This is a genomic window from Streptomyces sp. Da 82-17 (genome assembly GCF_046098215.1).
Lineage (GTDB): Bacteria > Actinomycetota > Actinomycetes > Streptomycetales > Streptomycetaceae > Streptomyces.
The window spans coordinates 109,426-220,107 of the sequence record NZ_JBJURH010000004.1 but is presented as its reverse complement, the minus strand read 5'-3'; the positions used below and the strand labels follow the sequence as shown (position 1 = coordinate 220,107).

The window sequence follows — 110,682 nt, the reverse complement described above, 5'->3', positions numbered from 1 at the left end:
GGCGACGACCCCCGGCATGCGGTGGTCGTTCGCGTTGTTCAAGACTGTAACGGACGGCCCGCACTGTTGAGATAGTCGTCCGAACCGCGAGATGGATCACAACCAGGGAGTAACTGACGTGCTCGAAGAGGTGGAGCGCTGGCTCGAACGGCGCTCCTGGTCCGTCGACGACCGCCCGCTCGACCGGATCCTCGCCGCGAAGGCGCGCTCCGGGAGCAAGGTCAGCGTGGTGCTGCCCGCGCTCGACGAGGAGGCGACGGTCGGCGCGATCGTGTCGGTGATCCGCCGCGAGCTGATGACTCCCGAGGCGCCCCTCGTCGACGAGCTGGTGGTGATCGACTCGGGCTCCACCGACCGCACCTCCGAGGTGGCGGCGGCGGCCGGGGCGCGGGTGGTGCACCGGGACGCGATCCTTCCGCGGCTGCCCGCCGTGCCCGGCAAGGGCGAGGTGCTGTGGCGGTCGCTGCTCGTGACCAGCGGTGACGTGGTGTGCTTCGTCGACGCCGACCTCAGGGAGTTCTCGGCCGACTTCGTCACCGGCATCGTCGGCCCGCTCCTGACCGACCCGGACGTGCAGTTCGTGAAGGCCATGTACGACCGGCCGCTCGGCACTGAGTTCGATCCGCCCGCCTCCGGCAGGACCGCCGGCCAGGGCGGCAGGGTGACGGAGCTGGTCGCCCGGCCGCTGTTGAACCTGCACTGGCCCCAACTGGCCGGATTCGTCCAGCCGTTGGGCGGCGAGTACGCGGCCCGGCGCTCGCTCCTCGAACGGCTGCCGTTCCCCGTCGGGTACGGCGTGGAGCTGGGTCTTCTCGTCGACTCGCTGCACACCGTCGGCCTGGACGCGCTCGCGCAGGTCGACGTCGGCGTGCGCCTGCACCGGCACCAGGACGGGCGGGCCCTCGGCCGGATGGCGGCGGCGATCTACCGCACGGCGCAGCTGCGGCTCGCCCGCGGCCATCTCGTACGGCCCCGGCTCACCCAGTTCGAGCGGGGCGAGCACGGCTTCGAGCCGCGCACGCACGCCGTGGACACGGAGGAGCGGCCGCCGATGACGGACATCGAGGAGTACCGGGACCGCCGCGTGGCGTAGACGTGTCGGTGGCACGTTTGCCGTTTCCCGGGGCGGGCTAGGTTCGCGTCATGCCAGTCGAGCCTGCCAAGGCGGCCAAGTCTGCCGAGCGTTCCGCCGCCCCGATCCTCGTCGCCTCCAACCGCGGTCCGGTCAGCTATTCCGTACGGGAGGACGGCTCGCTCGCACCGCGGCGCGGCGGCGGCGGGCTGGTGTCCGGGCTCTCCGCGATCGGGCCGGACGCCGGCGCGCTGTGGGTGTGCGCGGCGCTCGGCGACGGCGACCGGGAGGCGGTGCGGCGCGGCGTCTCCGAGCCCGGCGTCCGGATGCTGGACATCGACGCCGAGGTGCACGCGGACGCGTACAACGGGATCGCCAACTCGGTGCTCTGGTTCGTGCACCACATGCTGTACCAGACGCCCCTGGAACCCTCCTTCGACCGGGAGTTCCGCCGCCGGTGGGAGTCGTACGAGCGCTACAACCGGGCCTTCGCCGAAGCGCTCGCCGAGTCCGCGGCGCCCGGCGCGTCGGTGCTCGTGCAGGACTACCACCTGGCCCTCGTCCCCGGCATGCTGCGCGCGCTCCGCGACGACCTGCGCATCGGGCACTTCTCGCACACCCCGTGGGCGCCGCCCGACTACTTCCGGATGCTGCCCGACGACATCGCCGGACAGCTGCTGCGCGGCATGCTCGGCGCGGACCGGCTCGGCTTCCTCACCCGGCGCTGGGCGGACGCGTTCACGGCCTGCTGCGACGCGGTGACCGGCGGCACCGGCACCACCCGGATCGGCGTGCACGGCCTCGGCGCGGACGCGGACTTCCTGCGCGAGCGCGCCCACCGGGACGACGTGGCGGACCGCACGGCGGCGCTGCGCGCCCAGATCGGCGGGACCGACCGCAGGACCGTCGTCCGCGTCGACCGCACCGAGCTGTCCAAGAACATCGTGCGCGGGCTGCGCGCGTACGAGCTGCTGCTCGCCGAGCGGCCCGAGTGGCGCGAACGAGTCGTGCACATCGCGTTCGCCTACCCCTCGCGCCAGGACCTGGCCGTCTACCGCGACTACACCGCGGAGGTCGCCCGCGTCGCCGAGGAGATCAACTCCCGGTACGGCACGGCGGGTTGGACGCCGGTGATCCTGCACGTCGAGGACGACTTCGCGCGCTCGCTCGCGGCGTACCGGCTCGCGGACGTGGCGCTCGTCAACCCGATCAGGGACGGCATGAACCTGGTCGCCAAGGAGGTCCCGGTCGTCTCCGACGAGGGCTGCGCGCTCGTCCTGTCCCGCGAGGCCGGGGCGTACGAGGAGCTCGGCGAGGACGCGCTCGCGGTCAACCCGTACGACGTGGTGGGCACGGCCCGGGCGCTGCACGAGGCGCTGACGATGCCGGACGAGGAGCGGCGGGCGCGCACGGAACGGCTCGCCGCGGCGGCGACGGCGCTGCCGCCGGAGCGGTGGTTCCTGGACCAGCTGCGGGAGTTGGAGGGGCTCTAGGGCGTGTCTCCCTGGGGAGACGGGCCCTAGGGCCTGTCGTTCGGATCAGGCCCTAGCCCTTCGCGAGCGCCTCGGCCAGCTGTCCGAGGAGGCGGACCACGCCCACCGGGCCGTCCACGACCAGGTCGGCGCGCTCGGCCAGCTCCGTGACCTCCGCGCTGCCGCTGCACACGAGCAGTCCGGGCACGCCGTCCGAGCGCAGCTTCTCCACGGCGGCGTACGCGGGGAGATCGCCGAGGTCGTCGCCCGCGTACAGGACGGACTCCGCGCCCACCTCGCGGGCGTACGCCGACAGGGCCACGCCCTTGTCCATGCCGGGCGGGCGCAGCTCGATCACGTACCGGCCCGGCTCGGTGATCAGGCCGTGCCGGGCGGCGAGTTCGGCGAGGGGGCCGGTGAGCGCGGCGAACGTGGCCTGCGGGTCCTCGGCGCGGCGGGTGTGGACGGCGACGGCGCGGCCCTTCTCCTCGATCCACGTGCCGTGCCAGAGGCCCAACGCGTCCAGGAATCCGGGGAGTTCGGCCCGCGCGCCGGCGACTCCGGCGGGGAGTTCGGGGGCCTGCACGGTGCCGGTCACGGCGTCCCAGCGCTCGGCGCCGTAGTGGCCGAGGACGACCAGGTGCTCCAGACCGGCGACGCCCGCGAACCCGCCGTACCGCACGGCGACTCCGGCGGGCCTGCCGGTCACCACGGCCACGGAGGCGACGCGGGGCGCGAGGGCGGCGAGGGCGGCGACGGCGTCGGGGTGGGCCCTGGCCCGCTCGGGGTCCGGGACGATCTCGGCGAGCGTGCCGTCGAAGTCGAGTGCGACGAGGGCGCGGTGCGGGTGGGCGCGGAGGGCGGCGAGGCCTTCGCGGCCGGCGGGGGTCACGGGGACAGGCAGGTCGTCGGGGTGGGTGCCCATGGGGGGACCTTATCCAGGTGGGCCGGCGTCGCAAGGTCGCCTCGGTGGCCGCCCCTGCATCGCCCTGCGGGCTCGCGTCCTCAATCGCCGGACGGGCTCCCTCGCGGTGCTCGTTCGCCTGCCGCGCCGTCGTGGCTTGTCGCGCAGTTCCCCGCGCCCCTGAAAGCGGCCCCTAGCGGGGCTGAACCCAGCCCCTCCAGCGTTTGAGATGGGGGTCCCCCTGCTCCAGCGAAGCCGAGAGCTTGGGGGAGGGGGTCCGGGGGCGGAGCCCCCGAAGCTGCCGCAGGCTTTCGGGAAGGGGCGGGGTGGGGAAGAAAAAGGCGCAGCCCCGACGGACGCTAGCGGCGTGCTCGGCGGGCCTCGCGGACCCTGCGGAGGCGGTTGATCGTGACCGGGTCGTGGGCGAGGGCGGCGGGGTCGTCGAGGAGGGCGTTCAGGAGCTGGTAGTAGCGGGTCGGGGATATGCCGAGCCGCTCGCGTATCGCCCGCTCCTTCACGCCCGGCGACGCCCACCCCTGCCGCTCCAGGGCGAGCAGGGCCCGGTCCCGCTCGGACAGCTGAGCGTCGGTGGGGCTCGGTTCGTCGGCGGTCATGAGGAAACCGTAGACGCGTACGCCGACAGCGCCACCCGGGAAGCCCGCCCAGCCCGCACAGCCCGCACACCCACCGGCCTACTCCGCCGACTCCGCCGCGACCGCCTCGTTCTGCAGCTTCTGCAGCACCGCCGCCGGGTCGCCGCCCGGCTGGACCGTCTTGCCGATGTCCTTCTTGATGGCCGCGCTGACCTGCGCCCAGGACGTCTTGCCGACCGGGTACAGCTCCGAGTGCGGCAGCTCGTCGAGGAACTCCCGCAGGTGCTTGTACTTCGGGTCCTCCGCCATCGCGTCGGACGCGGACGAGGTGACGGGCAGGATGTCGTAGCGATCGGAGAAGTCCAGGACGTTGCTGTCCTCGTAGACGAAGTCGAGGAACTTGCCGATCTCCGCCTTGTGGCCGTTCCGCTTGAAGCCCATCATCCAGTCGGCGACGCCCATGGTGGCCTTGGCCTTGCCGTTGACGCCGGGCAGCGGCACCATCCCGTACTCGACGCCCTGCTTCTTCGCCTGCTTCATCAGCGTCGGATGGCCGTTGAGCATGCCGACCTCGCCGCGCGAGAACGCGTTGAAGGCGTCCTGCCGGTCGAGTTCGCCGGGCGCGACCGGGCCGGTGAGGCCCTCGCCGACGAGGTCGTCGCGCAGCCACTTGAACGTCTTGACGTTGTCGGCGGAGTCGAGGGTGTACGTGCCGACGTTGTCGGTGTAGCCGTCGCCGCCGCTGAGCAGCCACATCAGCGTCTCGGCGGGCGCCTCCTCGCGGCCCAGCGGCAGCGCGAACGGGTACTTCACGCCCGCCGCCTTCAGCTTCTCCGCGTCGTCGGCCAGCTCGGTCCAGCTCTGCGGGGCGCCGGTGATCCCGGCCTTCGCGAACAGCTTCTTGTTGTAGAACAGCAGCCGCGTCGACGACGCGAACGGCATCCCGTACTGCACCCGCCGCAGCTCGCCCGCCTGCGAGAGCGCGGGCAGGAAGTCGGCCTGTACGGGGATGGAGAGCAGGTCGTCGGCGCTGTACAGCTTGCCCTGCGCGGCATAGTCGGCGTACGCCCCGATCTGCGCGATGTCGGGGTCCTCGCCCTTCTTCACCAGGGCGGCGACATGGGCGTCGACGTCGCTCCAGGAGCGGACGTCCACCTCGACCTCGATGCCGGGGTTCTTCTTCTCGAACGCGGCGGTGAGCTCGTCCCAGTACTTCTGGGTGCTGTTGGCGGCGCTGTCGCCGTAGTCGGCGGCGACCATCTTCAGGGTCACCGTGTCGGAACCGCCGACGCCGCCGGCGCCGCAGCCGGCCAGACCCGCCGCCATCCCGAGCGCCGCGAGCGCCGCCGTCACACCAGTCATGCGCCGCTGCACAGCTGCTTCCCACCCTCACTGCCTGTCCCGCTCGCCCGGTACGTCCCGCTTGTGGCGTTCGTCCGGTACGGCGGCTGTCGTACGCGTCGGAACCGAGAGTTTGCCCCCAGTTCGCACACAAGGTCTACACCACTCAGATCTCGCTTCGGCAACGAGGGGCCACCGTTGCCGAGCGCCCCGAGCTGCTGCTATGCACGACACGTTCTGCCGAGTACCGAGTACATCCCGTCGCTGTACGTCCCGTCGCTCGCGAGGAGCCGCCGCACATGTCACGCACCGCAGCAGAAATAGCCACCCAGCCCGCCTGCTGGCGCCGAGCGGCCGAGGCCGCGGCCGCGTTCGACGGGCTGCCGCGCCCCGGCGAGCGGGTGGCCGTCACCGGCTGCGGCACGTCCTGGTTCATGGCCATCGCGTACGCCGCCCTGCGCGAGGCGGCCGGGCAGGGCGAGACGGACGCGTTCGCGTCGTCGGAGTTCCCGGTGGGCCGCTCGTACGACCGGGTCGTGGCGATCACGCGCTCCGGTACGACGACTGAAGTCCTGGAACTGCTGAGCTCGCTGAAGGGCTCGGTGCCGACGACCGCGCTCACCGCCGACCCGAAGACCCCGGTGATGGACGCCGCCGACGCGGTGGCCGTCCTGGACTTCGCCGACGAGGAGTCCGTTGTCCAGACCCGCTTCGCGACGACCGCGCTCGCGTTCCTGCGGGCAGGCCTCGGCGACCTGTCGGCCCTCGGCGTGAAGCCGGTCGCCGAGGCCGCGGTGGACGCCGAGCTGGCGGTCACCGAACCCCTCCCGGAGGCGGTGCTCGGCGCGGAGCAGTGGACGTTCCTGGGCCGCGGCTGGACGTACGGGCTCGCCCTGGAGGCCGGCCTCAAGATGCGCGAGGCGGCGGGCGCGTGGACCGAGTCCTACCCGGCGATGGAGTACCGCCACGGCCCCATCTCCATCACCGGCCCCGGCCGCGTGGCCTGGATGTTCGGCACGCTGCCCGAGGGGCTCGCCGGTGACGTGGACCGGGTCGGCGGCCATCTCGTCGCCCGCCAGGAGACCGACCCGCTGGCCGACCTGATCCGCGCACAGCGCCTCGCGGTGGCGCTCGCCGAGTCCAAGGGCTACGACCCGGACCGGCCGCGGAACCTGACGCGGAGCGTGATCCTGGCGTGAACCTCGCCTGAGTTATTGGGATGACGTGGAGGCCCTGGGCACGCGACGATGGGGGCATGCCAGGGCCTTACGTCATCCGCGGCTCGGTCGTCCTGCCGGAGGCCGAGCTCATGTGGCGTTTCTCCCGCTCGTCCGGACCGGGCGGTCAGCACGTCAACACGTCCGACTCGCAGGTGGAGTTGAGGTTCGACCTCGCGAGGACGCAGGCGCTGCCGGAGGTGTGGAAGGCCCGCGCGCTGGAACGGCTGGCGTCCCGCCTGGTCGACGGCGTGGTGACGGTCCGGGCGTCCGAGCACCGCTCCCAGTGGCGCAACCGCGAGACGGCGGCGACCCGCCTGGCGTCCCTCCTCGGCGAGGCCACGGCCCCACCGCCCCGTCCACGCCGCAAGACGAAGATTCCCCGCGGCATCAACGAACGCCGCCTGCGCGAGAAGAAGGCCCGCTCGGAGACCAAGCGGGGTCGCTCGGGCCGGGACTGGGGCTGACCGTCGAGGCTCAGGCGTTCGGGCTGCGGGGTTGACTCGTCGCCTTCAGAAGATGGTCAACCATTCGGGGCGCTCGCCGCGTTGGGATGCGGTGCGACGCACGGCGCCCGGGGCCCGGGCCGGGCGGGGCGGACGGGCGCGGGAACGGGGCGAGGGTCGACGGCCAGGTGCAGGTGGCACCCCCTACCCCAACTGCCGGTATCGCCCCTTGAAGTAGAGCAGCGGGTTGCCGTCGGCGGAGGGGAAGGCGGCGGTGAGGACTCGGCCTACGACCAGGGTGTGGTCGCCCGCCTCGACCCGCTGTTCCGTCTCGCACTCCAGCGTCGCCAGTGCCCCGCCGAGCAACGGGGCGCCCGACTCCGTACCCCGTACGTACGGGAGGTCCTCGAAGAGGAGCCGGTCGCTGATGCGGCCCTTCATCGCGAAGCGGCCCGCGATGTGCCGCTGGCTCTCGGCGAGCACCGAGACGCCCCAGCGCGGCTGCTCCGCGAGCAGGTCGTCCATCCGGGACCCCTCCCGCAGGCTGACGAGGACCAGCGGCGGGTCGAGGGAGACGGACATGAACGCCGTCGCCGTCATGCCGACGTCCTCCGCCGCGGGGCCGCCCTCGCCGAGCTCGTCCTCACGTGCGGTGACGAGGACGACGCCGGCGGCGAGCCGGGACATGGCGGCACGGAACTCTTCGTTGCTCACCCCAACAGGATGAGACTTCAGCACGGTGGACACGCCAAAGACGCTAGCTCCGCCCGCCCGCCGCCCGCATCGGCCCCCGGACCGAGACCGCCTACACCCCCGGACGGGGGCCCGGGACCCGCGCCCGGACCGCGCCCGGCTGAAAGATGTCCCTGCCAAGCGCTTTGCGTTCAGGAAACGTACGCGGAGATCCACCGCCCCCCTGCCACCCGTTCACCTCGCTTGTGACTTGAGTCACAGGGTCCATATTTTGTTGACCCTGTGTACCGAGTGAGCAGCTCGCTGTGATTCAGTGGCGGAGGCAATCGGAGGCAATCAGACACTAAGGGCACCACGAATCCAGGAGTTGCTGTCGAGGTCTCGGGGAGAGCGAGCATGGAGACCGAGTCGGAGCCTTACGTCCGTCTTGCGACCCTGCGGCAGCTGCACCAGGTGGTCGCGGAGCTGAACACGGCGCGCAGCCTCGCCGACACCCTGCAGACCGTCGCCGACGGCGTGGTGCAAGGACTCGGGTACGAGCTCGCGTGCGTCAATCTCGTACGCCCCGACGGAGACCTCGTCGTCGCCGCGTTCGCGGGCAGTGCCGCCGCCGAGGCCCTGATCACCGGCCGGGTCGGCTCCAGGGAGTCCTGGGAGCGCCGGCTCTCGATGGGCCAGGAGTGGGGCTCGCTCCGCTTCATCCCGCACAACGAGGGCTGGTCGCTCATCGAGGACGACGTCCCGCAGTGGCACACCGAGGGCCCCGAGCCGCGCTTCGAGGACGAGTGGCACCCCCTGGACCGCCTCTACGCCCCCATGTACGCGAGCGGCGCCGCCGGCGGCGAGCTCCTCGGCGTCATCTCCGTGGACCGGCCGCGCAACGGACGCCACCCCGGCGCCTGGGGGCGCGAGGCCCTGCAGATGTACGCCTCGCAGGCCGCCATTGCAATCAGTAACGCCCGGCTCCGAGCAAACATGCAGCGCGCCCTGGTCCGGCTGGAGCGGGAACAGCAGGCGCTGCGGGCCAGCGAGGAGTCGTTCCGGCAGGCCTTCGAGTACGCGCCGAGCGGCATGGCCATCGCCGAGATGGGCGGCGACCAGCACGGCCGCATCCTGCGCACCAACGACGCCCTGTGCCGGCTCCTCGGCCGACCCGCCTCCGCGATGCGCCGGTACTCGTTCTCCGACCTCGTGCACCCCGAGGACATCGGCACCCTGCTGCGCACCTCCGCCGAAGGCGGCCGGGCCGAGCTGCGGCTCGGGCGGCGCGACGGCACGTACCTGTGGGTCTCGCTGCGGAACTCCGTCGTGGCCGACGCCGCCGACGGCCCGCGGTTCCTGCTCACCCACGTCGAGGACATCGAGGAGCGCAAGCGCCGCGAACTGCAGCTCGCGCACCGCGCCTCGCACGACTCCCTCACCGGGCTGCCCAACTCCGCCGAGCTGCGCTCCCGGCTGAGCGCCCGCATCTGCCAGCGCCCGCCCGGCGCCCAGGAGACCGCCCACGCCCTGGACGCGGCGTACGGCTCCCTGCCCGCGTACGAGACCCCCGACGGCTTCGCGGTCCCGGACGTGTACGACAGCCACGACGCGTACGACAGCAACGGGCACGGCTCGTACCCCGGCGCGAGCATGGGACACGGCGGGCACGGGCTGGAGGCCTTCGACCACCACGTGCACACCGTCGCGCCCGAGGGCGACACCGACGACGGCACGAAGGGCCTCGCCGTCCTCTTCTGCGACCTCGACGGCTTCAAGTCGATCAACGACCGCTTCGGGCACCACACCGGCGACGCCGTCCTCATCGAGGTCGCCCGCCGTCTCACCAGCGGCGTACGGGACGGGGACACCGTCGCCCGGCTCGGCGGCGACGAGTTCGTGGTCCTCGCCGACGGGCTCGGCCGGGCCGACGCCGCCGACCTCGCCGTGCGGCTGCGGAACGCGATCATCCCGCCGATCCGGGTCGACGGGCGGGCCGTGCGGGTCGGCGCGAGCTTCGGGATCGGCTGGGCGCACTGCGGGATGTCGGCGGAGGAAGTGCTGCAGTCCGCCGACCAAAGGATGTACATCGAGAAACGTTCTCGTGCCAAACAGCACAGGCGGGCCGGATAACCGCAGGTCAGCGCGGTGGTGAGAGATACGTCGCGATTGCGGCCCGGCCTGCACGTGTAGGCTCGCCCAATTGGACATCTGTGGCCCCGTACTCGATCTGCATGAGGAGTGACCGAGGGATGACGGCCGGCAACAACGGCGCGAGCCAGCCCCAGGACGACGACCCGTTCGGCTACCTCTACGCCGACGGCCAGGCGGCCGGCGCCACCCCGCCCGGCGGGGGCGGCGGCGGATACGGCTACCCCGGGCGCAGCTCCTCGTTCCAGCAGGTCCGCACCGTCGGCGAGCGGCAGTACGGGCAGCAGGGCGCCGCGGCCGGACCCGGCGCCGCCCCCGGCCAGGTGCCGCAGCAGAACGCGCACTACGCCGCGCCCGAGACCCTGCCCGGCGGGCAGCACACCCGCCGCGCCGCACCCCCCGCCGACCAGCGCGGCGGCCGCGGCCCCAACACCAAGGGCCTGCTGATCGGCGCGATCGCGGTCGTCGCCGCCGTCGTCGTCGGCATCGGCGCGGCCATGCTCAGCAACAGCGGCGACGATCCCGACTCCGGCTCCAACCAGGCCGGTTCGGCCGACACCGCCGGCGGCGACGGCGGCGGAGACGAGCCGAACACCGAGCCGTCCAAGGAGCCCGAGAAGGTCGAGCTGCCGAAGGAGGACGCCAAGGCGCTCACCCTCGCGGGCGGCACGACCACGGCCTCCGACGTCCAGGGCGCCAAGTCCGGCACGTACGTCCAGGGCCTCAACACCCCCGGCGCGTCGGCCACTTGGACCTTCAACGGCATCCCGAAGGACGGCAAGTACACGCTGCACGTCCAGTACGGCGTGCCCGGCAAGGACCAGAAGACGACGCTGACCGTCAACGGCAAGCAGCAGGACCGCAAGCTGAACATGAGCAACTTCGCCGGCGCCGAGGAAGGCGACTGGGCGAAGGGCTGGACCAACACCTGGGCCAACATCCAGCTCACCAAGGGCACCAACACGATCAAGATCTCCTGCGAGAGCGGAGATCAGTGCGACGCCTATCTCGACCAGCTGTCGCTGAGCGCCGGCTGGCGCTAGCGCCCTCGCACACGGGGCCTCACAGCAGGCCCAGGAAGTGCGCCACCGTCCCCGTCATCGCCTCGCGAGCGGGGGCGAGGTATTTCCGGGGGTCGACCGTCGACGGGTGGGCCTCCAGGAACTCGCGGGCGGCGCCGGTGAAGGCCGTGTTGAGCGCCGTCCCCACGTTGATCTTCACCATGCCGGCGGCGACCGCCTGCCGGATTTCCGTGTCCGGTACGCCACTTGAGCCGTGCAGCACCAGCGGTACGGGCACGGCCTCCCGCAGCCGGGCGATCAGCGCGTGGTCCAGGGCCGCCGTCCGCTCCGTCATCGCGTGCGAGGAGCCCACGGCGACGGCCAGGGCGTCCACCCCGGTGTCAGCGACGTACGCGGCCGCCTCGCCCGGGTCCGTCCGTACCCCCGGGGCGTGCGCGTCCAGCGGGGGCTCGCCCTCCTTGCCGCCGACCTTGCCGAGCTCGGCCTCGATCCAGATGCCCCGCTCGTGCCCCCAACGCACCGCTTCCGCCGTGGACTTGACGTTCTCCGCGTACGACAGCCGGGACGCGTCGAACATCACCGAGCTGATGCCCTCCGGGTGCGCGGCGCGCAGCAGGTCCACGTCGGTGACATGGTCCAGGTGCAGGGCGAGACGGGCGGAGGAGGCGCGGGCCACGGCGGAGGCTGCCGCGGCGATCGGGGCGAGGCGGCCGCCGTGGAACTTCACGGCGTTCTCGGAGAGCTGCAGGACGGCGGGGCGCCCGGCCCGTTCCGCGCCCGCGGCGATGGCCTCGGCGTGTTCGAGGGTGATGACGTTGAACGCGGCGAGGGCGCTGCGCTGTGCTTGGGCGTGGCTTACGAGTTCGGCCGTACTCACTAGCGGCATGGGGTCCCCTTGGGTGGGCCTAGTGGTTGCGGTGCGTTGCCGGGTGCGGTTCCTGAGCCGGTCCGGTCCCGGCTGCGGGTCCGTCGTGGCTGGTCGCGCAGTTCCCCGCGCCCCTGGCGGTGCCGTTCACGCCGCACCCGCGCGTTCCGTCACCGACACCTTCGCCAGGAACTCCTCGTACGCCTTCGCGTCGAACTCCCCCGCCACCGGGGCCAGTACGGTCGCCGCCGAGAGGGCGACGGCGCGGGTCAGGAGGGCCGGCCAGGGTTCCAGGTCCGCCAGGCCCGCGACGAGGGCCGCCACCGCCGAGTCCCCCGCGCCCGTCGGGTTGCCGCGGACCCGCGCGGGCGGGACGGCCTGCCAGGCGCCGTCCGGGGTCGCGGCGAGCAGACCGTCCGTGCCGAGGGAGGCGACGACGGCGTGGGCGCCGCGCCGCCGGGCGTCCCGGGTGGCGCGCAACGGCTCGTGGGAACCGGTGAGTTCGGCCAGCTCGTCCGCGTTGGGCTTGACCACGTCCGGGCGGGCGGCGATGCCCCGGCGCAGCGGCTCGCCGCTGGTGTCCAGGAGCACGGGCACGTGCACGGCGCGGGCGGCGCGCACCAGCTGCGCGTACGCGCCGACGGGCACGCCGGGCGGCAGGCTGCCGCACAGGGCCACCGCGTCGGCCGAGGCCAGCAACTCCTCGTAGGCGGTGCGGAATCGGGACCACTCGTCGGGCGTGATCAGCGGGCCGGGCTCGTTGAGCTGGGTGGTGTCGCCGGTGCGCTCGTCGACGACGGCGACGGTGCGGCGGGTCCGCCCGGCCACGTCAAGCAGCGCGTCCCGCACGCCCGGCGCCTCGGCGAGCTGAGCGCGCAGCGCGGCCCCGGTGGCGCCGCCCGCGAAGCCGGTGACGGTGACGGGCCGGCCGAGCGCGGCAAGCACCCGGGCGACGTTCAGGCCCTTGCCGCCGGGCCGTTCGGTGACGTCGCCGACGCGGTGCGAGGTGTGCGGGGTGAGGCGCGGGACGCGGTACGTGATGTCCAGGGCGGTGTTGAGCGTGACCGTGAGGATCACGTGCGGCCTCCCCCGGAAGTCGTACGTACGTGCGCGTGCCGGGCCCTGATCATGCCAGGTGGGCGGCGGTTGGCCTAGAGGTTCTTCGGCCCCCGGGCCAACCGTTCCCGTCTCAACCGGCGGACAGATCAGCCCAGTTGTGCCGCTCCGGGGGCAACCGGGGCGATGAGCCAGTCGCCCTTGCGCATCACGCCCGCGACGTCGAAGTTCTCGTCGAGGACGACCAGGTCGGCGTCCTTGCCGGGTTCCAGGGAGCCCACCCGGTCGTACACGCCGAGGAGCTTCGCCGGGTTGGCGGAGATGGTGCGGACGACGTCCTCCACGGGCAGCCTGTCGACGGTCACGGCGCGCTTGAACGCCCGGTCGAGGGTGAGCGTGGAGCCCGCGATGGAGCCGCCCTCGACGAGCCGCGCCACGCTGTCCTTCACTTCGACCGCCAGCGGGCCGAGCATGTACCGGCCGTCGCCGAACCCGGCCGCGTCCATCGCGTCGGTGATCAGCGCGACCCGGTCCGGGCCCGCGTGGTGGAAGGCGAGCTGGAAGGAGGCGGGGTGGAGGTGGGTGCCGTCGTTGATCAGCTCGACGGTGACCCGCTCGTCCTCCAGGAGCGCGGCGATCGGCCCCGGCGCGCGGTGCCCGAGCGCGGGCATCGCGTTGTAGAGGTGCGTGGCGACGGTCGCGCCCGCGTCGATGGCCGCGAGGGTCTGGTCGTACGAGCCGTCGGTGTGGCCGACCGCGGCGAGGACGCCGTGCTCGGCGAGCAGCCGTACGGAGTCGACGCCGCCGGGGAGTTCGGGGGCGAGGGTGAGCATGCGGGCCTGGCCGCGCGCGGCGTCGATGAGCTTGCGCACGTCGGCCGGGTCCGGGTCGCGGAGCAGGGCCTCGCTGTGGGCGCCCTTGCGGCAGGGCGAGATGAACGGGCCCTCGAAGTGGATGCCGGCGATCTCGCCCTGCTCGGCGAGGTCCGCGAGGAACCCGGCGCGCTGCGCGAGGAAGTCGAGCTCGCCGGTGACGGTGGAGGCGACGAGGGTGGTCGTACCGTGCTCGCGGTGCGTACGGACGCCCTGCAGCACCTCGTCCTCGGTGCCGGACGTGAACGAGGCCCCGCCGCCGCCGTGGTTGTGCATGTCCACGAAGCCGGGTACGACCCAGTGGCCCGCCAGGTCGACGGTGGCGTCGCCCTCGTGCGCGTGCCCGGCGATCCGGCCGCGCTCGTCGACGATGACCCGGCCGTCGGTGACGGTTCCGGTGGGCAGCACCACCCGGGCGCCGGTGAGTACCTTGCGTGCGGCCATCAGGCGGTTACCTCCGAGGACGGTCCGGTCGGTCGGTCGGGGCTGTTCGGTCGGTCGGGGCTGTTCGGTTGCCCGGGTCGGTCGGGCTGCGTGGGCACGGGGGTGCGGGCGGCGAGCAGGTCCCAGGCGAGGAGGCCCGCGCCCAGGCAGCCCGCGGTGTCGCCGAGGGCGGCGGGGACGACGTCGGGCAGCTTCTGGAACGTGACGCGGCGTTCGAGCGCCGCCCGCAGCGGTGTGAACAAGGTTTCCCCGGCTTCGGCGAGTCCGCCACCGATGATGAGCGTGCGCGGGTCGAGCAGGGTGACGGCGGTGACCAGGCCGTCGGCGAGCGCGTCGATCGCGTCCTGCCAGACCTCGCGGGCGCGCGGGTCGCCCGACTCGACGGCCTTCGCGCAGTCCGCGGCGTCCGCGTCCGGGTCGCCGCTCGCCTCCGCCCAGGCGCGGCTGACGGCGGCGGCGGACGCGAGCCGCTCCAGGCAGCCGCGCTGACCGCAGCCGCAGAGGGGGCCGCCGGGGCGGACGACGATGTGCCCGATCTCGCCCGCGTACCCGTGCGCGCCCGGCTCGATCCCGCCGTCGATGCCGATGGCGCCGGCGATCCCGGTGCCGAGCGGCAGGAACAGGAACCGGTCGGCGCCGCGGCCCGCCCCGACCCGGCCCTCGGCGAGGCCGCCGGTGCGGACGTCGTGGCCGAGGGCGACGGGCACGCCGATGCGGGCGCCGAGCAGATCGCGCAGCGGCAGGTCGCGCCAGCCGAGGTTGGCGGCGTACACGGCGATGCCCCGCTCGGCGTCGACGATGCCGGGCACGGCGACGCCGGCCGCGGCGGCGGGAACGCCGAAGTGCTCCTCGCCGTACGCGCGCAGCTCGGCGGCGAAGTCGAGGATCGACTCGACGACGGCCTCGGGGCCGCGCTCCCGGCCGGTGGCGCGGCGGGCCTCGTGCAGGACGGCGCCGTCCGGGGCGATCAGGGCGGCCTTCATGCCGGTGCCGCCCACGTCCAGGGCGATGACGTGCCGTGCGGCCGGGGAGCCGGGGGCCGTCCCCCGGGTGGATGCAGTCACTCCGACAGTCTGGCCCGCTCCCCGCGAAAGGTCTAGTCCACTTCACGAGACAGGGCGGTACCGGCAAAGAAAGTGGGGAGGACTGGAACCTCGCGGTCCCCCCACGGCGTTAGTGCGGGTGACGGTAGCTTCGTCGTCGACAGCTTCGTCCTCGGTACGAAGCCCGTAGCACCGCAGCACTCAGAGGGGAACTTCCATGGCTGTAAGCCTGTCCAAGGGTGGCAACGTCTCGCTCACCAAGGAGGCTCCGGGCCTGACCGCCGTCACGGTGGGCCTCGGCTGGGACGTCCGTACGACCACCGGCACCGACTTCGACCTGGACGCCTCCGCGATCGCGGTCAAGGCCGACGGCAAGGTCTTCACGGACGGCCACTTCGTCTTCTTCAACAACAAGCAGTCGCCGGACCAGACCATCGTCCACACCGGCGACAACCGCACCGGCGAGGGCGCGGGCGACGACGAGGCGATCAACGTCAACCTGGCGGGCCTCCCGGCCGAGATCGACAAGATCGTCTTCCCGGTCTCCATCTACGACGCCGAGTCCCGCTCGCAGAACTTCGGCCAGGTCCGCAATGCGTACATCCGCATCCTGAACCAGGCCGGCGGCGCCGAGATCGCTCGCTACGACCTCTCCGAGGACGCCGCGACCGAGACCGCGATGGTCTTCGGCGAGCTGTACCGCAACGGCGCGGACTGGAAGTTCCGCGCGGTCGGCCAGGGCTACGCGTCCGGCCTGGCCGGCATTGCTCAGGACTTCGGCGTGAACATCTGAGGTTTGCCGCGGCGCGCGAAGGGGGCTCTGGTCGTCGGACCGGGGCCCTCTTTCCGTGCCTCCCCCACGGTCCGGGGTGCGTGGCTTTCGTCGCCGGGTGCGGGCCGTCCTGGGCTGGTCGCGCAGTTCCCCGCGCCCCTGAGATGCGCACCCGGCGACGAAACCGGCACCCCCACGGCGCGTGGAACCTCGACCAACCCGCACCGGAACCCTGCGACTAGCCTTCCCGCATGATCCTCGACCAGATCCCGGTCCTCGAAGACGGCGCCCTCCCCGGCACCGTGCTGACCGAAGTGACCGAACTGTACGCGTCCAACCGGGAGTTCTTCGCCCTCAGCGGCGACTTCCCCGACCCGGACCACATCACCAACGAGCAGGTCGCCACGGCCCTCGCCGACGAGTTGGCGCAGCCCACGGCCGAGGTGCTGCTCGCCCGCTCCGAGGGCCGGCTCGTCGGGCTCGCGATCACGCTCGGGCAGCATCCGGACCCGGAGGACCCCGACCCGTGGATCGGCCTGCTCCTCGTCGACGCGAAGCTGCACCGCACCGGCGTCGGGCGGCGCATCGTCCAGCTGGTCGAGGACCGCTTCCGCACCGCGGGCCGTGCGGCCGTACGCCTGGCGATCCTGGAGAACAACGACCAGGCGGGCTGGTTCTGGACCAACCTGGGCTACGAACTCATCGGGTACGCCGAGGACTTGGCGAAGCAGCGGCCCTGCGTGCTGATGCGCAAGGAGCTCAACGCGCCTGCCGCGTAAGGAGGTTCACGGCTTCGGCGGGCGGCCCTCGCCGTACAGCCACACGTCCCAGATCGCGTCCAGGTCCTTGCCCGCCTGCCGCTCCACGTACGCCGTGAAGTCGGCGGTGGAGGCGTTGCCGTGGCGGTGCGTCTTCGTCCAGCCGCGCACGATCGAGCGGAAGCGGTCGTCGCCCACGGCCTGGCGGATCTTGTGGATCACGGTCGCGCCCCGGTAGTAGACGGGGCTCGCCGAGATCGTCTCGGGGCCGCGGGGGCGCGCGGGCGGCTCGTCCCAGATCGCCGCGGCCGCCGCGGGCCCGCCGATCGCGTGGTCGACGTACGGCCCCTCGCCCGCGTAGACCTGCTCGAACGTCTGCTGCGCGGTGCGGCCGCCGTGCTCCTCGCTCCACAGCCACTCGGCGTACGTGGCGAAGCCCTCGTTGAGCCACATGTCCTGCCAGGACTTCGGCGTGACCGAGTCGCCGAACCACTGGTGGGCCAGCTCGTGCACGAGCAGCTGGACGCCGGGCGCGCCGGGGAACACCGGCCTGGTCTGGGTCTCCAGGGCGTACCCGGACGCGCCCGCCTCCTCGACGATCGCGCCGACCGAGGAGAACGGGTACGGCCCGAAGGTCCGCTCGCCCCATTTCACGACGTCCGGGATGCGCGCGAGGGCGCCCGCGCTCGCCTCGGCCTGCGCGGCCACCACCGCCGTACGCACCGGAAGCCCGCCCCCGCGGCCCGCGCCCCCGACTCCCTCGACTCCGTCGACTCCCTCGACTCCCTCGACGACGGACGTGCCGGTCTCGTACGCACCGATCGCGACCGTCGCCAGATAGCTCGCCATCGGCTCGCCGCTGCGCCAGACGAAGCTCGTCCGGCCGCCGTGCGTGCGGGCGCTTCGCAACTCCCCGTTGGAATAGGCCTGCAGGCCCTTCGGGACGGTCACCTCGATGTCGTACGCGGCCTTGTCCGAGGGGTGATGGTTGCCGGGGAACCAGGCCTTCGAACCGGCCGGCTGGCCGAGGGCGACGGCGCCCGTGCCGGTGCGCAGCCAGCCCTCCTCGGCGCCGTCCGCGTCGGTGATCGTGCGCGGCTCGCCGGAGTAGCGGACGACCGTGCGGAACGTCTCGCCCGAGCGCAGCTCGTCCCGCGGGCGCACGGTCACCTCGTCGCGCTGCCGGTTGAAGCGGGCCGGGTCGTCCTCGACGGTGACGGAGGCGATGTCGAGCCCGTGCAGGTCGAGGTTGAAGGCGCTGAGGTCCTGGGTCGCCCGGGCCGTGATCACCGCGGTGCCGTCGAGCCGCCCGGAGTCCGGGTCGTAGTCGAGGCCGAGGTCGTAGTGGCGTACGTCGTAGCCGCCGTTGCCCAGGTCGGGGAAGTACGGATCGCGCAGGCCCGCGCTGCCGGGGGTGCCCTGCACGCCGACGCCCACCCCGGAACAGCCGGAGAGGGCGAGAGCGGCGGTGAGGCCCAGGGGGACGAGAAGGGATCGGCGTATCGCGGGACGGGACGCCTGACGTGACGCTTGGCGTGTCTCCGGGCGTATCGCTGGGCGGGTCACACGGCGATCTTATGGGCGGTACGAGCAGTTCGCCCCGCTCGTCCGGTTCTACCGGGGAGCGGGGCGAAGAGGTGAGCGGCCGGGCACCGGGGGGGTGCAGGTGGTGCCCGGCCGCCGATCGAGGAGGCGGGCGGCGACGCTGCCGCCCGGCCTCGGCCCGGGAAGGTGGAGGGTCAGCGGCCGAGGGCCGCGACGCCCGCCTGGGCGAACTTCTCGTCGAGGTCGCCGGACGGGGCGCCCGCGACACCGATGCCCGCGATCGGGGCGTTCTTCGCGGTCACCGGGGCGCCACCGCCCAGGAACAGGGTGCCCGGGATGTCCTTCAGGTTCGGGGCCTGCTCCAGACGCTTGGCCAGCTCGGAGGTCGGGGCGTTCCAGGACACGGCGGTGTACGCCTTCTTCTCGGCCGACTCGTACGACTGCGGGCCCGCGCCGTCACCGCGCAGCGTCACGATGGTGTTGCCGTTGCGGTCGACCACCGCGACGGTCACCCGCTGGTTCTCCTTCTCCGCGGCGTCGAGCGCGGCCTGCGCGGCCTTCGTGGCGGCGTCGATCGTCAGGTGCGTCGACTGCGTCGTGTTCGACGCGGCGGCAGCGGCGGCCGGGGCGGCGGCGACGGACTCGGCCGGCGCGGCGTTCGCGGAGACGGCGCCGAAGGTGCCCGCACCGAGGGCGGCGACGGCGACGGCACCGGTGACGACACGGGTACGCAGGGAGAGCTTCTTCATGGCGGATTCCTCGTTCTCTGGCGGCGGCGTGGGAGGCCTGCACGTTGGAGTGCGGGAGGTGATTTCCGATCGGTTCCCGCAGTGGGTGGAGCGTTTGTCGCTCTGCATCCATCGTGGGGCCGCGGACCGCCCCACCCCGTCGACGTACCGGCTGTGACCTGCGTGCGGGACGGTCGACAGCGGGGTCGACCGATCGGTTGATGCGGGCGGCACCTTCGTGGGTGACGATGGGCCCGTGGAAGAGCAGCAGCCCCTGGCGCGCGGGGAAGAACGACAGCCCCTGGCGCACGGGGCCGCGCGGGACGACGAGGACCGGCGAACCCCGGCGCACGGGCCGGGCGCGCGGGACGACGAGGATCAGCAGACCCTCGTGCACGGGGCCGCCGCGCGGGACAACCGGCGGCTCGCCGCCGTCATGCACGTGGCGTTCTTCGTCCTCCTCGGCTCGTCCCTGACCCGCTTCCTGCTACGCCACCCCGCCGACCCCGCCACGCCCTGGGTCATCACGTTCGCGGGCGCGCTCGCCACGCTGTACGTCCTCGGGCCCGTGCTCGGCCCGAAGGACCCGCCGCCCGGACCGTACGCCGCCCGCGGCGCCACCACCTCGCACAAGCTGTGGCTCGCCGCCGTCATGGGGATCTGGGTGACCCTGGTGATCCTCGCGCCGAGCTTCGGCTGGTGCGCGGTGCCGCTGTTCTACACCGGCCTCCGCACCCTGCGCACCGGCGCCGCGATCTTCCTGGTCGCGCTGATCACCGTGTTCGTGGTCGCGGCCCAGGTGAAGCTGCGGGTGAACACCGGCTTCGACCCGAACCTGCTGTTCGCGCCGCCTGCCGTCGCCGCCGTCGCCACCGCCGTGTTCGTGCACTCGCAACGGCAGGCGGCACGACTGCAGTCCGTCATCGCCGACCTGGTCCGCACCCGCCGCGAACTCGCCGCGACCGAACGCCGCGAAGGCACCCTCGCCGAGCGGCAGCGGCTCTCCATGGAGATCCACGACACCCTCGCCCAGGGCCTGTCCAGCCAGCAGATGCTGCTCCAGGCCGCCGACCGGGTGTGGGACACCGACCCGGAGACCGCCCACGCCCACGTCCGCACCGCCGAGTCCTTCGCCGAGCGGAACCTCGCCGAGGCCCGCCGCTTCGTGCACGACCTGGCCCCCGCCGACCTCGCGGGCGGCGCCGGACTCGAACAGGCCCTGCACGGGCTCGCCGAGCGGGAGTCCCGGGACGGGCTCGACGTCCGCTGCCGGGTCGAGGGCACCCCGGCGCCGCTGCCGGACCGGGTGCAGTCGGCGCTGCTGCGCATCGCCCAGGGCGCGCTGGCCAACGTCACCGAGCACGCCGCGGCCCGCACCGCCGTCCTCACGCTGGTCTACTTCGACGACCAGGTCGTCCTCGACGTCGCCGACGACGGCCGCGGCTTCGACCCGCTCGCCGGGGGCGCGTCCTCCGGAGCGCGGGCGTCCGGAACCGGTTCCGGGGTGCGGGGCCACGGACTTCCCGCGATCCGGGCACGCGTCGCCCAGCTCGGTGGCACCCTCACCATCGAGTCCGCCCCCGGCGACGGCACGGTCCTGTCCGCCGCGATCCCCCTGGAGCCCCGATGACCACCTCTCCCGTACGGGTGCTGCTCTGCGACGACCACGCCGTCGTCCGCGCCGGACTGCTCGCCCTGCTCGGCAGCGCCCCCGACATCGAGGTCGCCGGGGAGGCCGGGACCGGCGAGGAGGCGGTCGCGCTGGCCGCGAAGCTCGAACCGGACGTCGTGCTCATGGACCTCCAGCTCGGCGCGGGCATGGACGGCGTCGAGGCCACCCGCCGGATCGCCCCCACCGGCGTACGGGTCCTGGTGCTCACCACGTACGACACCGACGCGGACATCACCCGCGCCATCGAGGCGGGCGCGACCGGCTACCTGCTGAAGGCGGAGCGGCCCGACGAGCTGTTCGCCGCGATCCACGCCGCCGCACAGGGCCGTACGACGCTCTCCCCGCCCGTCGCGAGCCGCGTCATGGCCCGCATGCGCAGCCCCCAGCCGACCCTGACCGACCGCGAGCTCGACATCCTCGGCCAGCTCGCCCACGGCCTCGGCAACCGCGACATCGCCAAGGCGCTGTTCATCAGCGAGGCGACCGTGAAGACCCATCTCGGCCGGATCTACGACAAGTTGGGCGTGGACACGCGCGCCGGAGCGGTCGCCGTGGCGAAGGAACGCAGGCTGCTGCCGTAGCCCTGCGGGGCCGTGACACCATCCGTAGGTGCTCGACATCGGATACGCCCTCTCCAACCGCTTCCCCGACCCGCCCCAGACCGACTACCGGCGGGCGGACGTGCGGGCACTGCGGCACGACCTGTTCTGCGGCGACGTGTACCTCGCGGACACCGAGTCCGACCGGGAACTGTCCACAGCCTGGGGGTGGGTGCCGGTGCTCGACTTCGCGTGGGCACTGTGCGACATCGTCGAGCGCCTCGACCGCGACCCGCTCGGCAGCCGCGCCTCCCGGCCGCAGTACGCCGAGCTCGACTTCACCGAGTCCAGCGACCGGATGCTGTTCGAGCGGCGGTTCGGGTGGGTGGACGTCGAGGGCGAATGGCTCCCCGGCTCCGAGCCGCCGCTGACGTTCTCCCACAGCGAGCTGCGGCGGGAGGCCCGGGATTTCCTCCACGACCTGATCGCGGACCTGACCGACCTCCACGAGGACCTGGCGGAGAACCCGACGATCTGGGACCTCCAGTCCCGCTTCCCCCGAATCTGAACTCCGGCCAAGAGGGCCCCGAAAGGGGCGCGGGGCTGTGACATCAGCGGCTTCGCCGCGGGGCGCGAGCAGCCACGACGGCGCGGCAGAAGGGCAACGACCCCCGGCAGGGAAACCTCAGGCGCGCCCCGAAACCCGGTCCGCCCACAGCGCCAATCTGTCCGTGGCCGCGGACGCGGACCCCACCCCCGCCTCCCGGCGATCAGCTGTCCGGTACGCCGCGTACATGGACTGGACGCCCAGCCACCGCAACGGCTCCGGCTCCCACTTGCGGACCTTGTGGTTCACCCACGGCAACTCCGTCAGCCCGGCTTCGGCCAGCTCACCCGCCGTGCCCTGCCCTGAGTCCTGCCGTACGAGATCGCAGAGCGTGCGCGCCGCGAGGTTGGCGGTGGCGACGCCCGAGCCGACGTACCCGCCCGCCCAGCCGAGGCCGCTGGACCGGTCGAGGGTGACCGACGCGCACCAGTCGCGGGGCACGCCGAGGACGCCCGACCAGGCGTGGTCGATCCGCGTGCGGGCGAGCGCCGGGAAGAAGCGGACCAGCAGCGACCGCAGCGCGTCCACCGTGGCGGGCTGCGTCCGGCCGTCGTTGTCGGTGCGGGAGCCGTAGCGGTACGGCACGCCGCGGCCGCCGAGCGCTATTCGGTCGTCGGCGGTGCGCTGCGCGTACATGTACGCGTGCGCCATGTCGCCGAGGGTCTCGCGGCCCTCCCAGCCGATGGTCTTCCACAGCTCGGCGGGGATCGGCTCGGTCACGATCATCGACGAGTTCATCGGCAGCCACTCCCGCCGCAGCCCCTTCAACGCGGCCGTGAACCCCTCGGTGCAGCGCAGCACGTACGGGGCGCGGACCGTGCCGTACGGCGTGACGGCGTGCTTCGCCTTGATCTCCGTGACCGGCGTCGACTCGTGGATGGTGACGCCCAGCGCGTCGACGACCGCGGCGAGCCCGGTGACCAGCTTCGCCGGGTTCAGCCGGGCGCCGTGCGGGGTCCAGGTGGAGCCGACGGCGCCGGCGACCCGTATGCGCTCGGCGGTCTCGCGCGCGCCGAGCAGCAGCCGCTCCCGGTCGCCGTACGCCACCTCGTCCTCGTGGAACGCGCGCAGGCGCGTCAACTGGGCCGGGGTGTACGCCACTTCGAGGACGCCGCCGCGGTGCACGTCCGCGTCGATGCCCTCCTCCTCGGCGACCCGGACGACCTCGGCGACGGTGTCGTTCATGGCGGCCTGGAGGCGTACGGCGGCGTCCCGGCCGTGCAGCTTCGCGTACCGGTCGCGGCCCGCCACGCCGTTGTAGAGCCAGCCGCCGTTGCGCCCGGACGCGCCGTAGCCGCAGAACTTCTGCTCCAGGACCGTGATCCGCAGGAACGGCACGGCCTTCTTCAGGTAGTACGCCGTCCACAGTCCCGTGTAGCCGCCGCCCACGATGCACACGTCGGCCGTCGCGTCCCCGGTGAGGGGCTCGCGGGCCGCGGGCAGGCCGTGCTCGTGGAACCAGTGGGAGATGTGGCCGTTGAGGGTGCTGGACGCCGAGTCGTTCATGGCCGGAACGTACCCGAGTCGCCCCGTGCCGCGGCACCCCTGTGGATAACTTCGGGCGCCCCCGACGGACCGCCTGTGGATAACTTCGGCCCTGCCGGCAGCCTGCCCCTAGCATCGGCCGGGTGACCCACACGACCGAGCCGCCCGACCCCGGTACGACCACCCCGACCGCCCCGGCCACCCCGGCCACCCCGGACATCCGCATCCCCGACGAACTCGCCCGCACCCAGCTCAAGTTCAACGGCGAGGCCGGCCGTGCCTTCATCGAGGCGCTGCCGCGGCGCGCCGCCGAGTTCCTGGACCGCTGGGCGCTGCGGGTCACGGGCCCGTCGATGTACGGGATGGCCTCGCTCGTGCTGCCCGTGCGGCGGGCCGACGGCACCCCGGCCGCGCTCAAACTGCAGCTGCTCGACGAGGAGAGCGCCGGCGAGCCCGTCGGCCTCGCCGCGTGGGCCGGGGACGGGGTCGTACGACTCCTCGACCACGACGCCGCGACCTGCACGCTGCTCCTCGAACGGCTCGACGAGCGGCGGCACTTGTCGAGCCTCGACGACACCCGCGAGGCCACCCGCATCCTCGCCGGGCTGCTCGCCCGACTCACCGCCGTACCCGCCCCGCCCGGCCTGCGCGGCCTCGGCGACATCGCGTACGACATGCTCGACGCCGTGCCGTCCGCGCTCCGCTCGCCCCTGGCCCACGGCCCGGCCCGCGCGACCCTCCAGGCCTGCGCCTCCGCCGTACGGGACGTCGCGGACCAGCCCGGCGACCGGCTGCTCCACTGGGACCTGCACTTCGACAACGTCCTCGCCGCCGAACGCGAACCGTGGCTGGCCATCGACCCGAAGCCGCTCGCCGGGGACCCCGGGTTCGACCTGATGCCGGCGCTCTTCAACGAACTCGGGGACGTCTTCGACGCGGCCGAAGTCCTGTACCGCTTCGACCTGTTGACGGAGACCCTGCACCTCGACCGGGCCCGCGCCGCGTCCTGGACCCTCGGCCGGGCCCTGCAGAACCTGCTGTGGAACGTCGAGGACGAGGAGCCGGAGCTGGACGCGGCGCAGCTGGCGATCGCCGATCTCGTCCGCGAAAAACGCCTCTGAGGGCGAGGGGCGGCCCGGTTAACCTGCGCGCATGATCCGCACAGCGACAGCCGAAGACGTACCCGAGATCCACGCGATGATCCGCGAGCTCGCCGACTACGAGAAGGCCCTGCACGAGGTCCGCGCCACCGAACAGGACCTGCGCACAGCCCTGTTCGGCGAGCAGCCGGCGGTGTACGCGCACGTGGCGGAGGACGACGCGACCGGCCGCGTCGTCGGCTACGCCCTGTGGTTCCTCACGTTCTCGACGTGGCGCGGGGTGCACGGGATCTACATGGAGGACCTGTACGTGCGGCCCGAGGCGCGGGGCGGGGGCCACGGCAAGGCCCTCATGGCCGAACTGGCCCGGGTCTGCGCTGCGCGCGGCTACCAGCGGCTGGAGTGGGCGGTCCTCGACTGGAACGAGCCGAGCATCAGGTTCTACGAGGCGTTGGGCGCGCGGGCGCAGTCGGAGTGGCCGGTGTACCGCTTGACGGACGAGCCGTTGGCCAAGCTGGCCTCTCCGTAAGGCACCCCCAGGGGGCTCCGCCCCCGGCCCCCCGCTCCTCAAGCGCCGGAGGGGCTTCCCGGGGTCGGTCTTTCGGCTTCCCCGCCATCGTGGTGGCCGTCGCTGTGCCCACCCGTTCCGCCCTGCGGAACGCCTGCCCACAGCGACGGCGGGGGGACCGAGGTGGGTGGGTGGGATTGAGCCCTCACCCCCGCCCACCCACAGCGGGGCGGGCGGGGACGTGCCCCAAAGGGGCGCGGGGAACTGCGCGCGCAACCACCGCGGCGGGGCAGCCGGGCAGCCGCCCGAAGGGACAGGACCTGCCCCGAAAGGGGCGCGGGGAACTGCGCGAGCGGTTGCGACGGCGTCGCGGACGGGCGGACGCCGCCGGACGGCTAGAACGTGTCCGTCGTGTGCGGAAGCCGTGGCACTCGCAGGGCCTCCGTCAGGGATCGGGCCGTGCCCGGGGTGTGTTCCGTGGCGAGGCCCGCCTGGACGAGGGCCGTCGGCGTCGTGGCGCCGAGGTAGCACGCCGCCAGGTCACGGACCGCGAGGGCGAGGTCGGCGGGCTCGTGGGTCGGCTCGTACGACGTGCTGCCGGAGGCGTCCGAACTCAGCCGGTGGGGGCCCGAGTTCGCGGGGAGGTGTGCGTCGTGCACGTCGAGGACGACGTCGACCGGCGCCGCGTACGACCGGCCGAGCAGCGCCGCGCGGACGTCGAGGAGCCGCAGCCACAGCGCGGGGAACTCGGCGGTGACGCGGACCTGGTCGCGGTCGGCGGCGAAGAGGAGCAGCGGGTCGTCGGCCGGCCGGCCCCACGCCCGTACCTTGGCCGTGAGGTCGATGGCGGCGAGGTACTGCCAGAGCGCGGCGGCCGCGGCCGGGGACTCGGCCTCCAGGTCGTCGACGCGGACGAGCCCGGGACCGTCGTCGTCGCGCTTCGTCCGGTAGATGGCGTACCCGGCGAGCGGTTCGCCGAGGGCGACGATCCGCGGAGGGGAGTACGCCGGTTCGTCCTCGTCCTTCTCGTTCATCCACTCCTCCGCCCACCACGCGCGCGTGCGGGCGATCCGGCCGGGCCGGTCGGCGCGGGTGCGGTCGTGGAACGCGGCGAGCTCCGCGGGCGCGTCGGCGGGGGCGATCAGGCACAGCGGCCGGTCGTCGGGGGCGATGCGCAGGGCGAGCGGGCGGCCGGAGTCGATCTCCACGGTGACCGCGCGGGTGCCCTCGCCGAAGCCGAACCGGCCGTAGATCACGGACTCGGAGGCCCACAGCGCGGCCAGCGGCCAGTCCTGGGCGGCGCAGCGCGCGAACAGCTCGGCGAGCATCCCGGAGAGCGCGCCGCGCCTGCGGTGCGTGGGCGCCACGCACGCGAACGTCACGCCGGGGCAGGGGAGTTCACCGCCCGGCACGGACAGCGTGAAGGGCAGCGCGGAGACGGTGCCGACCAGCTCGTCGCCGTCGTACGCGCCGACGCGGACGCAGCCGCGGAGCAGTTCCTTGTGGTGGGCGCGCAGCTCGGGCTCGGGCTTCTCGTGGAACGCGAGGTAGGCGAGGTCGAGGGCGACGTCGAGCTCGTCCTCGGGGAGTTCCCGGAACTTCAGGGCCGAGGCGCAGGGGGTGCGGGGGGTGGGACGGTTTTCCATATTCCGGACGTTAGTTCCCGTAAGCCGAACGAGCATCGGCATTTTCGGCCGCCGCGCCCTCCGCGGGCGGTGTCAGATGCCGGGGCGCACGTGCCGTGACGAGCAGGCCCGCGACGAGCCCGGCGAGGACCATGACCCCGGCGGCCCACCAGATCGCCACCGTGAAGCCGTGCACCATGCCCTCGGCGGCGACCCGGGCCCGCTCGGCGGGGTCCCGCAGATGCGCCGTGACGTACGCGGTGGCGGAGGTGGTGGCGATGGTGTTGAGGAGGGCCGTGCCGATGGAACCGCCCACCTGCTGCGAGGTGTTGACGGTCGCCGAGGTCACGCCCGCGTCCCGCGGGGCCACTCCGGCGGTGGCGGTGGCGAACACCGGCATGAACGTCAGGCCCATGCCGAACCCGGTGAGCAGCATGCCCGGCAGTACGTGCGTCGCGTACTCGCCCTCGACGGTCAGGCCGGTCAGCAGCACCATGCCGAGCGCGGCGAGCAGCATGCCGGGGACCATCAGGACGCGCGGCGGCACGTGGTGCAGGAGGCGGGCCGAGACCTGCGTGGAGCCGGTGATGATCGCGGCCGTCATCGGCAGGAACGCGAGGCCCGTCTTCACCGGCGAGTAGCCGAGGACGCCCTGCAGGTAGTACGTCATGAACAGGAACATCCCGAACAGGCCGACCGTCGCCAGCGCCATCGTCAGGAAGCAGCCGGCGCGGTCGCGGTCCCGGACGATGTGCAGCGGCAGCAGCGGGCTCGGCGCGCGCGTCTGCCACCAGACGAACCCGGCGAGCAGCACCACGGCCCCGGCGAACAGGCCGAGCACGAGCCCGTCGGTCCAGCCGCGCGGCTGCGCCTCGCTGAACCCGTACACGAGCGCGACGAGCCCGCCGCAGCCGAGCAGCACACCCGGTACGTCGAGCCGGGCGCCGGTGTGGCCGGGCCGGTGGTCGTGGAGCACGGCGAACGCGCCGAGCAGCGCGACGAGGGCGATGGGGACGTTGACGTACAGGCACCAGCGCCAGTCCAGGTACTCGGTGAGCAGGCCGCCCGCGAGCAGCCCGATCGCGGAGCCGCCGCCGGCCATCGCGCCGTAGATCCCGAAGGCCTTGCCGCGCTCCTTCGGGTCGCTGAACATCGTGGTCAGCAGCGACAGCGCGGACGGGGCGAGGACCGCGGCGAACACGCCCTGCAGGGCGCGCGCCCCGAACAGCATGCCGGGCCCCGATGCGGCGCCGCCGAGCGCGGACGCGGCGGCGAAGCCGACGAGCCCGAGCACGAACGTCCGCTTCCGGCCGACGAGGTCGGCGATCCGGCCGCCGAGCAGCAGCAGACCGCCGAACGCGAGGGTGTACGCGGTGATCACCCACTGCCGGTTGCCGTCGGACATGCCGAGGGCACGTTGGGCGGAGGGCAGGGCGATGTTCACGATGGTCGCGTCGAGGACGACCATCAGCTGGGCGAGCGCGATGACGACGAGTCCCCACCAGCGGCGAGCGTCCGGTTCCGGAGGCGAGCTCATGCTTTCCAGCACACCACGGGTGGTCGTGGTCCTGCCTGTCGGGCGGGGCGCCACAAGGGCTCCGCCCCCGGACCCCCGCTCCTCAAGCGCCGGAGGGGCTCCCTTTACCGCTCGTCTTTCGGCAGACCCGCCGTCGTGGTTGCTCGCGCCCCGCGGCGAAGCCGCTGATGTCACAGCCCCGCGCCCCTTTCGGGCTCCCCCGGTGGGGCCCGGTCATCGCTACGGCTCAAGGACCACCTTGCCCACCGTCCCCCTCCCCTCCAGCGCGCGGTGCGCCGCCGCCGCCTCTGCCAGGGGGAAGCGCTGGACCCGGGGGCGGAGGCGGCCGGTCGCTGCCTCCTCCAGGGCGCGGAGCTCCAGGGTCCGGATCGGGTTCTCGCCGCCCGCCCGCGCGAGCATCGGCGGGCCGAGCACCTCCACCGCCGTCACGCCCCGCTCCGCGAGCTCCGCCGCGTCCGGACGGTGCGGGTCGTCCTCGCCGCCGATGCCCTGCGAGGACCAGCCGAACACGACGTGCCTGCCGCCGGGCCCGAGGAGGTCGACCGCCGCGCGCCCGGCCGGCCCGCCGACCCCGTCGAGGACGACCGTGGCCGTACGGCCGCCGAGGTGGGCGCGGACCTTGTCGGGCCAGTCGGGCTGCCGGTAGTCGACGGCCAGGTCGGCCCCGTCCGCCTCGACCAGGGCGGTCTTCTCGGGCCCGCCCGCGAGCCCGACGACTGTCGCCCCGGCGTTCTTCGCGTACTGCACGAGCAGGGTGCCGAGTCCGCCCGCCGCGGCCGGTACGAGGACCACGGACTCCGGGCCGAGCTCCGCGAACTGCACGATCCCCATCGCCGTACGGCCCGTGCCGATCATGGCGACGGCGGCGGCCTCGTCGAGCCCGTCGGGGATCTCGTGCGGCCGGGACGCGTCGACGACGGCCAGCTCCGCGTACCCGCCGGGCGCGAAGCCGAGGTGGGTGACGGCGCGCTTGCCGAGCCAGGCCGGGTCGGCGCCGGGCCCGACCGCGTCCACGACGCCCGCGACCTCCCGCCCCGGCACCGTCGGCAGCGCCGGCAGCTCGGGCAGCGGGCCCTGCACGCCGGAGCGGATCGCGGTGTCGAGCAGGTGAACCCCGGCCGCCCGGACGGCGATCCGCAGCTGGCCCGGGCCGGGCTCGGGGGTGTCGACCTCTTCGAGCACGAGGTTCTCGGCCGGCCCGAAGGCGTGATGACGGATGGCGCGCACGGTGAACTCCTCGGTCGGTACGGCAGGTCGGCGGCGGTACGGCAACCACCCTCCGACCTCAAGCGGACTTGAGGTCAAGCCCCGGTGCCGTACGGAGTCGCACCGGACTCGCACCGGAGTCACACCGTGACCGGCCGGGCCGCCAGTACCGCCAGCGTCGCCGCCTCCATCGCGCTCGTGAACGACACCTCCGACAGCACGCCCGGCGCCGCCACCTGGTCGCCGGCCAGGAACACCGCGTCGCCCCGGCGCACCGCGGGCCGGTCGCGCCAGGTCGTGCCGGGCAGGTCGACCGCGCCCGTACGCCCCGCCGCGAGCGCCTCGCGCCGCCAGGCCGTACGCTCCCGCCAGCCCGGCGCGCCCAGGTCGAGCAGCCGTTCCGCGCGCCCGATCCCGGCGGACCTGGGCTCCTCGGGCGCGACCGGGATCTGGCCCTGGAACAGCGACTCCCCGGCCGGGGCGAGGCTGCGGTCCTGCGCGGTGAACCGCTCGATCCAGCCCGGCGCGTCCAGGTCGGACACCGCGAACGCGTCCCCGCGCCGGGTCCGTACGGCCAGGTCGATCAGCGCCGTACGACCGCTGTGCCAGCGCAGCGAGTCGTCGCCGAGGAGGCGGCGGGCCGCGTCGAGCGAGGTCGCGACGATCACCGGGCCGTCCTCGGGCAGGGCGTCGACGCGGGACGCGGTCTCCACGCGGACGCCGAGGTTCCAGGCGTGGGCGGCCATCCGGTCGATGACGGAGCTCCAGCCGCCGCGCGGGTAGTGCGCCTCCGGCGGCAGCTTCGTGGCGCGGCGCAGGCGCTCCTGCACGAAGGCGGCGGACAGCGAGCCCGGGTCGTGGTGGAAGACGGCCACGGCGACGTAGTGGGCCGCGGCCCGCGCGCCCTCCTCGCCGACCCGCTCGGCGGCCCAGCCGAAGAAGTCCCGGTCCACGGGCGCGTGCCGGTGCCGCGGCCCGAGCAGCTTGACCATGCCGAGCGGGGGCGTGCGGCGCAGCGCGCCGCGGTGGTGCAGGCGCAGCCGGGCGCCCTCCAGGGGCGGTATCGGGGCGAGCGGTCCGATCAGGTCGCGCTGCTTCAGCCAGGTCCAGTGCGGGCCGCCGTTGTAGAGCGCGTGCGGCCCTTCGTTCGTCCGGTACGGGCCCGTCTCGCTGGTCCGGGCGCGGCCGCCGAGGGTGTGGTGGGCCTCGTGCAGGGTGACCTCGGCGCCCGCCTCGGCGGCGACGATCGCCGCGGTGAGCCCGGCGAATCCGCCGCCGATGACGGTGATGCGATGCATGTCTGCGTCTCCTCGCTCCGTGGAGTGTCACGGGTACGACGGAGGAGAGCCGCCGGATGTGACATACGGAGGCGCGCCCCGGGGTGAGATACGGCGGCCCGGCCGGGGCTGTCAGTGGCGTCGCGCAGGATGGACGGCATGCCACGCGAACGACGCCCCGGGCAGCAGCCCGCCGTGAAACCCGTCCGCCGCCCCGAGCTGCGCCTGCCGCCCCTGAGACCGTGCGGGGACGCCGAGTTGACCCCGGACGGGGACTACGACGGCCTGCTCTTCGACGGCACGGACCTGTCGTACGGCGAGGCGGCCGGGGCGAGATTCCTGGACTGCTCCCTGGAGGGCTGCGCGCTCGACGGCACGGTGCTGCGGAACGCCCGCGTCATCGACTCGCGGCTGACCGGCGTGCGGGGCGTGGGCACGGACCTCGCGGGCGCGGCGCTGCGGGACGTGGAGCTGCTCGACGCGCGCCTCGGCGGGACGCAGCTGCACGGGGCGGCTCTCGAGCGGGTGGTGATCAGGGGCGGCAAGATCGACTACTTGAACCTGCGGCGGGCGCGGCTGCGGGACGTGGTCTTCGAGGACGTCGTCCTCGCCGAGCCGGACTTCGGCGGGGCGAGCCTGGAGCGGGTGTCGTTCGACGGGTGCACGGTGGCCGGGGCGGACCTCACGGGCGCCCGGCTGACCGATGTCGACCTGCGCGGGATCACCCGCCTCGACCTGGCGCGCGGGGCGGGGAGCCTCGCGGGGGCGGTGATCAGTACGACGCAACTCCTGGAGCTGGCACCGGTGTTGGCGGCGGAGCTGGGGGTGCGGGTGCAGGACTGAGGGGTGTGCCCCTGCAGGGGCGTGGGGCCGGGACATCGGCGGCTTCGCCGCGGAGCGCGGCCGGCCGCCGAGAGAGAACTCTGTCCGACGGCAGAGAGGGCCCTACGACCCAAGGACCACGGCTGTCCCCTGCCCGGCTCGGATACTGGGACGTATGCCCAGCCCCCACACCCCCCGCAGGATCCACCCGCGCACGCTGTGGCGGGCCGCGGCGGAGGCCGCGTGCGCCGTGGTGCTCGTGCTGCTCACGTACGAGGGGGTGAGCGGCCTCGGCGACGGTCTCAGCGGGGACCTGCAGCTGCTGCTCGGCCTGGTCTCCGTCGCCCTCGTCACCGTCCGCCGCGGCCTTCCCCTCCTCAGCGTCCTCGGGCTGGCGGCCGCGATGGCCCTGGTGCCTGCGGTGGGGCTGCTCACCGCCGTCGCCTCGTACACCGCGAACCGGCAGCTGCCGGCGGCCCGGCGGCGGACCGTGCTGCTGCTCGCGGCCAGCACGCTCGCCACGGTCTGCTGCGGGATCTTCGCCCCGGCGGCCGGCTTCGGGAGTCATGGCTTCGGTCTGGCGCTGGGCGCGGTGCTCGCCGCGACCACCGTGCTCGTACCGGGCCTCGTGGGCGCCGCCGCCGGGCAGCAGGACCGGCTCCTGCGCGCGCTGCGCGAGCGGACCGCCGCCGCCGAGGAGGCCGAACGGCAGGCGGACAGCGCGTCCCGCATCCGGGAACGGTCCCGGATCGCCGCCGAGATGCACGACCTGGTCGGCCACCGGCTCAGCCTGATCTCCCTGCACGCGGGCGGACTGGAGCTGGCGTTGCGCAAGGAGGCCCCCGACCTGCAGGGCGAGGCCGCCCTGGTGCGCGGCGCGACACAGGACGCGATGCGCGAACTGCGTGAAGTCCTCGGCGTCCTGGGCCCGTTGGGCCGCGACACCGGCACCGAGGCGCTCACCGACGCGACCGGCACGCGCGCCGACATCGAGGCGCTCGTCGAGGAGTCGCGCGGCGGCGGTGTCCTCGTCGACCTCGGCTGGGACGGCCCCGACCTGGACGGCCGGGAGGCCCGGGTGCGCCGCGCCGTGCACCGGGTGGTGCGGGAGGCGCTGACCAACGTCCACCGGTACGCCGCCGGGGCCCGCGTCGACGTGCGGGTCACGCACGACGACGCGCGGGTGCGGATCGCGGTGCGGAACGGCGTACCGCCCGTCGGCGCCGAGCCGTCGGCCGCGCCGGTCGGCACCGGGCGCGGGCTCACCGGCCTGCGGGAGCGGGTCGCGCTGCTCGGCGGCGCCCTGGAGGCCGGCCCGACCCCGGCGGGCGGCTTCGCCGTCACGGCGGAGCTGCCCGCGGAGCCGGAGACGGCGCCGGGCACGGCCGAGGAGAGCCCTTACGAGCCGTACGCGCCAGACACCACCGACCCCACCGCTGACCTGCACCCCCGACTCCCCTCCCCCCGCCGCCTCTCCACCCTCCAGCGGAGGTTCTCCGACGTGGCGACGGCCCTGCTGGGGCTCGCCGGGGTGGGCGTGATGATGCTGTTCGGCCTCGTCCTCGTCGACCGCGCCCGGCCCGCCCCGGACTACGCGAACCCGGACCCGCCGCGCGTCGGCATGAGCCGCGAGCAGGTGCGGTACGCCCTGCCCGCCGACAGCGTCGAGGCACGCGCCGCGGCCGTGGGGCACGAGCCGCCCCGGCCCGCGTCGGCCACCAGCTGCATGTACCCGTACGCGGAGGGCGGCCCGGAGCAACGGGAGCGCGGTGAGCTGGAGTTGGTCCGCTACTGCTTCACCGGCGACACCCTGACGGCGATCGACCGCTTCACGGCCCCGCTGGTCACCGAACCGCAGGACACCCCCGAGCCGTCCCCGACCCCCACCCCCACCCAGGAGCCGCAGCGATGACCGACCCGACGACGCCGACCGGCGCCCCCGCCTCCACTGCCGGCCCGGCCCCCGTCCGCGTGCTCCTCGCCGACGACGAGGAGATGATCCGGCACGGCGTACGGCTGATCCTGCGGCACGCGGACGGCATCGACGTCGTCGGGGAGGCCGCGAACGGCGCCGAGGCGGTGCGGCTCGCGGCCGAACTCCGGCCGGACGTCGCCCTGGTGGACGTGCGGATGCCGGTGACGGACGGACTCGCCGCGATCGCGCCGCTGCTCGCACTCGACCCGGCGCCGCGCGTCGTCATGCTCACCACGTTCGGCGACGAGGAGAACGTGACGCGGGCCCTGCACTCCGGCGCCACCGGCTTCCTGCTGAAGGACGAGGGCCCGCAGGAACTCATCAACGCGGTACGCGCGGCCGCCGCGGGCGACGCGGTCCTCTCGCCCGGCGTCACCGGCACCGTCATCCGCCGCATGCTGCAGGGCGGTGCGCGGCCCGACGCGGACGGCCACGGGGCGCGGGTCGCGGGCCTCACCGACCGGGAGCGGGAAGTCCTCGTCCTGCTCGGGCAGGGCCTCGCCAACCTGGAGATCGGGCGGCTGCTCGGCATCGGCGTCGGCACCGTGAAGACGCACGTGGGGTCGATCCTGGAGAAGACGGGCTGCGAGAGCCGCGTCCAGGCGGCGGTCCTGGCCCACCGCGCGGGCCTGGTCGACTGACCCGACTCCGGCGGTCTGCGGAGCAGTTGGCCCTCTGCCGCAAGTAAGACCCCGGGTCCCTCGCAGGGACTACCCCTCCTCCCTCCGCCCGACTTCCGGCAGGGCCCGTATTCACGCCCTGCGGCCGACGGATCGGCCGCGCCGCGCGCCGAGCATGGAACGGAACCGGCCGCCGCACTCCGCGGCGGCCGCGCCCGACCACCCCACCCTGCTCACGCCTCCCAGGAGACAGCCATGTCCCAGGCCGCCGCCGCCCCCGCCCCGATCCACTCGCCGGCCACCGACGCCGCCGCCCGCGCCTCGGGCCTGAGCAAGGTGTACGGCTCGGGCGAGACCCGGGTCGTCGCCCTCGACGACGTCTCCGTGGAGTTCGGGCGCGGCCGCTTCACCGCGATCATGGGCCCGTCGGGTTCCGGCAAGTCGACGCTGATGCACTGCATGGCGGGCCTCGACTCCGTCTCGTCCGGCTCGGCCCGGATCGGCGACACCGAGCTGTCCGGGCTCGACGACCGCAGGCTCACCCGGCTCCGCCGCGACAAGGTCGGCTTCGTCTTCCAGGCGTTCAACCTGCTGCCCACGCTCACCGCGTACGAGAACATCACGCTGCCCATGGCCATCGCGGGCCGCCGCCCCGACCACGACTGGGTCGACGCCGTCGTACGCACCGTGGGCCTCTCCGGCCGTCTGCGGCACCGGCCCGCGCAGCTGTCCGGCGGGCAGCAGCAGCGGGTCGCCGTGGCCCGTGCGCTCGCGTCCCGGCCGGAGATCGTGTTCGCCGACGAGCCGACCGGCAACCTCGACTCCCGCTCGGGCGCCGAGATCCTGGGCTTTATGCGGGAATCCGTACGGGAGTTGGGCCAGACCGTCGTGATGGTCACGCACGACCCGGTGGCCGCGGCCCACGCCGACCGGGTCGTCTTCCTCGCCGACGGCCGCCTCACCGACGAGCTGCTCGCGCCGACCGCCGAGACCGTCCTGGACCGGATGCGGCTCTTCGACGCCAAGGGCCGCACCAGCTGAGCCCCCTCCACCCACTCCGTCCGCCCGAATCCCTGGACCGCCCCATGCTGCGAACAGCCCTGCGCAACGTCCTCGCGCACAAAGCCCGGCTGATCATGACCGCGCTCGCGGTGATGCTCGGCGTCGCCTTCGTCTCCGGCACGCTCGTCTTCGGCGACACCGTGGCCTCCGCGTTCCGCGCCGCCTCCACCAAGAACCTGAAGGACGTCGCCGTCTCGGTGCAGGCCGACGAACTGCCCCCGGCCGGCCTGTCCGACGAGCCGCGCACCACCGCCCTCGACGGCGCGCTCGCCGACCGCATCCGGGACCTGCCCGGCGTCACCTCCGTACGCACCGGTGTGAACGGCCGTGCCACGCTCGCCGGGAAGGACGGCACGCCCCTCGACGCCGGGAGCGCGTGGCAGAACCTGGCCGCCAACTACGCCCCGGGGAAGGACGGTTCGGACCCGCGGCTGCCGCTCGCCGACGGGCGGGCGCCCGCCGGGCCGGGGGAGCTGGCGCTCGACGCGGCCACCGCCGAACGCGCCGGGTACCGCATCGGCGACACCGTCCGGTTCGCGACGACCGGCCCGGCCCTGACGAAGAAGCTGGTCGGCACCGTCCGCACCGACGACCCCCGGGTCACCGCGGGCGGCACCCTCACCGTGTTCGACACCCGCACCGCGCAGCGGCTGTTCCTCGCGCCCGGACGCTTCGACGAGCTGTCCGTGACCGCCGCGCCCGGCGTCGACACGGCCGCCCTCACCACACAGGTCCGCGCCCTCCTCCCGAAGGCGGGCGCGTCCGCGGCGAGCGGCGCCGAGCTGGCCGCCCAGCAGTCCGAGGAGACCGCCGAGTCGACCCGGGCCATGACCACGATGCTCCTTGTGTTCGCCGGGATCGCCCTGTTCGTGGGCGTGTTCATCATCGCCAACACCTTCACGATGCTGATCGCCCAGCGCAGCCGCGAGATCGCCCTGCTGCGGGCCGTGGGCGCCTCCCGCCGGCAGGTCGTACGCTCCGTGCTCGCCGAGGCCGCGCTCCTCGGACTCGGCGCGTCCGCCGCCGGGTTCGCGCTCGGCCTCGGCATCGCGGCGGGCCTGCGGCCGCTCCTGAACGCGGGCGGCGCCGGACTGCCGGACGGCCCGCTGGTGATCGCGCCCGCGGCGGTGCTGTGGTCGCTCGCGGTGGGCGTCGTGGTGACGGTCCTGGCGGCCTGGCTGCCGTCCCGCAAGGCCGCACGGATCGCCCCGGTCGCGGCGCTCTCCACCGTGGACGCACCGACTCCGGTACGCGGGCTGCTCGTTCGGAACATCCTCGGCGGGCTCCTGACGGGCGCGGGCGTCCTGGTCATGCTGTACGTGTCGACCCTCGACGACGGCGCCGACGCGAACGTCTCGATCGCCATGCTCGGCTCGTTCCTCACCCTGACCGGCATGATCGTGCTCGCCCCGCTGCTCTCCCGGCCGCTGGTCACGCTCGCCGGCCTGGTCACGACGCGGGTGTTCGGCGTGAGCGGCCGCCTCGCCCAGGAGAACGCGCTGCGCAACCCGCGCCGTACGGCCGCCACCGCCTCGGCCCTGATGATCGGCGTCACCCTGATCACCGGCCTCGCCGTGACCGGCCACTCCGTCGACCTGGCCCTGCGGGAGGCCGCCGTGAAGGGCCTCAGCGCCGACTACCGGGTCTCCAACTCCGCGTATCTGGGCGTCGACCCGAAGGACGGCGACAAGGTCGCGCACGTGCCGGGCGTCGCCGCGGCCACCCCGATCGCCTCGGCGGGCCTCACGGTCGACGGGGAGTACGCGATGGTCTCCGGCGTCGACCCGAAGCAGCTCGGCAAGGTCGCGTCCCTGACGTTCGAGTCCGGCTCCGCGGAGGCGGTGGGCCCCGGGAAGATCGCCCTCTCCACGACCCTCGCCGCACGCACGGGCCTGCGCACCGGCGACACCCTGAAGGCCGAACTCGCCCCGGACGACGGGGAGTCCACGCGGCACGAGCGGCTCGAAGTCGTCGGCGTCTACCAGGAGAACGAGGTCGTCGACAGCGCCGTCGCCGACGTCACCGACGTCCTCCCGTACGCGGCGGGCCGCGCGTACGACTCCGTCCTCGTGAAGGCCGCGCCCGGCAAGGCCCCCGGCCTCGACCGCGACATCCGCGAAGCCCTCGGCAACAGCCCGCTCCTGCAGGTGCAGAGCCAGGAACAGCTCACGAAGCAGGCGTCCGGAGAGATCGGCGTGATGCTCAACATGATGTACGGGCTGCTCGGCATGGCCGTCGTCATCGCGGTCCTCGGCGTGATCAACACCCTGGCCATGTCGGTCTTCGAGCGCACCCGCGAGATCGGCATGCTCCGCGCGATCGGCCTCGACCGCAGGGGCGTACGGCGGATGGTGCGCCTGGAGTCCGTCGTCATCTCCCTCTTCGGCGCGGTCCTCGGCCTCGGCACGGGCGTCTTCCTCGCCTGGGCCGGCGGCAGCCTCACCTCCTCCGGCCTCCCCGACTACACGACCACCCTGCCCTGGCCACGCCTGCTCCTCCTGCTGCTCCTGTCCCTCACCATCGGCGTACTGGCGGCGATCTGGCCGGCCCGGAGGGCGGCGCGACTGAACATGCTGGGGGCGATCAACGCGCAGTGAGGGGTGGGGTGTTGGGGGCCGGGGTGGTACGGGGAGGGGTGGTACGGGTTGGGGTGGGCGACCCCGCTACGGGCCTCACCGCCCCAACCCGCGCCCCCGGTCGAACCTCCCCAGCACGTGGATCAGGCGCCACAGCCCCGCGGCCCCACCCACCACCGTTCCGGCCCTCGTACCGAACAAGGCCGCCGTCGCCGCGAAGGCCACCAGGCCGAGCACGGCGGACGTGACGAGGGCGAAGGCGATCTCCACCGTCATCGCGTCCTTCTCCCAGCGGGATTCACGGCCCTGGTCCCGCGAGTCCCGAGGGCCCCGCGAGTTCTGAGAGTCCCGAGAGTTCCGCGTGTCCCGAGTGCCCATGCGGGGAGTGTGGCACGGGTCGGGGCGAGGCGGGAGGGCCCGGGAAAGCCGGCCGAGGCAGGGCGGGGCGGACGCCGGGGCACCTGGAGGTGGCGGGGCAAACGGGGGTGGCGGGTGACCTCGGGGGCGGGTGCGCGTTGCCCCGGGTAAAAAACCCTGGAGCCGCCATGCGCACCCTCGTCAGAGCCCTCGCCGCGACCCTCGCCGCCTCCGTGCTCGCCCTGGCCCCCGCCGGGAACGCCACCGCCGACGACACCCCCGAGCGGGACACCGCCGCCTGGAACGAGAACACCTGGAACGCGACCACTGGGGGGAACGCCCCCGCCGCAGGGAACACCCCCGTCGCCGGGAACCCTCAACTCGTCCGCGCCGCCGACCGGATCATGGCGTTGCCCGTGGAGCGGTTCATGGAGGTGGAACGGAAGCCCCCGTTCAACTGGACGACGGACGGCTGCTCCGTGCCGGGCGGCATGGCCCCGTACATGAAGCTCTTCACCCCCGCCTGCACCCTCCACGACTTCGGCTACCGCAACTACGGCTCCCGCGCCGGCACCCTCTCCCTGGACCCGACGCCCGCCCGCAGAAAGGCCGTCGACGACCGCTTCCTGGAGGAGATGCGCCGCACCTGCGACCGGAAACGCCCCACCCCGCTCCGCCGCGCGGCCTGCTACGGGGCGGCGCACACGTACTACGACGCCGTACGGATCGGCGGGGGGCGAGCGTTCTACGCCTGACCGCGGACGCGGGACGCGGGAGGACAGGTGAGGGCGGGGACGACACGTCACGTCGTCCCCGCCCTCACGCGTCCCATCTCCCCACGCGCGACGGCTACACGAGGGTGGAGATGCAGAACGGATGCCCGGCGGGGTCGAGCAGCACCCGCCACCGCTCGGGGTCGGGCTGGAAGTCGGGCTTCACGGCCCCGAGTTCCAGCAGCCACGCCTCGGCCCCGTCGAGATCGTCGACACCGACCTCCACATGCGCCCGCTTCTCCCCACCCCCGCCCACGCCGCCGTCACCGTCTCCGTCTCCGTCTCCGGGCCAGCCGGGCGCCCGATACCCCTCCAACCGGGAGAACCCGAGCCCGGCCACCCCTTCCCCCTGCCCCAGAAACACGAAGTCCTCGGTGGCGAACACGACGGGAAGCCCGAGCATCTCCCCGTAGAACCCGGCCAGTTGGACGGGATCACCACAGTCGAAGGTGACGGCGGAATACCGGAAAACGGGTGCGACAACAGTGCCTTCAGCGCTCATACCCGGAGGCTAGACAGCAACTAGGACAGTTTCTGTCCTATATTCCCCAGGGTTGGCCCTCTCTGACCCCCGTCAGGAGCGGGCCGTGCACCGAGCAGCGGCCCTCCAGAACTAATCGTCGCTTTTCCGGTTCAGCCCCCACTCGCGAAAACGTCGGCTGGCGTACATGCCGACCGCACCCGCAACGATCAGTCCACCGCCGTCAATGACCGGCGAGTCCTGAAACAGGGCTGAGACGACCAGCGAGGACAGCACCGCGAACAGCGCTGTCACGCCGAGGAAGACGCCAATTTCCGCCCACCACATGGCAGTTGTCGGCTTTCGATCTGCCGCTTGCATTACTTCACCTCAGCCAGTGATGTAGTGGCACTGCGTGGCCCGCAGCTTCCCGTTGGTGTAGAACTTCGCGCACGCCTTGCCGTACTTCGGCAGCGTCTGGGGGGCGTTGTGCCGCAGCGGGTTGTGGTCGCCCGTCGTATGCGTCTTGCCTCGCGAGGTCTTGTAGGTCTTGCCGTTCGTGTCGGCATACGCGAAATCGATCCGCCAGTTGTAGAACTTCGGGAGAGCCGCCAGGCCGGCGCAGTCAACACCGGCGAACTGGTTGGTTATCTTCCGCTTGCTCCCCTTGATCGTGTGCGTGAGGAAGCAGCCATTCGGGATCTTTACGGTGAAGCCGTTGAAGCTATAGGAGAACGAGCCCAACGGGCTCGTCCCAGCGGCGCTTCGTGGCATCACGGGCTGTTCATCCGCTGCGGCTGCGGGCGCAGCCGCAAGGGCCCCTCCCCCGACAAGTGCTGCTACACCGCCAAGAGTTACCGCTCGCTCGGCAAATGTCGCCGGCCTCGCCATACCCGACTCCCCTTGTTTTTAGATCCAGCGACAAAGCCGGAAGAGTCCGCTTCGTCAACCTTCGCGCCGAACGTACCGGCCCTCCGACAGGTCCCGACGACCGCCCCCTCACCCCCTCAGGGATGGTTATTCGGCCGTTACGCCCCTTATGGAACCCGGCCGCATCAACCTCCGTCGCACTGCACCGCATCCACGCCCAAGGGCCCTCGTTCCAGAGCTCGGAGCATCCACCAGTCACCGGTCAACTCAGGCTCAACGAGAGGGCTTTGAAAGGGCCGACCACTCTCAGCAAAGCAAGGTGAAGGCCGACCGGGCGCTCGCCCACATCGCACCGGCCTCGACACCGAGCCCGCCGAGCCGGAGGCCCCCCCGCATCCGAGCCCGAACACCCCGCGCCGCCGGCGACCCGCACGAGGCCGCCCCCCGGTCGCCGCATCAAGTGAACGAAAAATCCCAGGTCAGACAACATCTGACCTGGGATTTCGCAGAGCCCCCACAGCGTGGTGCCGGACGACGCCGCAGAACCCCGTTTCCCCAGGCCAGAGAGCCATGGCCCCCGCTCTGCGTGCCGCGCAATCCATCCCGTGCCGCCTGGCCCGCTCCCGCAGCGCTCACGCAACTCGCCACCAGGCACGTCGGCGGGGTTACTGACCCCGCAGGCCCCTTGGACTCCAACATCAAGCGACACCATGAGGAGCAAGAGCTTCGAGGTCATGGGCAATCACATCCCAGATGGCTACTCACTCGATCAGGACCACTTACGGCCTGCCTCCCTGGTCTGTGTATCTGGTTCGCGCGGCTCGACTGCTCGCCGGCAGGGTGCAGTTATGGATCAAGCAGAGGTGTTGCTCATCGGAGGGCGCGCCGGCGTCGGCAAGAGGACGGCGGGGTAGGAGGTCTCGGCTCGTTTGCGTGGTGCGACGTTTGCCACTGCGTGATCGAAGGCGACTTCATGGGCCAGGCCCATCTCGCCCCGGAGAGAGACCCGCGCCGCAGGAAGATCGCCGAGCGCAATCTGACGGCGCTCTGTCGAACTATGCCGAGCTCGGATACCGCCGCCTGATCTACACGCACACGGTGAGCGTCCTGGCCGACCGGGCTCGGAATTGGAGCAGGAGTTGGAGGGCAGCGCCCGCAAAGCACGGATTCTGGATGAGCAAATGCCCCCGGACACGGTGCCGGTGGCGACCGACGGACGGACCGTGGTCGACATAGCGCGCGAGGTCGTGAGCGCCACCGGATGGCTGGCGAGCGCCTCCGGGCGCGTGATCTCCAAGCCGACCAGGACGGGCTGGTGGGTCCGGTTCCCAGCTAAGTGCCGTACGGGCTCTACGAGCCGGTGCAGCAGCACTTGGACGCCGCTTTGCGGTAGCACTCTCGCTCTGCCCTGGTGGCGCACCGGCCCCGTTCGGAGCGTCGGCCACTCAGCGGTCGAACGTGTCGATGTGCTGCTGAAACACTTGAGCCAGATCCTCGGCTGTGCCGTGAGGGGGAACCTCCCAGGGAGTCTCCTCCCCAAGATCCATGGCAATCTCCGTCGTGAACTGGACCAGATCGGGGGCGGGGGCGTACGAGTCCCGCAGCCAGACAGCGAACCGCGCGGCTTCGCCCGCGGAGGCGTCCATCACCAGGACCGATCCCATCTCCGGGTAGGGAGTGGTCGCCAACCCTCTGAGCCACACCCCTTCACTGAGCGAAACCTCAAAGGTCAGCGCATCGATCGATCGAGGGCCGAGGTGGCCCTTGAGCTTTGTGAAAGCTCCAGGGAATCCCTCGTTGATTCGATCAGCGAAGTGGTCGAGACGGAGCTGCCAGGCTGTGGGGTTGTCCACTGGCGGGGCGAAGCTGAAGGTGGTCCGGCGTGCGTTGTTCTGCGTCATGGTGTCTCGGTTCACTCCTACGGCACGTAGCGTGCGGTGCCCTCTACGCCGCTCATGGCCATCATGCTCTGCCAGTAGGGGGCGGCTTCCTCGTCATTGGTGATGATCTCGAAACCGCGGATCTCGTCGTTTCGCGGATCGGACAGCGCCGCCTGGTACCGGTCCATCTCCTCCGAACGCAACCAGCTTCGCTGACCGAGTAGCGCGGCCCTCCGGGCACAAGGCACCGAGGTCAGCGCGGCTTCCGTTTGGGCGGGACCGGGCCCGGAATCACGTCGAGGCCCATGTGCTCCTTGAACAGATGGACCAGGTTCGCTCCGTTGAGGAGTTCAAGACGTCCGTGCTCGTTGGCGAAAGCCTCGCTGGCCCGCCCGAACCAGGATGTCGTCACGAGAATGCCCTTGGCTGCGCGCTTGTGCTCCACGACACCCGCGAGGGCCGACACCGTTTCGAACGGCACGACGTTCTTGGTGCGTTTGGCCTGGATGACGCACAGCCCCTTCATCACTGGGTCGGTGTTCATCGCCACCGCATCCACTCCCTCGTCCTTCGAGGGTTGGGTGTTCACACTGTCCAACCCGATGGCCTCGAACAGCTGCCGGATGAGGTGCTCGAACTCCGTGGGCGTCAGGTCCATCAGTACGGGCCGGCTGTCGAGTCCTGCCACGACGTCCAAGCTGTCCATGAGCCGGAACTTGCTCAGGTCGAACGTGACCAGCGGCCGCACCGGCTCCAGTTCGTACGGGTTGGGAGAGATCAGGGACCGCAGCCGCTTCAGGCAGGCCCGCGGATCAACCTGCGTCAGGACCAGCTGCTCGAATTCCTCCCGGCTCGTCTGCAGCGTGATCAGACAGGGGTGCACCTCACGCCCGGTGGCGCGATCGATGGTGGTCACATGCCCGTTGAGGGCGACGGACTGAACGGCGCCTTCAGTGTCGGCGGCGAACAACTCGTGCACGGTTCGCAGGGCAGTCTGAGCCAGGACCGAGGCGTACAGCTCCTTGCGCTCCTTGTCCGGGCGCGGCACGGGGTTGATCTCGTCCCGGGACTTCACGTAGCGGTACGAGCGTGCCGCAGGGACGACATCCTCAAGAGGGAGATCGATCTCGATGAGCAGATCGCCGGTGTCTGCCTGATACGAGACACGGTGCGCCTTGGGGAATCCGTGCGGGTACTTTGACGCGGCCAGGGCCTGGTCGATGAACCACTCGACGGCCTCGATGTCCCGCTCGCGGTAGGCCGCTCGGCGTTCTTCCAAGCGGGCGTTCCATTCCTCGACCCTGTCGGACTCTTGCTGGTTCTTCTCGTCGTGACGGGCCCGGAGCTTGTTCAGCTTCTCTACGCGCTTCGCCTCGTCCCATGCGTGATTACGCAGCGCCTCGTCGAAGCGCTTCCGGGCTGCTTCCACTTCAGCGTCGTATCCCTTACGACCGAACCCGAGGGCCCCGAGGAGTCCTCGCGGCTCTTCCGGTTCGTACTCCTCCCAGCGCGGCTGCGGGACGGGCTTTGTACGGCCCTTCGGCGGAGTGAACGCCTTGGGGGTGAACTGCTGCCTGAGCCGGTCGAAGGTCAGCGGCGAACCGTCGACAACCGCTGTCTTCAGGAGAGTTGAGAGGTCTTCGATGTCGCTCTCGACCACGTAAGTGCGGTTGACAGCTTCTTGCGCCCGCCCCGCTTCATACGCCTGCTTCTCCTCGCGAGCCTTGCGCTTGGCCTCAGCCTCAGCAGCCTTGCGTGCCCTCTCCTGCTCCTTGGCCTGCCGGGCAAGTTCCCTGGCATAGGGATCGTTTCGGCCCGCTCCGCTCCTGCTCGTCACTGCGCCCCCAGGTCAGTGCATGATCATTCGGTTGATCCCCGCAGTATGTACGTACCCATATGCCAGCGTCACGAGCTCTGAAAGTCTGGCGGAGATCGTTCGGCTACGTCCCCGGGAAGTTGTGACAATGCGCAGTGCGGAGCCCTCTACGCCCAATCACCCTGCGGAACTTGAGGGTGATACTCCCTGCGAGGCGAACCTCCCCCTGCTGCGGACCGAGCGGAAGGGCGGCCGTTGTCCGAAGCCGCCCGGCCTAGCTCAGCAGAGGCCTGTCAGAGGCTTGCACCCCGCTGGCGGGGCTCCCAGCCCGGGGCAGGTGGCGTGGAAGGGCCGCAACACCCTCGCGAAGGACGCCATGCGCCGCATGGGAGACGCCTTCATTCCGGGCCCGCAGCGGCCGACTGAGACCACAACTGAGACCGGCGGCACCCGGGCCGCGCGCGCTCGCCGTCGGCGCCGCATCAAGTGAACGAAAAATCCCAGGTCAGACAAGGTCTGACCTGGGATTTCGCAGAGCCCCCTGTCGGATTCGAACCGACGACCTACGCATTACAAGCTCAAGATCGAAGCTGACAAGGGGGTTCAGGGCATGCCGTCCGATGACAGTACGTGCAGGTGAGAGGCCTGCCGGGGTTCATCTCGTGTTAGCTCGTGCCAACCGTTCCGGGGCAGTGCGGGCGCGCAATGGGCACGCATCGGGCACGCTTCACGGGCCGGTCTAGCTGCGAGGATGCCAGTTCGCGCGCTACGGAAGCCCAGAACGGTGCAGGGCCGCGCAGTAGGCACTGCGCGGCCCTTGCCGTACCCAAGAGTTCGCATATCTCAGCCCTCGCCCTCGGTCGCAGCACTGCCGGTCACGCGTCATCAGGAACGAATTCCCGCGGGGTGACGCACCGGCTCGCGGCGCTCCCGTCCCAACGCTGGACCCACAGCCCGGCGCCAACGGTGTGGGTCAGGTATTCGGTCAGCTCGTCGCAAGCTTGCTTGGACATGTGGTCATCGCGAACGAGCCAGACGGCGAGGCCCGGCTGCTCGCGCATCACGCAAAGCACGTCCTCGGGGAACTCGGCAGCCGGTACCGACTCGAACCTCGCTTCGGTCGCCGGCGTCGCTCGGCCGTCGGTCGGGCCTGCGGGCAGGTCGGTCGAGCTCCACGACTGGTTGCCCTTGAAGTCGGCTGCCCGGCGAAGCCATAGACCGTGGCGGTCGATGTGGCGGTGCGTGCTGTTCAGCTCGGCGCATACCGCCTCGGTGGCGTGACCTCTCCTGACGCGTACGAGCGATCTGCCGGGTTCCTCGATGACGTGGGTTACACGACCGGCGGGCAGGTGGGCGTCCGCCGCGACCGTGTACTCGATTCCGACTACGTCATACCTCGACACCACTACCCCCAGCGAACCCACAGATCGCCAATCAGTTCGAATGTTTGAACGACTGCTAGATGGTAGTTGTTCCCGCCGGGGTGCGCCGATCGAGATTTCAGGGAGTGTCTCCGCGTCGCGCCCGAGTTCCCCAACTTTCGATAATTGCCCGGATTTTGGCCCTATCATCCGGGTCTAGCTCGCGGTAGGCGTGGACCATGGTGCGCGTCTCGCGATCGTCGGCCCATACCGTGTCGATGCCGAGATACTGGCGACCCGCCGCCTCTTGAACAAGGCCGAGAGGGACGTCGAGGCCGGCCGCGAGGGCGCGGAGCTCCGGGAGTCGCGGCGCCTTGATCGTCTTGGTTTCGAGGTTGCCGAGAGTGGCGTGATTCCACAGCGGCCCAGCGTCGGGGTCCTCCGGGTCTACGCAACGTTCAGCGAGAGCCCGGAGCGACAGGCGGAGTTCCGCGCGACGGTTGCGCACAAGGTCGCGTAGCTCCGTCCACTCGTTCATGACGGTCTCCCTCTCGGGGCACTGGGGACCGGGGGCGCACCCCGCGGCCGACGTGACGATACGGCGCGACCACCTGGCCGCGTATGACTTCCTTTACACATTGTCCAGGTTTTCATCCGCCCTTGACCACATGACCTGAGCCTTTTGGCTTGATCATGATGCACTGTAAAAGAACGTAGACATATGCCTGTGGCTCGTGCGAGGCTCCCTGTCCAAGTTCTTTGACAGCATGGCAAGGAGTTCTGACGTGATCGATGCAGGCCATACGCACCGCTATCGCCTGATTGATCCCCTTCTGCTGCGGCGCCTCATGGCCCGGACGGGCACCGGCTCGGGCATCAGCGTCCGCCAGCTCGCCGCCGCAACTGGCGTGTCTCACGGCACGATCGACAACCTGATTCAGGGTCGGATCAAGACAGCCCGGCACGACGTCGCCCACAAGATCGCCGAGACGATCGGCGTTGACTTGCTGATCCTGTGGGCACCCACCGGCCGAGTCACCTCACACGGCAAGCAGAGCGAGAGCGCACCGCGTCTCAAGGTGGCGTCATGACCGCCGAGACGGTACGGCCGGCGTCCGTGACGCCCACAGGTGTCGTCGTCGCTCCGCCGGGCCTGGAGCGTGAGCAGTGGCTCACCGTGCGCCGTACGGGAGTTGGCGGCTCCGAAGTCGCCGCCGTGCTCGGCATGAGCCGGTACACCTCGGCGTACGAGGTGTACCTCGACAAGCGGGGCGAGCTGCCGCTCGACCGGCCGCAGTCGCCCGAGCTCGCCGAGGCCGCGTTCTGGGGCCTCGCACACGAGCCGACGATTGCCTCGGTGTTCGCAGACCATACGGGCCTCGGCGTGGTCGAGGGGCCGGGAACCGTCGCGCACGTCGAGCGCCGGTGGATGCTCGCCAACGTCGACCGGTACGTGATCGAGGCGGGCGAGGCGGCGCCGTCGAGTCTGCTGGAGATCAAGACCCGCAGCGCTTTTCAGCTCGACGAGTGGCTCGGCGGCGTGCCGGACGGGCCGGCGCTGCAAACGCACTGGTACCTCGCGGTGACCGGCTACACGCACGCGCACGTCGCCGCGCTGCTCGGCGGTAACCGGCTCGTCGTGCACCGGGTCGAGCGCGACGAGCAGCTCGCCGGGCATCTCGTCGCCCTGGTCGGCGAGTTCTGGCAGGGCGTGCTCGACGGCACCCCGCCGCCGATCGACGGCTCACCGGCGACCGAGGAACTGCTCGGTCACCTCTACGACGTGCAGGCCGGCGCCGAGACGGTCGCCGACCCGGCCGAGGTGCTGCCGCTGCTGGAGCGCCGCCGCGAGCTCAAGGCCCGCGAGCAGCGCACCGCCGACGAGCTGCGCGAGGTCGACAACCAGCTGAAGGCGACCGCCGGCGAGGCCGAGGTCGTCAAGGCGCAGGGCCAAGTCGCCTACACCTACCGGCAGAACGGCCCGCTCGCGGCGAAGCGGTTCGCTGCCGCGCACCCGGACCTCGCCGCCGCCTACACGCACCGCGTCGACGCGCTCGATACGAAGCGCCTCGCCGCCGAGCACCCCGCCGAGTTCCGGGCCCACCGCGCCCGACGCCTCGTCGTGCCGGCCTCGAAGGAGAACGCCGCAGCGTGAGCACCAACCTTGCCGAGCGGGTCGCCAGCAAGCGCGCCGCCCGGAATCACAGCCCTGCCGTGCCCGACGGCCGGCCGGCGAAGCCGGCGAGCCTCGTGCAGTACGTGGAGGTGCTGCGCCCGCAGATCGAGCGGGCGCTGCCCGAGCACGTCGGCGCGGACCGGATCGCCCGTATCGCGTTGACCGAGCTGCGGCGTGTCGAGCACCTGGCCGAGAGCACCCCCGAGTCGTTCGCCGGGGCGCTGATGACGTGCGCCGCGCTCGGCCTTGAGCCCGGCGGTGTCTCCGGCGAGGCATACCTGCTGCCGTTCTGGAACAAGAAGATCCGGGCGTACGAGGTGCAGCTCGTAGTCGGCTATCAGGGCATGATCCGCCTGTTCTGGCAGCACCCCCTCGCCGCCGGTCTCGACACGCACACCGTGCACGAGGGCGACGATTTCGACTACGAGTACGGCCTTACCCCCGTGCTGCGGCACCGGCCCGCGCTCACCAACCGGGGTGCGGTGACCGGGTATTACGCAGTCGCGCGGCTCACGAACGGCGGCTCTGCGTTCGTGGTGCTGTCCGTCGAGGACGTCGAGGCGATCCGCAAGCGCAGCAAGGCCAAAGACTTCGGGCCGTGGTCGACGGACTACGACGCCATGGCGCGCAAGACGTGCATACGCCAACTCTTCAAGCTGCTGCCCAAGTCCGCCGAACTCGCCCGCGCGGTCGCACACGACGGGACCGTACGGCGCGATACGACGCCCGACGGGCTCGACGTGCCCGGCGAGTACCTCGAGGGCGAGGTCGTCGAGCCACAGCGGCTCGAGGACGTCCGACCAGAGAGCGGGGAGGACGTACCCGCGCAGTTCGCCGGTCGGCCCGAGGTCGCCGCGCAGTGAACCGCCGGCCGGTCATCAACTACCGGTGTCGGCATTGGGGCGGGCCGAGGCACCGCTACTGCGGTGCCTCGGGTGCCCGCCGCTTCGTCATCGGCTACCGCTGCCCCCTCCACACCCCCTCGGCCCTCGCCGGCCGCCCCGAACCTCACCTCCCCGCGCCCAGGAAGGAGCCGGCCCCGTGACGTGGTTCAAGATCGACGACAGCGCGCACATGCACCCGAAGGTGATCGCCGCGGGCAATGCGGCGTTGGGTCTGTGGCTGCGCTGCGGCGCGTACTGCGCGCAGCACCTCACCGAGGGCGCCGTGCCTGCGGCGGTCGCGAAGCAGTACGGGACCGGCCCGCAGGCCGCGAAGTTGGTCAAGGTCGGGTTGTGGCACGAGCACGGGCACACCTGCCCGCGCTGCCCGCAGCCATCGGTCGGCGACTACGTCGTGCACGACTTCTTCGAGGGCGGCAGGAACGCCACCCGAGCGCAGGTCGAGGCGACCCGCCGGGCTGCCGCGGAGCGCAAGGCCAAGAGCCGCAGCGGCGAAAAGCGGGTGGGAATCGGCGACGATTCGAGCGCGGATCGTGCGCGAAACGAGCACGGACCGGAACCGGATCGCGGGCGGAACGCACCCCCGTTTCCGGAAGGTTCCGCAGGTCAGGCAGGAGTGTCACAGCGTGACGCTGTGGACGGTGTCACAGGCCCCCTAACCAACACCAAGCCACACCCCTCTACTTCCTTCGGAAGTAGAGGGAAACAAGCTAGCCCGGAGCACCCCGCCGGCGAGCCGCCGATCGCCGAGCCCGTACGGCCGTTGGTCGACGCCATGAGCGCCGCCGGAATGGTCGTCGCCTGGCAGCTCGCCCCGGGCGAGTGGGTGCTGCTGCAAGCCCTGATCGAACGCTGCAGCGTGGCTGTGCTCGTCGACCACGCCGGCGCCGCGTGGCAGGCCGCCCGTACCCGCCCACGGTCCGCGCGCTACTTCCTGGCCGGCTGGCGCTCCCTGCCTGCCATGCCGTCCGTCGCGCCAAGTACCGGCCGCGGGCCCAACGTCGTTGCCCTGCACGGCACTCGGCCCTCCACCACCGATCAGCGCGTACGCGAAGGGCTCGACCTCGCCGCGCGTCTTCGCGAACAGGAGCAAGCACAGTGACCCCCGCCGAAGCCGCCGAACTCCTCGCGCACTGCGCCGCGTTCGACCGCCGCACCATCGGCGAGGCCGACGCCCGCGCATGGTCCCGCGCCCTGCACGACGTCCCCCTCGACGACGACACCCGAGGCGCCGTCGCCGAGCACTACGCCCACACCGACCAGTGGATCACCGTCGCCCAGATACGGCACCTGCGCGCCCGCATCCGTACCGGCCGCATCGACGCAGCCCACCCGGTCTACGACGGCCAACCCGGCGAGACCGGCGAGCAGTTCATCGCCCGGCGCCGCGCACAGATCACCGCCGCCGCCGAGGGCGCCCTGCCCGAACGCACCATCACGCAGGCAATCGGCGCCGGGTCCGAGGCGAAGCTGCTCGCCCTTGCCGGCGCCGTCGGCCGCTCCGTCGACGGCGAGGAACCGGCCCCGTACGTCGACGAGAAGACCCGCACCGCGATGCGCTCGCACCTGCCGGGCAACCGGGCCGCGCTCGTCGAGCTTGACGTCGACTGCCCCAACTGCCGTGCCGCCCAACGCCGCTTGTGCAGGTCCTCGCGCGGGCGCGAACTGCGCGGCACCGTGCACGGCCAGCGCCGCGACGCCTACGCCGTACGGCACGCGCAGTGCCCCGAGTGCGGCGCCCCGCCGAGCCACGCGTGCACCACGCCCGAGCCGCACCCGGCCCGCGTCCGCGCCGCGACCGCTGACCGGCCCATGCCCAACCGCCGCCAGCTCGACCGCCTCATGCGCACCCCGCCCACACCGCGCGAGAACCGAGCCCGCCACACCACCGGAGGACAGCACCGATGACCACCCCGGCCGCGGTCCGCGCCACGATCGCCGCCCACCTCACCGACGCACTCGACGTCTCCCCGCACCTCGCCACCCTCACCGCCGCCGAGCTCGCCGACCGCCTCGCCATCGAGGGATGGGAAATCACCAGCACCGCACGCGCGCGACCGGTCGCGCCTCGCGCGCGGGAGCCGCGCGCTCGGCGCCTCGCCGCCCGGCTGCTCCGCCGTCGTGTCCACGGGAAGGGGGCGCAGGCGCGATGACCGTCGACCCGGTGCTCGTCCTGGTCGCGCTGCTCGCCGCCGTCGCGGTCGTGGCGCTCGGCCGGTACGCCAGCCGGCGGCCGCCCGGCCCGCTGTGCCGACCGGCCCCGTCCACCACGCGCAGCGTCTGCCCGGCGCGCTGCCCCGCCTGTACCGCACTCACGAGGAAAGGCCACGACCGATGAACCGCCGCACCACCCGCGCCGCCGACTCCCGGCGCGGCCGGATAGCCGCACGCGAGGCCGAGCGGGACGCCCGCCGTGCCCGCTTCCGGGCGCTGCTCGCCCGCGCCGACCGGGGCATGCTCACGCCGGAGGAATCGGCCCAACTGCGCGGTGACGTCGAGGCCGAGGTCACCGAGAACGACACCTTCCGGCGCAGCGCCGGCGGACAGCAGGCCGCGGCCATGCGGCTGCACAAGCGGGTCGAGGCCGCCGAGCAGGCGATCGTCGAGGCCGAGGACGAACGGGACCGGCACGCCGAGACCGTGACTGAACTCGCCGAGCGCCTCGCCGCCGCCGAGCGCCTCGCGCAGGCCCTCGGCGAAGCACTGCCGGGCGAGGAGCGGCAGCACGCCGACGCGATCCGGCGCCTGTGCGCGGGCGAGGTCGCACCCGCGCAGGCCCTTGCCTGCACCGCCCGCTGACCACCATCACGAGGGGAGCACCAGACCTTGAGCACGTACGCCATAGCGCGCCACGAAACCGCCGAATCCCTCGGCACAGTCCGGGAGTTGTGGGGCGAGCTGCTGCTCGCGATCGAGACCCCGCCGCCGGCCGAGACGTGGCCGCCGCGCGAGACTGGGTCGTTCCTGCACACCGGCAGCACCGGCGACGAGCCGCTCGTCGTCGCCGACCGGGCGCCGCTCGTCCTGCGCGAGCACCCGGCACCGGCCAACCTCGACGCGCTCGACACCGGCCTCGCCATCGAGCGGATGCTGTACGACCTCGCCGACACCCTCGCCGCAGCCGTGCAGCACGCCGATCTCGACGACCCGCGCCGCTGGACGTTCCGCAGCCCCACCTCGCCCGGCAGCCGCGCGCACGGCCCGCACTGGGCTGCAGTCTGGATCGAGGGGCGCGTGCACGACGAAGACACCGAGCCCGAGCCGCAGCTCGACGGCACGCTGTCCGCACCGCCGTTCGATCCCTTGCCCCTGCATCTTCTGCACGAGGCGCGGCGGACGGCACGCAGCGCGGAGAACCGGCTGCTGCGCGCCCTCCGCCTTGAAGCGCGCACCACCCCACTGCCGGATCAGCCCTGCCCATACTGCGGCGGCGAACTCACCCTGCGCACTGGCCCCGAACAAGCCCCGACGGCTTGCTGCTCAACCGGGCGCGCCTGCACGGCGCCCGTACCTCTGGACGACTGCGGCCGGCGTGCTTGGGAGGGTTCCGATCTGCTCAGTCTCGTAAAATCGGTCAATGCGAGAAGCGGATCGACAGGGACTTCGTGGAGCGACACATAGATCAGCGATAGAGGCGCATTAAATCGCAAGCCTCTACCGCGCATCTATCATCTCACTTGCGCCGAATCTGATACGCGTAACCACGCCCCGCCGTTTTGGGCTTATGCTCGATTTCCCCCGCCTTGATCAGGCTTTCAAAGATCTTCTTCATCTTGCTTTCGCTGTCAATGCCCGTCATCTTACGAGCCTGCTCGTTACGAATGGAGTCATTAGATTTCAGATAGTCGACAACCTGCTGAGCCGGCGAGGCCAGGCTCTCATGCCGAACGACGACAAGAACGGCATTGTCCGTCTCGCTAATCTCCGGCGATTTAAGGTTTAGCTTCTTCATAGACTCAAACGCCGTATTGAGACCTTCGCCGACATCCTTGTTTGGCGGGTTTGGGAATCGGTTCAGGTGGCGCACCAAGTTGGGGTTCCTGCTGAGCCGCTCATCTAGAATATTGTTTACCGTGATATGGCCGGGGAGACGTCCGGGGCTTTGGATTTCGACCCTATTCTCGAAGATCCTTACGTGCACGTCATCCGTGATGGAGTAGTCCCGATGCAAGACAGCATTAGTGATGATCTCGTGGAGGGTCTCTTGTGGATACCTCACGCTCCGCAGTCCGTCCTCGTCAAGGAAAGCGGCGGAAGCCACGATTTCGATCGTCCGATCTACGGCGCCGTAGATCTGCTTGTAGAGGGGACCTTCGATCGTGACCGGATCCTCGACTAGACGATCACGAGATTGCTCCTCACTGCTATAGCGGTAGATTTTGATCCCACAACGCTTCGGCAAACACGCCTGCGGTTCATCAGCAAACAAGAGGGAAGCCGCCACAATAGGCTTTCCCTCCGTGATGAGGTGTTGTTTGTACAAGTAGGTTTCAGGCTCCGCCACGGGAATGGCCGTAAGGAGGTACTCGATGATCGCTTCAGAGTTCGTGACAACATCTAGACCGATCGGCAGCGTCTCAGCCTCGAAGGACTCGATTCCCTTTTGGCGACGGAGGGCTAGAATTTGCTCCTCCTTCACGACGGGAGAGTTTTGCGCCCCAAGCCGCTTATAGATCTTCCCCTCCGTCGTCTTCCTGATAACGCGGGACTTACGCGCGTTAACATGGAGGACAAACCCAACCTCCCCCTCGACGCTAAGGAACTCGCCGTCGATATCCGTCCCAAAGGGCGAGACTTCCTCCAGCACCTGCACAAGCTGATTAGCATCCTCAGGGTCCGAGAACCCATCCCACGTAAACATCCCCCCCTGCGGCGACTCAGATACCCCGACGTACAAGTCGCCACCATCCGCATTGCAGAATGCAGAGACCGCCCTAGCAATCTTCCCAGGCGCAATCCTTCGATCTTTAAAGTCGAGGAAATGACCCTCATTCTGCGCGAGTAGACGCTGCTTCTCATCCGGCGCGATAACTACCGTATCGAACACCGATCCCCCTCTTCCGGTCGATTTCAAACTAATGGAAGCATCTAAATGGCCAGACTTCACAGTTAAACTCCAACCCCAAAGGAGAAGCCTACAGTGACGCTGCGTGCAGCGTCTCGCACTTTGCGTTTCCCCTGAGAGCAAGGCCCGCCGGTGAACGCCGCACCCTGAAGCCGTCGACCATCTGCCGCGAAGCCGCAACCTCTCGCCCGTCGGCCACTTGCGCCGTTATCACTCTGTGACCTATTGTTGGGGCCGTCTCCGGCATGCCGGGAAACGCCCCACTACACGTACGCCCCGCCGCTTCCCCCCGTCGGCGGGGCGTACGCATGTCCGCCGGGAGGTGACGCCATGGCCGAGCCGATCACCGACCGGGACCGCGAACAGGTCCGCCGGCTGCACGCTGAGGGCAAGACCCGCAACGCCATCGCCCGAGAGACCGGCCGCAGCGCCGCCTCGGTCTCGAAGATCGCGCGCGAACTCGGCCTCGCCTTCACCGGCGGCGCCCGAGTCGCCGCCGCCACCGAGGCGCGGCGGGCCGATGCTGCCGCCCGGCGCGAGCTGCTCGCTGACGAGGCCCTCGACGGTGCCCTCGGGCAGGTGACCCGGACCGGCGGGGCGGAGAGCGCGCGCGATGCACGCGACCACGCCACTGCCGCCCGAGCCCTGACCGAAGTGCACGCCCGTATCGCCGAGTTGGCCCGGACGACCGGCCACGGCAGCAAGGGCGGCTCGATGCTCGACAAGCTCGCCGACGCCCTGCTCGGGCCGAAGTCGGATGGTGGCCAAGAGGGGAGCTGATGACCGCTCCCCTGCCCCTGTCTGACAAGCAAGTGCGCTCGATCCGCGAATCGTCGAGCACCCGTATATCGATCTGGCACGGCAGCGTCCGCTCGGGCAAGTCGATCGCCTCGCTCGTGGCGTTCCTGCTCGGCGTGCGCCGGGCACCGGCGAGCGGGCTGATCCTGTTGTGCGGCCGGTCGTTGCAGACGATCGAGCGCAACATCATCGAGCCGCTTCAAGACCCGCTGCTGTTCGGCGACGTCGCCGAGGAGATCCGCCACACGCGCGGCGCTACGACCGCGAGTGTGCTGGGTCGCACCGTGCACCTGATCGGCGCGAACGATGCGCGGGCCGAGGGCCGGCTGCGCGGCGCGACGGCCGCGCTCGCCTACGTCGACGAGGCCACCCTCGTGCCCGAGGGTTTCTGGACGCAGCTCCTCGCGCGTCTGTCCGTGCCCGGCGCCCGGCTGCTCGCCACCACGAACCCGGACTCGCCGAGGCACTGGCTCAAGGCCGGATATCTTGACCGCGCGCCCGAACTCGACCTCGCGCATTGGCACTTCAAGCTCGCCGACAATCCGAGCCTGTCGCCTGACTACGTCGCCGCGCTCTCGGCCGAGTACGTCGGCCTGTGGCACAAGCGCATGATTGACGGCGCGTGGGTGGTCGCCGAGGGCGCCGTCTACGACATGTGGGATGAGCAGCAGCATGTCGTCGACGAGCTGCCGGCCATGCGCCGGCACTGGCTCGGCATCGACTACGGCACGACCAACCCGTTCGCCGCGGTGTTGCTCGGCCTCGGCGACGACGACCGGCTGTACGCGGTCGGCGAGTGGCGCCACGACTCGCGAGCGGCTCGCCGGCAGATGACCGACGCGCAGTACAGCAGCGTTGTGCGCGCGTGGCTCGACGAGCAGGGCATCGTCCCCGAGTGGACGTTCGTGGACCCGTCGGCCGCCTCGTACATCACGCAGCTGTGGGCGGACGGCCATCCCGGTATCGCGCGCGCCAATAACGACGTGCTCGACGGCATCCGCTCGACCGCGACCGCCCTCGATTCCGGGCTGCTGCGCGTGCACCGCTCGTGCGACGGGCTGCTCGGCGAACTGCCGGGCTACGCCTGGTCCGAAGAGGCAGCCGCCCGAGGCGAGGACAAGCCGATCAAGGCGAACGATCACAGCGTCGACGCGTTGCGCTACGTCGTGCACTCCACCGCGCACGAATGGCGCCACAATCTGAGACCGGCGGAACTCCTACGAGTCCCCCACGAGGGCACCGGCACCACCGGCAAATGCGCCTAGTGCCTCAGCAAGCGCCGCCATGCTTGCCTCGTGCCGGTCCTCCCAACCGGGTTCCGGTGATCCACTCGAATATGCATGGGTCACCTCGTAGAAGGCGCTGCGGGCGCTGCCCACTAACTCATGAGCGGCTTGCGCAGCCGGCATTGGGCCAAGCACAAGGATCTTTGCCGCACATCTAGACGCTTCTTGAACACTGTTGGCGGCCGTGTCTATACGGCTGACCAGCGTCTCCGCTACACCTTCGACTACGTCACCATCGGGGCCTATCGACGGGTCGTCGTGCTCAGCCTGAAGGGAGACCCTCAAGTTGGTGATTGCTTCCACGGCTTCCATGGCAGCCGCAGTGAGTGCGGTATAGGCCTCGACCCTCTCAGCGCGAGCAGTTCTCAGTCGCTCGTTCTTGGCGGTCTCCCTCACCTGGTGGCGTACGCCGAGAAAGGTCAACCCCGCCGCGCCAACTGCGCCGATGACACCGACTCCGGCTCCCAGAACCGCCGCTAACCCTTGATCCATCGCAAGAGCGTGCATGACAGCGGCCGTTCCTGACCAGCCCCAAGGAGGCCACTCCCTCATGCCCTTGCCAGCGAATGGCGTCGAGTGGCCGCCCCCGGCATGGGCTGACCAATACGCCACGATGCGCGTGGACGACGCGTGGTACTCCGGCGATCCGGATCGGCTCGCCGCCGTCTACGCCCGCCATGCGCGGCGCGGGGACGGGCGGCGCCGGCTGTGGAGCCGACGGCCCGAGGCGCCGCTGCGGCCCGAGACCCGTATGCACATCCCGCTCGCCGCGGATATCGCGAGCACGAGCGCGGCCCTGCTGTTCTCCGAGCCTCCGACGTTCACCGTCGACGACCGCGCGGCGCAGCAGCGGCTCGACCACTTCGCCGAGGCCGGCGGCATCGCGAACAATCTGATCGAGGCCGCCGAGGTCACCGCCGCACTCGGCGGGGTCTTCCTGCGCGTCACCTGGGATCGCGAGCTCGTAGACCGGCCGCTGCTGACCGTGGTCCATGCCGACTGCGCGCTGCCCGAGTTCCGCTACGGCATCCTGACCGCGGTCACGTTCTGGCACGAGCTGCCGAGCGACTCGGCCACCGTGTGGCGGCACTTGGAGCGGCACGAGCGCGGCGCGATCCTGCACGGCCTCTACCAGGGCAGCCCCGACCGGCTCGGCACGCGGGTGCCGCTCACCGAGCACCCCGGCGTCGCCGACCTCGCCGGCTCACTCGGCGAGCAGGGCGACACCATCGAGACCGGCCTGCCCGACGCGCTCACCGCCGCGTACGTGCCGAACATCGGCCCCAACCGGCGCCACCGGGGCAGCGACCTCGGGCGCTCCGACTACGCCGCCCCGCTGTATGACCTGTTCGACGCGCTCGATACGACGTGGTCGAGCTGGATGCGCGACATCCGCCTCGCCCGCGCCCGGCTGATCGTGCCCGACGGGTACGTGCGCGACAACGGGCCCGGCCGCGGCGCCTCGTTCGACGAGGACCGCGAGATCTGGACGCCACTCGCGATCCCGCCCACCGAGCAGGGCTCGGGCATCACGCTGTCGCAGTTCGCGATCAGGGTCGACGAGCACGTGCGTACCGCCGAGGCGATCGTGCGCCAGGCCGTCGAGTCGGCGAGCTACAGCGCGCAGACCTTCGGCCGCGGCGACGCCCCAGCCGTGACCGCTACCGAGGTCAACGCCCGTGAGCGGCGCAGCATGATGACCCGCGACGTGAAGGGCCGTTACTGGGCCCCGGCCCTCGCCGACATGCTGCACGTCATGCTCCGGCTCGACCGGCTGCTCGGCTACTCCACCGTGAGCGGCGAGCAGCGCCCGAACGTCCAGTTCGGCGACAGCGTCAGTGCCGACCCGCAGAGCACCGCGCAGACCCTCGCTCTGCTCGCGCAGGCCGAGGCGGCGAGCACCGACACGAAGGTGCGCATCCTGCACCCCGATTGGGACGAGCAGCAGGTGCGGGCCGAGGTCGACCGCATCCACGAGGAGAGCGGCACGGCCGTGCCCGACCCGATCACCGGCGCCCCCGCCATACCGGCGGAGCCGGACGCCAACCCCCTTGAGAGTGAGAACCAATGACGACGACGATAGACAGGCCAGCCACGGCCAGACTGCTCGATCTCCGGCCGCACCCCGAAGGCGGTTGGTTCCGGCAGACGTGGCGCAGCGACATCACGCTGCACCCCGCCGGCTACCCCGGCCCCCGCGCCACCGCGACCGCGATCTACTTCCTGTTGACCGCCGCCGACGAATCCGCGTGGCACACGGTGCGCTCACCGGAACTGTGGCTGTGGCACCGCGGCGGCCCCCTGCGACTGACCATGGGAGGCACCGGCAAGACCCCGGGCGAGCAGACGACGACGGTCGTTCTGGGCCCCGACGTCGAGGCCGGTCAGCAGCCGCAGGTCGTCGTGCCGGCCGGGGTCTGGCAGCGAGCCGAACCGGCCGGCTGCGACGAAGTCCTCGTGAGCACCGTCGTCTCACCAGGATTCTCGTACGACGACTTCCGTCTACTCTCCGAGAGCTGACCCGTGCACCGTCCCAGCGTGCACCCCTGCACTCCGGCTGGGACAACGAAGGGGTGCGGTCCAGGTCGACCGCGTCCTCACCGAGGCCCAGCGGGCCACCATGACTCGTTAGGAACTCGAGCCGCTAGCACCTGTGTTGCTCATTCGTTGCGCTTCGGCCCATGCGAGGATCGCATCGCAGAACTGGCCGACTGCTCCAATGGTCACCAACGCCCATACCGTGGTGGGTTCCTGAACATGCCCCGTGGCAATCGCCAGGGTGATGCCACCACCGCTGATCGCGCTCCAGCGAACCGAGGGGCGCGGGAGCCGAACGACGAGATCCTCTCGCCGACGGGGTCCATCTGAATTGTTCCTCTTCAAGTCGACGCTTCCTTAGGTGAGTTGGAGACAACGTCTCGCCAGGGGGGAAGCGTGTGCGCGCAACACGTTGCCGCACAGCCTGCCACATCCAGGGACGCCTCGACCTTGGAATCACAGGACGACAAGAACTATGGAGCATCGGATTTTGGAAGAAACCTTTAATGAGCCTTAGAAATTAATACCGAATCAGTTATTCGCCCGCAGATTCCAAGATCAAGCGAGCGTTACACCAGGCCTCGTCGCACAGCATCGTGACGCAAGTCACGCGCTCAGCGAGGGCGGTGTCCGTTAAGTGCACGATTGCCCACCTGCCGCTACCGCGGCACTGGCGCGCTGGTCGTACTCATTCAAGGATACGGGCGAAGCTCACCCGCCCCGAGAACCGAGCGTTCCGCATCATCACCGAGGTAGTTGGCCGGCCGCTACGAGCCGCCCGAGGGTGGGCGCAACACCCGTTCGCCGCGATCCAGCCGCTACGCCACACCCTGAAGGCCGACCAACTGCCCCTACCACTAGGCGACGGGCCACCCGACGAACTTGTCACCGTCCTCGTACACGAGCGCCATGCCGGCGTGCGCGACGAGCTCGGCGAGGTCGTCGACCGGCCGTTCGGGGAGCAGGACGACGAGGCGCGCGTCCTTCGGAGGGATGTGGCGGCTGTAGTCGTGAAGCTGCCCTATGGCCATTCGGACGGCGTTGCGGCTGCTGCTGCCCTTGAGCTCGTAGAGCACGTTGTCGGTCGCGTCGTACAGGTCCGTCCAGAACGTTGAGGTCAGGCCCCGTACGCGGATCTTGAAGCGGTCGACCTTGTGCCCCTGGCTCTTGAGGAAGGCAAGGAACCGGTCGCTCAGCTCCGCCTCGCGGCGCGTGACCTCGACGGCGTCGCTGGCCTTGCGGGTCACCTTCTTCTTGCTGTTCTTCTCCGGCTTGGTTGCCTGCCCGCTGGTGGACTCCGCCGGCTTGAGCTCGAAGAGCGAGGGGTCACCAGTCGGCACGGCCGGCAGAGTCTCGATGACGTCATCGGACGCGGCGGGAACGAAGTCCTCCGGGAGCTGCTCGACCGGAGCCACGGGGCGCAGTCGGAAGACGTAGACCCATCGCAGGTCCTTGTTCTGGTCGAGCGCCTGCCGCCGCACGAACGGCTCGTCGTCGTCGAGCTTGAACTCGCCGACGTACCGGTGCTCCTTCGTTCCGTCGCGACCGTTGACGTATCCGACGCAGACGAACACGCGCAGGGTGCGCCCTGCCGCAGCGTGGTTGAGTACAGCCCCGTTGAAGCGCTTCAGGGTCTGATGACCTTCGACGCCCTGTCCGGTGTACTCGAAGATCGGGCCCTTCTCGTCTTCTTCGGCGAGCCAACCATCCTGGTAGCCGTAGTCCTTGCCGCTGTCGTGATCCGTGAAGAGCTGGATTGTGTTGCTCGTCTTCGACGGGATGATGCCGCCCTGACCCGAGCCACCAAACAGTGCGTTCAGCTGCTCACGGGTGAGGACGTCGCCGGGCGTGATCTGCGCAGAGGTCATACTCACGACCGTACCGAGCACCACTGACAATCCATGCCGTCCAATCCGGGGCATCTCCCCAACTCCTCGTGCATGATGACGTGTTGTGGATGAAGGGACAGTCGCACTGATCGCGGCAGGTTGTGGGGTCCTCGGCTCGATGCTGGGGGCCGCTGGCACGGTCTGGGCCACGAAGGCCGGAGCGCGCCGGAGCGCCGAGGCTGTGCGCGGCCAGACACAGGACCAAGCTGCAAATGAGCAAGCTCACTGGCTGCGGCAACAACGTCTCGCCACCTGCGAGGGGTTCCTCGATGCATGGGACGAATGCACCCGTATGCGAAAAGAGTTGTCCCGGCCGACAGATGAGAGTCGGCACGACGAGCTACGCGCTGAACTGGGCCGAGCAGCCGAGCGCATGCTGGAGCGAGCGAAGCGTATTGAAGTTCTCGGGCCCGACGAGGTATCCCAAGCCGCTCAAACAATCTCCGAAGCGACCCTGGAGAACATCAAGCAGGAGGACAAGTTCGGCGACTACATGAGGGCGGCACTTGCTCGTGTTCAGGCACAGGCCCGACGAGTTCAGGAGGTCTCCCCCGACCTTCCGCTCGAGCGTCTGAACGAGGTTCTCCGCCACGCCAACGACTTGCAGACACTGCAAGAGCTGTACTCCATAGAGGATTTGGAGGAGCTGGTAGGAAGCGCGGAGAGTTCCATGGAAGATGCGCAAGAGTGGATCCGCAGGGCGACGATCCTCAATGAGCTCGGGGACGAGGTCACCAGCGAGAGCTCCCAGTTCCTCGAGGGCTTTAGGCGCAACATCCAGGTCACTGAAGAGCACAGGGCAGTCTTCGTCCGCACGGTACGGGAATCGATCGCAAGTCCCCCAGGCGCGTAACGGCTGATCCGTCTCGGCCGCGGGAGGTGAGCGCATGCCTGTCTCCCCCGAACTGGTCGAGGACCTCGCCGACGTCACCCGCGATCTGTACGCGGACGCTGAAGATCAGCTCTTGCAGCTCGTCGCGCGGCAACTCGCCGACGGCTTCGAAGCGCCCGGCTGGGCACAGCGCAAGCTCGCCGCGATCCAGCCGCTACGCCGTGCCGCGCAGGCCGTCGTCGACGAGCTCGGCCGCGCGGTGTCCCTTGAGGTGTTCGACGTGGTCGCCGAGTCCTACAACCGCGGGCACCGGGCCGCAGTCGCCGAACTCGGCGCCCTGCCCGATCGGGCCCGGCGCCTGGTCGACGAGATCGCCCCCAACGCGCAGGCCGTCGACCGCCTCGCTGTTGAGACGTTGGACGTGGTCACCGCGACGCACCGCGGCATTCTTCGGGCCGTCGTTGACGGCTTCCGCGAGGTCGTCGCCCGCGTGACGGCTACGCCACTGCTCGGCATCGGCACGCGCAGGCAGGCGACGCAGGACGCCATGAGGCAGTTCGCCGACCGCGGCATATCCGGTTTCACCGACCGGGCCGGCCGCCGCTGGCAACTCACCTCGTACGCGGAGATGGCCGTACGCACCGCGACCGGCCGCGCCGCCGTCGAGGCGCACACCCGCACTCTGACCGAGGCCGGCCTCGACCTGGTGCTCGTCTCGAACGCGCCGCGCGAGTGCCCGCTGTGCCGCCCGTGGGAGGGCAAGCTCCTTGCCATCGACGGGCCCGCCGGTCATCGCACGGTCGAGGTCGAGCACGCCATCGAGGACGGCAATATGCTCTCGGTCGTCGTGCAGGGCACCCTCGAAGAGGCGCGACTCGCGGGCTTCCAACATCCCAACTGCCGCCACAGCATTGCCGCGTACATCCCCGGTGTCTCATCGCTCGTTCCACCGATGCGCTCGGACGGCTCGGGCTATGAGGCCGGGCAGCGGCAGCGCGCGATCGAGCGGAACATCCGCAAGCACAAGAAGCGGGCCGCCGCTGCGGTCACTCCCGAGGCGAAGCGCGCAGCCGAGGCGAAGGTGCGCCAGTGGCAGGGCGCGATGCGCCATCACCTCGCCGAGAATCCAGGGCTGCGTCGCAAGCGCGAGCGCGAACGGATCGGCGCCGGCAACCTGCCCGAAGACCGGCTCGCCCCGACGCAGGCCGCCGTCGAGGCGGCCCGCGTCCGCGCGGGCGACGAACAGACCCCTGCGGAGATGAGCGAGCAGCAGGTCGCCGACGCGATCGGTACCGGCCTGCTCGACGGCCGCGACCTCGACCGGACCTCGACCGAGCTCGACCGGCGCGACGAGCAGGCGCTGCTCGACCGTGTCCGACCCGGCGGACAACTCGTCGATGACCTCTCGCAGTTCTCCGACACCGAGCTCGGCCGCGTGCTGCCGCACCTCGACGATGAGCAGGTGCTGCGAATCGCCGCAGAGCTCGACCGGCGCGACGTCGCCGCCCGATTGCCCGAGGTACGGCCCGACATGGTGGGCCTGTCCGACGAGCAGCTCGCCCAGCGCGCCCGCCTCGCCGACGCCGCCGAGCTCGCCGCCATCGCAGCCGAGGCCGACCGGCGGCAACTGCTCGCCGCCCTGTTCCCCGCCGGGCAACTCGCCGCCGATCTCTTCCCGTTCGGCGACGACCTGCTCGGATGGGCCATGCGCTACGCCTCGCCCGACCAGGCCGCGCACATCGCCTCCGAACTCGACCGCAGGCACCCCGTCGCACCGCCCGTCATGGCGACCGGCGGCACCGTGGCCGATCACCTCGCCAACCGGGCCGCGCTCGCCGCCGCCATGGCACCGTTGCACCTCGACGACCCGCCACCGGCAGACTCGGACGAGTGGGGTGCCTACGGGCGCGACGTCACCAAGGGCCCCGACGGCACCGAGCACATGTCCGCCGCCGAGCGCTGGGCGTACGAGAAGGAGCTCGCCGAACGCGAGGCGCAGATCGCGTACACCCGCGAGGAGATACGCGAGATGTACCGCGAGCACGTCTACTTGCAGTGGCTCGCCGCCGAAGAAGCCACCCGCGGGCACATGCTCAACCACCGCGCCGAGGCCGCCGGCGTCGACCCACGCAGCCTGTTCTCGGGGCCGGCGCACGTCGCCTACGCCCGCGCGTCCGAAGACCTCATACGCTTCTGGTCGGAGGAATCACCGCGCATCACGCTCGCCGAGTTCACCGAGCAGGTAACCGGGGTGCGCAGCAGCGCGGCTGAGACGGCCCGCAACTCCGCCAACGACCAGCGTCGCAAGCAGTAGAGGGGGCACCGTGGGATTTCGCGAGGACGCCGTGCGCGCCCACCAGGACGGCCAGAACGCGGCACGCGAGCAGCGCCCGCCGACCGACTGCCCGCACCCCGCCGACTCCGCGCTGCGCCTGGCTTGGGTCCGCGGCTACGCCGCGGGCCACAGCACAGCAGACCGCACCGCCGAGTAATAGCCCAGCACACCAAAGCCGTTTCTCACGGCTGGTTCTTCTCGTTGAGAATGGCATTGGTTTGCCGCGGGAAGGTGGCGAGGAATTGGACGCGACAGCTTGGGTCGGCATCGTCGGTATCGCTGGAACTCTCTTGGGCACTCTTCTGGCGCCGATTGCGGCTGAGCGAATGCGGCGAAAGAGCGTACGTGCAGAGCAGCTAGTCGTAATTTATGCTGACCTGCTGAGAGCTACGGCTCGGTTCGCTGACAACGCGAGGGATTCGTCAACGCATCCACTCGCGGAGTTGAAGGAGACAGAAGACGAGGAGCTAGACCGATTGATGAGCCAAGTTCGCGTCGTAGCGAGCGACAGCGTACACGAGCGCATCAATCGTCTATCGAGCACTATTCACGAGTTCAACCGGCTGCTTGTTCTTGAGGCGAGACCTCACCATCAACGGCTCCGTGAAGACGGTCAGGCCGTCGACGATGAGAAGAGCATCCAGCAGCGCATGTCCCTATCTGATATCGCAGATAGGGTAGTTCAGGCACACAAAGAACTCGAAAGCGTAATTCGTGCCGAAATGAAGCCTTAACGCACTCGTGATGTCTTCCCACGAGGGCAACCATAAGAAACGAATCCGAAGGGCCCGCCACTGCCCGGCGGGCCCTCTTTGCGTTCCCTGCCACCTCTCCACGGAGGGCCGATCACCCATGCCTGAAACCACCCCGCCTACCGCCGCCACCCCGTCCGCGGGCGACCAAGGCACACAGCAGGGCAGCGACAGCATGCCCGCCGCCCAGACTCCCTCCACCGCGCCGGACCCGGCGGCTGAGCAGCAGCTCGCCGACGCCGAGCAGCGCGCCACGGAGCAGGCCGAGCGCGCCGAGCAGCTACAGACCGCGCTCGACGCCGTGCAGCAAGCCCTCAACCCGGACGGGGGCGAGGGCGGGCAGGCCCCGGCGCAGCTCGCCGACGCCGTGGCCGAGCGCGATCAGCAGATCAGCGACCTTGCCGCGCAGCTCCGTACGGCGCGCGTCGAGCTCGCTGCCCACCAGGCCGCGGGCGAGTCCGGGGCGCGCGCCGACCGGCTGCTGAACTCTCGCTCGTTCCTTGCCGCTGTGTCCGAACTCGACCCTGACGAGGCGAAGTTCGGCGAGCAACTCGCGGCCGCGATCAAGTCGGCCGTTGACGCCGATCCGGACCTGTACCGCGCCACGCAGGCACCGCCGCGCGCGGGCGCGCAGTTCAACGGGCCGCCGTCCGCCGAGCGGCGCCCGGCCACCCTGCACGACGCCATCGCCGCCCGCCTCGGCGGCTGACCGGCCCCGCGCACCAACCGCAGACCCGACCGAACCGACAACTCAATAGGAGTCCGCACCATGGCGATTACGCTCGCCGAAGCGCGCCTGAACACGCTCGACGACATCGACATGACCCTGATCGACGAGTTCCGCAAGTCGAGTTGGCTGCTGGAGAACCTGACCTTCGACAACAGCGTGAACCCCGCCGGCGGCGGCGCCACCCTCACCTACGGCTACACGCGCGTGGTCGAGGAACGGGGCGCAGCCTTCCGCCCTTACAACACCGAGTACGGGATCGACGAGGCCCGCCGCGCCCGCTACACCGTCGACCTCGCCCCGCTCGGTGGCGCGTTCAAGGTCGACCGGGTGCTCGCGCACATCGGGCCGGCCGCGACCGACGAGGTTGCCTTGCAGATGGGCCAGGCAGTGAAGGGCGCGCGTGCGTTCTTCAGTGACCAGGTCATCAACGGCAAGCGCGACAACACCCCTGGTGCCGAGACCGGGTTCGACGGCCTCGACGTCGCCCTCGCCGGCAGCTCGACGGAGATGGGCGCCGAGACCGTACGCGACTGGACCGGTACCGCTCTGGGCGATGACCGGGCCGCGACGCACGACGCGCTCGACGTCCTCGACGAGTGGCTGAGCCTGCTCGACGGTCCCGCGACCGCGATCCTCGGCAACAAGCGCACCATTGCCCGCGTGCGGTCCCTCGCCCGGCGGGCCGGCTACTACACGCGCAGCGAGGACGCGTTCGGACAGACCGTCGAGAGCTACGGCGGTGTTCCGTTCGTCGACCTCGGCGAGAAGGCCGGTTCGAGTGATCCGGTCGTGCCGGTCGAGGACCGCGACGGGCTCGGCACGGGCCTGTCGGACCTGTACGCGGTGCGCCTGGGGCTCGACGGGTTCCACGGCGTGAGCACCGTCGGCTCGAACCTCGTGCGGCAGTGGCTGCCGGACTTCGAGACCGCCGGCGCCGTCAAGACCGGCGAGGTCGAGCTCGGGCCCGTCGCCGTCGCGCTCAAGCGCACCAAGGCCGCGGCGGTGCTGCGGAACATCAAGGTCAAGTGATGACCGTGCGCTACGAGATCACTGCCCCGACGACCGGACACACAGGGCTTGTTGCGGGCGTGCCGTTCGTGGCCGGCCGCGCCGTCGTCGACGACCCGCCACCGGGTGCCCTGCTGTACTTCCGCCGCCACGGCTACACGATCAACCCCGACGGCGAGCGCGTGCCCGCCGGGTTCGTGGCGAACGGCCCGTCGACGCCGCCCAAGCCGGCGCGCCCGCGCAGCAAGCCGCGCGGCACCGCCAAGGACACAGCCGACGAGGGGTGATCGTGTGGGACGCGTCTACGCCACGCGCGACCAGCTCGTCGCCTACCTCGCCACCAACGTGCCCAACGACGCCGAGCGGCTGATCGCCCGCGCATCCGAGGACGTCGACGCAGCCCTGCTCTCCGCGGTCTACGCCACGGACGAGATGGGCTATCCGGCCGAGGCCCGCATCCGGGCCGCACTGGCGAGCGCGGTCTGCGCGCAGGTCGAATACTGCCTCGCGACCGGCGAGGACGGCACCGGCACAGCCGAAGTGTGGGACTCGGTCAGCATCGGCCCCGTGTCCCTCTCCGGGCGCAGCAGCCCGCCCTCGCCACCCATGGTGAACAGCGTTGAGCTCGCCCCGCGCGCGTACCGGACGCTGCGCACCGCGGGCCTGCTGCCCGGCGACGTGTTCGGCGTCGGCGAGGCGCCGTGTCCGCCGGATCGTGAACTGCCATGGTGAGCCGCGTACCGGGCCGGCTGCTGCGGCACCGGATCGCCGTCGAGCCGTACCTCGGCGATTCGGCCTACGGCCCGCGATTCGGTCCACAGGTTGTGGGCATACCCGCCCTGGTCGCCGCCGTGTGCGAGCAGATCACCGACCCGGAGGGGCGAAAGGTGATCGCAACTGCGCAGATCATCGCCAGCCCCGATCTGGATTGCCCGCCTGGTTCCCGCATCACCTTGCCCGACGGCCGCACTGCAACCGCCATCAGTGCCGCACGACACACTGCGCCGGGGCTGCCCGTGCCCGCATGCACGGAACTGAAATGCCAATGACCCCGGCAAGCCTCGCATAGGCAGGATTCTGCTAAGCGATAGGTTCCGCCTTGATCCAATGCGTGAGGAACTCACGGCCTTTTTCGGTGAGAAGAATTACCTTCGCATGACGTTGCCGCTCCTGCTCGGCCAGCACAGCCATCGTCTCCTCGCGGAACTCGATGAGGCCATCATCGAGAAGGTTTGATACGGTCCACCACATTTCATCGTGGATTCTCAGATTCCCGAAACCAACCAGCCCCGGCTCCTTCCAGTCGTACGGCGGAAATCCTCGCCCTTTGAACTGCTCATCCATTTCTTGCAGTTTTCGAACGAACGCCTTCAAGAGCTGCCGCTCGATGTCTGTATACCTGTGGCGGAGGATGGCAAGGTTCGACTTGTATTGAAGCATCGACTTTCTATCGATGTCGCCCTTGTCGTAGCGAGTATGGCAAGTGGGACAAAGAGCGATCAGATTGTCGAATGTATGCTCCTTGACCTTCGCCCATTCCGTAATGTGCGCAAGTTCGACTGGCGTTTGCCGACACGTTGGGATTGCACACCGGTGGCCTGCCTCGACGAGAACGGCCCGTTTCAGTTCAGCTGGGATATCTGGTCGACCTTGAGCCATAGCGAGATCCTAGAGCAGCGCGAAGGGGCTGCCCGTACCAGAAGCCAGGGAGGTGGCCCTTCGTATGACCCAGCGCACCCGCCTGCGCTTCAACGGCGAGCAGGCCCTCGCCGGTACCCGCGCGGGCGCCGCGCGCGGGCTGCGGATCGCGGCCGAGTACGTCCTCGGCCGCTCCCGCGCACAGGTCCCGATCGACGAGGCCACCCTCGAACGCTCCGGGGTCGCCACCGTCGACGAGAACGACCTGACCGCCGCCGTCTCGTACGACACCCCGTACGCGGTCCGCCAGCACGAGGAACTCACCTACCGCCACGACCCCGGCCGCAAGGCCAAGTACCTCGAAGATCCGCTGAACGAGTCAGCTTCGACGGTCGCGCAGATCATCGCCGCGCAGGTGAGGCGGTCGCTCCGTGGCTGATCCGCTCGACTACCTCGACGCGCTCGCCCGCTACCTCGACGAGCGCGGCCTGCTCGCCTACGACCCGAGAGGCACCTGCGGCGACACGTTCATCGAAGCGATGCCGCCGGCCCCCGACGAAGCCGTGTGCCTGTCCCTGTACGGGGCGGGCGCCACGGACGCCCGCAACGGATGGGACGTGCGGTCCCTGCAAGTCCGTACCCGCGGCACCGCCGATCCGCGCACGTCCCGCCAACGGGCCGAGGCGATCTACGACGCGCTGCACGGCCTCGCCGGCATCGCGCTACCCGGCGGCATCTGGCTCGTGCTCGCCGCCGCCGTCACCACCCCGGCCCCGCTCGGGACCGACACGGCCGGGCGGCACGAGCACGTCACGAACTACCGCCTCGACATCGAGGCACCGACCACTCACCGCCACAACTGAACACCGACTGAAGACAAGGGAGTTTCCCGCATGGGACGACCGATTGACGCCCGAGGCTGGGTGTTCGAGGTCAAGGACCAGAGCCGCCCCGGCGATCACTGGCTACCGATCGAGAACCTCACCTCGTGGTCGAAGAACGACAGCGAGAACGAGGAGACGGCCGAGACGACGTCGTTCGACTCCAAGGGCTGGTACGAACAAGACGTCATGCAGCGCGGCGGGCAGATCGAGCTCGAAGGACAGTACGCGCTCGACAAGTCCGGCCGACAGGTCCCCGGACAGGCCTACGTCGATCGCTACTGGGGCCAGCGCCTCGGCATCGACTCGCGCAACCTCATCCGCTGGCGCCACGACTCGCAGGACACATGGGTGATCTGGGAGGCCACCGTCACGCCCGACGAGCAGAGCGGCGAGACCAACGACAAGACGAGCTGGACGGCGACGTTCACGCAGTGCGGACGCCCGCGCTACGCCCCCGTCTTCCCGATCTGCGCTGAGGAGAGTGCCGCGTGACCGAGCACAGCCAAGACCACGAACACGGGCACGAGGTCGCCGACTTCGACGCGTTCTTCGCCGAGCACGCCGAGCCGCGGTTCGGCGCCGTCCTGCGCCTTTACGGGCGCGAGTACGTGCTGCCCACCTCGCTGCCGCTGCTGTTCACACTCCAGATGGAGCGCGTCAAGGACAGCGACAACCCCGACGACATCCGGCGCCTGCTCTCCAGCCTGTTCGGACCCGCCGCGCTCGACGAGTGGGCCGAGCACGGCATGACCGACCGGCAGCTCGGCATCGTCCTTGTGTGGGCCGCGGCCAACTCCCGTGAACCGGGCTGCCTGTCGATGCCCGAGGCCGCCGCCGCGTACGACGAACGTGAGGCCGCCGAGGAGGGAAAAGCCCTGCCGCGGCCGACCCCGGCGACGGTTCGGGCCGCTTCTGGCAAGCCGTCCTGACCAACTGGGGCGCGGTCGAGGCCGACCTCGCCCGCGAGTACCACCTCGGTGCCGAGCAGCTCGCCACCGTGAGCACGCGCCGGTTCCTCGCCCTGGTCGGTGGCCTGCCCGCCGAGGCCAAGTTCCCCCGCATCTGGGCTCGAACGCCCCGCGCCGTGAGCAACCCGCACGAGATCGCCGCCCTCACGGGCCATCGAGCTCCGACACCGGATCACGGGCTCTAGCGGCTACCGTTCTGCGCGCGGGCGAGATCCAGTACTGGGGCGTCTCGTTCCCTCCCGGTTCCGTGAACGTCCCGTCCTTACTTGGTTCGCGAACGTCTCGCACTTTCCCCGTTCCGTGGACGTCTCGTTCTCTCCCGGTTCCACGAACGTTCCGCGCTTACCCGGTTCCTGAACGTCCCGTTCTTACTCGGTTTCCTGACCCTAAAAACTTGAGGGTTATCCCCATCGGGAGAACTTCCGCGCTACTGTCTACTTAAAGGTTGCACCGGGACGTGATCGGCTGTGTCTTTTAACGCCGCCTCTGATTGCGGTGTAGTAGACACCGGTGACCTGCGAAGACGCACACGCACGACAGGGGCCTGGCCCCGGGATGCGACCCCGAAGCCAGACCCGTGCGTGTGTACCGAGCGAGGCTCGGCCGAGCTACAGGCGGTCGAGCCTCGCTCATTCAGCGAGTCGACCCAAGCCGACCGTCTCCTCTCCAGGCCCGGCCCCGACTAGCGGGCGAAGGCCTGTACACACACCACGACGATGGGCGTGAACACCGGCGCGAGAGCTACCACGGTCCGTACCCATCGGGGCAGCGGGGTGGGCTCTGTCTCTTCGCCGTCTCCATCGCCTTGTCGTCGTTTTCCTGCCATGCCGTGATCCCTTCTCTCAAAGACGTGCACACCCTGTGCACGCCAGGGGGCAGCCCGAAGGGGCAGCCGTCTTAGTGGAGTTGGGCATCACGGCTAGCCGAGCATATAGGCGCGCACCCCTGCCGGTTGTCGACTTGGAGCCATTCCGCACGAAGAAACTCCGCCGCGACCTATTCAGGCGTCATCGATGCAAGCTCTCACCTTGGACACGCGAGAGCACCTCGAAACTCACCTTTTGCGAGCGCGCACCGATTTAGCGACCACTGACTGCACCGGAACAACTCCATACACAACAGAAGAGACAACTGCACACATAAATGGATAAGTGGGGTGGTCTGCGCGATGGCGCTCACCATTGGCGAGCTCGTCGGATACATCGACCTCGACGCGTCCGGCGCCCGCCAGGGCGTGGCGCAGACCGACCTCGCGTTGCAGGGATTGCAGCGGGACGCCGACGGCCGGCTGCGCGACATCCGCGGCCGGTTCATCGCCGAATCCGCCGCCATGGGCGCTGCCCTCGGCGACGGGCTCGGCGGCGCCGGCGAACGCGCGCGGGCGAGCCTCGGCGCGCTCGGCGGCATCCTCGGCGTACTGGGCACCGCGACCAAGGCACTCGCCGGCGGGACGCTCGCCGCGGGCGGCGCCCTGGTCGCGGTCCCCGCGCTGTTCGCGGCCATCGGCATCAAGGCCGCCGCGTCCTCGCAGCAGGTGCAGAACGCGTTCGGCGGCCTGAAAGAGCACGTCGTCTCAGAGGTTCAGGGGATGGCGGCGCCGATCGGCAAAGAGCTCGTCGGCATCGCGGGCGACGCCCGCAGCACGTTCGACCAGATCGCCCCCTCGCTGCGCAGCGCGTTCGCCGCCGCCGCGCCGCAGATCCGCACCCTTGCGCAGGGCGCGCTCGGCCTGGTCGAGAAGCTCGCCCCCGCGCTCGCGAGCACCGTCTCGGCCGCAACACCGGTCATCAACGCTGTGTCGGGCGGGCTGACGCAGCTCGGCAGCGGGCTTGCCGGATTCCTCGAAGGGATCTCGACCGGCGCGCAGGGTGCGGCGACCGGCCTCTCGGGCCTGTTCGCCGGGGTCTCGCAGATCCTGCCCGCCCTCGGGCAGTTGATCGGCACGCTCGCGCAGGCCGGTGGTCCGGTGCTCTCCACCCTCATGGGGGCGCTCGCGCCGCTGGTCACCACTCTGGCGAACGCGCTCGGTCCGGCCATTGCGCAGCTCGGGCCGCCGCTGCAAACGCTGATCTCCGCGCTCGGCGCGGGGTTGCAGCCGATCGTGACCGCGCTCGGTCCCGTGCTCGGCGCCGCAGCCGGTGCGATCGGTCAACTCGTCACCGCGATCGCGCCGTTGCTGCCGGCGCTGACTCCGATCCTGACCGCAGTGGGCGGAGTCTTCCGGCAGCTCGCCCCAGTGGTGCAGCAGCTCGCCACCACCTTGCAGACCGCGCTCGCGCCGATCCTGGCCCAACTCCCCACCATCGCACAGCCGTTGGCCGCGCTGCTCGGCACCCTGGCGAGCGCCGTCCTGCCGGTCGTCTCGCAGCTCATATCCGCGCTGGCCCCGAGCCTGGCCACGCTGGGGCAGGCGTTCGGGCAGGTACTCGTCGCCCTCGGCCCGCTCATCGGGGTGCTGGGGCAGTTGCTCGGGAGCGGGCTGCGTGTCCTCGCGGCGATCCTGACGCCGATCATCAGCCTCGTCGGCAAGCTCGCGTCGATCTTCGCGACCGTGCTGGCGAAGTACCTGACCGGCATCGTCGTTCCCGCTATCCGGATCTTGGTCAGCCTACTCAAGGGCGATTTCTCCGGCGCGTGGACCAAGGCGAAAGCCCTGGTCGCCAACGTCGGCCGCTTCCTGTTCTCGCTGTTCCTGCGCCTGGGCGTCTACGCCCGCAAGGGCATCGCCCTCGCGGTGCAGTGGATCAAGACCCTTCCGGGCCGCGCCCGCGCCGCACTGATCACGCTCGCGCCGCGCCTGCGCGAGATGGCGACGACCGCGTTCGCCCGGTTCCGCTCGGCCATCGTCGCGATGGCGCTGCGCGCGGTCGCCTGGGTCCGGGGTCTGCCCGGCCGGATCGCTTCCGCGCTCGCCGGCCTCGGCACACTGCTCGTCTCCAAGGGCCGCGATCTGATCCGCGGACTGTGGAACGGCATCCGGAACATGGGCGGTTGGCTCCGAAGCAAGCTGATCTCATGGGCCAAGTCCATGATCCCCGGACCGATCGCGAAGGCCCTCGGCATCAGCTCGCCGAGCCGTGTCATGGCGCGCGACGTCGGGCGCTGGATTCCCGCCGGCGTCGCCGCCGGCATCACCTCGGGACAGGGCGCCGTTGAGGGCGCCATGCGCCGGCTCGTGCCCGTCCCCGCCGCCCCCGGATTCCCCGCCACGGCGGGCGCCGCCGGTTTCGGCAGCAGCCCGTACGCCAGCGGTGGGCCGCTGCTGCACATCGAGAACTTCCACAACGCCGCCGGCCACAGCCCGGACCAGACCGCCGCGGCACTCAACTGGCGCATGAAAGCGAGGGGTTAACCCGCATGGACCGAACCACCGTCGACGCCGCCGGCATGGCCGAGGGGATGGTGCCCGGCCAACTCCGATACGGCGAGCTGCTGCTCGGCACCGGCACCGCCTACCGGTGGCGCAAGCTCACCGGGTGGGAAGAGCTCCCCCCGCAGGACTCGGGCAACGTCCCGCGCTCCGGCGACCACGGCGCACACCTAGGCCGGCTGCTCGCGCAGGTCCGCACGATCGGCCTCGACGAGGTGATCGTGCGCTCGGAGGCGTACCGGTTCGGTGCCGTCGTCGACGCGCTCAACGCCGGTACGCCGATCGCGCTCGACGAGCAGCCGCTGCTCGTCCACCTCGACGACCGCGGCCCGCTGATGTCGTGGGCGCGGATCATCAACCGCAGTGTGCCGGTCGAGCTCGGCTACTCGGTCGGCACGGTGACCGGCGGCGCGCTCCAGTGGGTGGCCACCGACCCGCGCCGCTACACGCCCGCCGTGCAGGAGACCGACGCCGGCCTGCCCGAGCCGTGCCTGCCGTGGCACACCGACCCCGTCACCGGCGCCCCGCGCGGCGTACCGGCGAGCACCGGCGACACGACCGCGTACAACGTCGGCACCGCCCCGACGCACCCCGTGATCGTGTTCCGCGGGCCGGTCGACACCCCGACCCTGATCAACCGCACCACCGGCCGCCAGCTTCAGTACCGCGTCGCCCTCGAACCGTGGGAAGAGCTCACCGTCGACACCTTCGCCGGCACCGCCACGCTTCCGACCGGCGAGAGCCTGCTCGCCGAGGCGAGCATCGCGAGTTGGCCCGAGCAGGCATTTACCCTCGACCCCGGCGAGAACGAGCTCGAATTCTGGGGCGCCGCTACCGTCCCTGCCGACCCGCGCGCTGCCGTCTCCCTGCGGTGGCGTTCAGCTCACTGGTGAACACCAGGGCAGTCCAACGGCAACGCAGTGAGGAGCGGCTGTTCGGATGTCTTCTGCGCGAGGCTCACGACTATTGAGGAACATCAAGGCCCCCAGGCCAAGGCCGCCGACGAGTGCCGCCACGAGCCGAATCTTCCACGTGACGGGGTCATTGATCACTCGCCGGGCCACAGTCCACCGCTGATACAAGAAGTAGGCGGCAACGTCGAGGAGAGCAGCAACCACTCCCAGCAGGACGACGTAGGGCGTGGCGGAGTGGCTGAGCTCCGCAAGCCTCCCCGGAAGGCTCTCCGACATAGACAGCGTGGACCACGCCACCATCGGGCACATCGCCCACGCGACCGTGGCTACGGCCCAGACGCGTGAAGGCAGCGACCGCTCAGGCTCCCCCGAAGTGGCGCTGAATCCGGCCAGGTTCTGAACGCCGCCGATCGACGTCGCCCCGATGAATACGTTGCCGTGGACCTCCAACCCATCGCCGGAAGTCCTGCCCTTCTCGCCATCAGGGTCGCCCTTCGGCTCTCCATCGTTCTCTTCCGGGTCCTCGTCAGAGCTCCGGCTCATGATCCGCCTCGTACATGTTGACGATCTGAACGCCGCCCATCTGAGTCGGGCCACGGAACTGGTTGTCGTGGATGTTCATGTGAATGCCACGCTCCGGAGTCCCCAAGGCGTCCTGAAGCTGGCGCAGAAGACGCTCATCACCGTCTGCAAGTCGCTGAACGTAGGCGCGTACCTCGGCTTCAAGCGTCGCAGGGTCAGCCTCACGAAGCCGGTCGAGATCCTCGATCCGAGGACTCTCCTCCCCGCCTGAGCGACGCAAGATCGAACTCAGCCGAGGCCGCACCGACGTATAGGCATCGCTGACCAGCAGGCCCGCAAGTGACGTGGCCACGCTCTGGACCACAAATCCCAGATCCGACATGTGTCCCCCTGTCCCCTCGGATCGCACTAAGCGTAAGGAGATGAACGCGCTCTGTCAGAGAGATACGGAAACAACGCCGCCTCGTACCGCGTGCTCGTGTGCGACCTGCGTACCGACGCCCTGCTCGACGTGCTGCCCGTCACCGAGGTCGCCGTCGAGGACTGGATCGGCAAGGCCGGCTCGCTCCGGGCCACCGTGCCCGTGCCGAACCGTGAGATCGCCGACCGCGTCCGCCCGATCCTGCAAGGAGGCCGCACGGCCCTGTGGGTTGAGCGCGACCGCGACATCTGGTGGGGCGGCGTCTTGTGGTCGGTCGTCCCGAAGATCGACGAGCGCGGGTTCGCCTCGGCCGAGGTACAGGCCGGGACTTTCGACACCTACCTCGAACACCGCAAGCTGTTCGAGTCGCTGCGAGCCGAGGACATCGACCAACTCGACATCGCCCGCAACCTCGTCGAGTACGCGCAGGCCCTGCCTGGCGGCGACATCGGCATCGAGTACGACACCCATCTCTCGGGCATCAGCCGGTCGCGCCGCTTCAGCAAGTACGACCAACCCACCGTGCGGGAGCTGCTCGACAAGCTCGCCGCCGTCGAGGAGGGGTTCGAGTGGCGCATTCGGTGCGAGCGCGACCCGGACACCGGGCGTCGCCGCAAGCTGCTTGAACTCGGCCACCCGCGCATCGTGCGCGGCGAGTCCGACGTCGTCCTAGCCCACCCCGGCCCCGTGCTCACCTACGAGCACCCCGAGGACGCGACCCCGCTCGCGAACGTCTGGCAGGCCCGCGGCGCGAGCAACAACCGCAACCAGGCCGCCGCGTCCAAGCCCCTGTTGTCCGAGCTGCTCGTCGCCGAGGACGACCTCGCCGCCGGCTGGCCGCGCCTCGACGGCACCAGCGACCACAGCTCGGTGGACGACCCGGACACGCTCAATCAGCACGCCCGCGCCGAGGCCGCGGCCACGCGCCGCCCGCAGGTCATCCCCGCGGTGACCGTGCGCCTCGACCAGGGCGTGACCCCCGACCTGCTCGGCCGCACGATCCGGCTGCGTATCCGCGATGTGTGGTTCCCCGAGGGCTACGACACCCGGCACCGCGTCGTCGGCATCAACGTCACCCCGCCCACCCGCGAGGCGGGCGAAACCGCAACCCTCACATTGGAGGCCGCCGCCTGATGGCTACCGTCCCTTCCGACCTGCTCGACCGCATCCGCGACCTTGAGCGCAAGGTGCGCGAGATCGCCGGCCGCGCGCAGACCCGCCCCGCCCTCGACGAGATCCGCGAGGGCGACGTGAAGATCACCGAGGGCGGGCAGCTCGTCGTCGTCCCGCCGAACAAGGACTACGCGACGTTCACCGTCGGCGAGTGGCCCGACGGCAGTTATGGCACCGTCCTGCGCCGCTTCGACGGCACCTATGCGCTCACCGTCGAGGGCGAGAAGGAAGACCGCGGCACCTGGCGCATGTGGTCGCGCGACCTCGCCGCGCCCGACCGCATTCTCGTCATGGACGACCGGCACAGCGACCGATTCCTCGGCCGCCCCTGGCTCCCCCTCGGCCTCAACCCGACCGGCGACCAGTCGAGCACCTCGGCCGACTGGCGATACGCCTGGGTCGGCGGCGCCCCCGCGCACAACGCCGTCGCCGTCCTCAAGCTGTCCACCCTCGCCGAGGCCGGCGGCACCGTCCGCGTACGGCTGCTGCCCGAGGGCGGCAAACCGATCGTCGTCGACGAGTGGGAGGTGCCGGCCGGCAAGTGGACCGCTCGCACCATCGAGCGGCCCCTGCACGGCGTCGGGTTCCTCGACTACGCGGGATGGCAGATCGAGCACCGCAGCGCCAAGGCCCACCAGCCGATCGAGACCCGCCTGTTCGCCGCCTACGGCCGCAACACGTTCGCCGCCGCCGAAGCCCCCGACGCCCCCGCCGGCGAGGCCGCCGACGCGAGCAGCAAGCCCGACCCCCGCCTCGCCGTCGAGACCAACGACGACAGCGACGCAAAGTAGCCGCACCTGAAAGGGACTTCGCCCATGTCCGATGCCGCACGCCGCACCGCCCGCACCATCGTGCAGACCCTGCTCGGCCTCGCCGCCGCCTTCCCCCTGATCCTCAACGCGTCCGGCATCCCCCGCACCGCCGTCGGCGTCGGCGTAGCCCTCGCCGTCGCCGCCGGCCTCACGCGCGTGATGGCGCTCGACGCCGTACAGAAGCTGCTCCCCAAGTGGCTGCGCACCGCCGTACCGGACACCGGCGCGGGAGGCGACGCCCGCGAGCCCGCCCCGGCCGGGAGCGACGGGGGCAGTGTGTGACCGACCCCGACCCGACCGACATCGCCCTCGAACTCGCCCAACTCCGCGGCACCGTGCAGGAAGGCTTCGCCCGCCTCGACGGCCGCCTCGCCCTGCTCGCCCAACGCCACGACCAGACCGACAAGCGACTCGACGAACACGACGCACGCCTCGACCGCGGCGAACAACGCCGCTGGCCCCTCCCAAGCGTCGCCGCCCTCGTCGCCGTCGCCGCCCTCACGCTGTCCGCATGGCAGCTCACGCACTGAACGCCGCGCCCCCGTTCCCGGCTGCAAGCCGGGAACGGGGGCGCTTTGGCCGTTCCTGGGCCGTCTCTCCCAATACCCCTGCACAGGCACCGCCCTCCGTAGGTACCGTCTGAGATAAGCCCGACAGATGGAGCCTGCTGATGTTGGAAGAAGCCGAAGAGATCGGAGAGCGTGTCCGGCGCGCTCGGCTCCGGCTCGGAATGCCTCAGGCTGACCTCGCCGCCGCCCTGGGTCGGTCCCAAGGGTGGGTGTCGAAGGTTGAGAACGGGCGCGTTGAAATCGACCGCGTCGGCGTACTCAACGCCGTGGCAGCCGAGTTGCACGTGCACCCCAACGACCTGATCGGCCGCCCGTACAACAGCTCACCTGACGAGAACCAATGGCAGGTCGCCGCATCCTCGATCCTGCGCGAGCTGCGCCGCTACGACCTCGCGCCGGTCTTCGACGGCACGCCCCGTACTGCATCCCAACTGTGGCGGGAAGCAACTCGCCTGCACCGGCTGCGCGATGCTGCGGCGAACGTGTCGATCCTGCGGGTGTTGCCGGATCTCTTCCGCGAGGCTCGCGCCCTGATCGAGGTTGCCGAGGGCCACGAGCGTGAAGAGGCGTACGCGATCTACGCCGTGTGCTGCAAGTTCGCTCACACCTCGGCCCACGCCCTCGGCCACCCTGAGTTGGTCGCGATGGCGTGCGAGCGTGCCGCCTGGGCGGCCCGCCTGTCTGGGGACGCTGTCCTGCCGGCGGTCGCCGACTGGATGCGCGTGTGGGACATGTGGGCGACCGCGGATTGGGACGACGCAGTAGCGCTCTCCGACCGCGCCCTCGCCACCGTGCAGACGCCGTACGAGCAGGGAGACCCCTTGTCCCTCCGGGCATGGGGAACCCTCCAACTGCGCGCCGCGGTCTCCGCCGCCCGTGGCGGACGCCCCGCCGAGGCCGAGGACCGCATCGCCCACGCGAAGGTCGCCGCCGACCGCATGGCCCAGCACGACGGACCGCCGTTCTACGACCGGCACTCCCTTACGTTCTCGCCGGGGAACGTGGCGATTCACGCGGTAAGCGTCGCCCTCGAAATGGGCCAGCAGAGCAAGGCTCTGAAGATAAGCCGCCGCACGTCGCCGGATCTTGTGGCGTCCCTCCCGCACTCACGGCGGGGACACTTTCACATGGATCTCGCGCGGGCGTGGCTGTGGGACGGCAACCGCGACAAGGCCCTCAAGGAACTGGAGACGGCCGAGACCATCGCTCCCCAGCTCGTGCGCAACCATCCGATCGCACGCTCGACTCTGCGGAGCATCGTCTATGCCGAGCGTGCAGCCACGCGCGAGAAGCTGCGTCGCATGTCCAACCGCTTCCACCTCGACGGATAACGCGGTATTCCGTCGATTCATATTCGGCCCTGCCTGCCCTCATAGCTTCGGAGCATGGCCGAAGCGAACGAGCAACTCCCGCAACATGTAGGCGACTTATCCTCCGGCGCGTACCGTCCCCGCCTCGGTGACCTTGCCCTCGACGAGGCGGCGGGCCACCGGGTTGGCGTGGTCATCGCCACGCCCAACGAGACCGTGAAGACGTTCCACCTGCGTACGCCCGGCGGTGGCAGGGACTGGCGGGCGAAGGGCGACGGATCGACGCTTACGCCCGTGCACGCGCCCGTCAGCCACGCCACCCTCAGTCTGGGCGAGCTTCGAATCGACGGCGTGAACGGGACGACCACGTTCCCCATCACGCTTCACCACGTGGACGGCGGCACGTCTGATTCGTTCCTGATCATCGCGGACGGGCGAGGCGAGCGCTCGTGCGCCTACTGCCCGGAGCCCAGCCCGACTGTCTGCGTCCGCGTCGTGCAGTCAGGCTCCGGTGCAGACCGCCCGGTCTACGCTCATCGGGCATGCGCCGCGGCCCGTGGCATAGCACCGCTCTACGAGGTGACGTCGTCGCCGCGTCTGGGAGCGGAGCACTCCGGATGACAACAACGACGCTCAACCGCCATACTCCTGCCCCGCCGAAGCCCCCGCTGCGTGTTGCGCAAATGTTCAGGCGCTCCCGCGAGGCAGTCAGCCGGGCGCGCAGATTCGTACGGGAAGCGACCCTCGACCTCGTACCGGGCGAACGCGTCGAGGAGATCCTCGTGTGCGTCTCCGAACTCGCTACGAACGCACTACAACACACCCCGCCGGGCCGCATGTTCCGTGTTGGCCTCACCCTCACGCCTGACGTTCTGCACCTCGAAGTGCACGACGCCGGCGGGGGCACACCTCAGGTACGGGAGGCGTCCGAGGACGACGACAGGGGCCGCGGCCTGCTGCTCGTCGCGATGCTCGCCGACGACTGGGGCACCACGAGGCGCGACGGGCCCGGAAAGATCGTCTGGGCCGACTTCCGGCTCTCTGTCGCAAGCCCGAACGGCTAGGGCCCGGCCACGCCCATCGGCGACGCATGCAGCGACTCTCTCGTGACCACGCACCGCCCCCTGCATCCACGCCCGCAAGAGGGCGCCTCGGCGGCCGTTGCACCGACCGCCGAGGCGAAACGTCAATGGCCACCGATTCCAAGGGACCACCAACGCAATGCGCGACCTTATCGCCTACCTCTACATCTGGTTAGCGCCGGGCGTGCGCCGGACCCTGCACCGCATCCGCGCCCGCACCGCGCCGCATCCGCTACCCGCCATGCTCCCCGTGCTGCCTACCGCGCCTACCTACGCACGACGGCCCGTCCCACCTCACGTGATCGCCCGTCGACAACCGCTGGACGGTCACGCCGTCGCCCTCGTACGCCCTTACCTCCGCGTCTACGAACAGGCTTGTGCTGCCGAGGAGTTGCGCCGAATTCAGCGCGAGCGCCGTACGGCAGCCGCCCTCGCAACGTGCGGCATCGACTACGACCCCCTGCTCACCGTCTCGGACAGTCAGCTCACTCGCTCGCTCATTCCCACTCCGGCAAGGAGGGTGCATGTCAGCGCCCACGCATGAACTCATCGTGAGCCCGTTCCTCGACGAGCACCTCGTACTCCACCCCGGCAGCGCCCGCGGCGTGAGGATCAAGACGCACCGCTACCTCGAACTTCGCCAACTCGCCGCGACCGGCGCTCCGTTACCGGCGTGGCTGCGCGCCGCAGCACGCCGAGGCTGGAACCTCGACCTCGCCGACCGGTCCACGGGCGAGACCGTACTCGTCCGCGATCCGTCACCGTACGGGCACGGCCGGGCCTCGTACGAGGTCAACAACGGTTGCAACTGGGCGTGTTCGCACTGCGTGTACGGCGCCAAGCGGCACGAGGGCCTCGCCTGGGAGGCACGCGAGAGGCTGCTGCACATCCTGCGGGACGCCGGCGTTCTGTGGCTGGAGCTCGGCGGCGGCGAGTGCACCATCGACCGGCACTTTCCCGAGACGTACACGCTCGCCTACGACCTCGGCATGATGGTCGAGATCCTCACCAACGGCTCGACCCTGTACCGGCCGCACGTCCTCGACCTGCTCACCACCCGTCGGCCGTACCGCGTGACGCTCAGCGTCTACGGCGCCACCGAGGCCACGTTCGACGAATTCACCGGGCGCCGGGGCGCGTTCCGGAAGTTCGTCCGCGGGCTGGACGCGGCACGCGAGGCCGGTCTGCCGCTGTCGCTGAGTGTCGTCGTCACCCGCGAGAACGCCCACGAGGCGCCCGCCATGCGCGAGCTCGCGGCCCGCTACGCCTCACGCGTACGCGAGTACAGCCACATGTCGCCGACCTTCACCGGCGACGCCGACCCCCTCGCCCAGCAGGCACCCGAATTCCTGCACAACCGGACCCCGTTCACCGGATGCGACGCCGGCCACACGTCCTTGAACGTGAACCCCTTCGGCCTGGCGAGCGTCTGCAAGATCTCCCGCGACCACCCGATCCCGCTTCTGAAAGAGGGGGTCGCGGGCCTGTCCCGGCTCGGGGACATCGCCGACCGAGCACTACAGCGCCACAGCGGGTGCAACGGCTGCTCGCTTCAGAAGACGTGCACCACGTGCATGCCGCTCGTGACGCTGTACCGCAAGGCCGGCTCGTCCCTGGACCGCTACTGCCAACACGCCTGAAGGGAGGTACACCCAATGACAGCCATCGCCGTAGAGATCACCCCGCGGCCCGAGGTCGACGACGAGTTCGAGCTCGTCGAGGACCTCGACACCGTCGCCGGCAACGAGGTCATGCGCGGCTGCGGGAACGACAACCCGTACTAAGCCGAATCCCGTCGAGGCCGCCCGCCGAGTGCGGGCGGCCTCATCCTTTCCCGATCCCTACACTCCGCCCGTGGTGACCATGCGACTTCAATGGACCGACCTGCCCACAGCCACCCGCGACGCCGTCGCCGCCCGCACCGGGCCCGTCTACGCCGCCAAGAACGCCGCCAAAGGCGCGAACAGCGAGATCGCCGCCGCCCTCGACACCCGCGCCGGCCGCGTCTTCGTCAAAGGGCTGCGCTGTGACCACCCGCGCGCCTGGACGCAGCAGCGCGAGGCCGCCATCAACCCCTACGTCGCGCCCCTCGCCCCACGGCTGCTGTGGATCCACGACGACGGCGAGTGGAACCTGCTCGCCTTCGAGTACCTCGACGGCCGACCGGCTGACTACCGGCCCGGCTCCACCGACCTGCCCCTCGTCGTCGAGGCCCTCATCAGCCTGTCCCAGGTACGCGCGCCCGCAGACCTCGAACTGAAGCAGATCGAGCAGCGGCTCGCCGACTACGTCGACACCCCCGACGATGCTGGACTCCTGCGCGGCGACACCGTGCTACACACCGACTGGACCCCCGACAACATCCTGATCAGCGAAGGCGCCGCCCGCGTCGTCGACTGGGCATGGCCCACCCGCGGCGCGGCGTGGATCGACGCCGCCTGCTGGGCGGTCTGGCTCATCTCCGCCGGCCACACCCCCGAGGGCGCCGAGCGCTGGGCCGCCAAGATCCCCGCCTGGTCCGCCGCGCCGCCCCACGCTCTCGACGTGTTCGCCACCGCGCAACAGCGCCTCTGGGACGGCATCGCCGCGGACTCACCCGAGGTGGAGTGGAAACAGAGCCTCGCCGAAGCAGCCGCACAGTGGGCCACCCACCGCCACCACTGACCAGGGGAACACCATGCCCGACCCGACGATCCACCCCTTCGAAACCCTCACCGCCCCGACCGGCGAACGCGTCCAGATCGACCAGGACATGACGCCCGTCGTACGCGAACTGTGGGCCCTCGGCCTCATGACGACCGGCTGCTGCCAAGACGTCGGCGAAGCCACCGCAGGCGTACGCGCTAAGCGCGACAAGCCCCTCGGCTACGGCGGCGACGGATTCATCGACTACCACCGCGGATGGGCACTGCTCAAGATGCCGATCCCCGACGCCATGCGCCTCACCTACCTGCTCGCCGAGACCCCGACGTTCAGCGACCGCGTCCGACAACCGTGGCGCCCCGGCTCATGGCGCATGAACGTCCCCCTCGAACCGGACGGCCTCGGCGACGCCGCACTGCTGCACTTCCCCTCACAGCAGATCCACGAACTCGTCGACGCCCTGAGAGATCAGTAGAACGGCCTGACCGCCTTCCGCCCGCCGGCTGCTCCAGGCCCGGCGGGCGGAGCCGTGAGGACCCCGCCCGCGGTCGCTATGCGGCGTCTGCTGCCGCCTCGGCAGTCAGCTCGGGGGTGACACCGAGATACCTGTGCAGGTGGTAGCGCGACACCACGTAGCCGCGCCTACCGGGAAGGAGAGGGACGGGGTACAGACCGCGCTTGGCGAGGCTGTAGCCGGTCGTCCTGCCGAGCGTCAGCGCTCGGTTGGCCGTCTCCAGGGGGAACGTCACCGGGAGGGCCATCAACTCGTCGTGTGTCATTCCTCTTTCGTTACTCACGATCAACCCCTTTGGTCGTGATCGAGAACGTAACGGAAGCTGTTGACACTGCGCAACACGCAACGTTGACTGTGCCATATGCACAATCACCCGACGGCAAGCGACACCATCGCCGAGCAAGTCCGCCGACACCGCACGCGCCTCGGCATGTCCCGCGAGCAACTCGCCGCCGAATGCGAGCGCCTCGGCGCGACCGGCCTCACGTACGCCGCACTCGTCAGCATCGAGTCAGGTCGACGCAAGCCGGACGGCAGTCGCCGCCGCGAGGTGACCGCCGACGAACTGCTCGCACTCGGCCTCGCCCTGGCCGTACCCCCGCTGCTGCTCATGCTCCCGCTCGGGAGCGAGCAGGCCGTGCCCACCGTGCCTAACCGCGACCCGCGCGACCCGTACACCGTGTGGCGTTGGTGGACCGGCGAGCAGACGCCCACTCTCGGCGGGCCGCTCGACGGCCGGTACTTCCCCGAGTCCCGGCCGATCGGCGAGGACGGCCCCAAATGGTCCGCAGCGTGGGCCACTGCGGCCTATCCGGCTTCCCTCTACCCCGAGTTCGAGCGGCGTCGCGAGGCCGCCCACAGGGCCTACCTGCGTGCCGAGGCCGCAGACAAGCGCAAGTCGAACCAGAAGGGCCGAACGGACGCATGGACCGATTACACACAGCGCCTCGAAGAACTCGCCGCTCACATTGGGGATATGCAGCGCGTCGGACTCCAAATCCCTGCCTTGCGGCCGGACTTGATCGAGGACATGCGAGGGCTCGACATGCTCGACGACCCCCGCTCACTCACACCGGAGGATGACGCGTGAAAGGCTCCACGAACAAACGCTGCTACTGCCGCAGCGCGGAAACAGGCAAGCCGCTCGGCACTGCCTGCCCGAAGTACAACCAGCCCAGGCACGGGGTCTGGTCCATTCGGCAAGAGCTGCCGGCGAACAAGGACGGCGAGCGGCGCATCTTCCGCCGCTCGGGATACAACACCAAGACCGACGCGCAGGCTGACCTCGACAAGGTCCGTGCTCTGCTCGGCATCGCCGGCAGAGAGGACGCGGAGGGCCGGCGCCGCCTCGGCGACATGCTCGAAACTGTCGGGGCGGGCAAAGACCCTCTGCCCGACTACGACGAAACGAAGCGGAAGTTCGCGACGGGCCAGTCACTCACGCAGCACACGACGGTCGGCGAGTGGCTTGAGCTGTGGCTCGCCGGTAAGAAGTCGCTGCGCACGAGCGGGAAGAACCGCTATGACACCGACATCCGCGTGCACCTCATACCGCGGATCGGGCACATACGACTCGACCGGCTCACCGTCGCTCACCTCGACGAGATGTTCGAGGGCATCGCGGAGACGAACGAGGAGATCCGCGACGCGAACATTCTGCGCCGTACCGCGCTCGATGAGCTCAAGCTCATTCCGTGGAAGGGGCTGGAGAACCGGCGTCGCCGCAAGGCGATGAAAGAAAGCATCGCCTCGATGCCGCCGTTCCGGCGGGCCACAGGCGTCGCGACGCAGCACCACATCAAGGCGACGCTTCGTGCCGCACTGAACGCCGCCATTGCGCGCGGGCTGATCGTGTTCAACGCCGCCGCGCACGTCGAGCTCGAAGAGCACCGGCGCCCCAAGGCCCTTGTCTGGACCGATGAACGGGTCGCCGAGTGGCTGCGAACAGGCGTCAAGCCTTCCCCGGTCATGGTGTGGACTCCCGAGCAAGCAGGGGAGTTCCTCGACTTCCTCGCCGCTCGGAAGGACCGGCTGTACGGGCTCTATCACCTGATCACTTTCCGAGGGCTGCGCCGTGGCGAGTCCTGCGGTCTGCGACATACGGACCGGAATCGCGCAGCGAAGACGCTTACCGTCGCCACGCAGCTCGTGCAGGACCGATCGGAGGTCATCGAGAACGCCCCGAAGACCGACAGCGGTGAGCGCGTGATCGACCTCGACGAGTACACCGACCAGGTCCTCGACGACCAGGAGCGGCAGCAGGGCGCCGAGCGCCAGACGTACGGCGAGGCGTGGATCGATTCGGGCCGCATGTTCACGATGCCTGACGGGTCGTTCATCAACCCCGGATGGCTGACTGATCATTTCGAGCGTCTTGTCGAGCTCTCCGGGCTGCCTCCGATCCGGCTGCACGATCTGCGGCACGTCGCCGCCTCGTTGATGCTCGCCGCCGGCGTCGACATCAAGATCGTGTCCGAGACCCTCGGCCACAGCGAGAGCCGGATCACGCGGGACATCTACCAGTCGGTCATGCCCAAGGCTGCTCGCGAGGCTGCCGAGGCAACGATCGCCATGGTGCCCCGGGCCGCGGCCCGTGCCCCCGAGCCAACACCGCCTGCACCCACGGCGGATGGGGGCGAGCAGACGGCACTCGACCGCCTTGTCGCTCAAATCGCGGCGAAGGCCGAGCAGGACGGACGCACTGTCGAAGAGGTCGCGCAGATGGCGCTCGCCCGCGTCACCGGGCTGGCAGCCGAGGGGGCCGAGAATCCGGAAGGGCACGCAACGGGCACGCAAGCGGGCGCGAAGATCATCGCCTTCCCGTCTCCCGGAGCGCAGAAAACAGAAACCCCCAGGCCAGACGAGGTCCAGCCCGGGATTTCGCAGAGCCCCCTGTCGGATTCGAACCGACGACCTACGCATTACAAGTGCGTTGCTCTGGCCAGCTGAGCTAAGGAGGCGGGCCGTGGCGGTTTCCACACTTTACACAGGGGGCGTCGTCGTGGGCCACGGACGATGTCGGCCCTGTGGGGGTCCTCGGCGGGGTTGCTTGATAGAAACACTCCAGCGCTTGTTCGAATCCACGAGAGTGAGGGGCGGGCATGGAGGCAGGGGCGGAGCCGGGTGTCGGGAGAGCCTCGGAGGGGGGCGCCGGGGCCGGTCCCGGGGAAGGGGAGGCGGAGCTCGGCTTACGGGTCCTCCGTATCGTCGTCGACGTGCTCGGGGACAGGGACAGTGGCCTCCCCCTCGACCAGGTGCAGCACTCGCACTTCCAGGACCTCGGCGGCTCCTCCCTGCAGGCCATTCGGATCTGTGCGCGCGTACGCAAGGAGTCCGGCGTGACCGTCGCGCCCGAGGAGCTCTTCGACGCGGACACCGTCGGAGACTTCTGCTCGGCCCTCGCCCGCACCGCACACCAGTCCCGCACCGCACACCAGACCCACACCGCACCCCAGGCCCGCTCCACGCCCCATGCCTGAGCCGCGCCCCATGCCTGAGCCGCGCCCGATGCCTGAGCCGGCGGCCGGAGCGCTCATCCACACCGTCCTCGCCCGCCACGCCGCCCGTACCCCCGACGCCCCCGCCCTCCTCCAGGGCGCCCGGCGCGTGACGTACGGCGAGCTGGACCGGGCCGCCGAGGCGTACGCGGGGGCGTTGCGGCGGCTCGGGGTCGGGCCCGGCACCCTCGTCCCCGTCGCGCTCGCGCGTACCCCCGACCTGGTGGCCGTGCTGCTCGGCGTGCTCAAGTGCGGTGCCGCGTATGCCGCGTTGGACCCGGCGTGGCCGCGGGAGCGGATGCGTACCGTCGTCGAAGAGCTCGGCCCGCCAGTCGGTGTCGCGGACGACCCGTCGATCCTCGCGGGGTTGCCCAGCTGGTCCCCGAACGACCCGGGTGACACGGATGACGCGACCGCCGCGCCGGGCCCCCCGCCACCCCCGCCACCCCCGCCGACCGCGCAGTCACCCGCCGCCCCCGCCACCGTCTTCTTCACCTCCGGCAGCTCCGGTCGGCCCAAGGGTGTGGTCGCGCCGCATCGGGCCGTGACGCGGCTGTTCCGGCCCGGGGGCGCGCTCGTCGGGCTCGGGCCGGGGCGGGTGATGGCGCAGGCCGCGCCCGTGCCGTGGGACGCGTTCACGCTGGAGGTGTGGGGGCCGCTGCTCACCGGGGCGGCGTGCGCCATGTCGGCGAGCCGGACGCTGCTGCCGGACGAGCTGCGCGGGCTGATCGACCGGCACGGGGTCGACACCCTGTGGATCACCTCCTCGCTGTTCAACCTGTTCGTCGACGAGGACCCCGGCTGCTTCACGGGGCTCGGGCACGTCCTGACCGGCGGCGAGGTGCTGTCCCCCGCGCATGTGCGCACCTTCCTGCGGCGGCACCCGGGCATCGCGCTGTTCAACGGGTACGGGCCCGTCGAGAGCTGCGTCTTCGCGACGACGCACCGCATCACGCCCGCCGACTGCGACCGCCCGGAGGGCATCCCGGTCGGAACTCCCGTGCCGGGTACGGGAGTTCGGCTGTCCCGCGACGGCGAGATCCTGCTCTCCGGCACCGGCCTCGCCGACGGCTACCTCGGCCTCCCGGAGGCGACCGCCGAGCGCTTCACGACCACCGACGACGGCGTACGCGTGTACCGCACCGGCGATCTCGGCCGCCTCGACGCCGACGGCGTGCTGCACTTCCACGGCCGCACCGACCGGCAGGTGAAGATCGCCGGGCACCGCGTCGAACCCGCCGAGACGGAGGCCGCCGCCCGCCGCGTCCCCGGCGTACGGGACTGCGCCGCCCTCCCCGTCGGCGACCGGCTCGCGCTCTACTACACCTCCGCCGAGGCCCCCGGAAGCGCCTCCGCCCCCTCCCCCGCCGCCGTGCGCCGTGCCCTGCGCGCCGCGCTCCCCGCGCATCTCGTACCGCATCTCGTGCGCGAGCTGCCGGCGCTGCCCGTGACCGCGCACGGCAAGGTCGACCGCCCGGCGCTCGCCGCCCTCGCCACGGAAGGCCCGCACCCCCGATGAACCGGCCCGGAACCCCTCCCGGAACCACCGCTCCCGCGCCCCCGCGCATCCACCCCATGTCCCCCGAGCAGGAGTCCATCTGGCTCAACGACCAGATGCAGCACGGGAGTTGCGCCGACAGCGGCCGGCCCTCGCCGTACGTGGAGAACTGGACGTACCGCCTCACCGGCCCCCTCGACCCGGTGGCCGTGGAGGCGGCGTTGTCCGGGATCGTGGGCCGGCACGAGGCGCTGCGCAGCAGCCTCGGCCTCGTCGACGGGGTGCCGTCGCAGCGGGTCGAGGGGGCGCTGCCGGTCCGGGTGCGGCAGCGGTCCGTACCGCCCGCCGAGCTGGACGCGGCGGTCCGGGCGGCGGTGAGCGTTCCGGTTCCGCTCGACCGACCGCCGCTGCTGCGGGCGACCCTCCTGGCGGCCGGACCGCAGGAGCATGTGCTCGCCGTCGCCGTGCACCACGCGGTGCTCGACGGCTGGTCGCTGCGCCTCCTGGACGAGGAGTTCGGCGAGCTGTACCGCGCCGCGACCGAACAGCGCCCGCCCCGACTGGCCGCCCTGCCCGTGCAGTTCGGGCCGTACGCTCTCGCCCGGCGCGGGCGGCCGCGTGCCGAGCTCGACGACCTCGTCGCGCACTGGCGGGCCGTCCTCGACGGCGCGCCCGCCGAGTCGTCCTTCCCCGCCCGCCGCGCCCGTCCCGCCGTGCCGAGCCGTCGCGGCGGCCAGGTGCGGTTCCGGATCGGCGCGGGGACCGTACGGGAGCTGCGCGCCCTCGCCCGTACGCTGCGCGTCACCCCGTTCGCGCTGCTCGCCGCCGCCCTGAGCGCACTCGTCGGACGGCTCTCCGGTGAACGGGACGTGGTGATCGGCACGCCGATGTCACGGCGCGGCGACCCTCAACTGGAGCCGCTCATCGGCTGCTTGACGGATCTGCTGCCGCTGCGCAGCCGCCTCGACGGCGGCTTCGCCGACCTCGCGCGCGCCGTGCGGTCCGCGGTGTGGGACGCGGTCGCGCACCGCGAGGTGTCGTACGGACGCCTTGTCCGCGAGCTCGCCGGGGAGCGCACGCTCGGCCGGTTCCCGCTGTTCCAGGTGGTCCTGACGGTGGACGACGCGGACACGCCCGGCCTCGACCTGCCCGGCGTCACGGCCCGCCGCCTCCACCCGCACAACGGCACGGCCAAGTTCGACGCGTTCGTCCACCTGATCCCTCAGGGCGGCCTCCCCGAGGGCGGCCTCGGGAGCGACGGGTATCTGGGACTTCTGGAGTACGCCTCCGACCTCTTCGACCACGCCGACGCCGAACGGCTCGCCGCCCGCTTCGTCACCCTCCTCGAATCCGCCCTCCGGGACCCCCAACTCCCCCTTGAGAAGCTGGAGTTGCTTCCGGCGTCCGAGCGGGACCGGCTCGACGCGTACGCCGCGGGCCCGCCCGGACGCGCCGAACCGCCGCTCGTGCACGAGGCGTTCCGCGCCGCCGCGGCCCGTACGCCGGAAGCCGACGCGGTCGTGCACGGCGAGCGGCGGATGACGTACCGCGAGCTCGACGCCGCGTCCGACGCGCTCGCCGCCCGGCTGGTCGCACGCGGGCACGGGCGGGGCGCACGCGTCGCGTTCTGCCTGCCACGCGGGCCCGAACTGCCCGTCGCGGTCCTCGCCGTGCTGAAGGCGGGCGGCTGCTGCGTGCCGGTCGACCCCGCCCACCCGGCCGCCCGCCGCACCCGCCTCCTGCGCGACAGCGCCGCGAGCGCCCTCCTGACCAGCCGCGCCCCGGACCTCGGCACCTGGGCCGACGCCCTCGACGTCGACCTCCTGCACGTCGAGGACACACCGCCCGCGCCCCCGCGCCCCGCGCTCCCCTCCGCAGCCCCGCAGGACCTCGCGTACGTCCTGCACACCTCCGGCTCCACCGGCAGACCCAAGGGCGTCGCGCTGCCGCACCGGGCGCTGGCCTCGCTCGTCGACTGGCAGCGCGGGCACTCCGACTGCGGCCCGGGCGCCCGCACCCTGCAGTTCGCGCCGATCGGCTTTGACGTCGCCTTCCAGGAACTGTTCGCCACCTGGGCCGCGGGCGGCACCCTCGTCCTCGTCGACGACGCCACGCGCCGCGACCCACGGCTGCTGCTCGACCTGGTCGACGAGCAGCGCGTCGACCGCCTGTTCCTGCCGTTCGTGGCGCTCCAGCAACTCGCCGCCCACGCCGTCGCCGCCCAACGCCCCTGCCGCGTACGGGAGTTCATCACCGCGGGCGAGCAGCTGCACGTCACCCCGGCGCTGCGCGCGTTCCTCACCGAGCCGGCCGGAACCGGAGCCGGGGCCCGCGCCCGCCTCGTGAACCAGTACGGCCCCACCGAGTCCCACGTCGTCACCGCCCACCCCCTCACCGGCGACCCCGCGCACTGGCCCGAACTCCCGCCCGTGGGACGGCCCGTGGCGGGCGCCCGCGTGCGGCTGCTCGACGCGGACCTGCGCCCGGTGCCGCTCGGCGCGGTCGGCGAGATCTGCATCGGCGGCCGCACCCTCGCCGCCGGGTACGTCGGATACCCGGGCGCCGCGGCCGAGACCCGCGCCCGCTTCGTGCACGTCGACGGCGAACGCCTGTACCGCAGCGGCGACCTGGGGCGGTACGCGCCGGACGGGAGCATCGAGTTCGTCGGCCGGCGCGACGCCCAGGTGAAGATCCGCGGCCACCGCGTCGAACCCGCCGAGGCCGAGGCGGCCGTACGCGCGGCCGGCGGCGTCACCGACGCCGTCGTCCTCGCCACCGGCGACCCGAAACGCCTGGTCGCCCACTACACCGGCGAGGCCGCGCCCGAGCAGCTGCGCGCCGAGCTCGCCGCCGTGCTGCCCGCCCACCTCGTGCCCACCCTGCTCGTGCCCGCCGCCGCCCTGCCCCTCACCGCCAGCGGCAAGGTCGACCGCGCCGCCCTCGCCGCGGCCACACCGGGCCCCACCGACGACCGGGTGCCGCACGTGCCGCCCCGCAGCCCCCGCGAGCTGCACATCGCCGAACTGTGGCAACGGGCCCTCGGCACCCCCGGCACGACGCCCGGCGTGCACGACGACTTCTTCGCCGTCGGCGGCGACTCCCTGCGCGCCGCCCGCCTCGTCCTCGACCTGCGCACCGAACTCGGCCTCGACCTGCCCCTGAACGCCGTCTTCGGCACCCCGACCATCGCGGGCCTCGCCACCCACACCCCCGCCCGCCCCGCCCACGCCGACCTCGCCGTGCGCCTCCCCGCCGACATCGCCCCCACGACCGGCCCCGCCGCCACGTCCCCGCCCCGGCACGTCCTCCTCACCGGCGCCACCGGCTTCCTCGGCGCGTTCCTGCTGCGCGCACTCCTCGCCCGTACCGACGCCACCGTGCACTGCCTGATCCGCGGCACCGGCCAACGCCTCCACGACCGCCTCCGCGCGTACGGCCTCCACGACCTCGCCGCCGACCCCCGGATCGTCCCGCACACCGGCGACCTCGCCGCCCCCCGCCTCGGCCTCGCCCCCGGCGCGTACGAGCGGCTCGCGCGCACCGTCGACCTCGTCCTGCACTGCGGCGCCGAGGTCAACCTCGCCCACGGATACGACCGGCTGCGGGCCGCCAACACCGACGCCACCGCCGAGGTCCTGCGCCTTGCCGCCGCCCACCGCACCGTGCCCGTGCACCACGTCTCGACCGTCGGCGTGCTCTCCGGAACCCCGGCCTCCGGCGCGTACCTCGCCGACGACCCGCTGCCCCCGCCGACCGGACTGCGGCACGGCTACGCGCAGAGCAAGTGGGCCGCCGAGCACCTGGTCGGACAGGCCCGCCGCCGCGGCCTCCCCGTCACCGTGCACCGCCCGACCCGGCTCACCGGAGACTCGGCGACCGGCGTGTGCCAGGACGCGGACTACCTGTGGCTGCTGCTGCAGGCCTGCGCCCGCCTCGGCCTCGCCCCGGACGCCTCCCTGGACCTGTCGTTCGACCTGGTGCCCGTCGACCGCGCGGCCGCCGCGATCGTCGCCCTCGCCCTGCGACCGGCCGCCGCCGGGCGTACGTTCCACATCGCCGCCGGACGCCGCCTCACCCTCGCCACGGCCGTGGACCGGCTGCGGACCCACGGCCACCGCATCGCCGACGTACCGCCCGAGCAGTGGCTGCACGCCCTGCGCTCCACGCCGACCGGGCCCGCGCTGCTCGCCGTCCTCACCGACGCCGCGGGCCGCGTGACGTCCGAGGGCGCCCACCCCGTCGACGCCACGACGACCCGCGCCCTCCTCGACGGCACCGGCATCGACCTCGCGGGCGACGGCGCGGACCTCTTCGCCGCCTGCGTCCGCCACTTCACGACCACCGGCTTCCTGCCGCCCCCGTGACGCCCCTCGTACGTGCCGACCCCCGCCCGTGACGGCCCTCGTACGCTGCGCGAATTCCCGTACGCCTGCTGACACCGCCGAATCCGCCGGGTACTGTCGCAGCCACCCCGGCCCCGGCCTGGGCGCTTCACTGCGCCGCGACCACGCGGCGCAGCCACCACCTTTACTCGGATCGTCCGGCACGTTCCTGCCGGTGAAGGGGGCTTCACAGCCATGGCTTCTGTCACGTTCGACAAGGCGACACGCATCTACCCGGGCTCCGACAAGCCCGCGGTGGACGGCCTGGACATCGAGATCGAGGACGGCGAGTTCCTCGTCCTCGTCGGTCCCTCCGGCTGCGGAAAGTCGACCTCCCTGCGCATGCTCGCAGGCCTCGAGGACGTCAACGGCGGTGCGATCCGCATCGGCGACCGCGACGTCACGCACCTCCCGCCGAAGGACCGGGACATCGCCATGGTGTTCCAGAACTACGCGCTCTACCCGCACATGACGGTCGCCGACAACATGGGCTTCGCACTCAAGATCGCCGGCGTGCCGAAGGCCGAGATCCGGCAGAAGGTCGAGGACGCCGCGAAGATCCTCGACCTCACCGAGTACCTGAGCCGCAAGCCCAAGGCCCTCTCCGGCGGTCAGCGCCAGCGCGTCGCGATGGGCCGCGCCATCGTCCGCGAGCCGCAGGTCTTCCTCATGGACGAGCCGCTGTCCAACCTGGACGCCAAGCTCCGCGTCTCCACCCGCACCCAGATCGCCTCGCTCCAGCGCCGCCTCGGCATCACCACCGTGTACGTCACCCACGACCAGGTCGAGGCCATGACGATGGGCGACCGCGTGGCCGTGCTCAAGGACGGCCTGCTCCAGCAGGTGGACTCGCCGCGCAACATGTACGACCGTCCGGCCAACCTCTTCGTCGCCGGGTTCATCGGCTCCCCCGCCATGAACCTGGTCGAGGTCCCGATCACCGACGGCGGCGTGAAGTTCGGCAACTCCGTCGTGCCGGTGAACCGCGAGGCCCTCACCGCCGCCGCCGACAAGGGCGACCGCACGGTCACCGTCGGCGTCCGCCCCGAGCACTTCGACGTGGTCGAGCAGAACGGCGAGGCCGCCAAGTCCCTCACCAAGGACAGCTCGGACGCCCCGGCCGGCCTCGCCATCACGGTGAACGTCGTCGAGGAACTCGGCGCCGACGGCTACGTCTACGGCACCGCCGAGGTCGGTGGCGAGCCGAAGGACCTGGTCGTCCGGGTCAACGGCCGCTCCGTGCCGGAGAAGGGCTCGCAGCTGCACGTCGTCCCGCGCCCGGGCGAGACGCATGTCTTCGCGACGTCCTCCGGCGAGCGCCTCAGCGACTGACGCCCCGCCAACTCGGCCGGACGGCCCCGCACTTCGGTGCGGGGCCGTCCGCGTTCCGCCGGGAACGGGCGGCACGGAGTCGACAAATACCCCGGCACAACGCCCTTTTCGAACTCCGTGCGTCAACCCCGATTCGAAATTTTCCCTCGAACCGTCGCCCGTTCCGGTGACCAAATGTCTCCAAATCATCACTGACCGCTACGCTCACGCACGTGAACCAAAGCGCCCGCCGAATCGGCCGAACCCTCGCTCTTGTCCTCCCCGTCGTCCTCGTCCTGTCCGGGACGCTCGCGGTCACCCGGGTCAACTGGTCGGGTGGCTCGCAGTCGGTGCTCACCGCGTCGTCCGAGGAGGTCTCGTCGCCCGCCAGGACGACGCGCGCCCCTCAGGAGGCGCTGCGCGACCGGCTCCTGCTCGAACTCCAGGAGAAGAACCCGGGAGTCGCCCTCACCAAGCTCCAGCAGGAGGTCGACGCCCGCCCGTCGCTCGCCAAGCACTGCGCCTGGATCGCCCGCGCCCTCGGCCGCGCCGCCGTCCGCCAGTACGGCCCGAGCCGCGCCCAGTCGTACGCCCGCCCGGTCTGCGACACCGCCTTCGCCACGGGCGTGGCCCAGTCGGTCTGACGGCACCGGCCCGCCCGGCGCCCACGCCATAGGGTGCGGGACATGACCGACCCGCACCCCTTCCCCGTACAGGCCGTCATCCTCGCCGGAGGACAGGGCTCCAGGCTGCGCCCGTACACCGACGACCGACCGAAGCCGATGGTCGAGATCCCCGGGACCGGGGTCCCGATCATCGGCCATCAGCTTTCCTGGCTCGCCGCCGAAGGCGTCACCGACGCCGTCATCTCCTGCGGCCACCTCGCCGACGTCCTCCAGGACTGGCTGGCCGAGACCGAACTCCCGTTGCGGGTCACGACGGTGGTCGAGGAGGAGCCGCTCGGCCGCGGCGGCGGACTCAAGTACGCGGCCGCCCGCCTGCCGCACCCGGACCGCGCCTGGTACGCGACGAACGGCGACATCTGGACCCGCTTCCCGCTGCGCGACATGGCCGCGTTCCACACCGAGCGGGACGCCACCGCCACCCTGGCCCTGGCCCGGCCCCGCCTCCCCTGGGGCACCGTCGAGACCGACGCGTTCGGCCACATCACGGACTTCATCGAGTCCCCGCCCGTCACGTACGAGATCAACGCGGGCGTGTACGTCTTCTCCCCCGAGTTCGCCGCCCTGCTCCCCGACCGCGGCGACCACGAACGCACCACGTTCCCCCGCCTGGCCCGCCAACGCCGCCTGGCCGGCTACCCACTGCCGCAGGGCGCGTACTGGCGCGCCATCGACACGGCGAAGGACCTCACGGAGGCAGCGAAGGAACTGGCGTCCCACGGCCGTTGAGCCCTCCCCGGGCTCCACCCCGGCTCCTCAAACGCCGGAGCGGCTTCCGGGGTTCGCCGTCGGCTCGCCCGCCGTGGGTGGGCTGTGCCCACCCGTTCCGCCTGCGGAACGCCTGCCCACAGCAAGGCGGGGGCGATCCCGCCCTCACCCCCACCCACCCACAGCGGGGGGACGTGCCCCGACAGGGGCGCGGGGAACGGCGCGAGCAACCACGACGGCGGGAGAGCCGGAGACGGAGGGAGCCCCTCCGGCGATTGAGGAGCGGGGGCCGGGGGCGGAGCCCCCGGGGGCCCGCCCCTGGACGCCTAGCCCAGGAGGCCTCCGACCAACCCCGGCTCCTCGCTGCCCGAACCCCCACTCCCCGTACCCCCACTGGAAGTCGGCCCACTGCTGGTGGACGGCGGCGCCGACTCCTGCGGCGGGGGCTGCTGCTGCCCCGTACCCGCCGTCTCGCTCGGCTGCTGGCTGTCGACCGACCCGGACTCGCTCGCCGTACCCGGCGTGGACGGCGGCGCCGACGGCGGCGTGGACGTGTTGCCCTGCGTCGGAGCCCCGGTCGTCGCGGACGGCGTCTGCCGCTCCGTACGCCGTTCCTTCGGCTCGGACGGCAGCGGCGACCCCGGCTGTTCGTTGCGCGGCGCCTCACCGGGACCCGGCGCGGTCACCCGGTCCGCGTCCCGCACCGCACCACCGAGCAGCGAGCCGACGAGCAGCGTGAGGCCGACGACGACGGTGCCGACGAGCAGCCCGCGCCGCAGCACCCGGCGCCGCAGCTCCCACAGCGCGGCGCGCGGGCCGAGCCGCCGCCAGGCCTCGCTGGCCAGCCAGCCGTCCACGGAGTACACCGGCGCACCCGCGATGATCAGCGGGCTCCACGCGGCGAGGTAGATGATGTCCGGCGCGTCGTACACCGGCACCGACTTCCAGCTCACCGTGACGAGCAGCGCGGCCGAGAGCAGCCCGCCGACGACGGCCGCCGCCCGCTGCCACAGGCCGAGCACGGTCAGCACGCCGACGATCACCTGGAGGAAGGCGATGACGAGCCCCGCGCCGACCGGGTGCGCGAGCGCCCAGTCCCGCATCGGCTCGGCGAGCGCCCAAGGGTGCAGCGAATTCAGCCACTTGACCATGGAGCCGCGCTCGCCGCCGTCGAAGTAGACGGGGTCGCAGAGCTTGCCCATGCCCGCGTAGATGGAGATGAAGCCGAGGAAGATACGCAGCGGCAGCAGCACCACACCGAGGTTCAACCGCCGCCCCGGGTAGTACGCGTGGCGCACGGAGTCGTTGCCGTGCCGACGCGGCGTCCGCTCCTCGGTCTCCTCGTACCCGGCGTCGTCGCGCGCCAACTCCTCGTACGCGTACGCCTCTTCGTCGTACACGCTGCCCGAGGACTGCACGCGCGGCAGGATCCGGGTGTCGCTGTCCTCCGGCTCGCGCGGGCCGATGACCTGCGGCGGCGGGCCTTCGGTGACGCGCGGGATGACCTGCGTGGCCGCGCCGGCGTCCGCCCCGTCGAAGGAGCCTTCGTGCTGCACGCCGGTCGTGCGCACGGCCTGCAGGAGGCCGCTGGCGCCCGGGTCGCCGGGCACGGACTTCCCGCTCCATACGACGGGGGCGCGCCGGCGCCCGGCGGCGGCGCCCGCGCCGGCGGGCACGCCCGCTGCGAGCCCGGCGAGCGCCAACTGCCGTGCGATACGCGGGGACTGGGTCTGCTGCGCCGTCGGGAGCTGCACGCGGAAGCTCGCGTGATTGACGATGACCTGCGCCGGGTCGCACGGCACCTTCACCATGCTCAGCGCGGGTCCGTCGTCGAATCCCGACGGGCCTCCCCCTGCGGGTGTGCGGGGTGTTCTGGTGTCCACACTCATCTAACCGAGTGATGTGTGCTTAGGACACTGCCTTGACCGTCCCGATCTGTCCGGGCCGCGTCAAGGCCCGACCACCGCATGCCCCGACGGGATCAACTCCCTTGCCCCCGAGGGGTTCAGCTGCGGCGCCGGGCCGCCTCGTAGAGGACGACGCCCGCGGCGACACCGGCGTTCAGCGACTCGGCGCCGCCCGGCATCGGGATCTTCACCCTGAAGTCGCAGGTCTCGCCCACGAGTCGGGACAGTCCCTTGCCCTCGCTGCCGACCACGATCACCACCGGGCCGTCGAGCGCCTCGAGTTCACCGACCTCGTGCTCACCGTCGGCGGCGAGACCGACGACGACGAGGCCGTCCTTCTTGTACGCCTCCAGGGCGCGCGTCAGGTTGGTCGCCCGCGCCACCGGCGTGCGCGCAGCGGTGCCCGCCGAGGTCTTCCACGCCCCGGCGGTCATGCCGGCCGCGCGCCGCTCGGGCACGACCACGCCGTGCCCGCCGAACGCGGAGACGGAGCGGACGACGGCGCCGAGGTTGCGCGGGTCGGTCACGCCGTCGAGGGCGACGATCAGCGGGTCCTCGCCCTCGTCGAACGCGGCGTGCGCGAGGTCCTCCGGGTGCGCGTACTCGTACGGCGGGACCTGCAGGACGAGGCCCTGGTGGTTGAGGCCGTTGGTCATGCGGTCGAGCTCGGCGCGCGGCGCCTCCATCAGGTTGACGCCGCCGCGCTCGGCGACGAGCTGCAGCGCCTCGCGCACCCGCTCGTCGTTGTCGATGTACTGCAGCACGTACAGCGTGGACGCGGGCACGCCCTCGCGCAGCGCCTCCACGACCGGGTTGCGGCCGACGACCAGCTCGGACGTGCCCTTGCCGCCGCGGCGCGCGACGGGACGGCGGGCGGCCTGCTTGGCCTTGGCGTTGGCGATGCGGTTCTTCTTGTGCTTCTTGCGCATCTCGGCGGGCGGCGTCGGCCCCTTGCCCTCGAGGCCGCGGCGCCGCTGGCCACCGCTGCCGACCGTCGCACCCTTCTTGTTGCTGGTGCGGCGGTTCCTGCGCTGGCTGTTCCCGGCCATGACCTACCTGTTTCCTGAAGCTCTGCGTACGTACGTATAAGTGAGTGTGCCGCCCGGCGGACCGGGCGGCCAGTTTCGGGTCGGACCCGGCGGGCTCAGCGGGGGCCGAGGCTCCAGCGCGGTCCGTCCGGGCTGTCCTCGATGACGAGCCCGGACTGCCCGAGCTGGTCCCGGATCGCGTCGGCCGTCGCCCAGTCCTTGCGCGCCCGCGCCGACTCCCGCTGTTCGAGCACGAGGCGTACGAGGGAGTCGACGACGCCGTGCAGATCGTCACCGCGGTCGGCCTCGCCGGCCCAGTGCTCGTCGAGCGGGTCCAGGCCGAGGACGCCGAGCATGGCGCGGACCTCGGCGAGGCGCTCGACGGCGGCCTCCTTGTCGTCCGCGGCGAGCGCCGAGTTGCCCTGGCGGACGGCCGTGTGGACGATCGCGAGGGCCTGCGGCACCCCGAGGTCGTCGTCCATGGCCTCGGCGAACGCGAGCGGCACCTCGGCGGCGGGCGGGACGTTCTTGCCGGCCTTCTCGGTGGCCCGCTGCACGAAGCCCTCGATCCGCGCGAACGCCGACTCGGCCTCGCGCAGCGCCTCCTCGCTGTACTCGATCATCGAGCGGTAGTGCGGGGTGCCCAGGTAGTAGCGCAGGACGATCGGGCGCCAGCGCTGCACCATCTCGGAGACGAGGACCGAGTTGCCGAGTGACTTCGACATCTTGTCCCCGGCCATGGTCACCCAGGCGTTGTGCACCCAGTACTGCGCGAAGTCGTCGCCGTAGGCCTTGGCCTGGGCGATCTCGTTCTCGTGGTGCGGGAAGATCAGGTCGAGGCCGCCGCCGTGGATGTCGAAGGCGGTGCCCAGGTACTTGTGGGCCATCGCCGAGCACTCCAGGTGCCAGCCGGGACGGCCCCGGCCCCACGGCGTCTCCCAGCTGGGCTCGCCCGGCTTCGTCGCCTTCCACATGGCGAAGTCCCGCGGGTCCCGCTTGCCGGTCTCGCCCTCGCCGGAGGGCTGCCGCAGGTCGTCGAGGTCCTGGTTGGACAGCTCCAGGTAGTCCGCGTACGACCGGACGTCGAAGTAGACGTTGCCGTCCGCCTCGTAGGCGTGGCCGCGCTCGATCAGGCCGCGCATCATCTCGACCATCTCGGTCACGTGCCCGGTGGCGCGCGGCTCGTAGGTGGGCGGGAGGCAGCCGAGGGCCGCGTACCCGTCGTTGAAGGCGCGCTCGTTCTCGTACCCGATGGACCACCAGGGGCGGCCCTGTTCGGCGGCCTTCTTGATGATCTTGTCGTCGATGTCCGTGACGTTGCGGACGAACGTCACGTCATAGCCGCGGTACGCGAACCACCGGCGCATGATGTCGAAGTTGAGGCCCGACCTGATGTGCCCGATGTGCGGGGCGGCCTGCACGGTCGCGCCACACAGGTAGATCGAGACACAGCCCGGCGTGAGCGGGGTGAAATCGCGAATCTGCCGGGCGCTGGTGTCGTACAGGCGAATAGTCACGCATCAAGGGTAGTGGGCCGGAAGGAGTGCCCCGCGACCCTTCCCGGGCCACGGGACCACTTTGTGATGCGGGACGACCCCGGACGATCAGATCCGGCCGACGACCTTGCGCGGACTGACCCGGACGACCACCCGCTCGGCGTCCTTGAACGACCGCGGGTTGAACTCGGCGTACTCCTTGCCGGTGTACTTCAACGACAGCTCGTCGATGAGCTCCTGCCCGCCCTCGGTGGTCATCTCGGCGCTGCCGCGGATCTCCGCGTAGGAGTAGGGGGCGTCGAAGGGCTGGACGACGATGCTGATCCGCGGGTCGCGCCGCATGTTCTTCTCCTTGCGGCGGCCGACCGTGGTGGAGAACAGCACGTCGTTCCCGTCGCGCTTCACCCAGACCGGGGACAGCTGCGGGCTGCCGTCGGGCTGGATCGTGCCGACGGTGACGAAGACGGGGGTGTCGAGCAGGGCCTTGAGCTCGTCGGAGAGCGAGTCGGACATCGGACCTCCAGATACGGGCGTGCGCGGGACGGGTGCCCGCCCCGCGCAGTCACCGTACGACCGCGGTCCGGCTCAGCGGCGGACGACGAGTGCCGTGGCGATCGCCGCGAGGCCCTCGCCGCGGCCGGTCATGCCGAGCCCGTCCGTGGTCGTCCCGGACACCGACACCGGCGCCCCGACCGCCTCGGACAGCACCTTCTGCGCCTCGTCCCGCCGCTTGCCGACCTTCGGCCGTACGCCGACGACCTGCACGGAGACGTTGCCGATCGCGAAGCCGGCGGCCCGCACGATACGCGCGGCCTCGGTCAGCAGGGTGACGCCGGACGCTCCGGCCCACTCGGGGCGCGAGGTGCCGAAGTGCGCGCCGAGGTCGCCGACGCCCGCGGCGGAGAACAGCGCGTCGCAGGCGGCGTGCGCGGCGACGTCGCCGTCGGAGTGGCCCGCGAGGCCCCAGCCGCCGCTGGCCTCCTCGTCCCACAGCAGGCCGGCGCACCACAGTTCGCGGCCCTGCTCGAAGGCGTGCACGTCGGTGCCGACGCCGACCAGCGGCAGGTTCGTCAGCGGATCAGAAGCCATCGTTCTTCCTCCTGCGCGCCAGGACCGCCTCGGCCAGGACCAGGTCGAGCGGCCTGGTCACCTTGAACGCCTCTTCGTGCCCGGGTACGACGACCACGGGCAGGCCGAGCTGTTCGACCATCCCGGCGTCGTCGGTGGCGCCCTCGCCGTCGAGCTCGACGGTCTCGTGGGCGCGGACGAGCACGTCCCGGTCGAATCCCTGCGGCGTCTGCACCGCGCGCAGCCGGGCCCGTACGGGGGTGGCGACGACGGGTTCGGGGGCGCCGCGCTCGGCGGCCGGCTCGACTTCCTTGACGGTGTCGGCGAGCGGCAGCGCGGGGACGACGGCGGGGGCGCCGGAGGCGACGGTCTCCACGACGGCGTCCACGGTGTCGACGGGCACGAGCGGGCGGGCCGCGTCGTGCACGAGCACGGTGGTGATGTCCGGCGGCAGCGCGTCGATGCCGGCGCGGACGGACTCCTGCCGGGTGTCGCCGCCGGGCACGACGAGGAAGTCGGTCCTCTCGGGCAGCGAGTGGTCGGCGAGCAGCGACTTGACCTCGGCGGCGCCGTCGGCGGGCGCGACCACGACGACCAGGGAGACGGCGCGGGACGCGGCCATCGCCCGGACTGCGTGGATCAGCATCGGGGTGCCGTTGAGGGTGCGGAGCGCCTTGGGGGCGCCCGGGCCGAGCCGCACGCCCCGGCCGGCCGCGGGGATCACCGCGGCGGTGCGGGCGGGCTTCGGCGTGTTCGGGGATGACTGGGATTCGTCTGACATCTGGTCCGCGTTCAGGGTTTGTGTCCTCGGGCAGCGTGGGTATGGCCTCAGCGAACGCCCCCGGCCGACAGGTCGAGGGCCAGGCGCGCAGCTCTTGACCGTGACCCTTTCCGTGACAACCGGTCGAGGCTGGGCGCCAGTTCACGCCAGTGCGGGGCGGCGTCGGGGCTGGGGCGGCTTTTACGGGTCCGGACATGCCGCGGTGCCCGGCAACGCAGCCTGTTCTGGAGGTCAGTCAGGGCTGGTCAGCGGGCACCGCGGCATGGTGTTACCGGTACTGCGTCAGGACGCGAGGACTTCGTCGAGCAGAGCCTCGGCCTTGTCTTCGTTGGTGTTCTCCGCGAGGGCGAGCTCGCTCACCAGGATCTGCCGTGCCTTGGCGAGCATGCGCTTCTCACCGGCGGACAGACCGCGCTCGCGCTCGCGCCGCCACAGGTCACGCACCACTTCAGCGACCTTGATGACATCGCCGGAGGCGAGCTTCTCGAGATTTGCCTTGTAGCGCCTGGACCAGTTCGTCGGCTCCTCGGCGTACGGCGCGCGCAGCACCTCGAAGACCCGGTCGAGCCCGTCCTGACCGACAACGTCGCGTACGCCGACGAACTCCGCATTGTCCGCTGGCACACGAACCGTCAGGTCGCCCTGAGCGACCTTCAGCACCAAGTAGGTCTTGTCCACGCCTTTGATCTGGCGAGTTTCGATGGCCTCGATCAGCGCGGCCCCGTGATGGGGATAGACCACGGTGTCGCCAACCTTGAACGTCATGTGACAGGTACCCCTTCCGTGGCTATCCATCCTAACACGAGAACTGCCTCTTCTGAATGGCGTTTTCGCAGGTCAGGGCATATCTCGGGGCTTGACAACGGTGCCAGGATCGTGCTGCGCGGACTTTCCGGAGGCGGGTATTCGCAGGTCGGAGCGGCTGTCCAGGGAACCTGAAACACGGCCGTCACAGACCCTCGCGACCCCTCCCAAGAGGTCGAACGTCCCGGTTTGCACGCTTCGAAGAGAGTGGCTTCCGCTACTCCGTTCGGTGCCATGAGAGCCGTTCGAGACAAGTGTGAACGGTTGGCGCGGGAATCCGGAATTGATCACGCGAACCGTGAAGATCAATTCCTGTGGGCGTCCCGCATTCCTTACCTGAAATCCACCGGGCGGTCGACGCGATGGATATGTGAATCCCGAACCACAAGCATTCGGCCACATCACGGCACGGGTCCCGGCCGAGCGACCGAGCCTTCCGCGCGGACGCCCGGGCGACGAAGGGGCGGGTCGGGTGCGGCGGCCCGACGGGGGGTCGGTAACCTAAGCGCGCTGTCAGACCATTACGGACGGCCACAGGCCGACCCGTACCGCCCACGTTCAAGGAGTTGCCGCCGCCGTGAGCCGCAGCCTTCGACGCGGCGCCATCGCCGCCACCGCCCTCGGGTTCTCCGTCGCCACCCTCGCCGCGTGCGGTGCGGGCAACAACGCCCAGACGCTCGGCGTCCGGCCGGACAACGCCGCGACCGCGGTCGGCGACATCAAGATCCAGAACGCGGTCGTCATCACGCAGCCCGACCTGAAGTCCACGGGCCCGGCCGCGGTCGCCGCGACGGTGTTCAACAACGGCCAGAAGCCGCAGACCCTCGAGTCCATCAAGGTCGAGGGCACGAACAAGGTGGCCGAGCTCAAGCCCGCCAAGGGCGCCGGCAAGCTCACCATCCCGGCCGGCGGCTCCCTGGTGATCGGCGGCGAGGGCAACGCCGCCGCGTCCCTGCCGAGCAGCCGTGAGGCCGTGCTCGACGGCAACGCCCAGCAGATCACCTTCTCCTTCAGCGAGACCGGCGACGTCAAGATGAAGACGTTCGTCGTGCCCGCGACCAGCTACTTCAAGAAGTGGGGCCCGGAGGAGGTCCCGGCCGCCAAGCCGACCGACGGCGCCAAGCCGTCCGAGGGCGCGTCCGGCAAGCCGACCGAGGGCGCCTCGGGCAAGCCCACCGAGGGTGTCGCCTCCGGCGAGCCCGACCCGAACGGCAGCCCCTCCGAGGGCGCCGCGGACCACGAGGCCGCCGGCCACTGAGGCCGCGCCGTCCCCGTACGCGACGAGGAGGGCCCCACCGCCGGAGTTCGGCGGTGGGGCCCTTCTCGTACGTCGGGAGCCGCGCGGGAGCGGGGCTCGGGGCGGTCTACGGCTCGAACTTGTAGCCCAGACCGCGGACCGTGACCAGGTAGCGCGGGGCGCCCGGGTCCGGCTCGATCTTCGCGCGCAGGCGCTTCACGTGGACGTCGAGGGTCTTGGTGTCGCCCACGTAGTCGGCGCCCCAGACGCGGTCGATGAGCTGCATCCGGGTCAGGACGCGGCCCGCGTTGCGAAGGAGCATCTCCAGGAGGTCGAACTCCTTGAGCGGCAGGTCGACCTTGGAGCCGCCGACCGTGACCACGTGCCGGTCGACGTCCATGCGGACCGGGCCTGCCTCGAGGGCGGCCGGGGTGACCTCCTCGGGTTCGCCGCGGCGGCGCAGGACGGCGCGGATACGGGCCACCAGCTCGCGGGACGAGAAGGGCTTGGTGACGTAGTCGTCGGCTCCTATTTCGAGACCGACGACCTTGTCGATCTCGCTGTCCTTGGCCGTCACCATGATCACGGGGACGTTGGAGCGGCCGCGCAGCTGGCGGCAGACCTCGGTGCCGGGCAGGCCGGGCAGCATCAGGTCGAGCAGGACCAGGTCGGCGCCGTTGCGCTCGAACTCGTCGAGCCCGTCGGGGCCCGTGGCCGCGATGGCGACTTCGAAGCCCTCCTTGCGGAGCATGTACGACAGGGCGTCGCTGAAGGATTCCTCGTCCTCGACGACGAGCACTCGGGTCACGGAAGGACCTCCGGGGCAGGGATCGGCTCGCGGGTCTCGCGAGACTCGTGCTGAGCGGTGTGGGTGTCGTTCTGGGCGTCCGCGCCCGGGTCCTCGCCGTCGAGGTCGTCGCGTTCCGCGGTGGACTGCTGGCCGCGGTCGCGGGCGGCGCCCGCCTCCGGCAGCTTCAGGGTGAAGGTGGAGCCCTGTCCCTCCGAGCTCCACACGGCGACCTCCCCGCCGTGCGAGGCGGCCACGTGCTTGACGATGGCGAGGCCGAGGCCGGTGCCGCCGGTCTGCCGTGAGCGGGCCGGGTCGACGCGGTAGAAGCGCTCGAAGATGCGCTCCTTGTCCTTGTCGGAGATGCCGATGCCCTGGTCGGTCACGGCGATCTCGATGAGGTCGCCGCCGGGCGCGTTGACCCGGCGGGCGGCTATGCCCACGCGGGTACGGGCCGGGCTGTAGTTCACGGCGTTCTCGACGAGGTTGCCGAGGGCGGCGGCGAGCTGGCCGCGGTTGCCCCAGATGTGCAGGTCGGCGGTGCCGCCGGCGGCCATCGTGATCTGCTTCGTGCCGGCCTGGTGGCGGCAGCGGTCGATGGCCTCGGTGACGAGTTCGTCGACGCGGACCGGCTCGGCGTCCTCCAGCGGGTCGTCGTTCTGCACGCGGGAGAGATCGATGAGCTCCTGGACCAGGTTGGTCAGGCGGGTGGCCTCTATCTGCATGCGGCCGGCGAACCGCTCCACGGCCTCCGGGTCGTCGGCGGCGTCCATGACGGCCTCGGAGAGCAGGCTGAGGGCGCCGACGGGGGTCTTCAGCTCGTGGCTCACGTTGGCGACGAAGTCGCGTCGTACGGCCTCGATGCGGCGGGCCTCCGTGAGGTCCTCGACGAGGAGCAGCACGAGGCGGGAGCCGAGCGGGGCGACGCGGGCGGAGACCGCGAGGGCCTCGCCGCGGCCGGTGCCCCGGCGCGGCAGGTCCAGCTCGACCTGGCGTATCTCGCCGTCGCGGCGGGTGTCGCGGGCCATCTGCAGCATCGGTTCGACGGCGAGCTTGCCGCCGCGCACGAGCCCGAGGGCGTACGCCGCGGAGCTGGCCTTGACGACGGCGTCGGCCTCGTCGAGCACCACCGCGGAGGAGCGCAGCACGGACAGGACCGTGTCCACGCCGGGCGGGAGTACGGCGTCCGTGTGCAGGGAGGTGCGGGTGGGGCGTTTCTGGTCGCGCTCGCTCCAGCGGAACGCCAGCATCGCGATGACGCCGGTGCACACCCCGGCGATCGCTGCCGCTGCGGCGACCGCCGCGTTCACGTCCATGCCTTCAGGTTATGCACGTCCCGATGCCCGGCCATACCGGTCGAGCTGTCATCTCGAACACTCGTCGCCGAGAGTTCACCGGAGGTACGGGGCTGGTTCATTTGGGTGGCCCGGCGGCATCGGCGCAGGTGGAGGGGTGGGGCGTACGGGGCATCCCGGGCAGTTGTCGCGTCGCCCAGAGTTCACCTTGAGGACAGGGCCGATTCACACGGGGTGCCGGTCCCCGTCGCGTTCCGGCCGCACCGTGGGAGCGTGGGGTCGGAGCCCCGAATCGTATGACAGGGGTTATGGCCCTGGCGGCACGTACTCAGAGAGGGAACTCATGCGGGACGCGTACCACGAGGAACTTGACTCGATCGGCGAAGGCCTGGTCGAGATGGCCCGCCTTGTCGGGTCGGCGATCGGGCGCGCCACGACGGCCATGCTCGACTCGGACCTGAAGCTCGCCGAGAGCGTCATCGCGGCGGACCAGAAGGTCGACGACCTGCAGCACGACCTGGAGGCGCGCGCGATAGCCCTGCTCGCCCGCCAGCAGCCGGTCGCGACGGACCTGCGGATCGTGGTCACCTCGCTGCGGATGAGTGCGGACCTGGAGCGCTCCGGCGACCTGGCCCAGCACGTCGCGAAGCTGGCCCGGCTCCGCTTCCCGGAGTCCGTCGTCCCGAACGACCTGCACGCCACGATCCTGGAGATGGGCCAGCTCGCGCAGCGCCTCATGGCGAAGGCGGCCGAGGTCATCATCACCAAGGACATCGACCTGGCCCTGCAGCTGGAGCAGGACGACGACGAGATGGACCAGCTGCACCGCACGCTGTTCCAGCACCTGATGGACGACCGCTGGAAGCACGGCATCGAGACGGCCGTCGACGTCACCCTCCTCGGCCGCTACTACGAGCGCTTCGCCGACCACGCGGTCTCGGTCGCGAAGCGCGTGGTGTACCTGGTGACGGGCGAACACGCGGACGAGATCCAGGCACCGACGGGGCCGGAGGTGGCGGGGGCGTAGGCACTCGCGTGGCTGAAACGAAGGGCCCGGTCCGCTCGGACCGGGCCCTTCGCCTTTTGTGGCGGTCTACGAGAACTTCGAGCGCTGCGCCCACCGTCTCCTCGAAGTCGTACGGGCCGCGCAGCGCGGGATGCCCCAGGTGACCACGCCGTTCCACACCATCCGCAACAACCAGCGGCAGCGGGACGACCCTCCCGACGAACTCCTCATCACCTCGCCGGAGGGCGAGGAAGGCTTCTGGTACGACGTGGACCTGCTGCCGCTGCGCCTGCGTGAGACGACTGCGGACGACCGCAGAACCCCGCCCACGCTCAAGGCCGTCGCCGACTACCTCGGCATGGGCCCCGGCTGCCTGATCTGCTGGGGCACCCCTGTCGAGCGTGCCCACGCCGTACCGGCTTCGCTCGGCGGCTCGATGGACGTCCGCAATTCCGCCCTGCTCTGCCGCACGCACCACCGGCAGGCCCCGGACATCGCGGACGCGGAGGCGTTCTGGGCCCGGGTGGACTACGCGGAGATCCGGGACTCGGGCAGCAAGTGGACCGGCGCCCCGGACGAGGTCAGGGAGTGGGTACGCGCCCACGGCGGCAGGACCGAGCCGAAGGATCGCAGCGAGCTGGAGTTCCTGGAGGCCGCCACCGGCAAGCACTTCGGCGTGGAGAAGAAGGCGGCCACGCACGCCTGGGCGTACCACATCGCCCGCAGGCGCCTGGCCGAACGGAAGGGCCAGCCGATGGCGGGCCTGCCTGCGGACCACCCGTGGTCGGGTGTGTGGCCGGTGCCGTGAGAAGCCGGGGTTCCGGCCCATGAAAATGCCCCTGCCCCGCGCTTCCCGCGCAGGTCAGGGGCATGATCACGGAACTTACTTCTTCTTGCCCTGGTTCTTGACCGCCTCGATGGCCGCCTTGGCCGCCTCGGGGTCCAGGTAGGTGCCGCCCGGGTTCAGGGGCTTGAAGTCGGCGTCCAGTTCGTACGAGAGCGGGATGCCCGTCGGGATGTTGAGGCCCGCGATGTCGGCGTCCGAGATGTCGTCCAGGTGCTTGACGAGGGCGCGCAGCGAGTTGCCGTGGGCCGCGACCAGGACCGTCTTGCCGGTGAGGAGGTCGGGGACGATGCCGTCGAACCAGTACGGGAGCATGCGGACGACGACGTCCTTCAGGCACTCCGTCTGCGGGCGCAGCTCCGGCGGGAGCGTGGCGTAGCGGGGGTCCTCGAACTGGGAGTACTCGGCGTCGCGGTCGAGCGGCGGCGGCGGGGTGTCGTACGAGCGGCGCCACAGCATGAACTGCTCCTCGCCGAACTCCGCGAGGGTCTGCGCCTTGTCCTTGCCCTGCAGGGCGCCGTAGTGACGCTCGTTCAGGCGCCAGCTGCGATGGACCGGGATCCAGTGGCGGTCGGCCGCCTCCAGGGCGAGCTGCGCCGTGCGGATCGCGCGCTTCTGGAGCGACGTGTGGACCACGTCGGGGAGCAGGCCGGCGTCCTTGAGCAGCTCACCGCCGCGGACCGCCTCCTTCTCGCCCTTCTCGTTGAGGTTGACGTCCACCCAGCCGGTGAACAGGTTCTTCGCGTTCCACTCGCTCTCGCCGTGGCGGAGGAGGATCAGCTTGTACGGTGCGTCGGCCATGTGTCCGAGCCTAATGGAAAACATGTGGCGCGCCGTCCGGCCCCTGCGTAATCTGCGCTCCAGGCATTCGCCTCTTACATTCGCCAGTCACATCTCGCATCACTTGCCACGCGCCGGGGGGCTCTTCTTGTCTGTCGCTTCGCTTCAACGGGCCGTCAGGAAGAGCGTCTCCGGCCTGCCGCGCGAGTTCTGGTGGCTGTGGACGAGCACGCTCGTGAACCGGCTGGGCGCGTTCGTCGCCACGTTGGTGCCCCTGCGTTAAACCGTACGACGGAGATCAAGGAAGGTCGTACGGTCGTTCGAGAGGGGGCCACCGTATGAACCTTTCTGGCATGAAGTCCCTGCGCGACAGCCTCGCCGGGCTGCGCGCGGGCCTGTACGCGCGCAAGAGCGCGTACCAGGGCAAGACCAAGAACAAGGGCCGGTCGGTCAAGGAGCAGCTTGACTACGGCCACGCCACTGCCGACGAACTCGGCGTGAACGTCGTTGGCGAGTTCGTTGACGACGACCGCTCGGCCTCGCGCTACCGCGGCCGAGAGCGCGAAGAGCTTGAGCGCATGATCGAGGCCATCGAGCAGGGGAAGCTCGACATCGTGATCGCTTGGGGCTCGACGCGGTTGCAGCGGGATGTCGCGATCTACGCTCGGCTGCGGGACGCGTGCGCGGCGCACGGCGTCTTGTGGTGTTACGGCGGCAAGGTCTATGACCTGACGAACAAGGACGACCGGTTTCGCACGGGTCTCGACGCGCTGCTCGGCGAGCGTGAGGTCGACGAGTTGCGCGACAACATCATGCGGACGCTGCGGGCGAACGCTCTCGACGGCAAGCCGCACGGGCAGCCGTCGTACGGGTATCGCCGGGTGTACGACGAGCGGACGGGTGCCTACGTGTGCACCGAGGCTGATGCCGTCGAGGCCCTGGTCGTCGACGAGATCGTGACCGGGGTGGGTGACGGGCGCGAGTCCACGAAGATCGCCCGGGCGCTCAACTTGCGCGGCGTCACTCCGCCTACGCCGTACTGGTCGAAGGGTCAGGTTAAGCGGCTCGCGGAGTGGCGGCCGGGCCTGAAGGAGAACGAGGAGATACACCCCGACTGGCTCGCGCGGATCGTGGCGGCGGTGGAGTTGCGGCAGGAGGCGCGGGAGCGGCTCGATGCCGGCGAGAGCGCGGTCAAGGTCGCCGAGGACTTCAACGAGCGGCAGGTGCCGCTCATCATGGCTCGTTGGATCTCTGCAACGGTGACGGCGTACGCGACTGATGTGCGGTACATCGGCGTGCGGACGCATCGCGGGAAGGTGACGGCCGAGGGCGCGTGGCCGGCGCTTGTGTCGAAGGCGAAGCACGAGCGCGCGGTGACTGCGGTTGCCGCCCGCAAGGAGAAGCGGAAGTTCAACCAGCGTCCGGGCAGGGCGATTCACTGGCTGTCAGGGATCATGATCTGCGATATCTGCGAGATCCGGGTCAACTCCGACAGGCAGCACGGGAAGCCTCGTTACTCGTGCGCTGCGCCGGCTGCTGGCGCCTCGAAGGGCTACCACGCGAGTGCGCAGATCGAGGTCGTCGATCCGTTTGTGCGGCGGAAGTTGTTCCGGTGGCTGTCGTCGAAGTCGTTCGCCAAGGCATACGCGAAGGGTGACGAGGAGTTGCTGCGCGAGATCGAAGAGGCCAGGGCCGAGGCGAAGTTGCTGCGGGACGAGCTTGAGGAGTTCTACGACGAGGCCGCTGCGGGAAAGCTGTCGGCTCGGGCGCTGTCTGCGATTGAGGCCAAGAAACTGCCGCGGATCGTGGAAGCGGAGCAGCGCGCAGAGGTGTTGGGCGTGCCGAAGGTGGTGCGCAAGTTGGTCGGGTTGGACGAGGCGGCGCTGACGACGGCTTGGGGTGCGCTGGAGTTGAGTCAGCAGCGGTTGATCGTTGAGGCGTTGCTCGAAGTGCGGTTGAAGCCGCAGGGGCCTGGCCGTTGGAAGCGCGGTGTTCCGGTCGAGCAGTTCGTCGCTGTGGTGCCGAGGCAGTTGACGAGGAAGCCGGCCGCCAAGGCGGCTTAAGGCTGGACGTGATCGAGGGCCGTGCGGCTGACGCCGCACGACCCTCGATCGTTAGTTCGAATCTAATTGGCCTCGGGAGCAGGTTCGATCTGCTGCTCGGCTCTTTCGATCAGCGAGCCGAGGGCGCGCTGTAGGCTGCGCGCCCCCGTTTCCGTGATGTGCCGGTCGTCCATGGCAATGGTGAGGCCGCCGCCGTCGGCGCGGACGGCGGCGGTTGAGCCATTGTCGAGGCGAGTTCGAATGACGGTGATCACTTGCAAGGTCCCCCCGTTGCAGCACGCCGTGTGCGGTTGCGGTGCGTGCTCACTGCGTCGCGTGTGCCGAGCCGCTCGGCGCGATTAGCCCCACCCGGAGTCGTCGCCGGTCTCGGCCTCGGCTCGCTGGGGGGCGGGGCCGCCCCATCCGGAATCGGACTCGCCGGCAGCGACGCGCGTGTGCTGTTCGGTGGGGGGAGTGAGTGAAGCGGCGCCGGTGATGCACGCACCGGCAAGCAGCAGGGACGCAAGGGACTTTCGGAGGGTTCTGGTCATTTCCTTCCCTATCTCTGGCCGCCGTGGTGGGGGTGCGGCTGACATATGCATGTCGCGTATGTGGGAATACTCTTCGTAGGGCCGAGCCTTGATCAAGGCGTTTGAGCTTCCGGTGTGCGAGATCTCCGAAAGAGGAAGGCGATGCCGTGACCGAGCCGACCACTGCACCCACTGCGGACGGCCACGGCTCGGTGCTGCCAGCAGAGTTGCGCGCCCTGTACGAGCGGATCGCCCACGGCCAGCACGTCCCCGCCGAGAGCGAAGATCTGGCCAGGCTGGTCGAGCTGGGGCTCGTGATCGAGAACCCTTACTCGCGCGAGTATCTGGCGGTCGACGCTGAACAGGTCGAGCGGCGCCTGCGGGCGCACGCCGAGAGTGACCTCGCTCGCGCCGTGACGCGGCTCGGCGAGGTGCCGTCAGTGGTTGAGGATCTCCGCTCCCGGCGACCGCAGGAAGTCGCCCAAGTGAGCGCGTCTGCGGTGTTTTTGACCCCCGCCGAGATCAACGCCGCGCTGAGTCAGGCTATCGACGGGGCCCGCGAGGAGCTGCTCACTGCGCAGCCCGGTCCGCGCCCGAAGAAGCTGTTGCGTCAGTCGATCGGGCGCGATGCTGCGGCAGTTGAGCGAGGCATTTCGATGCGCACGCTGTACCCGGCGAGCGCGCGCACGCACTCCGTGACGGGCGAGTGGGCGGCGGCGATGACGGAACGGGGCGCGCAGGTGCGCACCTTGGCCTCGTCGTTCAT

General features: G+C 71.0%; 112 protein-coding genes, 1 tRNA gene and 4 pseudogenes (1 of these 117 only partly in view). 74 read left to right on the top strand and 43 right to left on the bottom strand.

Annotation, left to right across the window (positions count from 1 at the left end; genetic code table 11):
• Nucleotides 1-118: 118 nt before the first annotated feature.
• Complete coding sequence (locus ACIDOF_RS08735) at nt 119-1,093, top strand: glucosyl-3-phosphoglycerate synthase (protein WP_409005351.1); 975 nt, start codon at nt 119-121, stop codon at nt 1,091-1,093.
• 50 nt (nt 1,094-1,143) lie between these two features.
• Nucleotides 1,144-2,565: a trehalose-6-phosphate synthase gene (locus ACIDOF_RS08730; protein ID WP_409005153.1), complete on the top strand. Its 1,422-nt coding sequence runs from the start codon at nt 1,144-1,146 to the stop codon at nt 2,563-2,565.
• A gap of 52 nt (nt 2,566-2,617) precedes the next feature.
• Here ACIDOF_RS08730 and otsB read toward each other — a convergent pair whose 3' ends face one another.
• The 3 genes from otsB to ACIDOF_RS08715 form a co-directional block, all read right to left on the bottom strand.
• Entirely contained in the window at nt 2,618-3,469 is an 852-nt protein-coding gene (gene otsB / locus ACIDOF_RS08725) for a trehalose-phosphatase (RefSeq protein WP_409005152.1), read from the bottom strand.
• Between the two features lie 338 nt (nt 3,470-3,807).
• Complete coding sequence (locus tag ACIDOF_RS08720) at nt 3,808-4,062, bottom strand: DUF3263 domain-containing protein (protein WP_409005151.1); 255 nt, start codon at nt 4,060-4,062, stop codon at nt 3,808-3,810.
• A gap of 78 nt (nt 4,063-4,140) precedes the next feature.
• Nucleotides 4,141-5,403, bottom strand: a complete 1,263-nt coding sequence (locus tag ACIDOF_RS08715; protein ID WP_409005150.1) for an extracellular solute-binding protein — start codon at nt 5,401-5,403, stop codon at nt 4,141-4,143.
• 278 nt (nt 5,404-5,681) lie between these two features.
• On the opposite strand from ACIDOF_RS08715, the gene ACIDOF_RS08710 reads away from it, so the two are divergent.
• A complete protein-coding gene (locus ACIDOF_RS08710) occupies nt 5,682-6,581 on the top strand; it encodes an SIS domain-containing protein (RefSeq protein ID WP_409005149.1) in 900 nt (299 codons plus the stop codon).
• A 56-nt stretch (nt 6,582-6,637) separates the two neighbouring features.
• Nucleotides 6,638-7,066 carry an alternative ribosome rescue aminoacyl-tRNA hydrolase ArfB gene (arfB, locus tag ACIDOF_RS08705; RefSeq protein WP_409005148.1) on the top strand — a complete coding sequence of 143 codons (429 nt, stop codon included), beginning with the start codon at nt 6,638-6,640 and terminating at the stop codon, nt 7,064-7,066.
• A 183-nt stretch (nt 7,067-7,249) separates the two neighbouring features.
• Here the strand turns inward: arfB and ACIDOF_RS08700 are convergent, their stop codons facing one another.
• Complete coding sequence (locus tag ACIDOF_RS08700; protein ID WP_409005350.1) at nt 7,250-7,732, bottom strand: flavin reductase family protein; 483 nt, start codon at nt 7,730-7,732, stop codon at nt 7,250-7,252.
• Nucleotides 7,733-8,134: 402 nt separating this feature from the next.
• Between ACIDOF_RS08700 and cdgB the strand changes: the two genes are divergently transcribed.
• Together cdgB and ACIDOF_RS08690 are read left to right on the top strand one after the other, a co-directional pair.
• A complete protein-coding gene (gene cdgB / locus ACIDOF_RS08695; RefSeq protein ID WP_409005147.1) occupies nt 8,135-9,850 on the top strand; it encodes a diguanylate cyclase CdgB in 1,716 nt (571 codons plus the stop codon).
• A gap of 119 nt (nt 9,851-9,969) precedes the next feature.
• Nucleotides 9,970-10,911 carry a carbohydrate-binding protein gene (locus ACIDOF_RS08690; RefSeq protein ID WP_409005146.1) on the top strand — a complete coding sequence of 314 codons (942 nt, stop codon included), beginning with the start codon at nt 9,970-9,972 and terminating at the stop codon, nt 10,909-10,911.
• Nucleotides 10,912-10,930: 19 nt separating this feature from the next.
• Here the strand turns inward: ACIDOF_RS08690 and ACIDOF_RS08685 are convergent, their stop codons facing one another.
• The 4 genes from ACIDOF_RS08685 to ACIDOF_RS08670 form a co-directional block, all read right to left on the bottom strand.
• Nucleotides 10,931-11,776, bottom strand: a complete 846-nt coding sequence (locus tag ACIDOF_RS08685) for a ketose-bisphosphate aldolase (RefSeq protein WP_409005145.1) — start codon at nt 11,774-11,776, stop codon at nt 10,931-10,933.
• A 126-nt stretch (nt 11,777-11,902) separates the two neighbouring features.
• Entirely contained in the window at nt 11,903-12,832 is a 930-nt protein-coding gene (locus tag ACIDOF_RS08680; RefSeq protein ID WP_409005144.1) for a 1-phosphofructokinase family hexose kinase, read from the bottom strand.
• 128 nt (nt 12,833-12,960) lie between these two features.
• Nucleotides 12,961-14,127 (bottom strand): N-acetylglucosamine-6-phosphate deacetylase, encoded by a 1,167-nt coding sequence (gene nagA / locus ACIDOF_RS08675; protein ID WP_409005143.1) that lies wholly within the window; start codon nt 14,125-14,127, stop codon nt 12,961-12,963.
• Nucleotides 14,127-15,191, bottom strand: coding sequence for an ROK family protein (locus ACIDOF_RS08670; RefSeq protein WP_409005142.1), 1,065 nt, complete (start codon nt 15,189-15,191; stop codon nt 14,127-14,129). Before ACIDOF_RS08670 ends, nagA begins: the two co-directional genes overlap by 1 nt.
• Before the next feature lie 196 nt (nt 15,192-15,387).
• Between ACIDOF_RS08670 and ACIDOF_RS08665 the strand changes: the two genes are divergently transcribed.
• Together ACIDOF_RS08665 and ACIDOF_RS08660 are read left to right on the top strand one after the other, a co-directional pair.
• Nucleotides 15,388-15,963: a TerD family protein gene (locus tag ACIDOF_RS08665; protein ID WP_409005141.1), complete on the top strand. Its 576-nt coding sequence runs from the start codon at nt 15,388-15,390 to the stop codon at nt 15,961-15,963.
• A gap of 230 nt (nt 15,964-16,193) precedes the next feature.
• Nucleotides 16,194-16,721 (top strand): GNAT family N-acetyltransferase, encoded by a 528-nt coding sequence (locus ACIDOF_RS08660; protein ID WP_409005140.1) that lies wholly within the window; start codon nt 16,194-16,196, stop codon nt 16,719-16,721.
• Between the two features lie 6 nt (nt 16,722-16,727).
• Here the strand turns inward: ACIDOF_RS08660 and ACIDOF_RS08655 are convergent, their stop codons facing one another.
• Entirely contained in the window at nt 16,728-18,203 is a 1,476-nt protein-coding gene (locus ACIDOF_RS08655) for a M1 family metallopeptidase (protein WP_409005349.1), read from the bottom strand.
• A 236-nt stretch (nt 18,204-18,439) separates the two neighbouring features.
• Nucleotides 18,440-18,994: a GlcG/HbpS family heme-binding protein gene (locus tag ACIDOF_RS08650; protein ID WP_409005139.1), complete on the bottom strand. Its 555-nt coding sequence runs from the start codon at nt 18,992-18,994 to the stop codon at nt 18,440-18,442.
• A gap of 415 nt (nt 18,995-19,409) precedes the next feature.
• Between ACIDOF_RS08650 and ACIDOF_RS08645 the strand changes: the two genes are divergently transcribed.
• From ACIDOF_RS08645 to ACIDOF_RS08635, 3 genes are read left to right on the top strand one after another with little or no spacing between them, the layout of a single operon-like run.
• A complete protein-coding gene (locus ACIDOF_RS08645) occupies nt 19,410-20,603 on the top strand; it encodes a sensor histidine kinase (protein WP_409005348.1) in 1,194 nt (397 codons plus the stop codon).
• Nucleotides 20,600-21,226, top strand: coding sequence for a response regulator (locus tag ACIDOF_RS08640; protein ID WP_409005138.1), 627 nt, complete (start codon nt 20,600-20,602; stop codon nt 21,224-21,226). The genes ACIDOF_RS08645 and ACIDOF_RS08640 overlap by 4 nt, the downstream gene beginning before the upstream one ends.
• Before the next feature lie 28 nt (nt 21,227-21,254).
• Nucleotides 21,255-21,752 (top strand): hypothetical protein, encoded by a 498-nt coding sequence (locus tag ACIDOF_RS08635; RefSeq protein WP_409005137.1) that lies wholly within the window; start codon nt 21,255-21,257, stop codon nt 21,750-21,752.
• Between the two features lie 117 nt (nt 21,753-21,869).
• Here the strand turns inward: ACIDOF_RS08635 and ACIDOF_RS08630 are convergent, their stop codons facing one another.
• A complete protein-coding gene (locus ACIDOF_RS08630) occupies nt 21,870-23,297 on the bottom strand; it encodes an NAD(P)/FAD-dependent oxidoreductase (protein WP_409005136.1) in 1,428 nt (475 codons plus the stop codon).
• A gap of 197 nt (nt 23,298-23,494) precedes the next feature.
• On the opposite strand from ACIDOF_RS08630, the gene ACIDOF_RS08625 reads away from it, so the two are divergent.
• Both ACIDOF_RS08625 and ACIDOF_RS08620 read left to right on the top strand, forming a co-directional pair.
• Complete coding sequence (locus tag ACIDOF_RS08625; protein WP_409005347.1) at nt 23,495-24,397, top strand: aminoglycoside phosphotransferase family protein; 903 nt, start codon at nt 23,495-23,497, stop codon at nt 24,395-24,397.
• 31 nt (nt 24,398-24,428) lie between these two features.
• The gene (locus ACIDOF_RS08620; RefSeq protein ID WP_409005135.1) at nt 24,429-24,905 is read left to right on the top strand and encodes a GNAT family N-acetyltransferase; all 477 of its coding nucleotides are present in this window, start codon (nt 24,429-24,431) and stop codon (nt 24,903-24,905) included.
• 374 nt (nt 24,906-25,279) lie between these two features.
• Here ACIDOF_RS08620 and ACIDOF_RS08615 read toward each other — a convergent pair whose 3' ends face one another.
• The 4 genes from ACIDOF_RS08615 to ACIDOF_RS08600 form a co-directional block, all read right to left on the bottom strand.
• Nucleotides 25,280-26,530: a GNAT family N-acetyltransferase gene (locus ACIDOF_RS08615; protein ID WP_409005134.1), complete on the bottom strand. Its 1,251-nt coding sequence runs from the start codon at nt 26,528-26,530 to the stop codon at nt 25,280-25,282.
• A gap of 10 nt (nt 26,531-26,540) precedes the next feature.
• Nucleotides 26,541-28,046, bottom strand: coding sequence for an MFS transporter (locus tag ACIDOF_RS08610; RefSeq protein WP_409005133.1), 1,506 nt, complete (start codon nt 28,044-28,046; stop codon nt 26,541-26,543).
• 219 nt (nt 28,047-28,265) lie between these two features.
• The gene (locus ACIDOF_RS08605; protein WP_409005132.1) at nt 28,266-29,273 is read right to left on the bottom strand and encodes a zinc-binding dehydrogenase; all 1,008 of its coding nucleotides are present in this window, start codon (nt 29,271-29,273) and stop codon (nt 28,266-28,268) included.
• 119 nt (nt 29,274-29,392) lie between these two features.
• Entirely contained in the window at nt 29,393-30,550 is a 1,158-nt protein-coding gene (locus ACIDOF_RS08600; protein WP_409005131.1) for an FAD-dependent oxidoreductase, read from the bottom strand.
• A 138-nt stretch (nt 30,551-30,688) separates the two neighbouring features.
• Here ACIDOF_RS08600 and ACIDOF_RS08595 point away from each other — a divergent pair, with 138 nt between their 5' ends.
• From ACIDOF_RS08595 to ACIDOF_RS08575, 5 genes are all read left to right on the top strand, one after another.
• Entirely contained in the window at nt 30,689-31,372 is a 684-nt protein-coding gene (locus ACIDOF_RS08595) for a pentapeptide repeat-containing protein (RefSeq protein WP_409005130.1), read from the top strand.
• 154 nt (nt 31,373-31,526) lie between these two features.
• A complete protein-coding gene (locus ACIDOF_RS08590; RefSeq protein WP_409005129.1) occupies nt 31,527-33,263 on the top strand; it encodes a sensor histidine kinase in 1,737 nt (578 codons plus the stop codon).
• Nucleotides 33,260-33,967, top strand: a complete 708-nt coding sequence (locus tag ACIDOF_RS08585; protein WP_409005128.1) for a response regulator — start codon at nt 33,260-33,262, stop codon at nt 33,965-33,967. Before ACIDOF_RS08590 ends, ACIDOF_RS08585 begins: the two co-directional genes overlap by 4 nt.
• 234 nt (nt 33,968-34,201) lie before the next feature.
• Nucleotides 34,202-34,987, top strand: a complete 786-nt coding sequence (locus tag ACIDOF_RS08580) for an ABC transporter ATP-binding protein (RefSeq protein ID WP_409005127.1) — start codon at nt 34,202-34,204, stop codon at nt 34,985-34,987.
• A 44-nt stretch (nt 34,988-35,031) separates the two neighbouring features.
• Nucleotides 35,032-37,605 carry an ABC transporter permease gene (locus tag ACIDOF_RS08575; RefSeq protein ID WP_409005126.1) on the top strand — a complete coding sequence of 858 codons (2,574 nt, stop codon included), beginning with the start codon at nt 35,032-35,034 and terminating at the stop codon, nt 37,603-37,605.
• A gap of 75 nt (nt 37,606-37,680) precedes the next feature.
• Here the strand turns inward: ACIDOF_RS08575 and ACIDOF_RS08570 are convergent.
• Nucleotides 37,681-37,896: pseudogene (locus tag ACIDOF_RS08570) on the bottom strand (DUF6332 family protein); the annotation flags it as partial.
• Between the two features lie 233 nt (nt 37,897-38,129).
• On the opposite strand from ACIDOF_RS08570, the gene ACIDOF_RS08565 reads away from it, so the two are divergent.
• Nucleotides 38,130-38,696: a phospholipase A2 gene (locus tag ACIDOF_RS08565; RefSeq protein WP_409005125.1), complete on the top strand. Its 567-nt coding sequence runs from the start codon at nt 38,130-38,132 to the stop codon at nt 38,694-38,696.
• Between the two features lie 94 nt (nt 38,697-38,790).
• On the opposite strand, the gene ACIDOF_RS08560 is transcribed toward ACIDOF_RS08565, so the two are convergent.
• From ACIDOF_RS08560 to ACIDOF_RS08550, 3 genes are all read right to left on the bottom strand, one after another.
• Nucleotides 38,791-39,216, bottom strand: coding sequence for a VOC family protein (locus ACIDOF_RS08560; RefSeq protein ID WP_409005124.1), 426 nt, complete (start codon nt 39,214-39,216; stop codon nt 38,791-38,793).
• Nucleotides 39,217-39,327: 111 nt separating this feature from the next.
• Complete coding sequence (locus ACIDOF_RS08555) at nt 39,328-39,555, bottom strand: hypothetical protein (protein ID WP_409005123.1); 228 nt, start codon at nt 39,553-39,555, stop codon at nt 39,328-39,330.
• Nucleotides 39,556-39,564: 9 nt separating this feature from the next.
• Nucleotides 39,565-39,918, bottom strand: coding sequence for a hypothetical protein (locus ACIDOF_RS08550; protein WP_409005122.1), 354 nt, complete (start codon nt 39,916-39,918; stop codon nt 39,565-39,567).
• A gap of 974 nt (nt 39,919-40,892) precedes the next feature.
• Here ACIDOF_RS08550 and ACIDOF_RS08545 point away from each other — a divergent pair.
• Nucleotides 40,893-41,321 (top strand): annotated as a pseudogene (locus tag ACIDOF_RS08545) (hypothetical protein); the annotation flags it as partial.
• 168 nt (nt 41,322-41,489) lie between these two features.
• Here the strand turns inward: ACIDOF_RS08545 and ACIDOF_RS08540 are convergent.
• The 5 genes from ACIDOF_RS08540 to ACIDOF_RS08520 form a co-directional block, all read right to left on the bottom strand.
• The gene (locus tag ACIDOF_RS08540) at nt 41,490-41,945 is read right to left on the bottom strand and encodes a hypothetical protein (RefSeq protein ID WP_409005367.1); all 456 of its coding nucleotides are present in this window, start codon (nt 41,943-41,945) and stop codon (nt 41,490-41,492) included.
• A 17-nt stretch (nt 41,946-41,962) separates the two neighbouring features.
• On the bottom strand, nt 41,963-42,112 hold the full coding sequence (locus ACIDOF_RS08535; protein ID WP_409005121.1) for a restriction endonuclease fold toxin-2 domain-containing protein: 150 nt from the start codon (nt 42,110-42,112) through the stop codon (nt 41,963-41,965).
• 65 nt (nt 42,113-42,177) lie between these two features.
• Complete coding sequence (locus ACIDOF_RS08530) at nt 42,178-43,761, bottom strand: restriction endonuclease (protein ID WP_409005120.1); 1,584 nt, start codon at nt 43,759-43,761, stop codon at nt 42,178-42,180.
• 854 nt (nt 43,762-44,615) lie between these two features.
• Complete coding sequence (locus ACIDOF_RS08525; protein WP_409005119.1) at nt 44,616-45,143, bottom strand: hypothetical protein; 528 nt, start codon at nt 45,141-45,143, stop codon at nt 44,616-44,618.
• Between the two features lie 97 nt (nt 45,144-45,240).
• The gene (locus ACIDOF_RS08520) at nt 45,241-45,639 is read right to left on the bottom strand and encodes an XRE family transcriptional regulator (protein ID WP_409005118.1); all 399 of its coding nucleotides are present in this window, start codon (nt 45,637-45,639) and stop codon (nt 45,241-45,243) included.
• A gap of 247 nt (nt 45,640-45,886) precedes the next feature.
• On the opposite strand from ACIDOF_RS08520, the gene ACIDOF_RS08515 reads away from it, so the two are divergent.
• From ACIDOF_RS08515 to ACIDOF_RS08475, 9 genes are all read left to right on the top strand, one after another.
• Nucleotides 45,887-46,192: a helix-turn-helix domain-containing protein gene (locus ACIDOF_RS08515; protein WP_409005117.1), complete on the top strand. Its 306-nt coding sequence runs from the start codon at nt 45,887-45,889 to the stop codon at nt 46,190-46,192.
• Nucleotides 46,189-47,256, top strand: a complete 1,068-nt coding sequence (locus ACIDOF_RS08510; protein WP_409005116.1) for a YqaJ viral recombinase family protein — start codon at nt 46,189-46,191, stop codon at nt 47,254-47,256. Before ACIDOF_RS08515 ends, ACIDOF_RS08510 begins: the two co-directional genes overlap by 4 nt.
• The gene (locus tag ACIDOF_RS08505; protein ID WP_409005115.1) at nt 47,253-48,140 is read left to right on the top strand and encodes a recombinase RecT; all 888 of its coding nucleotides are present in this window, start codon (nt 47,253-47,255) and stop codon (nt 48,138-48,140) included. The genes ACIDOF_RS08510 and ACIDOF_RS08505 overlap by 4 nt, the downstream gene beginning before the upstream one ends.
• 178 nt (nt 48,141-48,318) lie before the next feature.
• Nucleotides 48,319-49,281 (top strand): mucin-2, encoded by a 963-nt coding sequence (locus ACIDOF_RS08500; protein ID WP_409005114.1) that lies wholly within the window; start codon nt 48,319-48,321, stop codon nt 49,279-49,281.
• Entirely contained in the window at nt 49,278-50,087 is an 810-nt protein-coding gene (locus ACIDOF_RS08495; protein WP_409005113.1) for a hypothetical protein, read from the top strand. Before ACIDOF_RS08500 ends, ACIDOF_RS08495 begins: the two co-directional genes overlap by 4 nt.
• Nucleotides 50,084-50,332, top strand: coding sequence for a hypothetical protein (locus ACIDOF_RS08490; RefSeq protein WP_409005112.1), 249 nt, complete (start codon nt 50,084-50,086; stop codon nt 50,330-50,332). The genes ACIDOF_RS08495 and ACIDOF_RS08490 overlap by 4 nt, the downstream gene beginning before the upstream one ends.
• Nucleotides 50,329-50,517 carry a hypothetical protein gene (locus ACIDOF_RS08485; RefSeq protein ID WP_409005111.1) on the top strand — a complete coding sequence of 63 codons (189 nt, stop codon included), beginning with the start codon at nt 50,329-50,331 and terminating at the stop codon, nt 50,515-50,517. The genes ACIDOF_RS08490 and ACIDOF_RS08485 overlap by 4 nt, the downstream gene beginning before the upstream one ends.
• The gene (locus ACIDOF_RS08480; protein ID WP_409005110.1) at nt 50,514-50,978 is read left to right on the top strand and encodes a hypothetical protein; all 465 of its coding nucleotides are present in this window, start codon (nt 50,514-50,516) and stop codon (nt 50,976-50,978) included. Before ACIDOF_RS08485 ends, ACIDOF_RS08480 begins: the two co-directional genes overlap by 4 nt.
• A 27-nt stretch (nt 50,979-51,005) precedes the next feature.
• A complete protein-coding gene (locus ACIDOF_RS08475; protein ID WP_409005109.1) occupies nt 51,006-51,800 on the top strand; it encodes a hypothetical protein in 795 nt (264 codons plus the stop codon).
• A gap of 52 nt (nt 51,801-51,852) precedes the next feature.
• Here ACIDOF_RS08475 and ACIDOF_RS08470 read toward each other — a convergent pair whose 3' ends face one another.
• Nucleotides 51,853-53,226 carry an ATP-binding protein gene (locus tag ACIDOF_RS08470; protein ID WP_409005108.1) on the bottom strand — a complete coding sequence of 458 codons (1,374 nt, stop codon included), beginning with the start codon at nt 53,224-53,226 and terminating at the stop codon, nt 51,853-51,855.
• 348 nt (nt 53,227-53,574) lie between these two features.
• Between ACIDOF_RS08470 and ACIDOF_RS08465 the strand changes: the two genes are divergently transcribed.
• Nucleotides 53,575-54,024, top strand: a complete 450-nt coding sequence (locus ACIDOF_RS08465) for a hypothetical protein (protein ID WP_409005107.1) — start codon at nt 53,575-53,577, stop codon at nt 54,022-54,024.
• Nucleotides 54,024-55,307 carry a PBSX family phage terminase large subunit gene (locus ACIDOF_RS08460; RefSeq protein ID WP_409005106.1) on the top strand — a complete coding sequence of 428 codons (1,284 nt, stop codon included), beginning with the start codon at nt 54,024-54,026 and terminating at the stop codon, nt 55,305-55,307. Before ACIDOF_RS08465 ends, ACIDOF_RS08460 begins: the two co-directional genes overlap by 1 nt.
• Here the strand turns inward: ACIDOF_RS08460 and ACIDOF_RS08455 are convergent.
• Entirely contained in the window at nt 55,260-55,835 is a 576-nt protein-coding gene (locus ACIDOF_RS08455) for a hypothetical protein (protein WP_409005105.1), read from the bottom strand. The genes ACIDOF_RS08460 and ACIDOF_RS08455 overlap by 48 nt on opposite strands.
• On the opposite strand from ACIDOF_RS08455, the gene ACIDOF_RS08450 reads away from it, so the two are divergent.
• Both ACIDOF_RS08450 and ACIDOF_RS08445 read left to right on the top strand, forming a co-directional pair.
• Nucleotides 55,834-57,399: a phage portal protein gene (locus ACIDOF_RS08450; RefSeq protein ID WP_409005104.1), complete on the top strand. Its 1,566-nt coding sequence runs from the start codon at nt 55,834-55,836 to the stop codon at nt 57,397-57,399. The two genes, ACIDOF_RS08455 and ACIDOF_RS08450, sit on opposite strands and share 2 nt — an antisense overlap.
• Nucleotides 57,396-57,848 carry a cupin domain-containing protein gene (locus ACIDOF_RS08445; RefSeq protein WP_409005103.1) on the top strand — a complete coding sequence of 151 codons (453 nt, stop codon included), beginning with the start codon at nt 57,396-57,398 and terminating at the stop codon, nt 57,846-57,848. The genes ACIDOF_RS08450 and ACIDOF_RS08445 overlap by 4 nt, the downstream gene beginning before the upstream one ends.
• Before the next feature lie 875 nt (nt 57,849-58,723).
• Here the strand turns inward: ACIDOF_RS08445 and ACIDOF_RS08440 are convergent.
• Nucleotides 58,724-59,734 carry a hypothetical protein gene (locus ACIDOF_RS08440; RefSeq protein WP_409005102.1) on the bottom strand — a complete coding sequence of 337 codons (1,011 nt, stop codon included), beginning with the start codon at nt 59,732-59,734 and terminating at the stop codon, nt 58,724-58,726.
• Between the two features lie 85 nt (nt 59,735-59,819).
• Between ACIDOF_RS08440 and ACIDOF_RS08435 the strand changes: the two genes are divergently transcribed.
• The 9 genes from ACIDOF_RS08435 (at nt 59,820) to ACIDOF_RS08395 (ending at nt 66,461) form a co-directional block, all read left to right on the top strand.
• Nucleotides 59,820-60,608, top strand: a complete 789-nt coding sequence (locus ACIDOF_RS08435) for a hypothetical protein (RefSeq protein ID WP_409005101.1) — start codon at nt 59,820-59,822, stop codon at nt 60,606-60,608.
• A gap of 34 nt (nt 60,609-60,642) precedes the next feature.
• Nucleotides 60,643-62,901: a phage minor capsid protein gene (locus ACIDOF_RS08430; protein WP_409005100.1), complete on the top strand. Its 2,259-nt coding sequence runs from the start codon at nt 60,643-60,645 to the stop codon at nt 62,899-62,901.
• A 10-nt stretch (nt 62,902-62,911) separates the two neighbouring features.
• A complete protein-coding gene (locus ACIDOF_RS08425; protein ID WP_409005099.1) occupies nt 62,912-63,079 on the top strand; it encodes an Rmf/CrpP fold protein in 168 nt (55 codons plus the stop codon).
• Nucleotides 63,080-63,164: 85 nt separating this feature from the next.
• On the top strand, nt 63,165-63,656 hold the full coding sequence (locus ACIDOF_RS08420) for a hypothetical protein (protein WP_409005098.1): 492 nt from the start codon (nt 63,165-63,167) through the stop codon (nt 63,654-63,656).
• 118 nt (nt 63,657-63,774) lie between these two features.
• A complete protein-coding gene (locus tag ACIDOF_RS08415) occupies nt 63,775-64,383 on the top strand; it encodes a hypothetical protein (RefSeq protein ID WP_409005097.1) in 609 nt (202 codons plus the stop codon).
• A gap of 60 nt (nt 64,384-64,443) precedes the next feature.
• Nucleotides 64,444-65,433: a major capsid protein gene (locus ACIDOF_RS08410; protein WP_409005096.1), complete on the top strand. Its 990-nt coding sequence runs from the start codon at nt 64,444-64,446 to the stop codon at nt 65,431-65,433.
• Nucleotides 65,433-65,699 (top strand): hypothetical protein, encoded by a 267-nt coding sequence (locus ACIDOF_RS08405; RefSeq protein WP_409005095.1) that lies wholly within the window; start codon nt 65,433-65,435, stop codon nt 65,697-65,699. Before ACIDOF_RS08410 ends, ACIDOF_RS08405 begins: the two co-directional genes overlap by 1 nt.
• Nucleotides 65,700-65,703: 4 nt before the next feature.
• Nucleotides 65,704-66,144, top strand: coding sequence for a hypothetical protein (locus ACIDOF_RS08400; protein ID WP_409005094.1), 441 nt, complete (start codon nt 65,704-65,706; stop codon nt 66,142-66,144).
• A complete protein-coding gene (locus ACIDOF_RS08395; RefSeq protein ID WP_409005093.1) occupies nt 66,138-66,461 on the top strand; it encodes a hypothetical protein in 324 nt (107 codons plus the stop codon). The genes ACIDOF_RS08400 and ACIDOF_RS08395 overlap by 7 nt, the downstream gene beginning before the upstream one ends.
• 31 nt (nt 66,462-66,492) lie before the next feature.
• Here ACIDOF_RS08395 and ACIDOF_RS08390 read toward each other — a convergent pair whose 3' ends face one another.
• Nucleotides 66,493-67,071, bottom strand: coding sequence for an HNH endonuclease (locus tag ACIDOF_RS08390; protein WP_409005092.1), 579 nt, complete (start codon nt 67,069-67,071; stop codon nt 66,493-66,495).
• Nucleotides 67,072-67,135: 64 nt separating this feature from the next.
• Here ACIDOF_RS08390 and ACIDOF_RS08385 point away from each other — a divergent pair, with 64 nt between their 5' ends.
• From ACIDOF_RS08385 to ACIDOF_RS08355, 7 genes are all read left to right on the top strand, one after another.
• Entirely contained in the window at nt 67,136-67,489 is a 354-nt protein-coding gene (locus ACIDOF_RS08385; RefSeq protein ID WP_409005091.1) for a hypothetical protein, read from the top strand.
• On the top strand, nt 67,482-67,913 hold the full coding sequence (locus tag ACIDOF_RS08380) for a minor capsid protein (RefSeq protein ID WP_409005090.1): 432 nt from the start codon (nt 67,482-67,484) through the stop codon (nt 67,911-67,913). The genes ACIDOF_RS08385 and ACIDOF_RS08380 overlap by 8 nt, the downstream gene beginning before the upstream one ends.
• A gap of 30 nt (nt 67,914-67,943) precedes the next feature.
• The gene (locus tag ACIDOF_RS08375) at nt 67,944-68,426 is read left to right on the top strand and encodes a phage tail tube protein (RefSeq protein WP_409005089.1); all 483 of its coding nucleotides are present in this window, start codon (nt 67,944-67,946) and stop codon (nt 68,424-68,426) included.
• Nucleotides 68,423-68,863 carry a hypothetical protein gene (locus ACIDOF_RS08370; RefSeq protein ID WP_409005088.1) on the top strand — a complete coding sequence of 147 codons (441 nt, stop codon included), beginning with the start codon at nt 68,423-68,425 and terminating at the stop codon, nt 68,861-68,863. Before ACIDOF_RS08375 ends, ACIDOF_RS08370 begins: the two co-directional genes overlap by 4 nt.
• Nucleotides 68,864-68,931: 68 nt before the next feature.
• A complete protein-coding gene (locus tag ACIDOF_RS08365) occupies nt 68,932-69,087 on the top strand; it encodes a hypothetical protein (protein ID WP_409005087.1) in 156 nt (51 codons plus the stop codon).
• Nucleotides 69,088-70,070: 983 nt separating this feature from the next.
• Nucleotides 70,071-72,254 carry a hypothetical protein gene (locus ACIDOF_RS08360; protein ID WP_409005086.1) on the top strand — a complete coding sequence of 728 codons (2,184 nt, stop codon included), beginning with the start codon at nt 70,071-70,073 and terminating at the stop codon, nt 72,252-72,254.
• A gap of 5 nt (nt 72,255-72,259) precedes the next feature.
• Nucleotides 72,260-73,165: a phage distal tail protein gene (locus tag ACIDOF_RS08355; protein ID WP_409005085.1), complete on the top strand. Its 906-nt coding sequence runs from the start codon at nt 72,260-72,262 to the stop codon at nt 73,163-73,165.
• Here ACIDOF_RS08355 and ACIDOF_RS08350 read toward each other — a convergent pair.
• Nucleotides 73,151-73,729 carry a hypothetical protein gene (locus ACIDOF_RS08350; RefSeq protein ID WP_409005084.1) on the bottom strand — a complete coding sequence of 193 codons (579 nt, stop codon included), beginning with the start codon at nt 73,727-73,729 and terminating at the stop codon, nt 73,151-73,153. The genes ACIDOF_RS08355 and ACIDOF_RS08350 overlap by 15 nt on opposite strands.
• Complete coding sequence (locus ACIDOF_RS08345; RefSeq protein WP_409005083.1) at nt 73,713-74,090, bottom strand: hypothetical protein; 378 nt, start codon at nt 74,088-74,090, stop codon at nt 73,713-73,715. The genes ACIDOF_RS08350 and ACIDOF_RS08345 overlap by 17 nt, the downstream gene beginning before the upstream one ends.
• 96 nt (nt 74,091-74,186) lie before the next feature.
• On the opposite strand from ACIDOF_RS08345, the gene ACIDOF_RS08340 reads away from it, so the two are divergent.
• The 11 genes from ACIDOF_RS08340 (at nt 74,187) to ACIDOF_RS08290 (ending at nt 82,193) form a co-directional block, all read left to right on the top strand.
• Nucleotides 74,187-75,263: a hypothetical protein gene (locus ACIDOF_RS08340; RefSeq protein WP_409005082.1), complete on the top strand. Its 1,077-nt coding sequence runs from the start codon at nt 74,187-74,189 to the stop codon at nt 75,261-75,263.
• Nucleotides 75,263-76,093, top strand: a complete 831-nt coding sequence (locus ACIDOF_RS08335) for a hypothetical protein (protein WP_409005081.1) — start codon at nt 75,263-75,265, stop codon at nt 76,091-76,093. Before ACIDOF_RS08340 ends, ACIDOF_RS08335 begins: the two co-directional genes overlap by 1 nt.
• 24 nt (nt 76,094-76,117) lie before the next feature.
• On the top strand, nt 76,118-76,396 hold the full coding sequence (locus ACIDOF_RS08330; RefSeq protein ID WP_409005080.1) for a hypothetical protein: 279 nt from the start codon (nt 76,118-76,120) through the stop codon (nt 76,394-76,396).
• Nucleotides 76,393-76,644, top strand: coding sequence for a hypothetical protein (locus ACIDOF_RS08325; protein WP_409005079.1), 252 nt, complete (start codon nt 76,393-76,395; stop codon nt 76,642-76,644). The genes ACIDOF_RS08330 and ACIDOF_RS08325 overlap by 4 nt, the downstream gene beginning before the upstream one ends.
• A 140-nt stretch (nt 76,645-76,784) precedes the next feature.
• A complete protein-coding gene (locus tag ACIDOF_RS08320) occupies nt 76,785-78,014 on the top strand; it encodes a helix-turn-helix domain-containing protein (protein ID WP_409005078.1) in 1,230 nt (409 codons plus the stop codon).
• Between the two features lie 54 nt (nt 78,015-78,068).
• The gene (locus ACIDOF_RS08315; RefSeq protein ID WP_409005077.1) at nt 78,069-78,614 is read left to right on the top strand and encodes a hypothetical protein; all 546 of its coding nucleotides are present in this window, start codon (nt 78,069-78,071) and stop codon (nt 78,612-78,614) included.
• Nucleotides 78,615-78,676: 62 nt separating this feature from the next.
• Nucleotides 78,677-79,057 carry an ATP-binding protein gene (locus ACIDOF_RS08310; protein WP_409005076.1) on the top strand — a complete coding sequence of 127 codons (381 nt, stop codon included), beginning with the start codon at nt 78,677-78,679 and terminating at the stop codon, nt 79,055-79,057.
• Nucleotides 79,058-79,599: 542 nt separating this feature from the next.
• Nucleotides 79,600-80,715, top strand: a complete 1,116-nt coding sequence (locus ACIDOF_RS08305) for a radical SAM protein (protein ID WP_409005075.1) — start codon at nt 79,600-79,602, stop codon at nt 80,713-80,715.
• A gap of 15 nt (nt 80,716-80,730) precedes the next feature.
• Complete coding sequence (locus ACIDOF_RS08300; RefSeq protein WP_409005074.1) at nt 80,731-80,859, top strand: hypothetical protein; 129 nt, start codon at nt 80,731-80,733, stop codon at nt 80,857-80,859.
• Between the two features lie 79 nt (nt 80,860-80,938).
• Entirely contained in the window at nt 80,939-81,739 is an 801-nt protein-coding gene (locus tag ACIDOF_RS08295; RefSeq protein WP_409005346.1) for an aminoglycoside phosphotransferase, read from the top strand.
• Nucleotides 81,740-81,752: 13 nt separating this feature from the next.
• Entirely contained in the window at nt 81,753-82,193 is a 441-nt protein-coding gene (locus ACIDOF_RS08290) for a hypothetical protein (RefSeq protein ID WP_409005073.1), read from the top strand.
• 76 nt (nt 82,194-82,269) lie between these two features.
• Here the strand turns inward: ACIDOF_RS08290 and ACIDOF_RS08285 are convergent, their stop codons facing one another.
• The gene (locus tag ACIDOF_RS08285) at nt 82,270-82,497 is read right to left on the bottom strand and encodes an integrase (protein WP_409005072.1); all 228 of its coding nucleotides are present in this window, start codon (nt 82,495-82,497) and stop codon (nt 82,270-82,272) included.
• A 96-nt stretch (nt 82,498-82,593) separates the two neighbouring features.
• On the opposite strand from ACIDOF_RS08285, the gene ACIDOF_RS08280 reads away from it, so the two are divergent.
• Together ACIDOF_RS08280 and ACIDOF_RS08275 are read left to right on the top strand one after the other, a co-directional pair.
• The gene (locus ACIDOF_RS08280) at nt 82,594-83,322 is read left to right on the top strand and encodes a multiprotein-bridging factor 1 family protein (protein WP_409005071.1); all 729 of its coding nucleotides are present in this window, start codon (nt 82,594-82,596) and stop codon (nt 83,320-83,322) included.
• 266 nt (nt 83,323-83,588) lie between these two features.
• Nucleotides 83,589-84,701 (top strand): annotated as a pseudogene (locus ACIDOF_RS08275) (tyrosine-type recombinase/integrase); the annotation flags it as partial.
• 417 nt (nt 84,702-85,118) lie between these two features.
• On the opposite strand, the gene ACIDOF_RS08270 reads toward ACIDOF_RS08275, so the two are convergent.
• A tRNA-Thr gene (locus tag ACIDOF_RS08270) sits at nt 85,119-85,192 on the bottom strand.
• Between the two features lie 141 nt (nt 85,193-85,333).
• Here ACIDOF_RS08270 and ACIDOF_RS08265 point away from each other — a divergent pair.
• The 6 genes from ACIDOF_RS08265 (at nt 85,334) to ACIDOF_RS08240 (ending at nt 94,332) form a co-directional block, all read left to right on the top strand.
• A complete protein-coding gene (locus ACIDOF_RS08265) occupies nt 85,334-85,711 on the top strand; it encodes an acyl carrier protein (RefSeq protein ID WP_409005070.1) in 378 nt (125 codons plus the stop codon).
• Nucleotides 85,712-85,739: 28 nt separating this feature from the next.
• A complete protein-coding gene (locus ACIDOF_RS08260) occupies nt 85,740-87,248 on the top strand; it encodes an AMP-binding protein (RefSeq protein ID WP_409005069.1) in 1,509 nt (502 codons plus the stop codon).
• 56 nt (nt 87,249-87,304) lie between these two features.
• Nucleotides 87,305-91,591, top strand: coding sequence for a non-ribosomal peptide synthetase (locus ACIDOF_RS08255; protein WP_409005068.1), 4,287 nt, complete (start codon nt 87,305-87,307; stop codon nt 91,589-91,591).
• A gap of 213 nt (nt 91,592-91,804) precedes the next feature.
• Nucleotides 91,805-92,941 carry an ABC transporter ATP-binding protein gene (locus ACIDOF_RS08250; RefSeq protein ID WP_409005067.1) on the top strand — a complete coding sequence of 379 codons (1,137 nt, stop codon included), beginning with the start codon at nt 91,805-91,807 and terminating at the stop codon, nt 92,939-92,941.
• Nucleotides 92,942-93,132: 191 nt separating this feature from the next.
• Nucleotides 93,133-93,564 (top strand): hypothetical protein, encoded by a 432-nt coding sequence (locus ACIDOF_RS08245; protein ID WP_409005345.1) that lies wholly within the window; start codon nt 93,133-93,135, stop codon nt 93,562-93,564.
• 42 nt (nt 93,565-93,606) lie between these two features.
• Nucleotides 93,607-94,332, top strand: coding sequence for an NDP-sugar synthase (locus ACIDOF_RS08240; RefSeq protein WP_409005066.1), 726 nt, complete (start codon nt 93,607-93,609; stop codon nt 94,330-94,332).
• A gap of 305 nt (nt 94,333-94,637) precedes the next feature.
• Here the strand turns inward: ACIDOF_RS08240 and ACIDOF_RS08235 are convergent, their stop codons facing one another.
• From ACIDOF_RS08235 to ACIDOF_RS08205, 7 genes are all read right to left on the bottom strand, one after another.
• On the bottom strand, nt 94,638-96,200 hold the full coding sequence (locus ACIDOF_RS08235; RefSeq protein WP_409005065.1) for a DoxX family protein: 1,563 nt from the start codon (nt 96,198-96,200) through the stop codon (nt 94,638-94,640).
• Nucleotides 96,201-96,316: 116 nt separating this feature from the next.
• Nucleotides 96,317-97,267 carry a 23S rRNA (guanosine(2251)-2'-O)-methyltransferase RlmB gene (gene rlmB / locus ACIDOF_RS08230; protein ID WP_409005064.1) on the bottom strand — a complete coding sequence of 317 codons (951 nt, stop codon included), beginning with the start codon at nt 97,265-97,267 and terminating at the stop codon, nt 96,317-96,319.
• A gap of 95 nt (nt 97,268-97,362) precedes the next feature.
• The gene (gene cysS / locus ACIDOF_RS08225; RefSeq protein WP_409005063.1) at nt 97,363-98,763 is read right to left on the bottom strand and encodes a cysteine--tRNA ligase; all 1,401 of its coding nucleotides are present in this window, start codon (nt 98,761-98,763) and stop codon (nt 97,363-97,365) included.
• Between the two features lie 87 nt (nt 98,764-98,850).
• Entirely contained in the window at nt 98,851-99,255 is a 405-nt protein-coding gene (locus tag ACIDOF_RS08220; protein WP_409005062.1) for a PPOX class F420-dependent oxidoreductase, read from the bottom strand.
• Nucleotides 99,256-99,327: 72 nt separating this feature from the next.
• Nucleotides 99,328-99,831, bottom strand: coding sequence for a 2-C-methyl-D-erythritol 2,4-cyclodiphosphate synthase (ispF, locus tag ACIDOF_RS08215; protein WP_409005061.1), 504 nt, complete (start codon nt 99,829-99,831; stop codon nt 99,328-99,330).
• On the bottom strand, nt 99,821-100,591 hold the full coding sequence (ispD, locus tag ACIDOF_RS08210; protein ID WP_409005060.1) for a 2-C-methyl-D-erythritol 4-phosphate cytidylyltransferase: 771 nt from the start codon (nt 100,589-100,591) through the stop codon (nt 99,821-99,823). Before ispD ends, ispF begins: the two co-directional genes overlap by 11 nt.
• A 282-nt stretch (nt 100,592-100,873) precedes the next feature.
• Nucleotides 100,874-101,356 carry a CarD family transcriptional regulator gene (locus tag ACIDOF_RS08205; protein WP_003953493.1) on the bottom strand — a complete coding sequence of 161 codons (483 nt, stop codon included), beginning with the start codon at nt 101,354-101,356 and terminating at the stop codon, nt 100,874-100,876.
• A gap of 616 nt (nt 101,357-101,972) precedes the next feature.
• Here ACIDOF_RS08205 and ACIDOF_RS08200 point away from each other — a divergent pair.
• Nucleotides 101,973-102,653 (top strand): DUF461 domain-containing protein, encoded by a 681-nt coding sequence (locus tag ACIDOF_RS08200; RefSeq protein ID WP_409005059.1) that lies wholly within the window; start codon nt 101,973-101,975, stop codon nt 102,651-102,653.
• Between the two features lie 106 nt (nt 102,654-102,759).
• On the opposite strand, the gene ACIDOF_RS08195 is transcribed toward ACIDOF_RS08200, so the two are convergent.
• Together ACIDOF_RS08195 and ACIDOF_RS08190 are read right to left on the bottom strand one after the other, a co-directional pair.
• Entirely contained in the window at nt 102,760-103,440 is a 681-nt protein-coding gene (locus tag ACIDOF_RS08195; RefSeq protein WP_161695606.1) for a response regulator transcription factor, read from the bottom strand.
• Nucleotides 103,437-104,735, bottom strand: a complete 1,299-nt coding sequence (locus tag ACIDOF_RS08190; RefSeq protein ID WP_409005058.1) for a sensor histidine kinase — start codon at nt 104,733-104,735, stop codon at nt 103,437-103,439. Before ACIDOF_RS08190 ends, ACIDOF_RS08195 begins: the two co-directional genes overlap by 4 nt.
• 322 nt (nt 104,736-105,057) lie before the next feature.
• Between ACIDOF_RS08190 and phoU the strand changes: the two genes are divergently transcribed.
• The gene (phoU, locus tag ACIDOF_RS08185) at nt 105,058-105,741 is read left to right on the top strand and encodes a phosphate signaling complex protein PhoU (protein WP_409005057.1); all 684 of its coding nucleotides are present in this window, start codon (nt 105,058-105,060) and stop codon (nt 105,739-105,741) included.
• 58 nt (nt 105,742-105,799) lie between these two features.
• Nucleotides 105,800-106,528 carry a hypothetical protein gene (locus tag ACIDOF_RS08180; protein WP_409005056.1) on the top strand — a complete coding sequence of 243 codons (729 nt, stop codon included), beginning with the start codon at nt 105,800-105,802 and terminating at the stop codon, nt 106,526-106,528.
• A 75-nt stretch (nt 106,529-106,603) separates the two neighbouring features.
• Here the strand turns inward: ACIDOF_RS08180 and ACIDOF_RS08175 are convergent, their stop codons facing one another.
• A complete protein-coding gene (locus ACIDOF_RS08175; protein ID WP_409005055.1) occupies nt 106,604-107,365 on the bottom strand; it encodes a phosphoglyceromutase in 762 nt (253 codons plus the stop codon).
• A gap of 127 nt (nt 107,366-107,492) precedes the next feature.
• Here ACIDOF_RS08175 and ACIDOF_RS08170 point away from each other — a divergent pair.
• Nucleotides 107,493-107,621: pseudogene (locus ACIDOF_RS08170) on the top strand (MFS transporter); the annotation flags it as partial.
• 76 nt (nt 107,622-107,697) lie between these two features.
• On the top strand, nt 107,698-109,407 hold the full coding sequence (locus tag ACIDOF_RS08165; protein WP_409005054.1) for a recombinase family protein: 1,710 nt from the start codon (nt 107,698-107,700) through the stop codon (nt 109,405-109,407).
• 62 nt (nt 109,408-109,469) lie between these two features.
• Here ACIDOF_RS08165 and ACIDOF_RS08160 read toward each other — a convergent pair whose 3' ends face one another.
• Nucleotides 109,470-109,661 (bottom strand): hypothetical protein, encoded by a 192-nt coding sequence (locus ACIDOF_RS08160; RefSeq protein WP_409005053.1) that lies wholly within the window; start codon nt 109,659-109,661, stop codon nt 109,470-109,472.
• Nucleotides 109,662-110,083: 422 nt separating this feature from the next.
• Between ACIDOF_RS08160 and ACIDOF_RS08155 the strand changes: the two genes are divergently transcribed.
• A protein-coding gene (locus ACIDOF_RS08155; protein ID WP_409005052.1) for a LuxR C-terminal-related transcriptional regulator crosses the window boundary here: on the top strand, nt 110,084-110,682 show its 5' portion. Its footprint extends 382 nt past the window's final position; the window shows 599 of its 981 coding nt (coding positions 1-599); it begins with the start codon at nt 110,084-110,086; the stop codon falls past the right edge of the window.

What these genes read in the sequence shown, in the direction of transcription:
- ACIDOF_RS08665 (WP_409005141.1), top strand. Translation starts at nt 15,388, where the DNA reads ATGGCTGTAAGCCTGTCCAAGGGTGGCAACGTCTCGCTCACCAAGGAG.
- ACIDOF_RS08265 (WP_409005070.1), top strand. Translation starts at nt 85,334, where the DNA reads ATGGAGGCAGGGGCGGAGCCGGGTGTCGGGAGAGCCTCGGAGGGGGGC.
- ACIDOF_RS08445 (WP_409005103.1), top strand. Translation starts at nt 57,396, where the DNA reads ATGACGACGACGATAGACAGGCCAGCCACGGCCAGACTGCTCGATCTC.
- ACIDOF_RS08620 (WP_409005135.1), top strand. Translation starts at nt 24,429, where the DNA reads ATGATCCGCACAGCGACAGCCGAAGACGTACCCGAGATCCACGCGATG.
- ACIDOF_RS08660 (WP_409005140.1), top strand. Translation starts at nt 16,194, where the DNA reads ATGATCCTCGACCAGATCCCGGTCCTCGAAGACGGCGCCCTCCCCGGC.
- ACIDOF_RS08595 (WP_409005130.1), top strand. Translation starts at nt 30,689, where the DNA reads ATGCCACGCGAACGACGCCCCGGGCAGCAGCCCGCCGTGAAACCCGTC.
- ACIDOF_RS08590 (WP_409005129.1), top strand. Translation starts at nt 31,527, where the DNA reads ATGCCCAGCCCCCACACCCCCCGCAGGATCCACCCGCGCACGCTGTGG.
- ACIDOF_RS08430 (WP_409005100.1), top strand. Translation starts at nt 60,643, where the DNA reads ATGCCTGTCTCCCCCGAACTGGTCGAGGACCTCGCCGACGTCACCCGC.
- ACIDOF_RS08330 (WP_409005080.1), top strand. Translation starts at nt 76,118, where the DNA reads ATGTCCGATGCCGCACGCCGCACCGCCCGCACCATCGTGCAGACCCTG.
- ACIDOF_RS08250 (WP_409005067.1), top strand. Translation starts at nt 91,805, where the DNA reads ATGGCTTCTGTCACGTTCGACAAGGCGACACGCATCTACCCGGGCTCC.
- ACIDOF_RS08280 (WP_409005071.1), top strand. Translation starts at nt 82,594, where the DNA reads ATGCACAATCACCCGACGGCAAGCGACACCATCGCCGAGCAAGTCCGC.
- ACIDOF_RS08345 (WP_409005083.1), bottom strand. Translation starts at nt 74,090, where the DNA reads ATGTCGGATCTGGGATTTGTGGTCCAGAGCGTGGCCACGTCACTTGCG.
- ACIDOF_RS08580 (WP_409005127.1), top strand. Translation starts at nt 34,202, where the DNA reads ATGTCCCAGGCCGCCGCCGCCCCCGCCCCGATCCACTCGCCGGCCACC.
- ACIDOF_RS08240 (WP_409005066.1), top strand. Translation starts at nt 93,607, where the DNA reads ATGACCGACCCGCACCCCTTCCCCGTACAGGCCGTCATCCTCGCCGGA.
- ACIDOF_RS08395 (WP_409005093.1), top strand. Translation starts at nt 66,138, where the DNA reads ATGGTGAGCCGCGTACCGGGCCGGCTGCTGCGGCACCGGATCGCCGTC.
- ACIDOF_RS08235 (WP_409005065.1), bottom strand. Translation starts at nt 96,200, where the DNA reads ATGAGTGTGGACACCAGAACACCCCGCACACCCGCAGGGGGAGGCCCG.
- ACIDOF_RS08315 (WP_409005077.1), top strand. Translation starts at nt 78,069, where the DNA reads ATGGCCGAAGCGAACGAGCAACTCCCGCAACATGTAGGCGACTTATCC.
- arfB (WP_409005148.1), top strand. Translation starts at nt 6,638, where the DNA reads ATGCCAGGGCCTTACGTCATCCGCGGCTCGGTCGTCCTGCCGGAGGCC.
- ACIDOF_RS08320 (WP_409005078.1), top strand. Translation starts at nt 76,785, where the DNA reads ATGTTGGAAGAAGCCGAAGAGATCGGAGAGCGTGTCCGGCGCGCTCGG.
- ACIDOF_RS08255 (WP_409005068.1), top strand. Translation starts at nt 87,305, where the DNA reads ATGTCCCCCGAGCAGGAGTCCATCTGGCTCAACGACCAGATGCAGCAC.
- ACIDOF_RS08650 (WP_409005139.1), bottom strand. Translation starts at nt 18,994, where the DNA reads ATGAAGAAGCTCTCCCTGCGTACCCGTGTCGTCACCGGTGCCGTCGCC.
- ACIDOF_RS08615 (WP_409005134.1), bottom strand. Translation starts at nt 26,530, where the DNA reads ATGGAAAACCGTCCCACCCCCCGCACCCCCTGCGCCTCGGCCCTGAAG.
- ACIDOF_RS08560 (WP_409005124.1), bottom strand. Translation starts at nt 39,216, where the DNA reads ATGAGCGCTGAAGGCACTGTTGTCGCACCCGTTTTCCGGTATTCCGCC.
- ACIDOF_RS08510 (WP_409005116.1), top strand. Translation starts at nt 46,189, where the DNA reads ATGACCGCCGAGACGGTACGGCCGGCGTCCGTGACGCCCACAGGTGTC.
- ACIDOF_RS08490 (WP_409005112.1), top strand. Translation starts at nt 50,084, where the DNA reads ATGACCACCCCGGCCGCGGTCCGCGCCACGATCGCCGCCCACCTCACC.
- cdgB (WP_409005147.1), top strand. Translation starts at nt 8,135, where the DNA reads ATGGAGACCGAGTCGGAGCCTTACGTCCGTCTTGCGACCCTGCGGCAG.
- ACIDOF_RS08285 (WP_409005072.1), bottom strand. Translation starts at nt 82,497, where the DNA reads ATGACACACGACGAGTTGATGGCCCTCCCGGTGACGTTCCCCCTGGAG.
- ACIDOF_RS08385 (WP_409005091.1), top strand. Translation starts at nt 67,136, where the DNA reads ATGACCCAGCGCACCCGCCTGCGCTTCAACGGCGAGCAGGCCCTCGCC.
- nagA (WP_409005143.1), bottom strand. Translation starts at nt 14,127, where the DNA reads ATGGCCGCACGCAAGGTACTCACCGGCGCCCGGGTGGTGCTGCCCACC.
- ispF (WP_409005061.1), bottom strand. Translation starts at nt 99,831, where the DNA reads ATGGCTTCTGATCCGCTGACGAACCTGCCGCTGGTCGGCGTCGGCACC.
- ACIDOF_RS08205 (WP_003953493.1), bottom strand. Translation starts at nt 101,356, where the DNA reads ATGACGTTCAAGGTTGGCGACACCGTGGTCTATCCCCATCACGGGGCC.
- otsB (WP_409005152.1), bottom strand. Translation starts at nt 3,469, where the DNA reads ATGGGCACCCACCCCGACGACCTGCCTGTCCCCGTGACCCCCGCCGGC.
- ACIDOF_RS08555 (WP_409005123.1), bottom strand. Translation starts at nt 39,555, where the DNA reads ATGCAAGCGGCAGATCGAAAGCCGACAACTGCCATGTGGTGGGCGGAA.
- ACIDOF_RS08610 (WP_409005133.1), bottom strand. Translation starts at nt 28,046, where the DNA reads ATGAGCTCGCCTCCGGAACCGGACGCTCGCCGCTGGTGGGGACTCGTC.
- ACIDOF_RS08295 (WP_409005346.1), top strand. Translation starts at nt 80,939, where the DNA reads ATGCGACTTCAATGGACCGACCTGCCCACAGCCACCCGCGACGCCGTC.
- ACIDOF_RS08685 (WP_409005145.1), bottom strand. Translation starts at nt 11,776, where the DNA reads ATGCCGCTAGTGAGTACGGCCGAACTCGTAAGCCACGCCCAAGCACAG.
- ACIDOF_RS08520 (WP_409005118.1), bottom strand. Translation starts at nt 45,639, where the DNA reads ATGAACGAGTGGACGGAGCTACGCGACCTTGTGCGCAACCGTCGCGCG.
- ACIDOF_RS08565 (WP_409005125.1), top strand. Translation starts at nt 38,130, where the DNA reads ATGCGCACCCTCGTCAGAGCCCTCGCCGCGACCCTCGCCGCCTCCGTG.
- ACIDOF_RS08390 (WP_409005092.1), bottom strand. Translation starts at nt 67,071, where the DNA reads ATGGCTCAAGGTCGACCAGATATCCCAGCTGAACTGAAACGGGCCGTT.
- ACIDOF_RS08220 (WP_409005062.1), bottom strand. Translation starts at nt 99,255, where the DNA reads ATGTCCGACTCGCTCTCCGACGAGCTCAAGGCCCTGCTCGACACCCCC.
- ACIDOF_RS08300 (WP_409005074.1), top strand. Translation starts at nt 80,731, where the DNA reads ATGACAGCCATCGCCGTAGAGATCACCCCGCGGCCCGAGGTCGACGAC.
- ACIDOF_RS08310 (WP_409005076.1), top strand. Translation starts at nt 78,677, where the DNA reads ATGTTCAGGCGCTCCCGCGAGGCAGTCAGCCGGGCGCGCAGATTCGTA.
- ACIDOF_RS08585 (WP_409005128.1), top strand. Translation starts at nt 33,260, where the DNA reads ATGACCGACCCGACGACGCCGACCGGCGCCCCCGCCTCCACTGCCGGC.
- ACIDOF_RS08535 (WP_409005121.1), bottom strand. Translation starts at nt 42,112, where the DNA reads ATGGACCGGTACCAGGCGGCGCTGTCCGATCCGCGAAACGACGAGATC.
- ACIDOF_RS08375 (WP_409005089.1), top strand. Translation starts at nt 67,944, where the DNA reads ATGGGACGACCGATTGACGCCCGAGGCTGGGTGTTCGAGGTCAAGGAC.
- ACIDOF_RS08600 (WP_409005131.1), bottom strand. Translation starts at nt 30,550, where the DNA reads ATGCATCGCATCACCGTCATCGGCGGCGGATTCGCCGGGCTCACCGCG.
- ACIDOF_RS08720 (WP_409005151.1), bottom strand. Translation starts at nt 4,062, where the DNA reads ATGACCGCCGACGAACCGAGCCCCACCGACGCTCAGCTGTCCGAGCGG.
- ACIDOF_RS08410 (WP_409005096.1), top strand. Translation starts at nt 64,444, where the DNA reads ATGGCGATTACGCTCGCCGAAGCGCGCCTGAACACGCTCGACGACATC.
- ACIDOF_RS08700 (WP_409005350.1), bottom strand. Translation starts at nt 7,732, where the DNA reads ATGTCCCGGCTCGCCGCCGGCGTCGTCCTCGTCACCGCACGTGAGGAC.
- phoU (WP_409005057.1), top strand. Translation starts at nt 105,058, where the DNA reads ATGCGGGACGCGTACCACGAGGAACTTGACTCGATCGGCGAAGGCCTG.
- ACIDOF_RS08350 (WP_409005084.1), bottom strand. Translation starts at nt 73,729, where the DNA reads ATGAGCCGGAGCTCTGACGAGGACCCGGAAGAGAACGATGGAGAGCCG.
- ACIDOF_RS08485 (WP_409005111.1), top strand. Translation starts at nt 50,329, where the DNA reads ATGACCGTCGACCCGGTGCTCGTCCTGGTCGCGCTGCTCGCCGCCGTC.
- ACIDOF_RS08480 (WP_409005110.1), top strand. Translation starts at nt 50,514, where the DNA reads ATGAACCGCCGCACCACCCGCGCCGCCGACTCCCGGCGCGGCCGGATA.
- ACIDOF_RS08305 (WP_409005075.1), top strand. Translation starts at nt 79,600, where the DNA reads ATGTCAGCGCCCACGCATGAACTCATCGTGAGCCCGTTCCTCGACGAG.
- ACIDOF_RS08630 (WP_409005136.1), bottom strand. Translation starts at nt 23,297, where the DNA reads ATGAACGACTCGGCGTCCAGCACCCTCAACGGCCACATCTCCCACTGG.
- ACIDOF_RS08645 (WP_409005348.1), top strand. Translation starts at nt 19,410, where the DNA reads ATGCACGTGGCGTTCTTCGTCCTCCTCGGCTCGTCCCTGACCCGCTTC.
- ACIDOF_RS08440 (WP_409005102.1), bottom strand. Translation starts at nt 59,734, where the DNA reads ATGACCTCTGCGCAGATCACGCCCGGCGACGTCCTCACCCGTGAGCAG.
- ACIDOF_RS08190 (WP_409005058.1), bottom strand. Translation starts at nt 104,735, where the DNA reads ATGGACGTGAACGCGGCGGTCGCCGCAGCGGCAGCGATCGCCGGGGTG.
- ACIDOF_RS08165 (WP_409005054.1), top strand. Translation starts at nt 107,698, where the DNA reads ATGAAGTCCCTGCGCGACAGCCTCGCCGGGCTGCGCGCGGGCCTGTAC.
- ACIDOF_RS08260 (WP_409005069.1), top strand. Translation starts at nt 85,740, where the DNA reads ATGCCTGAGCCGGCGGCCGGAGCGCTCATCCACACCGTCCTCGCCCGC.
- ACIDOF_RS08460 (WP_409005106.1), top strand. Translation starts at nt 54,024, where the DNA reads ATGACCGCTCCCCTGCCCCTGTCTGACAAGCAAGTGCGCTCGATCCGC.
- rlmB (WP_409005064.1), bottom strand. Translation starts at nt 97,267, where the DNA reads ATGGCCGGGAACAGCCAGCGCAGGAACCGCCGCACCAGCAACAAGAAG.
- ACIDOF_RS08405 (WP_409005095.1), top strand. Translation starts at nt 65,433, where the DNA reads ATGACCGTGCGCTACGAGATCACTGCCCCGACGACCGGACACACAGGG.
- ACIDOF_RS08465 (WP_409005107.1), top strand. Translation starts at nt 53,575, where the DNA reads ATGGCCGAGCCGATCACCGACCGGGACCGCGAACAGGTCCGCCGGCTG.
- ACIDOF_RS08710 (WP_409005149.1), top strand. Translation starts at nt 5,682, where the DNA reads ATGTCACGCACCGCAGCAGAAATAGCCACCCAGCCCGCCTGCTGGCGC.
- ACIDOF_RS08540 (WP_409005367.1), bottom strand. Translation starts at nt 41,945, where the DNA reads ATGACGCAGAACAACGCACGCCGGACCACCTTCAGCTTCGCCCCGCCA.
- ACIDOF_RS08730 (WP_409005153.1), top strand. Translation starts at nt 1,144, where the DNA reads ATGCCAGTCGAGCCTGCCAAGGCGGCCAAGTCTGCCGAGCGTTCCGCC.
- ACIDOF_RS08355 (WP_409005085.1), top strand. Translation starts at nt 72,260, where the DNA reads ATGGACCGAACCACCGTCGACGCCGCCGGCATGGCCGAGGGGATGGTG.
- ACIDOF_RS08335 (WP_409005081.1), top strand. Translation starts at nt 75,263, where the DNA reads ATGGCTACCGTCCCTTCCGACCTGCTCGACCGCATCCGCGACCTTGAG.
- ACIDOF_RS08690 (WP_409005146.1), top strand. Translation starts at nt 9,970, where the DNA reads ATGACGGCCGGCAACAACGGCGCGAGCCAGCCCCAGGACGACGACCCG.
- ACIDOF_RS08715 (WP_409005150.1), bottom strand. Translation starts at nt 5,403, where the DNA reads ATGACTGGTGTGACGGCGGCGCTCGCGGCGCTCGGGATGGCGGCGGGT.
- ACIDOF_RS08175 (WP_409005055.1), bottom strand. Translation starts at nt 107,365, where the DNA reads ATGGCCGACGCACCGTACAAGCTGATCCTCCTCCGCCACGGCGAGAGC.
- ispD (WP_409005060.1), bottom strand. Translation starts at nt 100,591, where the DNA reads ATGTCAGACGAATCCCAGTCATCCCCGAACACGCCGAAGCCCGCCCGC.
- ACIDOF_RS08290 (WP_409005073.1), top strand. Translation starts at nt 81,753, where the DNA reads ATGCCCGACCCGACGATCCACCCCTTCGAAACCCTCACCGCCCCGACC.
- ACIDOF_RS08415 (WP_409005097.1), top strand. Translation starts at nt 63,775, where the DNA reads ATGCCTGAAACCACCCCGCCTACCGCCGCCACCCCGTCCGCGGGCGAC.
- ACIDOF_RS08455 (WP_409005105.1), bottom strand. Translation starts at nt 55,835, where the DNA reads ATGCACGCTCTTGCGATGGATCAAGGGTTAGCGGCGGTTCTGGGAGCC.
- ACIDOF_RS08360 (WP_409005086.1), top strand. Translation starts at nt 70,071, where the DNA reads ATGGCGCTCACCATTGGCGAGCTCGTCGGATACATCGACCTCGACGCG.
- ACIDOF_RS08450 (WP_409005104.1), top strand. Translation starts at nt 55,834, where the DNA reads ATGACAGCGGCCGTTCCTGACCAGCCCCAAGGAGGCCACTCCCTCATG.
- ACIDOF_RS08640 (WP_409005138.1), top strand. Translation starts at nt 20,600, where the DNA reads ATGACCACCTCTCCCGTACGGGTGCTGCTCTGCGACGACCACGCCGTC.
- ACIDOF_RS08575 (WP_409005126.1), top strand. Translation starts at nt 35,032, where the DNA reads ATGCTGCGAACAGCCCTGCGCAACGTCCTCGCGCACAAAGCCCGGCTG.